The organism is Nocardiopsis sp. NPDC055551, assembly GCF_053619415.1.
The window spans coordinates 1-103,229 of record NZ_JBSHJJ010000017.1; the positions used below are offsets into that span (position 1 = coordinate 1).

At 67.8% G+C, this 103,229-nt stretch carries 79 protein-coding genes and 1 pseudogene; 43 read left to right on the plus strand and 37 right to left on the minus strand.

Translation table 11 applies throughout. The annotated features are described in order from the left end of the window. Nucleotides 1–378: HNH endonuclease signature motif containing protein (locus tag ACWGSK_RS26020; RefSeq protein WP_452457023.1), on the plus strand; the 378-nt coding region annotated here is incomplete at its 5' end. Nucleotides 379–1,311: 933 nt separating this feature from the next. On the opposite strand, the gene ACWGSK_RS26025 is transcribed toward ACWGSK_RS26020, so the two are convergent. The 6 genes from ACWGSK_RS26025 to ACWGSK_RS26050 all read right to left on the minus strand — a co-directional run bounded on the left by ACWGSK_RS26025 (nucleotide 1,312) and on the right by ACWGSK_RS26050 (nucleotide 9,922). After that, nucleotides 1,312–1,518, minus strand: coding sequence for a hypothetical protein (locus ACWGSK_RS26025; RefSeq protein WP_452457024.1), 207 nt, complete (start codon nucleotides 1,516–1,518; stop codon nucleotides 1,312–1,314). Nucleotide 1,519: 1 nt separating this feature from the next. Next, entirely contained in the window at nucleotides 1,520–2,959 is a 1,440-nt protein-coding gene (locus ACWGSK_RS26030) for a TRAFAC clade GTPase domain-containing protein (protein WP_452457025.1), read from the minus strand. Nucleotides 2,960–2,979: 20 nt separating this feature from the next. Beyond that, on the minus strand, nucleotides 2,980–4,941 hold the full coding sequence (locus ACWGSK_RS26035; RefSeq protein ID WP_452457026.1) for a GTPase-associated protein 1-related protein: 1,962 nt from the start codon (nucleotides 4,939–4,941) through the stop codon (nucleotides 2,980–2,982). Nucleotides 4,942–4,961: 20 nt separating this feature from the next. Continuing rightward, on the minus strand, nucleotides 4,962–6,161 hold the full coding sequence (locus tag ACWGSK_RS26040; RefSeq protein ID WP_452457027.1) for a TRAFAC clade GTPase domain-containing protein: 1,200 nt from the start codon (nucleotides 6,159–6,161) through the stop codon (nucleotides 4,962–4,964). Beyond that, nucleotides 6,158–7,438, minus strand: coding sequence for a hypothetical protein (locus ACWGSK_RS26045; protein ID WP_452457028.1), 1,281 nt, complete (start codon nucleotides 7,436–7,438; stop codon nucleotides 6,158–6,160). Before ACWGSK_RS26045 ends, ACWGSK_RS26040 begins: the two co-directional genes overlap by 4 nt. 384 nt (nucleotides 7,439–7,822) lie before the next feature. Then, nucleotides 7,823–9,922 carry an acyltransferase family protein gene (locus ACWGSK_RS26050; RefSeq protein ID WP_452457029.1) on the minus strand — a complete coding sequence of 700 codons (2,100 nt, stop codon included), beginning with the start codon at nucleotides 9,920–9,922 and terminating at the stop codon, nucleotides 7,823–7,825. A 371-nt stretch (nucleotides 9,923–10,293) separates the two neighbouring features. Here ACWGSK_RS26050 and ACWGSK_RS26055 point away from each other — a divergent pair, with 371 nt between their 5' ends. Genes ACWGSK_RS26055 through ACWGSK_RS26065 form a run of 3 tightly spaced genes read left to right on the plus strand, consistent with a single transcriptional unit; the run spans nucleotide 10,294 to nucleotide 14,254 of the window. Further along, nucleotides 10,294–11,034: a toll/interleukin-1 receptor domain-containing protein gene (locus ACWGSK_RS26055; RefSeq protein WP_358507288.1), complete on the plus strand. Its 741-nt coding sequence runs from the start codon at nucleotides 10,294–10,296 to the stop codon at nucleotides 11,032–11,034. Then, a complete protein-coding gene (locus tag ACWGSK_RS26060; protein WP_452457030.1) occupies nucleotides 11,031–13,070 on the plus strand; it encodes a hypothetical protein in 2,040 nt (679 codons plus the stop codon). The genes ACWGSK_RS26055 and ACWGSK_RS26060 overlap by 4 nt, the downstream gene beginning before the upstream one ends. Beyond that, the gene (locus tag ACWGSK_RS26065; RefSeq protein ID WP_358507292.1) at nucleotides 13,067–14,254 is read left to right on the plus strand and encodes a hypothetical protein; all 1,188 of its coding nucleotides are present in this window, start codon (nucleotides 13,067–13,069) and stop codon (nucleotides 14,252–14,254) included. Before ACWGSK_RS26060 ends, ACWGSK_RS26065 begins: the two co-directional genes overlap by 4 nt. A gap of 46 nt (nucleotides 14,255–14,300) precedes the next feature. Here ACWGSK_RS26065 and ACWGSK_RS26070 read toward each other — a convergent pair whose 3' ends face one another. Beyond that, entirely contained in the window at nucleotides 14,301–15,578 is a 1,278-nt protein-coding gene (locus tag ACWGSK_RS26070; protein ID WP_452457031.1) for a helix-turn-helix domain-containing protein, read from the minus strand. A 225-nt stretch (nucleotides 15,579–15,803) separates the two neighbouring features. On the opposite strand from ACWGSK_RS26070, the gene ACWGSK_RS26075 reads away from it, so the two are divergent. Next, nucleotides 15,804–16,889 carry a hypothetical protein gene (locus ACWGSK_RS26075; protein WP_358507296.1) on the plus strand — a complete coding sequence of 362 codons (1,086 nt, stop codon included), beginning with the start codon at nucleotides 15,804–15,806 and terminating at the stop codon, nucleotides 16,887–16,889. A gap of 114 nt (nucleotides 16,890–17,003) precedes the next feature. Further along, complete coding sequence (locus ACWGSK_RS26080) at nucleotides 17,004–17,651, plus strand: dihydrofolate reductase family protein (protein ID WP_452457032.1); 648 nt, start codon at nucleotides 17,004–17,006, stop codon at nucleotides 17,649–17,651. Nucleotides 17,652–17,690: 39 nt separating this feature from the next. Here the strand turns inward: ACWGSK_RS26080 and ACWGSK_RS26085 are convergent, their stop codons facing one another. Then, on the minus strand, nucleotides 17,691–18,899 hold the full coding sequence (locus tag ACWGSK_RS26085) for an ROK family transcriptional regulator (protein ID WP_452457033.1): 1,209 nt from the start codon (nucleotides 18,897–18,899) through the stop codon (nucleotides 17,691–17,693). Nucleotides 18,900–19,073: 174 nt separating this feature from the next. Here ACWGSK_RS26085 and ACWGSK_RS26090 point away from each other — a divergent pair, with 174 nt between their 5' ends. The 3 genes from ACWGSK_RS26090 (at nucleotide 19,074) to ACWGSK_RS26100 (ending at nucleotide 22,255) form a co-directional block, all read left to right on the plus strand. Next, the gene (locus ACWGSK_RS26090; protein ID WP_452457034.1) at nucleotides 19,074–20,438 is read left to right on the plus strand and encodes an extracellular solute-binding protein; all 1,365 of its coding nucleotides are present in this window, start codon (nucleotides 19,074–19,076) and stop codon (nucleotides 20,436–20,438) included. Nucleotides 20,439–20,537: 99 nt separating this feature from the next. Next, nucleotides 20,538–21,374, plus strand: a complete 837-nt coding sequence (locus ACWGSK_RS26095; RefSeq protein ID WP_452457081.1) for a carbohydrate ABC transporter permease — start codon at nucleotides 20,538–20,540, stop codon at nucleotides 21,372–21,374. Continuing rightward, complete coding sequence (locus ACWGSK_RS26100; protein ID WP_452457035.1) at nucleotides 21,371–22,255, plus strand: carbohydrate ABC transporter permease; 885 nt, start codon at nucleotides 21,371–21,373, stop codon at nucleotides 22,253–22,255. Before ACWGSK_RS26095 ends, ACWGSK_RS26100 begins: the two co-directional genes overlap by 4 nt. Nucleotides 22,256–22,271: 16 nt before the next feature. On the opposite strand, the gene ACWGSK_RS26105 is transcribed toward ACWGSK_RS26100, so the two are convergent. The 3 genes from ACWGSK_RS26105 to ACWGSK_RS26115 form a co-directional block, all read right to left on the minus strand. Beyond that, nucleotides 22,272–25,394: an alpha-mannosidase gene (locus ACWGSK_RS26105; RefSeq protein ID WP_452457036.1), complete on the minus strand. Its 3,123-nt coding sequence runs from the start codon at nucleotides 25,392–25,394 to the stop codon at nucleotides 22,272–22,274. Nucleotides 25,395–25,459: 65 nt separating this feature from the next. Next, entirely contained in the window at nucleotides 25,460–26,875 is a 1,416-nt protein-coding gene (locus ACWGSK_RS26110; RefSeq protein WP_452457037.1) for a PEP/pyruvate-binding domain-containing protein, read from the minus strand. Beyond that, complete coding sequence (locus tag ACWGSK_RS26115) at nucleotides 26,872–27,489, minus strand: transcriptional regulator (RefSeq protein ID WP_452457038.1); 618 nt, start codon at nucleotides 27,487–27,489, stop codon at nucleotides 26,872–26,874. Before ACWGSK_RS26115 ends, ACWGSK_RS26110 begins: the two co-directional genes overlap by 4 nt. A 170-nt stretch (nucleotides 27,490–27,659) precedes the next feature. Between ACWGSK_RS26115 and ACWGSK_RS26120 the strand changes: the two genes are divergently transcribed. The 6 genes from ACWGSK_RS26120 to ACWGSK_RS26145 all read left to right on the plus strand — a co-directional run bounded on the left by ACWGSK_RS26120 (nucleotide 27,660) and on the right by ACWGSK_RS26145 (nucleotide 36,400). After that, a complete protein-coding gene (locus ACWGSK_RS26120) occupies nucleotides 27,660–28,346 on the plus strand; it encodes a GntR family transcriptional regulator (RefSeq protein ID WP_452457039.1) in 687 nt (228 codons plus the stop codon). A 201-nt stretch (nucleotides 28,347–28,547) separates the two neighbouring features. Then, nucleotides 28,548–29,891: an MFS transporter gene (locus ACWGSK_RS26125; RefSeq protein WP_452457040.1), complete on the plus strand. Its 1,344-nt coding sequence runs from the start codon at nucleotides 28,548–28,550 to the stop codon at nucleotides 29,889–29,891. Next, nucleotides 29,888–30,808 carry an ornithine cyclodeaminase family protein gene (locus tag ACWGSK_RS26130; RefSeq protein WP_452457041.1) on the plus strand — a complete coding sequence of 307 codons (921 nt, stop codon included), beginning with the start codon at nucleotides 29,888–29,890 and terminating at the stop codon, nucleotides 30,806–30,808. Before ACWGSK_RS26125 ends, ACWGSK_RS26130 begins: the two co-directional genes overlap by 4 nt. 119 nt (nucleotides 30,809–30,927) lie before the next feature. Then, complete coding sequence (locus ACWGSK_RS26135; protein WP_452457042.1) at nucleotides 30,928–34,416, plus strand: hypothetical protein; 3,489 nt, start codon at nucleotides 30,928–30,930, stop codon at nucleotides 34,414–34,416. 470 nt (nucleotides 34,417–34,886) lie between these two features. Beyond that, entirely contained in the window at nucleotides 34,887–35,825 is a 939-nt protein-coding gene (locus ACWGSK_RS26140; protein WP_358507316.1) for a VOC family protein, read from the plus strand. 128 nt (nucleotides 35,826–35,953) lie between these two features. Then, entirely contained in the window at nucleotides 35,954–36,400 is a 447-nt protein-coding gene (locus ACWGSK_RS26145; protein ID WP_452457043.1) for an N-acetyltransferase family protein, read from the plus strand. A 27-nt stretch (nucleotides 36,401–36,427) separates the two neighbouring features. Here ACWGSK_RS26145 and ACWGSK_RS26150 read toward each other — a convergent pair whose 3' ends face one another. After that, nucleotides 36,428–39,430: an NB-ARC domain-containing protein gene (locus ACWGSK_RS26150; protein ID WP_452457044.1), complete on the minus strand. Its 3,003-nt coding sequence runs from the start codon at nucleotides 39,428–39,430 to the stop codon at nucleotides 36,428–36,430. Nucleotides 39,431–39,799: 369 nt separating this feature from the next. Here ACWGSK_RS26150 and ACWGSK_RS26155 point away from each other — a divergent pair, with 369 nt between their 5' ends. Next, entirely contained in the window at nucleotides 39,800–42,355 is a 2,556-nt protein-coding gene (locus tag ACWGSK_RS26155) for an MMPL family transporter (RefSeq protein WP_452457045.1), read from the plus strand. 104 nt (nucleotides 42,356–42,459) lie between these two features. Here the strand turns inward: ACWGSK_RS26155 and ACWGSK_RS26160 are convergent, their stop codons facing one another. Together ACWGSK_RS26160 and ACWGSK_RS26165 are read right to left on the minus strand one after the other, a co-directional pair. Beyond that, complete coding sequence (locus ACWGSK_RS26160) at nucleotides 42,460–43,326, minus strand: tetratricopeptide repeat protein (RefSeq protein WP_452457046.1); 867 nt, start codon at nucleotides 43,324–43,326, stop codon at nucleotides 42,460–42,462. Nucleotides 43,327–43,567: 241 nt separating this feature from the next. Next, the gene (locus tag ACWGSK_RS26165; protein ID WP_358507326.1) at nucleotides 43,568–44,467 is read right to left on the minus strand and encodes a dihydrodipicolinate synthase family protein; all 900 of its coding nucleotides are present in this window, start codon (nucleotides 44,465–44,467) and stop codon (nucleotides 43,568–43,570) included. 153 nt (nucleotides 44,468–44,620) lie between these two features. Here ACWGSK_RS26165 and ACWGSK_RS26170 point away from each other — a divergent pair, with 153 nt between their 5' ends. Next, nucleotides 44,621–45,358, plus strand: coding sequence for a DUF2071 domain-containing protein (locus ACWGSK_RS26170; protein WP_358507328.1), 738 nt, complete (start codon nucleotides 44,621–44,623; stop codon nucleotides 45,356–45,358). A 247-nt stretch (nucleotides 45,359–45,605) separates the two neighbouring features. Beyond that, complete coding sequence (locus tag ACWGSK_RS26175) at nucleotides 45,606–46,397, plus strand: SGNH/GDSL hydrolase family protein (protein ID WP_358507330.1); 792 nt, start codon at nucleotides 45,606–45,608, stop codon at nucleotides 46,395–46,397. Nucleotides 46,398–46,597: 200 nt separating this feature from the next. On the opposite strand, the gene ACWGSK_RS26180 is transcribed toward ACWGSK_RS26175, so the two are convergent. Then, a complete protein-coding gene (locus ACWGSK_RS26180; RefSeq protein WP_358507332.1) occupies nucleotides 46,598–48,694 on the minus strand; it encodes a DUF262 and DUF1524 domain-containing protein in 2,097 nt (698 codons plus the stop codon). Nucleotides 48,695–48,752: 58 nt separating this feature from the next. Further along, nucleotides 48,753–49,196 carry a hypothetical protein gene (locus ACWGSK_RS26185; protein ID WP_358507334.1) on the minus strand — a complete coding sequence of 148 codons (444 nt, stop codon included), beginning with the start codon at nucleotides 49,194–49,196 and terminating at the stop codon, nucleotides 48,753–48,755. Here ACWGSK_RS26185 and ACWGSK_RS26190 point away from each other — a divergent pair. Continuing rightward, nucleotides 49,195–49,980, plus strand: a complete 786-nt coding sequence (locus ACWGSK_RS26190) for an HsdM family class I SAM-dependent methyltransferase (protein WP_358507336.1) — start codon at nucleotides 49,195–49,197, stop codon at nucleotides 49,978–49,980. The genes ACWGSK_RS26185 and ACWGSK_RS26190 overlap by 2 nt on opposite strands. 594 nt (nucleotides 49,981–50,574) lie before the next feature. Here ACWGSK_RS26190 and ACWGSK_RS26195 read toward each other — a convergent pair. Both ACWGSK_RS26195 and ACWGSK_RS26200 read right to left on the minus strand, forming a co-directional pair. Then, the gene (locus tag ACWGSK_RS26195) at nucleotides 50,575–50,826 is read right to left on the minus strand and encodes a DUF397 domain-containing protein (protein ID WP_358507338.1); all 252 of its coding nucleotides are present in this window, start codon (nucleotides 50,824–50,826) and stop codon (nucleotides 50,575–50,577) included. Continuing rightward, entirely contained in the window at nucleotides 50,823–51,680 is an 858-nt protein-coding gene (locus ACWGSK_RS26200; RefSeq protein ID WP_358507340.1) for a helix-turn-helix domain-containing protein, read from the minus strand. The genes ACWGSK_RS26195 and ACWGSK_RS26200 overlap by 4 nt, the downstream gene beginning before the upstream one ends. Before the next feature lie 221 nt (nucleotides 51,681–51,901). On the opposite strand from ACWGSK_RS26200, the gene ACWGSK_RS26205 reads away from it, so the two are divergent. Both ACWGSK_RS26205 and ACWGSK_RS26210 read left to right on the plus strand, forming a co-directional pair. Further along, nucleotides 51,902–52,459 carry an ATP-binding protein gene (locus ACWGSK_RS26205; RefSeq protein WP_358507342.1) on the plus strand — a complete coding sequence of 186 codons (558 nt, stop codon included), beginning with the start codon at nucleotides 51,902–51,904 and terminating at the stop codon, nucleotides 52,457–52,459. Nucleotides 52,460–52,564: 105 nt separating this feature from the next. Then, the gene (locus tag ACWGSK_RS26210; RefSeq protein ID WP_358507344.1) at nucleotides 52,565–52,960 is read left to right on the plus strand and encodes a hypothetical protein; all 396 of its coding nucleotides are present in this window, start codon (nucleotides 52,565–52,567) and stop codon (nucleotides 52,958–52,960) included. A 473-nt stretch (nucleotides 52,961–53,433) separates the two neighbouring features. Here the strand turns inward: ACWGSK_RS26210 and ACWGSK_RS26215 are convergent, their stop codons facing one another. Then, entirely contained in the window at nucleotides 53,434–54,990 is a 1,557-nt protein-coding gene (locus ACWGSK_RS26215; protein ID WP_358507346.1) for a hypothetical protein, read from the minus strand. Between the two features lie 518 nt (nucleotides 54,991–55,508). On the opposite strand from ACWGSK_RS26215, the gene ACWGSK_RS26220 reads away from it, so the two are divergent. Both ACWGSK_RS26220 and ACWGSK_RS26225 read left to right on the plus strand, forming a co-directional pair. Beyond that, nucleotides 55,509–56,111, plus strand: coding sequence for a DUF7691 family protein (locus tag ACWGSK_RS26220; protein ID WP_452457047.1), 603 nt, complete (start codon nucleotides 55,509–55,511; stop codon nucleotides 56,109–56,111). Between the two features lie 207 nt (nucleotides 56,112–56,318). Continuing rightward, nucleotides 56,319–58,019 carry a SpoIIE family protein phosphatase gene (locus ACWGSK_RS26225; RefSeq protein ID WP_358507350.1) on the plus strand — a complete coding sequence of 567 codons (1,701 nt, stop codon included), beginning with the start codon at nucleotides 56,319–56,321 and terminating at the stop codon, nucleotides 58,017–58,019. 196 nt (nucleotides 58,020–58,215) lie between these two features. Here ACWGSK_RS26225 and ACWGSK_RS26230 read toward each other — a convergent pair whose 3' ends face one another. After that, the gene (locus ACWGSK_RS26230; protein WP_358507352.1) at nucleotides 58,216–58,443 is read right to left on the minus strand and encodes a hypothetical protein; all 228 of its coding nucleotides are present in this window, start codon (nucleotides 58,441–58,443) and stop codon (nucleotides 58,216–58,218) included. 484 nt (nucleotides 58,444–58,927) lie between these two features. Between ACWGSK_RS26230 and ACWGSK_RS26235 the strand changes: the two genes are divergently transcribed. Further along, the gene (locus ACWGSK_RS26235) at nucleotides 58,928–60,112 is read left to right on the plus strand and encodes a DNRLRE domain-containing protein (RefSeq protein ID WP_358507355.1); all 1,185 of its coding nucleotides are present in this window, start codon (nucleotides 58,928–58,930) and stop codon (nucleotides 60,110–60,112) included. Nucleotides 60,113–60,329: 217 nt separating this feature from the next. Here the strand turns inward: ACWGSK_RS26235 and ACWGSK_RS26240 are convergent, their stop codons facing one another. The 3 genes from ACWGSK_RS26240 to ACWGSK_RS26250 form a co-directional block, all read right to left on the minus strand. Next, nucleotides 60,330–60,959 (minus strand): hypothetical protein, encoded by a 630-nt coding sequence (locus ACWGSK_RS26240; protein ID WP_358507357.1) that lies wholly within the window; start codon nucleotides 60,957–60,959, stop codon nucleotides 60,330–60,332. Between the two features lie 89 nt (nucleotides 60,960–61,048). Next, a complete protein-coding gene (locus ACWGSK_RS26245; RefSeq protein ID WP_358507359.1) occupies nucleotides 61,049–61,843 on the minus strand; it encodes a helix-turn-helix domain-containing protein in 795 nt (264 codons plus the stop codon). 58 nt (nucleotides 61,844–61,901) lie between these two features. Beyond that, nucleotides 61,902–63,791 (minus strand): PASTA domain-containing protein, encoded by a 1,890-nt coding sequence (locus tag ACWGSK_RS26250; RefSeq protein WP_452457048.1) that lies wholly within the window; start codon nucleotides 63,789–63,791, stop codon nucleotides 61,902–61,904. Nucleotides 63,792–63,945: 154 nt separating this feature from the next. Here ACWGSK_RS26250 and ACWGSK_RS26255 point away from each other — a divergent pair, with 154 nt between their 5' ends. The 3 genes from ACWGSK_RS26255 (at nucleotide 63,946) to ACWGSK_RS26265 (ending at nucleotide 66,102) form a co-directional block, all read left to right on the plus strand. Then, nucleotides 63,946–64,884, plus strand: coding sequence for a GNAT family N-acetyltransferase (locus tag ACWGSK_RS26255; protein WP_452457049.1), 939 nt, complete (start codon nucleotides 63,946–63,948; stop codon nucleotides 64,882–64,884). A 328-nt stretch (nucleotides 64,885–65,212) separates the two neighbouring features. Next, nucleotides 65,213–65,788, plus strand: a complete 576-nt coding sequence (locus ACWGSK_RS26260; protein ID WP_452457050.1) for a thioesterase — start codon at nucleotides 65,213–65,215, stop codon at nucleotides 65,786–65,788. Continuing rightward, on the plus strand, nucleotides 65,785–66,102 hold the full coding sequence (locus ACWGSK_RS26265; RefSeq protein ID WP_452457051.1) for a hypothetical protein: 318 nt from the start codon (nucleotides 65,785–65,787) through the stop codon (nucleotides 66,100–66,102). The genes ACWGSK_RS26260 and ACWGSK_RS26265 overlap by 4 nt, the downstream gene beginning before the upstream one ends. 74 nt (nucleotides 66,103–66,176) lie before the next feature. On the opposite strand, the gene ACWGSK_RS26270 is transcribed toward ACWGSK_RS26265, so the two are convergent. Genes ACWGSK_RS26270 through ACWGSK_RS26280 form a run of 3 tightly spaced genes read right to left on the minus strand, consistent with a single transcriptional unit; the run spans nucleotide 66,177 to nucleotide 69,359 of the window. Next, nucleotides 66,177–67,730 (minus strand): tripartite tricarboxylate transporter permease, encoded by a 1,554-nt coding sequence (locus tag ACWGSK_RS26270; RefSeq protein WP_452457052.1) that lies wholly within the window; start codon nucleotides 67,728–67,730, stop codon nucleotides 66,177–66,179. A gap of 1 nt (nucleotide 67,731) precedes the next feature. Beyond that, nucleotides 67,732–68,370, minus strand: a complete 639-nt coding sequence (locus tag ACWGSK_RS26275; RefSeq protein WP_452457053.1) for a tripartite tricarboxylate transporter TctB family protein — start codon at nucleotides 68,368–68,370, stop codon at nucleotides 67,732–67,734. After that, entirely contained in the window at nucleotides 68,367–69,359 is a 993-nt protein-coding gene (locus tag ACWGSK_RS26280) for a Bug family tripartite tricarboxylate transporter substrate binding protein (RefSeq protein WP_452457054.1), read from the minus strand. Before ACWGSK_RS26280 ends, ACWGSK_RS26275 begins: the two co-directional genes overlap by 4 nt. Nucleotides 69,360–69,612: 253 nt before the next feature. On the opposite strand from ACWGSK_RS26280, the gene ACWGSK_RS26285 reads away from it, so the two are divergent. The 3 genes from ACWGSK_RS26285 to ACWGSK_RS26295 are packed head-to-tail and all read left to right on the plus strand — an operon-like array spanning nucleotide 69,613 to nucleotide 72,502. Beyond that, nucleotides 69,613–70,437, plus strand: a complete 825-nt coding sequence (locus ACWGSK_RS26285; RefSeq protein WP_452457055.1) for an IclR family transcriptional regulator — start codon at nucleotides 69,613–69,615, stop codon at nucleotides 70,435–70,437. Further along, entirely contained in the window at nucleotides 70,434–71,660 is a 1,227-nt protein-coding gene (locus tag ACWGSK_RS26290) for a CaiB/BaiF CoA transferase family protein (RefSeq protein ID WP_452457056.1), read from the plus strand. Before ACWGSK_RS26285 ends, ACWGSK_RS26290 begins: the two co-directional genes overlap by 4 nt. Further along, a complete protein-coding gene (locus tag ACWGSK_RS26295) occupies nucleotides 71,657–72,502 on the plus strand; it encodes a citryl-CoA lyase (RefSeq protein WP_452457057.1) in 846 nt (281 codons plus the stop codon). The genes ACWGSK_RS26290 and ACWGSK_RS26295 overlap by 4 nt, the downstream gene beginning before the upstream one ends. A gap of 70 nt (nucleotides 72,503–72,572) precedes the next feature. Here ACWGSK_RS26295 and ACWGSK_RS26300 read toward each other — a convergent pair whose 3' ends face one another. After that, the gene (locus ACWGSK_RS26300) at nucleotides 72,573–72,869 is read right to left on the minus strand and encodes a hypothetical protein (protein ID WP_452457058.1); all 297 of its coding nucleotides are present in this window, start codon (nucleotides 72,867–72,869) and stop codon (nucleotides 72,573–72,575) included. A gap of 406 nt (nucleotides 72,870–73,275) precedes the next feature. Beyond that, on the minus strand, nucleotides 73,276–74,163 hold the full coding sequence (locus ACWGSK_RS26305; protein WP_452457059.1) for a CPBP family intramembrane glutamic endopeptidase: 888 nt from the start codon (nucleotides 74,161–74,163) through the stop codon (nucleotides 73,276–73,278). Between the two features lie 230 nt (nucleotides 74,164–74,393). Here ACWGSK_RS26305 and ACWGSK_RS26310 point away from each other — a divergent pair, with 230 nt between their 5' ends. Next, nucleotides 74,394–75,008, plus strand: coding sequence for a TetR family transcriptional regulator (locus ACWGSK_RS26310; RefSeq protein WP_452457060.1), 615 nt, complete (start codon nucleotides 74,394–74,396; stop codon nucleotides 75,006–75,008). Nucleotides 75,009–75,102: 94 nt separating this feature from the next. Here the strand turns inward: ACWGSK_RS26310 and ilvD are convergent, their stop codons facing one another. Continuing rightward, nucleotides 75,103–76,833 carry a dihydroxy-acid dehydratase gene (gene ilvD, locus ACWGSK_RS26315; protein ID WP_452457061.1) on the minus strand — a complete coding sequence of 577 codons (1,731 nt, stop codon included), beginning with the start codon at nucleotides 76,831–76,833 and terminating at the stop codon, nucleotides 75,103–75,105. A 1,938-nt stretch (nucleotides 76,834–78,771) separates the two neighbouring features. Here ilvD and ACWGSK_RS26320 point away from each other — a divergent pair. The 4 genes from ACWGSK_RS26320 to ACWGSK_RS26335 are packed head-to-tail and all read left to right on the plus strand — an operon-like array spanning nucleotide 78,772 to nucleotide 87,772. Next, nucleotides 78,772–82,062, plus strand: coding sequence for a helicase-related protein (locus tag ACWGSK_RS26320; protein WP_452457062.1), 3,291 nt, complete (start codon nucleotides 78,772–78,774; stop codon nucleotides 82,060–82,062). Continuing rightward, entirely contained in the window at nucleotides 82,059–82,724 is a 666-nt protein-coding gene (locus tag ACWGSK_RS26325) for a DUF4391 domain-containing protein (RefSeq protein WP_452457063.1), read from the plus strand. The genes ACWGSK_RS26320 and ACWGSK_RS26325 overlap by 4 nt, the downstream gene beginning before the upstream one ends. Before the next feature lie 3 nt (nucleotides 82,725–82,727). Further along, nucleotides 82,728–84,689, plus strand: a complete 1,962-nt coding sequence (locus ACWGSK_RS26330; RefSeq protein ID WP_452457064.1) for a site-specific DNA-methyltransferase — start codon at nucleotides 82,728–82,730, stop codon at nucleotides 84,687–84,689. Between the two features lie 5 nt (nucleotides 84,690–84,694). Further along, a complete protein-coding gene (locus ACWGSK_RS26335; protein ID WP_452457065.1) occupies nucleotides 84,695–87,772 on the plus strand; it encodes a type III restriction-modification system endonuclease in 3,078 nt (1,025 codons plus the stop codon). A gap of 8 nt (nucleotides 87,773–87,780) precedes the next feature. Here the strand turns inward: ACWGSK_RS26335 and ACWGSK_RS26340 are convergent. From ACWGSK_RS26340 to ACWGSK_RS26350, 3 genes and pseudogenes are all read right to left on the minus strand, one after another. Then, nucleotides 87,781–88,239, minus strand: a pseudogene (locus ACWGSK_RS26340) (transposase); the annotation flags it as partial. Between the two features lie 90 nt (nucleotides 88,240–88,329). Beyond that, the gene (locus ACWGSK_RS26345) at nucleotides 88,330–89,496 is read right to left on the minus strand and encodes a helix-turn-helix transcriptional regulator (protein ID WP_452457066.1); all 1,167 of its coding nucleotides are present in this window, start codon (nucleotides 89,494–89,496) and stop codon (nucleotides 88,330–88,332) included. Further along, complete coding sequence (locus ACWGSK_RS26350; RefSeq protein WP_452457067.1) at nucleotides 89,493–89,882, minus strand: NUDIX hydrolase; 390 nt, start codon at nucleotides 89,880–89,882, stop codon at nucleotides 89,493–89,495. Before ACWGSK_RS26350 ends, ACWGSK_RS26345 begins: the two co-directional genes overlap by 4 nt. A 193-nt stretch (nucleotides 89,883–90,075) precedes the next feature. Here ACWGSK_RS26350 and gltX point away from each other — a divergent pair, with 193 nt between their 5' ends. Further along, nucleotides 90,076–91,491, plus strand: coding sequence for a glutamate--tRNA ligase (gene gltX / locus ACWGSK_RS26355; protein ID WP_452457068.1), 1,416 nt, complete (start codon nucleotides 90,076–90,078; stop codon nucleotides 91,489–91,491). Nucleotides 91,492–92,764: 1,273 nt separating this feature from the next. On the opposite strand, the gene ACWGSK_RS26360 is transcribed toward gltX, so the two are convergent. Both ACWGSK_RS26360 and ACWGSK_RS26365 read right to left on the minus strand, forming a co-directional pair. Then, a complete protein-coding gene (locus tag ACWGSK_RS26360) occupies nucleotides 92,765–93,667 on the minus strand; it encodes a sulfatase-like hydrolase/transferase (RefSeq protein WP_452457069.1) in 903 nt (300 codons plus the stop codon). 4 nt (nucleotides 93,668–93,671) lie between these two features. Then, on the minus strand, nucleotides 93,672–94,922 hold the full coding sequence (locus ACWGSK_RS26365) for a methionine adenosyltransferase (RefSeq protein ID WP_452457070.1): 1,251 nt from the start codon (nucleotides 94,920–94,922) through the stop codon (nucleotides 93,672–93,674). A gap of 159 nt (nucleotides 94,923–95,081) precedes the next feature. Here ACWGSK_RS26365 and ACWGSK_RS26370 point away from each other — a divergent pair, with 159 nt between their 5' ends. After that, entirely contained in the window at nucleotides 95,082–96,311 is a 1,230-nt protein-coding gene (locus ACWGSK_RS26370) for a helix-turn-helix domain-containing protein (protein WP_452457071.1), read from the plus strand. Between the two features lie 24 nt (nucleotides 96,312–96,335). Then, a complete protein-coding gene (locus tag ACWGSK_RS26375) occupies nucleotides 96,336–96,806 on the plus strand; it encodes an NUDIX domain-containing protein (RefSeq protein ID WP_452457072.1) in 471 nt (156 codons plus the stop codon). Between the two features lie 4 nt (nucleotides 96,807–96,810). Here the strand turns inward: ACWGSK_RS26375 and ACWGSK_RS26380 are convergent, their stop codons facing one another. Then, nucleotides 96,811–96,987, minus strand: a complete 177-nt coding sequence (locus ACWGSK_RS26380; protein ID WP_452457073.1) for a DUF397 domain-containing protein — start codon at nucleotides 96,985–96,987, stop codon at nucleotides 96,811–96,813. Beyond that, nucleotides 96,980–97,807 carry a helix-turn-helix domain-containing protein gene (locus ACWGSK_RS26385; RefSeq protein WP_452457074.1) on the minus strand — a complete coding sequence of 276 codons (828 nt, stop codon included), beginning with the start codon at nucleotides 97,805–97,807 and terminating at the stop codon, nucleotides 96,980–96,982. Before ACWGSK_RS26385 ends, ACWGSK_RS26380 begins: the two co-directional genes overlap by 8 nt. Before the next feature lie 167 nt (nucleotides 97,808–97,974). Here ACWGSK_RS26385 and ACWGSK_RS26390 point away from each other — a divergent pair, with 167 nt between their 5' ends. The 5 genes from ACWGSK_RS26390 (at nucleotide 97,975) to ACWGSK_RS26410 (ending at nucleotide 101,472) form a co-directional block, all read left to right on the plus strand. Then, the gene (locus ACWGSK_RS26390) at nucleotides 97,975–98,481 is read left to right on the plus strand and encodes an ATP-binding protein (RefSeq protein WP_452457075.1); all 507 of its coding nucleotides are present in this window, start codon (nucleotides 97,975–97,977) and stop codon (nucleotides 98,479–98,481) included. 286 nt (nucleotides 98,482–98,767) lie between these two features. After that, nucleotides 98,768–99,247, plus strand: a complete 480-nt coding sequence (locus ACWGSK_RS26395; RefSeq protein WP_452457076.1) for a hypothetical protein — start codon at nucleotides 98,768–98,770, stop codon at nucleotides 99,245–99,247. A 280-nt stretch (nucleotides 99,248–99,527) separates the two neighbouring features. Further along, nucleotides 99,528–100,370, plus strand: a complete 843-nt coding sequence (locus ACWGSK_RS26400; RefSeq protein ID WP_452457077.1) for a replication-relaxation family protein — start codon at nucleotides 99,528–99,530, stop codon at nucleotides 100,368–100,370. Nucleotides 100,371–100,799: 429 nt separating this feature from the next. Further along, on the plus strand, nucleotides 100,800–101,234 hold the full coding sequence (locus tag ACWGSK_RS26405) for a WhiB family transcriptional regulator (RefSeq protein ID WP_452457078.1): 435 nt from the start codon (nucleotides 100,800–100,802) through the stop codon (nucleotides 101,232–101,234). Continuing rightward, nucleotides 101,212–101,472: a helix-turn-helix domain-containing protein gene (locus ACWGSK_RS26410; protein WP_452457079.1), complete on the plus strand. Its 261-nt coding sequence runs from the start codon at nucleotides 101,212–101,214 to the stop codon at nucleotides 101,470–101,472. Before ACWGSK_RS26405 ends, ACWGSK_RS26410 begins: the two co-directional genes overlap by 23 nt. A gap of 77 nt (nucleotides 101,473–101,549) precedes the next feature. On the opposite strand, the gene ACWGSK_RS26415 is transcribed toward ACWGSK_RS26410, so the two are convergent. Further along, nucleotides 101,550–102,908 (minus strand): tyrosine-type recombinase/integrase, encoded by a 1,359-nt coding sequence (locus tag ACWGSK_RS26415; protein WP_452457080.1) that lies wholly within the window; start codon nucleotides 102,906–102,908, stop codon nucleotides 101,550–101,552. Nucleotides 102,909–103,229 lie beyond the last annotated feature (321 nt).

Here is a 103,229-nt window from a genome sequence, read left to right on the forward strand (position 1 = left end):
AGTTGGTTGCGCCGGTTCGTGACCGACGCCCAGGGCCGGACTCTGTTGGATGTGGGGCGTAAGCAGCGGTGCGCTCCGGATCCGGTGCGCCAGGCAGCGGGGTTCAAGAAGCCCTACTGCGAGTGGCACGAGGGCTGCGACATGCCGCGTAGCTGGTCGCAGTACGACCACATCGTCCCTTTCTCCCACGGCGGGGCCACCAGCTCCGACAACATGCAGGTGCTCTGCTCCACTCACAATCGGCTCAAGCACCGGTTGCAGGCGAAGGTGAACCGGCAGATCTGGGAGCACCACCACGCCCAGAACCGCCAGGAAGCGGGAAAGGAAAGCGGGTCAGGGGATGGGGAGGGGGAGCCGGCCCCAGCCACCGCCCCCTGACCACCACCATCCGCTTCCACCGCCCGTTTCCGCCAGGTGGAACACCACCCCGGCGAGACCCCCGCTGTGACCACCCCGAGTGGGTGTCAGACCCCAAGGGCCCGTGCCCTGTGGGGATATCCCCATGCCCAGGGGCAGAAACACCGCGAACCCCCGCCCAGAGCCATATCCCGGGGCCGGGGTGGCTCCCGTTGGGGGTGTCGGCACGGCTCCCGCCCCTGGTACCGGCTCCCGCCCCGGGTATCGGCCCACCGGCACCATCAACCTCGTGTTGTCTCTCCATCATGATGATCTTGTCCGTAGCGCCATGTTGGGCGCCCAACATGGCGCTAGGAGCAAGATCATCGCTGAGAAGACCAGGGCCGGCTACCGCGGGGACGCGCCCCACGAGAACACCAGACGGATAGGGAAGGGATCCGGCCGCCTGCGGCCGGACCGGGCCGCAGGCCCGGGGCCGTTGGCACCTCAACCACTCTCCCCCCTTCCCCGATAGCCGCCAAACCGCCGCCCGCACCGCACGGGTCAAGGCCACCAACCCGATCGCTACAGAACCCGACATCGCCTTGACGCGTGCGGTGCGGGCGGCAACAATCACGCGGCGGGGAAGGAGGGAGAACCCACCCCCACCCCGCCCGACAACCTCAAGACTCCCGGCCTGAGGCGCCCCACGCACCCGCCCGAGTAGCGCCCGACAACCTCAAGACTCCCGGCCTGAGGCGCTCCACGCACCCGCCCGAGTAGCGCCCGACAACCTCAAGACTCCCGACCTGAGGCGCCCCATGCACCCGCCCGAGTAGCGCCCGACAACCCCAAGACTCCCGACCCCAGGCGCCCCACCCCCCACCCCCCACCCCCCACCCCCCACCCACCCCGGGCAGCACGAAACCGGTGACACCTCCGGGTGCGAGCAAGCGGGAAAGAGAGTGTGGGCGGTCAGGTGACGAGGGTGAACCAGACCGAATGGAGCAAGGCCAGGGTGCCCCGGGCCAGGTGGAACAAGGCGAAGAGCGTGGTCAGGGCGATGGCCGCGTACAGCACCCAGGCGGTGGCGCGACGGACGGAGCGGTAGGGCGGGGACGCAGACGGAGACGGTGGCGGTGCCAGGGGCGAGGGAGGGTACGGGTTCGGGCCGACGGACACCTCACACCTCCAGGGGGAGGGCGGCGGGAAGCGGGACCCGTCGCGGGCCGGCGAGCATCTCGCCGAACGCCGACGCCTCGCGGGCCAGCACCCAGCGCAGCAGTTCCGTCAGGCTGGGGTCCGGCAGACCGTCGGGGTTCACGACGGCACTGGTCACGAAGGTCGCCATGGTGCCGAAGTCGGCCCGGGCCGCGCGCAGCAGGTTGTCGGCGCCCATCACCTCGCGCAGCCACAGCTCGGGCGGAACCCCCGTGGGGTCAAGGGATGTGTGCGCGAGCAGGTCGCCGCGGGTCACCACCACCGCGATCCGGGTCCTGGCCTGGCCCATGCCGTGTGCGCGGTACCACCGGTGCACCTGGTCGCGGACCTGCATGTAGGCCCGTTCGGGGTCGGGCGCCTGGGAACGGTCGCCGGCGAGCCGGAGCCGTTCGTCGGGGTCGAGGGCGTTCCACACGGCGGGGACCGCCAGGGGGTCCAACACCAGCAGGAACGTGGTGGCCTCGCCCAGGTAGGTGAGGTCCTCGGTGCGGTCGGTGGTGTTGAACGATTCCCCGGCGGTGTCGTAAAGCTGCATCAGGAGGGCGCACCGGTCGGCCTCCACGCGCAGGGTCAGCCCTCGGGCCCGGCGCCCCGGTGGGGTGGACGGCACCCGGTGGTCGGGTGCGAGCCGGGGCCGGCTGTCGCGCAACCTCTGTTCGGTCTCGCGCCCCATCGCCACGGTGCGGGCGCGGACGTGGCGTTCGGCGGCGTACGTCAGGGCCACGTGCAGGCCGTGGGTGAGTCGGGTCTTGCCCGCGCCGGCCGCCCCGAACAACGGCAGGACGAACTCGCGGGCCTCTCCGGGCCGGTGCTCCAACACCTGGGCACAGTGCGGGCAGTGGGTCCGCAGGTCGGCGCTGCCCAACAACAGCAGTGTGGGCAGGCCCCCGCCGCACACGCACCGGCGACGGAACACACCCCGTGCCCCGGGCCGCACGTCTCGGTGTCGCCGGCCGCAACCGTCGCACGCGTAGGAGGGGTAGGGCATGTGTTCGAAGCAGCGTGGGCACACCATACGGATCCGGCGTACGAACAGCGACGCGCCGTCCACCAGCCGTAGCGCGCCGACCCCCGTCCAGGCCACGGCGGAGTGGACCAGTGCCACCACCAGTTGCAAGCACAGGAACGGCGTCAGGAACACCACGAACGGGCCGGCGTCGAGGTGGACTCGGCGGTGTACCTCGGCCAGGTCCCGCCAAAGGGGACCGCCGTGGTACCCCCACCACGCGGATTCCTCGGGCCCCGGTGGTGTCACACGCGGACCGTCACCCCGATACAGCACCTCGTGGATCCGCCGTAGGTGCAGGACCACCAGGAACACGAGCCCGGCCGCCAGGGCGGCGGCGACCACCACGATCACCGTGTTGACCAGGAGGGCGAACACCCCCACGACACCTTCCACGACCCTCTCCTCCTGCGCTCTCATCGGCTCCCTCCGAAGCGCGGCCCGAACAGGCCGTTCGTCCTGTCGCGTTCTCGGACGCCGCGCACCCACCGGTCGAAGTCCCGTTCCCGGCCGGGGTCGTGGAAGGCCCGACGTGCCGCCGTCACGTCCCTGCGCGACCAGGTGGGCGCGGCGGGTTCCAGCACGTGGAGGAGGAGCGAGCGGCCCCGGTCGATCGCCATGGCCGGGCCTTGCGCGCACAGTCGTCGGGCGGTCAGGAACACCCGTGCCACGAGTTCGGCCTCCAAGGGTCGCGCGGACGGGCCCAGGATCGAACGGGGCGGCAGGGTCAGACGCTCGGCGGCCACGCGACGGTAGGCGTCGAACAGCGCGTCCGGGCAGTCGGCCAACGCCCGCGTGGCCAGGGGGCCCGTGTCCGTGCCGGTGTGCAGCAGGCGTAGTTCGCGCAGCACCGACACGGCGGAGGAGACCTCCCGATCCGCGGCGAAGAACGCGCCGATGGGGTCGGCGGCCAGCGCGGTGAGGGTTCGACGCGGCAACGAGCCCAACACCCGCGCGACCCCGCGTCGCAGTGGGGCGTGCGCCTTCAACAGCTCGGCCAGGTCACGACCCGGCGGAACGTCGGTCAGCGCTCGGGCGAGGGGCTCGGCCCCGTAACGCTCCAACGCGGCCTCGGGCGGCCGCACCCCGCCCGCGCGGGTCCAGCGCAGCAGCTCCACCACGCGCGCGGGTTCGAGGGCACCGTCCAACAGTGCGGCCACCCGGTCCTCGGCCATGGACGACATTCGGGGAGATCGGATGGTCGCCACCGGGGGAGCGGGCGCACCGGACGCGATCCGGGCCAGGGAATGCCGTACGAGCAGCCCTTCGGCCCGTTCGATCAGCTCCCACGAACCACAGGCGTGCGCCACCGTCTGGAGCCGTGCCGGTTCGTCGTCCGCGCGTTCCAGAGACGGATCGAGGAGCCGCCCCAGCAGCTCCCGGGCCGGCCCGCGGGGCAACCGGTCAACGGCTTCGGGCAACCAGGCGCGGACCACCCGCAGGTCGGGTTCCGTGACGGGGACACCGGCGTCGCTCAGACGGGCCGCCGCCAGCGGTGGCCGCCACGTCGAAAGACCCTCTTCGGCCCCGGAGGCGTAGAGTCCGGCCGAGGCCCAGAGCCGCGGGGCGAGCTCCACACCGGTCAGCAACACGGTCGAGACCACCGACAGCGTGTCCGGGGTGGTCTCCGGTTCCCCCACCTCCTGTGCGGCGAAGTCGCCGGCCCCCAACCCCGCCGCCGCGAAGACGACGAAGCGATCGCGTAGCCCACCCGTGTCGGTCTCCGGCGGCACCGCCACCACGTGCACCGGGGCGTCCTCCGGGCTGCCGCTGTAGGTGGCGAAGGACATCCGCCGGGCGCGCCGGGGCGGCAACAGGTGGGACAGGGCGGCCACCCAGTGGGCGGCGTCCTCGTCCCGGGCCGGCAACAGCACCGGAGCGCCCCCGTCGATGGCCGCGTCCACCGCCACCAGCAGCCGACGCAGCAATGCCTCGTCCCGGCCTCGGAGCCAGGCCGCGGTGCGCGTACGGTCCAACGGTCCCGCGACGGGGGAGAGCCGCGGCAGTTCGGGGTCGGTTACCGGCCGACCCGCCCAGAACCCCGACCCCCACAACTCGGCGGGCAGCGGCCCCTCCTCCCCGTCCAACAGGAGACTGTGCGCGAAGTAGTTGCCCGGTCGGCCGGAGGGATCGTGTCCGCTGGAGACCACCCGGCTCAGCACACGCGCCCCGCCCAGGTCGGGGGAGTAACACAGGTTCACCGGGTGTCGGTGGGCCTCCTCCGCCGACATCGACCTCGGCGGCTCGTACACGGTGAACCGCTCCACCTCGCGCAGGACGCACGTGTCCACACCCGGGGTGGCGGCGTTGAACTGGTAGCCGCCGTTGCCGGACAAACCGTGTTCGCACGAGGTGTAGTAGAGCTGCGCCGCACCCATCGCCTGAACGTGTCCCTTCCCTAGCGGTCCTTCGCCGGGACCACTCCGAACTCCGAGAGCATCCACAGGAACGGGTCCGCCACCCGGTAGGGCCGCACCCCGCCGTGCAGCACGTTGTCCTCGTCGGGTCCCTCACCCAACGCCGACACCCCGAAGTACCGGGCGTTGGCGTAGTGCGTGCGCACGTGGACGTCGACGTCGGCCGCGCCCCAACGGTGCAGGAGCTGTTGGACCTGGGCGTGCACGTCCTGGCCGTCGCGGACGTCGAAGTGGGGCGCGTCCGGTTGGGGTCGTTGCAGGGGGGAACCCTCGTCCAGGTCCTCGCGCAGCGCGTCGATCTTGCTCAGGCACACCGCCACCGGCGTCCTGATCCGTCCCCGAACGTGGTCGGACCGTCGCATCAGCAGGTCCGTGACCCGGCCGAGCATGTCGAACGACCGGTTCCGCGGACTCTCCATCGCGGGCATCCGTGTTCCGGGCGCGGCCGAGGGACGGGCGCCCTTCATCTGCAACGGATCCAGCAGCACGATCACCCCGTCGGCGTTGCGCAGGTAACGCAGGTTGGTCTCCACGCTGTCCATGTCGTGCAGGTCCTCGCCCGCGGTGTCCAGGAACGACAGCAGCGTGTGGTGCGGGCGGTCCATCAGCAGGCCGGGGCGTAGTCCGGTGTACCGGAAGACCAGGGGTTCGCGGGCCGCCCCGGTGCGCCGGGTCGCCCGCAGCAGCCGGCCCTCCTCGTACAGGGGGGCCTCGTAATCGCTGCCGAACCGGTGCCGGGTGTGGTCGTCCGCGCCGCCCACCGACGCCCGGAAACGCGCGCCGACCCGGTGCTTCAACTCGTGGATGAGGACGGTCATGAACACGGTCTTGCCGGAGTCGCGGGCACCCACCAGCGCGATGACGCGGCCGCGCATCCGCCCGAAGTTCACCGGCAGCCGTGAGTGGCAGACCAGGCACACCTGTCGGTCGCTCGCCGACGAACACTCCGGACAGTGGGCCCGGGGACGGCGACCGTCGGCTTCGAACACCGGAGGCAGCCGTTCCTTGCGGCCCAGGTGGTCGCGCAGCGCCCGGTCCTCCTCCTCGGCGCACATCCGACCGTCGGGTCCGGGGCGTCCTGGGCAACGGAACCCGATCCTCCGTTCGGTGAAGACCGAGTAGCAGTACGGGCACACCAGACGCGACCCCGTGAGCGGGTTCGCGGGGACGAGGAGGTTCACAGACGCAGCTCCCTGACCGAGGGCTGGCGCAGGCGCACGTCGCCGCCCGGACCCAAGGGGAAGCACGTCAACCAGCCGGGGGCGGCGTCCCACGGCGGACGCACCCGAACCGACACCCGCTCACCGGCGTCCAGGTCCCGTGCGGGCAGGACCGACAACACCCGGTCCCGGCCGGTGCGCGCGTGCGGCTGCACCTCACCGGGGGTGAACACGACCGCGATCCGCGGCATCCGACAGGGCACGTCCGCGCTCAGGTGCACCAGCCGTTCGCGGCGCAGCAGACCCACCGGTTCGACCCGGTAGTCCAGGACGACGCGGCCGGGCAGGCACACGGTCGTGGGAACGCTCAACGCCTCGTCGGTTCCGGAGTGGACGGTGGTGCGGACCGTCACCACCAGGGGACCCGAACCCATGGGCGTCTCGAACCCGCCCTCGGCGTCGTAGCGCACACGCGTGCGGCGCTCCCAACCGGCGGGCTCCCCGTCGGTCTCCTCCGCCCACGTCACCAGGGCCGATGAGGTGTGCTCCGGCCAGGACCAGCCGAGCCGCACCACGGTGTCGTACCGTTCGGCCCGCAGACCCGTCACGGGCGGGGCGACGACCACCCGCACGGGCGAGCCCACCACCCGGTGCTCCCCGTCCTCGGTCATCGCCACCACGTGGGAGACCCCGGCCGGCAGGGACAGCGATAGCCGGTGGCGACCGTCGGACCCCTGGACGGGTTCGCCCGCCACCGGGGTCCCCGACGTCGCCGCGGTCGCGGTCCGGCCCGTGTACAGCCTCACCCGACCCCGTTTCGGTGGGGTCCAGGACGCCACCCGACCGCCTTCGCCCGGGTCGACGTGAAGGTCGCGCACGGGTTCGGCCCGCGGCCCCGGCACCGCCCTGATCAGCAGCCCCGGGGAACCCCGTGTCCACCCCTGCGAGGTCAGGTACACCGCCCGTACCCGGTAGAAGTACTCCTGGTCGGCGCGCACCGACGTGTCGCGAAAGCCCGACCCGTCGTGCTCCACCGACACCACCCCGGTGCCCTTGCCGTGCGGTGGCGCGCCGGCTCCGCGCAGCACCTCCACCCGGGTCGCCTCCGGTGGCCGATGCCAGGTCACCGACACCTCCGACTCGTCGACCGTCGTCCGCACCTCGGACACGTCCGGGGCGATCATCGCCGGGGTGCTCACCGCCGCCTCCGACACCTCACCCTCTCGAACCGTCACCACCGCGTAGTGGGCGTCCACGCCCGCGCCGATTCGGTCGTCGACCAGTTCGACGCCGGTCACCTCACCGAGAGACTCCTCACGAGCGGTGCCTCCGCGACCGGTCCGGCGAGTCACCCGGTAGCCGACCGGGCCCTGCGTATTCGTGTCCGGCCGCCACGTCACCACCACGCGTGACCCGTCCACCCGTGCGGTCACGCCCAGGGGCGGGGACGGTGTCCGTGTTCGTGCGGTCGTTCCCCGACCTGTGGGGGCTTCGGTGGAATCCAACGGGTGGCCTTTCACCGTGGGGACGAAGGTGCTCGGCGGGATTCGACGAGCATACTTCTCAGAGCCCCGTCCCAACGTGGCGAAACACCCTTTTGTGAAACGACTCGGGGGCCGTTTTCGACCTTTCGCCGGAACGGAAGCGAAAATTCTCTCCGATAAAGGTGAAAAGGGATGAATCTACGGCAGGGATCCCTGCGAGGTCCGCGACAACGCCTGGTCCATCCGCGTCGCCAGATCGTCGCTCAGCAGCCGCGCGTAGGTGCCGGTGATGTGGTGGGAGTCCCGGTACACCAGCACGTTGCCGATCACCACCGAACACGTGCCCTCGACACAGAATCGGTCGGTGAGGTCGACGATCTCGGCGTCCTCGACCTGCTCCACCGCCACCTCCTGCGGGTCGGCGGTCTCCATGGCCTGTTCGATCGGTCGGTCGCACTCGGTCGGGCTCTCGATGTTGGCGGCCAGGCAGTCCAACACGTCCTGGCTCACCCGCGGGGTGTCGCGTACGGCCAGTACCGGCACGCCCGCTTCGGTGATCTCACCCCACAGTTCCGCCATGCCCTCGCCCATGACCCGTTGGACCTCGGCGGGGCCCTCGTCCCCGAGACCGTAGGGGTTGCCCTTCACCGAGGAACTGGTGAACACCAGGTCGGGGTCGATCTCCAGGATCTCGTCGACGGTCTCACGGTTCCACTCCTGACAGTTCTCGTAGGGTCCGCCGTCCCGTCCCACCAGGATGTCGGTGAACGCGCACGCGGACTTGCTCAGGACCACCAGTCGCCAGCCGCGCTCCTCGCCGAGCTCCTCCAGGGCGGGGATCCACTGCAGACTGTGCGAGTCGCCGGTGAGCACCACGGTCGACTCGGCGTCCTCGGGGCCGTAGGCACACCAGTCGCTGGGATCGTCGTCGTCGAACCCGGCGTGACAACCGTCGTCGTAGGTGCGGGGCACGTCGTCCTCGGCGTCGATGGGGGAGGGATAGAGCATCTCCGAGGACACGGCCTCGCCCTCCAACGCCTTGGGCCCCACGTGCACGGACGGGTCGAACTCGACCGAGGCCATCCGGTCGACCCGGTGCGTGGCGGCGGCCGAGACCAGGGCCACCCCCAGGATCCCGCACACGGCCAGCGCCAGCGCGGCGCGGCCGCTGCGCACGAGCTTGTGCCGGGCCACCGGATCCTCCACCCACACCTTGGTCCCCCAGGCGAGCAGGACCGAGACCCCGGCCGCGAGCGCGATGCCGAGCGGTCCGAGAGAGTCCCGGCCGAGCAGTTCCAGCGTGAAGATGATGACGGGCCAGTGCCACAGGTACAGCGAGTAGGAGATGTCGCCGAAGAACCGGGCCGGTCGGGTGCTCAACACGACCGAGGCGGCCGGCCCGGAGGGGCTCTCGGCGGCGATCACCGCGACGCAACCCAGGATCGGCAGCAGCGCCGTGTACCCGGGGAAGGGCGTGCCGGAATCGTAGAGCAGCGCCGATGCCACGATCGCCGCCAGTCCGAGCCATCCCAGGGGCAGCCGCAGACGTTCCGGCAGCGACCCCTGGGACATCGCCACGGCCGACAATCCGCCCGCCGCGAGCTCCCAGGCCCGGGTGACCGGCCAGAAGTAGGCGCCCGCGTCACCGGAGAGGGTCATCCAGATCGAGCAGGCCAGGGACGCCACGAACACCGTGCCGAGCACGGCGGTCAGCACCCCGTTCCCCGCTCGCCACCGACGCGCCGCCAACGCCCACAGCAGGAACAACAGCGGCCACACCAGGTAGAACTGCTCCTCCACCGAAAGCGACCAGAAGTGCTGCACCGGGCTGGGCGGGGTCTCCGCCGCCAGGTAGTCCAGCGCCTGGTCGGCCAGGTACAGGTTCTCCACCCACAGGGCCGAGGCGAGCAACTGCCAGGCGGTGTCGCCCAGTCTGGTCACCGGCAACACCACCAGCGACACCGCGCCGGTGACGAGGAGGACCAGGGTGGCCGCGGGCAGCAACCTGCGCACCCGCCGCACGTAGAACTTCGCCAGCGACACCCGCCCGTGTTCGGTGACCTCGCGCAGCAGCAACGACGTGATGAGGAAACCCGAGATCACGAAGAAGACGTCGACGCCCACGTAACCACCGGGGAGCAGTTCCGGCTCCAGGTGGTAGACGAGTACGAGCAGGACGGCGAGGGCACGGAGGCCTTGTACCTCGGGTCGGAACCTGGTCAGGGTGGTTCCGGTCCGCCCATCGCCCTTGCCTGAGGAAGGGATGGGCGGTTGCGCGGGGAGAGCGGGTGATCGCATTGTGCCATGGTGGCGTGTCCCGGGAAACCTCTGGCACAGACACGGCAATGCTTCAGTGAGAATTTCCCGAACCGTCGTTCCGAAGTGAACCCGGCCTGTCTCGAACGTCACCGAATCACCCACTCCGGGACACCGTTCCACTCCACGGTGACCTGTGGGTAACGCAGATCACACCCTGTTCGGAGTTTCCTGTTTCCCCGTCGAAAGAACGCGGGAAACGAGGCGATCGGCCTTTCTCATTCCGCCTTTCCAGAACATTATCGACTTGCGGTCGAGTTGTCGTGATCAGGGGAGTGTGTCGTTTTTCCCTGTTTGATGGCAAGTTTCGAGGCCGCGGAAACGACATCTTCCCGAAAGGTCGGAAGGACGCCATGAACAGCTGTTTCGTCAACTACCGGACGGGCGACGGAGAACATGTAGCGACGCTGATCGACCGGGAGCTCTCCCGGCACTTCGGCGAGGAGGAAGTGTTCCGAGCCAGTAAGTCGATCCCTTCCGGAGCGGACTTCGAGAAGGAGCTGCGCAGGGCCGCCGCCGACTGCGCGGTGCTCTTGGCCGTCATCGGTCCCCGCTGGGCGTTGCCGGGAGATGACGGACGTCGACCCTTGGACGACCCCGAGGACTGGATCAGAAGGGAGATCGTCCTCGCGTTCGACTCCGACGCCACCGTCATCCCCGTCCTGGTGGAGAACACGCCCCGTCTCAGGTCCGCCGACCTGCCCGCCGATCTCGCGCCCTTGGCCCGCTGCCAGTACCGCCGCTACCGGCACCGCAACAACGAGAGTGACATCGAGGAGCTCGTGGCGGCCGTCGAGATCGCCGTACCGGACCTGGAGGACAAGGCCGCCTGTCGGGCCGGGCAAAGGGACGAACAGGTGGCGGACCGGCCCGGCACCACCAACACGATGCGCGACGTCGACGGTTACGCGGTCCAGTCTCAAGAACACACCGTCAACGGGGTCGCGGGGGTCAGTGGTGAGGTCGGCAGCATCATCACCGGATCCCCGGGCACCGTGCATCACGGGACCGGGGACATCAATCAGAACTCGCCGACCCACCACGGCACCGGTGACCAGATCATCGGCGCCCCCGAGCGGCGGAGGACACGGTGACCCCACCCGAGGCGCCGATCGACTCGACCCTGGTGGAATCCGACGAGAGCACGCTCCACTCCGGGCACGGGGACATCAATCAGAACTCGCCGACCCACCACGGCTCAGGAAACCAGCTCGTGTTGTCCGGGGTCTCCTTGGAAGAGGCCTCGCAATTCGAAATCGATGACGAGGGGCGCCTGCGGCGTCGGCGTGAACGCCATGTCATCGCCGAAGATCGCCTCGGGAATCTGCGTCGTCGCTTCGTCGCTCCTCCGAACCTGGACGAGGACGGCCTGCGCGAACATCTCGCCACCTATGGTGCCGTGGTGCTGGTCGGTGGTCAGGGTGAAGGCCTGCGCACCGCGGCCCAGATGCTGTTGGTCCCACGAGGTCAGGAAGACGACCACGACATCCGTGAGGACCTCACCACCGAGGACGAGGTTCCGCGCCTGGACGTGGGAACGTTGCGGGGAGGGGAGCGACTGTTGCTCGACCTCACCCGCAACGGGGTTCCACGGACACGGGAGATCCTCCGTTGGCTGGAACCCCTCCGGAACCATGCGCGTCGGGCAGGCGCCCGTCTGGTCGTGCTCTTCGACTCCAAGGACAAGGACGACATCCCGATCGAACTGCGCGATCACGTGGTCCGACCGGGGCGTCCCGACCCTCTTGCGGTACTCCGCAGCCACCTCGACGCCAAGGACGTTCACGGGTTCTTCCCGGCTCACGCCCACAAGCATGTACGGGAGTGGGCCGTCCGGGCCTCGATGGGGGAAGTGGAGGAGCTGGCGCGCAGGGTGAAGGAGGTGGGCAAGGAGCGTGGCGGTGAAGGGCTCATCGGGGAGTGGCTCGACGCGGCTCTGAAAGGTGACACGGACAAGCTCCTCGAACCATTGAGGAAAGCGGATGGTCGTGGTCGCGCGCTGTTGCTCGCCGCCTCCGTCCTGGAAGGAACATCGGTGGAGCGCCTCGCCACGGCGGTGGAGCACCTCCTGCCGATGGTCCGTCTTCCCGAGGACGTGACACCTCTGATCGAACGTCCCCACTTTCGGACGGAACTGTCGGAACTGGGACTGGAGGTCGGAGCGGACCGTCGGGTCCGGTTCCGGCTCATTGGTCAGGCCGCCGCGATCCGGGCCGAACTCTGGGACGCCCACCCTTGGCTGCACGACGTGTTCGACCGATGGGTCGATATTTGTGTCCGCGGCTCGGTCCTGTCACCGACCGACCGCGACCGGGTCGCCGAACGGTGGACCGAGCAGAGGTTGCGGGTGGACCGGCCGGACCGGGTGTTCACCGCGGCCATGGATTGGAGTGGCGGGGCCGAGAAGGCTGGGAACAGGGCACCTCAGTCCGCGATCGCCCTGTCCACGGCCCTCAAGGATCCGCGGTACGGGCGCCTGACCCGCCGACAGATCTACCGATGGGGAGAAAGGCCACCATCCGAACGACTCTCCCATGTCCTGATCGCGGTGTGCGCTCAGGAACTCGCTCGTACCCACCCGGAACGGGCCCTGGTCCGGCTGCACCTGTTCGCGAGTCACGCGGCCGACAAGGTCTCCGAGGCCGCGCGCTCGGAGTTGAAGGGGCTGGCCCGGGACCGTTCCTTCCACCGGCGGGCCGTACGGAGGTTCTCCTACAAGCTCCGTGAGCGGAACGAAGCCGTGGACCGGACCTTGTTCCGGGAGATGACATGCCCCGATCTCCTGCTGCGCGGTGGTGGGCGACATCCGATCGAACCCGGCGTGCTGGCCATGGTCGCCGAAGGGCTTCCACTCCTCCTCCAACACGAACCGGATCGGACCAGGGAATACGGAGAGCTCTGGATCGGCCGTTCGGAACAGTTCACGGAGATTCTGGTGGTGGCGGCGACGCAGGCGCGAACCCTGGCCGTCCTCTACACGACAGCGCTGCGTCTGCCCCGATACGGCGAGGGCACCCAAGAACCGTCAGGTCGAAGAAGAGAACGGGACGCCCTCCTCCGCAGGATCGATGAGGCACAGGGAATTCCGCCCACTCGGGAGCGTGTGGCTCCGCGAAAGGAGAACGGATGAACGGCACACGTCGAGGTGTGGTCATCATGCTCGGGGTGGTGGCCGTACTCGTCGCCGCCCTGTATCCGCTGATGGACCTGTGGATCTTGGTGGCGGCACCGGTCATGCTGCTTTTCGGTGGACTGGTGCTCATGTTCGGCAGCACCAGGCCGTCGGTCCCCGGGCAGACCGAAACCCCGCCGGATCCGTTCATGGAGAGCGGGCCGCGGAACGTTCGCATCAAGGACGAACCGCTGTCCAGCCGGGACGAGCACTATCCCTTCCTGTTCTCGGCGATGGTGATGTGGCGGTGGACGGGTGTCCCCGACCCTCGTCTGCACAACCCGGCCGGCCAGGCCCAACGGGTCGTCGCGGAACAGGCGCGCAAGGGCGTGGTCAGGTTTCGTCCGGAGCACTACGACATGGCCCGGCATCAGCTCGCGGCCGATCTGGGTGTGGCCGTGTACGCGTACGACGGGGCCCTGGAGGTGTGGGCCGAGGACGTCGAACTCACCCTCTCCGACGACGACATGACGCGTCTGGAACGGCTTTCGCGAATGCGCAAGGAGAGCGTGGTCTGGGAGGTGGAGAAGTCGGTCGAGTCCGCCAAGCGCCGGTATTACGCCGATGACGTCCTGGCGACGCCGGGCAGCGCGATCGTGTGGGACCTGGTGCGGGGAGACGCGGACGTGGGCCGAACCCATGGTCTCATCGAAACGCTCGCGCGGTTGGCCGAGGCCTCCAAGGGCGAAGACCTGTCCGACCTGCTGGTGCGCCTTCGGGGCGCCGCTCCTGAGGAGTTCGCCTTCCTCGGCGAGTCCGAGCCGGAGGTCCGGGAGTACCGGGATGACCGAAGGGGTCATGGGTTCGACGACTTCGTTCCCCCTGGGACCATGGACGACCACACTACTTCGGACGCCTCCGATACGGCCCGGCTCATCCTTTCCTGGTACGACGATGAGGACGAGGACACCAGGATGCAGAACGTGCATCGCCAGGTCAGGCTCTTGGAGGACGCGGGGGCTCGGGACATCGCCAGGGAGCTCCGGAGCCTTTACCCGCTGCCCGACGATGAGGACTTCGAGGAGGCCGAACCCTCTGACGGTCGTCGACCCGCCCCCGACCTCGCGGGCGCGGACTGGATCGGTCATGAGACCGACACACCCATCAACACGCGCAACGGCTATGGAGCTCCTCTGAAGTGAGCTCTCACCGGGGCCGCGTCCCAAGGGCGCGGCCCCACACGGTCGTTCAAACGCCGTGGAGCACGCTCAACAGCCGGGGCGAGAGCTCTCGAACGGGGGCGTGACCGTGGTGCCGGTTCAGGGCCTGATGCAGGCGGCGAAGGTCCACGCGAACCGTCGCCGAGTCCGAACCGGCCCCTTCGCCCAGTAGTTCCTCGGTGAGGGCGCAGGCGTGGTCGACCTCGCCGGACAACGCGTGCGCCAGGGCACGGCGAACTCCGAAGCGGGCACGGGCACGTGCGGCGTTCACGGGTAGGGCCGCGCACTCCTGATCCAGAAGTCGTGCGGCTTCCTCCGTCCGCCCCAGGTCGACCAGGCACCAGCCACGCACCACACCGACCGGATCACCTACGTGGCTGGAACCGAGTATCTCCGGGCCTCCGTTGTCGCCGGGGTCGGAGGTCAACAGGGTGCGGGCGCGTTCCAGGGCACGCTCACATGAGAGGGGATCACCGGCCAGCGCGTGGCCCTGGGCCTCACGCTTGGCTGCGAGACCCTGCACGCGAGCGGAGGTCGATGGGTCGCGTTGTGCGTGTCGGGCCAGTTCGAGCGTGCCCAGTCCGTCGTGGGCGTACATCGTGACCAGCGCCCTGCGAACGAGCGCGTACTCACCCATGTTCCGGTCTCCCCCTTCCCGAGCCATCGCAACGGCGGTGTCGGTCCACCACAGGGCGCGCCGGTCGTCTCCGGACTCCTGCGCCATCCATCCCGCGTACTCGGCGAAGCGAGCGGCCAGTCGCAGGGTCTCCGGCCGGTCTGCGGGGGAGGCCGACGCGGCGAGCTGCCTGAGCGCGTTGGCCAGGGAGACCGCGACGGGGAAGACCATGGAGGGCGCGGTGTGCTGTCCCAGTGAGCGCAGACCGCCCAGTTGCGCGCGGAAGCCCTCCAGGGCCGGCGCGACCTCGCGAGTGCGGGAAGAGGGGTTCGGATCCCCGATCTCCAGTAAGGAGAAGGCACTGAGGGAGAGGACGGTGCGCCGGTCGAGGCCGACGAATCCCGTCTCACCGTTCGGGGTCAGGCCCATCAGCCATACCTCCTGTTCTTGGGTGGTGGACTCCGTCGGGGTGTCGTGCCGGGGGATGGAGGGATCGGTCCGCACCAGGGCGGCGAGCTCTCCGTTCGCGTCCAGTGCCGCGTCACAAGCACGGGCGACGTCGGAGGTGGCGGGCTTGGTCCCGTTCTCCACCTTGCTCAGGTAGCCCTTGCTGTAGTGGGCGCGGCGGCTCAGTGCTTCGAGACTCATCCCGGCCGTCGTTCGACGGCGACGGAGTTCGGTATGGAACATTCTGGTCACCTCTGCTGATTTCGTCGGGGGTGTCCCGCCGCCCGGTGATGGGGGAGGCGGGAAACGTGGGCTTCGAGGTCAGGAGGGGGAGGTTCCCGCGGCGACACGGGAGGGTCTCCGGAGGAGCACGACTCGGCATTGGTGGCACGAGCACGCTCGTTCTCGGGCAGACTGGCATGTGGACCTTCCCAAGTCATTCCCCTGCCCCCGCAAGAGGAGACACCCGTGGCCACCTACACGCGCACCCGCCTGACGGCGGTCGTCGTGGTGCTGCTCGTCCCGGCGGTGCTGTATCCGCTGGTCGGGCTGTGGACACTGGTGTGGATTCCGGTGGCGTTGATGCTGCTGGGGGTGGCCCTGGCGCGGCCGGCGGTGTTGGCCGGAGTCGGGCCCGCACTGGCGCGGGCGCTGTCCGCGACCGAGTCCGAGGCCGAACCACGACCCGTTGAGGCCGAGGAGCGTCGCGATGGTTCCGACCGGGGCTCCGACCATGGCGACGAACCCGACCCGGTGCCCGCCCCGCGTGGCGAGAGCGGCACCCGCGGGATACGTCTGCGCCGCACCGCGCTGCCCAGCGCCGAGGACGACTACGACTTCGTTTTCTCCGCGCGGGTGCACTGGCGGTGGGCCGGCCGGGTCGACCTGCGCCTGCGCAACCCCGCCGGTCCCGCCTCGCGTTCGATCCTGCTGCGCGCCCGTGAGCTCCTGGCCCACACCCTCCCGCAGGACCGTGGGGTGGTCGAGGTCGAGCTGACCGCGCTCTTCGCCACGGAGTCCCCCGTGGCCGACGGCATCGTCGAGGTGTGGGCCGACGACGTGCGCGTGGACCTGGACGACGAGGACGAGGAGCGCCTACGGAGCATCGTCCGCCTGCGCAAGGACCGCGCCCTGTGGGAGGCCGAGCACGAGGCCGAGTCGGTGCGCGCCGTCCTGCGGGACGCCCCGGCGAGCGGACCGGGACCCGTACCCGGCGGCCCGGCGCCGGACCCGAGGCCCTCGCCCGCGCGTCCGTCGTCCGAGGAGTCGATCGAGGAACTGTCCGGCCAGATCATCGAACACTTCGAGCACCCCGTCTCCGGCAGCGGTGTCGACGACGAGGGTTACGAGAGCTACTGGTGGCCCGCCGACCCCGGTGAGGACGAGGCCGCCATGCAGCAGGACGTCCAGGTCGCCATCCTGCGCGGGCTGATCGAATCGGTCCCGGGCGAGGCCGAGCGCGCCGCGTTCGTCCGGGAACAGGTGCACATCCTGGAGCGCGGCGGCTTCGCCCACGTGGCCGAGCGCATCCAGTCCGTCTACCCCGACCACTGATCCCGGGTCACTGACCCCGGCCCCGGACTCGGGCCGCTCACCGCGATGAGTTCTCCCCGTTCGGGAAGTCTCCCCTGTTGTCGACGTCACCCCTCGACCACACAGGAGGAACACGTGTCGCAACTGCTGAGAGTCCAGAACTTCAGTGTCTCCGAGGACGGGATCGCCGCCGGGCGGAACCAACGCCTCGACAGCCCGTTCGGCGACGTCGATCGTCCCGAGCTGCTCTTCGAGTGGGCAGGGGCCACGGCGGGATGGCCGGGCCGCACCGACCCGGGAGGCAGCCGGGGCCTCGACGACTACTTCACGCGCGACTTCGCGAACAACATCGGCGCCGAGATCATGGGCCGCAACAAGTTCGGCCCCCAGCGCGGGCCTTGGCCCGACCACGAGTGGCGCGGCTGGTGGGGAGAGGAACCACCGTTCCACACCCCGGTGTTCGTGATGACCCACCATGAGCGCCCCTCGTTCACGCTGTCCGACACCACGTTCCACTTCGTCGGAGGCGACCCGGCCACGGTCCTGGAGCAGGCGCGGCGGGCCGCGGGCGGCGGGGACGTCCGACTCGGCGGCGGGGTCACCACCATCCGTCGGTTCCTCGAAGCCGACCTCGTCGACACGATGCACGTGGCGGTCGCGCCGCTGGAACTCGGGGCCGGTCTGAAGCTCTGGGAGTCCCCCGAGGAGCTGCTCGACCGGTTCCGCCTGGAGGTCGTGCCCAGTCCGAGCGGTGTGCGGCACCACCTGTTCTGGCGCAGGTGACGCGAGGGCTTCGATCCCGGACATGCCCGGGTACGGGGCTCAGACGGTGGTGAACTTGGGGGAGTAGGCGGCGTGCAGGACCAGGGTGGCCGCGCCGATGGCCCCGACGTCCTCACCGATCAGGGACGGCTCCACCCGTACCCGGCGCACCCCCCGGGCTATGGTGCGTTCGGCCACCGCGCGGTCCAGCGCCCGGGCGTACAGCGCCCCGATGTGCGACATGCCCCAGCCGCCCAGCACCACCACCGGGACGTCCACCAGGTTGAGCAGTGTCACCGCGGCGTCGCCCAGGCGTCGACCGGCCTCGCCCACCACCGCCGCGGCGACCGGGTCCCCGGCGCGCGCCTCCCGGCACACCTTCCGGTACGCCGCCACCGTGCGGGCCTGTCCGCGTTCGTAGTCCGCCCGGTCCTCCCCGCGTCGGCGGGCGGCCTCGGTGGCGACGGCGTGCGGGGCCGTGTAGGTCTCCAGGCAACCCCGGTTGCCGCACGGGCAGTCCGGTCCCCGAGGGTCCACGGTCACGTGACCGATCTCGGCCGCGTTGAAGGTGCCGCCGCGGTACACGTCGCCGTCCAGCACCAGGCCGCCGCCGATGCCGGTGCCCACGTACACGAACGCCATGTCCTCGGAACGCTCCCCGCCCCCGGCCCAGCGCTCGCCGATGGTCGCGGCGGTGGCGTCGTTGTCGATCACCACGGCCAACCCGGTGCGTTCGGCCAGGTCCTCACGGAGCGGAACCGACCGCCATCCGGGCAGGTGGGGTGGGGTGACGGCGCTCGCGGAACGGTCGATCGGCCCGGGCGTGGCCACCCCCAGCCCCAGGACCCGATCGGGGGCGGGCGAGTCCGCCACGATGGCGCGCACCGAACGGCTCAGGGCGTCGATGACCCGGCGCGGACCTTGGGCCGAAGGTGTGCGTCGGCGGGCGCGGGCCACCACCCGGCCGGCCAGGTCGGTGACGATCAGGGTGGTGGAGGCCGGGTCGATGTGCATGCCCACCGCGTAGTAGGCGCCGGCGTTGAGCCGCAGCATGGTGGCCGGTTTGCCGCCTCGGGAGACGGCCCGGCCGTCCTCCAGGACCAGGCCGTTCTCCAACAGACGCCGCACGATGTTGGAGACCGTCTGCGCGGTCAGCCCGGTCTGTTCGGCCAGTTCGACCCGGCTGACCCCGTCGGAGCGGCGTACCGCGTCGAGCACCCTGCTCTGGTTGAGGTCACCCAACCACAACAGGTTGGTGCTGGTGCGCATGCGTGGAGTCCCTCCGCCTTTGCCGGTGCGGACGCCCGGCCGCCCGTCCCACCCGAGGGTAACCGCACCGGTTCACCTCACTTCCCCCATTGTCTTTATCCAAGGTTTTTAGTAAGCATGTGATGCGGCTCACTATCTCGGGTCGGCCGGCCATCGCTGCGTGAGGGGTACACGATGAGGGGAACTCCAAGGAACACCACCCGGGCGGCGGCCGCCGCCGCGCTCCTGACCCTGATCGCCGCCGGTTGCTCCTCGGGGGACGAACGGGACGCCACCACCGTTCGGATCGCCTACCAGAAGTTCGGCACCTTCATCGCGATGGACTCGCTGATGCGGAAGGTCAAGGAGGAGTTCGAGGCCGACAACCCCGACGTCACCATCGAACTCAACGCCATCGAGGCGCAGGCCGAGGACTACCAGACCCAGGTCAACCTCATGAACGGCTCCGCGAGCGAGGCCCCGGACCTGATCTACCAGGACACGTTCACCATCAACCAGGACGCCGACGCCGGGTACCTCATGCCGCTGGACGATCACTTCGACGCCTGGGATGACGCCGAACGGTTCAACGAACAGGAGGCCGAGGCGGTCACCTCGTTGGACGGAACCCGTTACGGGGTCATGCTCGGCACCGACGTGCGCGGCCTCTGGTACCGGACCGACTTCCTGGAACGGGCCGGTGTGGCACTTCCCTGGGAACCGGCCACCTGGGACGAGGTGCTCGACACCGCCCGCGCCGTGCGGGACGAGTTCGGCGACGAGGTGGTCCCCCTCAACGTCTACTCGGGGACCCCCGCCGGAGAGGCCGCCTCCCTCCAGGGCTTCCAGATGCTGCTCCGCGGTACCGACGACAGCCTGTTCGAGGAATCCTCCGAACAGTGGGTCTCCTCCAGCGCCGGGTTCACCGAGTCCCTGGAGTTCGTCCGGACCATCTACGACGAGGACCTCACCCTCGACCCACAGGACGCCCTGGACGCCAACATCGGCACCGTCAACAACGAGGAGCGCTTCCCCAACGGGGAGATGGCGATCAGCCTGGAGGGCTCGTGGGCCACCCAGTCCTGGATCGAGGAGGCCAACCAACCCTGGCCGGAGTGGGAGGACCACATGGAGTTCACCCCCATGCCCACCCGGGACGGACAAGGCGCGGGCGCGAGCAGCATGTCCGGTGGCTGGGCCCTGTCGATGGGCGCCCACGCCACCGACCCCGACCTGGCCTGGCGGGTCATGACCCACGCCCTGAACCAGGAGAACGCGGTGAAGTTCGCGGTCGAGGGCGGCCAGATCCCGGTGCGTTCCGACGTCGCCGAGGACCCCGGCTTCCTGGAGGCCGCGCCCAAGGCCGAACAGTTCGCCGAACTCGTCGACGTCACCGGTTTCCGGCCCGCCTACAGCGAGTACCCGAGGGTGTCCCTGGCGGTCCAGGAGGCCATGGAGGTCGTCATGCTGGGCGAGGCCACCCCGGAGGAGGCCGCCGAACTCTACGCCCAGGAGTTGGAGTCGATAGTGGGCCCCGACAACGTGACGGACGGTTCCTGACCGGTGGCGACCACGACCACCCGTGACGACCGGACCACCCGGGAGGCCGCGGCCCATCGAGGCCGGCGGTGGGCGCGTTCGGCCCGCTGGGTCCTGCCCATGGGCCCCGCCCTGTTCCTGTTGCTGGCGTTCTTCGCCGGCCCCATCCTGTGGACGGTGTGGGCGTCCCTGACCAACGCCGCCCTCACCGGCGCGCAGGCCGCGCAGACCGAGTTCGTCGGCTTCGCCAACTTCGAACGCCTGCTCGCCGACACCCGTTTCCGCGAAGCCACCGTCCTGACCGTGCTCTTCCTGGTGGGGTGCGTGTTCGGGCAGACCGTGCTCGGCCTGACCCTGGCGCTGCTGATGCGCAACCGGCACGGCGCGGTGCGCGCCACGGTCGGCGCGATCGTGGTGGGCGCCTGGGTGGTCCCCGAGGTCGTGGCGGGGTTCGTCTGGTACGCGTTCCTGGAGCGGGAGGGCGGCTTCAACTCCGTCCTCGGGTTCTTCGGCGCGGAGCCGCAGAACTGGCTGTTCACCGCGCCGTTGCTCGCGGTGGTGTTGGCCAACATCTGGAAGGGCACCGCCTTCTCGATGATGACCTACTCGGCGGGTCTGGCGGAGGTGCCCGACGACCTCAAGGAGGCCGCCAGGGTGGACGGCGCCTCCTCCTTCCAGGTGCTGGTGCACGTGGTGTTGCCGTTGCTGCGCCGCACACTGGCCACCACCCTGCTCCTGATCACGTTGCAGACCGTGCAGGTGTTCACACTGATCTTCGTGATGACCTCCGGCGGACCGGGCGCGCGCAGCACCACGCTGCCGCTGCTGATGTACCAGGAGGCGCTGCGCCTGGGCGACCTGGGTTATGGAACCGCGATCGCCCTGGCGCTGCTGGTGGTCGCCGGCCTGTTCTCCGTCGTCTACGTGTGGATGCTCAGCAGGGAGGAACAGCGATGAGTCACGAGCGGAACGGCGGGAACGGCGCACGCACCGGAACGCGGATGGTGGTGAGCGCGCCCGGCCGAGTCGCCTCGACCCTGCTGACCCATCTGATCCTGGGTGGTCTGGCCGTGGTGTTCCTGGTGCCCATGCTGTGGATGCTGTTCGCGTCCGTGGACACCGAACCCTCCCTGCGCGCGGGACTTCCCACCTCGCTCACCCTCGACCACTTCACCGCGATCATGACCCCCGAGATCGTCTACCGGCCGATCTGGAACAGCGTCCTGACCTGCGGGGGAGCGGCGGTGATCACCGCATTCTGCTCCATGCTGGCCGCCTATCCGCTGTCCCGGTACAACCTGCGCTTTCGCAAACCGTTCCTGTACTCGGTCCTGTTCGCCACCGGTCTGCCCATCACCGCGATCATGGTTCCCGTGTACGGGATGTTCGTGCAGGCAGACCTGTTGAACTCGCTGACCGCCACCACCCTCTTCCTGGCCGCGAGCACCCTGCCGTTCGGGATCTGGCTGACCAAGAACTTCATCGACGGCATCCCCATCGCCCTGGAGGAGGCAGCCTGGGTGGACGGGGCGTCCGCCTGGCAGTCCCTGCGCTACCTGGTGGCTCCGCTGCTGGCGCCCGGCCTGGCGGTGGTGGGGATCTTCACCCTGGTCACCACCTGGGGCAACTTCTTCGTGCCGTTCATCCTGCTCACCAGCCCGGAGAAGATGCCGGCGGCGGTACGCGTGTTCACGTTCTTCGGCCAGTACGGGAGCGTGCGCTACGGAGAACTGGCGGCGTACTCGTTGTTGTACACGGTGCCGGTGGTGGTGCTGTACATGGTGGTATCCCGCGCCATGGGCGGCCGGTTCGCCCTCGGCGGGGCGATGAAGGGCTGACCGGCCGCCGGGGGAGTCAGAGCTCCAAGCGCAGGGTGAGGATCTGGAAGGGGCGCAGACCCACGTTCACCAGACGCGGGCCTCGACCGTCCCCGTCGGCCGGTGCCACGGTCGACAACGGGTTCGGGGCGTCCTCGTGGTCCTCCTCCAACAGGTTCACCGCCCGCACCCCGCGCACGGGGAAGCCGGTGCGCAGCGACGTCCGAGCACGCCCACCGCGAGCCTCGTAGAGGCGCACCACCACGTCCCCCGAACGGTCGTCGGCGAGCTTGACCGACTCCACGACCACACCGGGGTCGGCGACCTCCACCAGCGGCTCCACCGCCCTCGCGCCCGGCGCCGAACGCACCGGCAGGTTGATCCGGTACCCCTCGCGCACCGCGTCCTCGATCTCCGCGCCGGGTGCCAGCGCGTAGCGGAGCCGGTGCTCGCCCTGATCGGTCTCGGGGTCGGGGAAGCGCGGTGCCCGCAGCAGCGACAGCCGCACCGTCGTGGTGGTCCCCCCGTCGGAGCGCACGTCACGGGTGATGTCGTGCCCGTAGGTGGAGTCGTTGAGCACCGCCACCCCGTAGCCGGGTTCGGCCACGTGTACCCAGCGATGCGCGCAGATCTCGAACTTGGCGGCGTCCCAGGAGGTGTTGGTGTGGGTGGGCCGCTTGACGTGCCCGAACTGGATCTCCGACGACGACTCGTGCGCCCGCACGTCCACCGCGAAGGCGGCCTTGAGGAACTTCTCGCGTTCGTGCCAGTCCACGGTGGTGTCCACGTCCAGCCGCCGAGCGCCCGGTGACAGCGACAGCATTTGGGTGAGCGAGGACTCCCCGAAGGAACGGGTGACGCGCACGCCCACGGTGTCTACGGGCAGATCGGACTCCGCGGCCTCCGCATCGGTGAGCGCGGTGACCGAGTCGACCTCGGTGAGGTCGGTGACGCTGTTGCGGTAGAACTCGTCCACGTCCCAGGCGTCCCACTGGTTCGGGACGTCCTGGTGCAACTGGAGCAGATTGCCGGGCAGCCCCGGGGCGAGCACCTCCCGGCCCTCGGGTTCGGCCGACCGGTCCAGGACCGACATCACCAGCCCTCGGTGGTCCACCCGCACCGTCAACAGTCCGTTGTCCAGGACGAACCCGCCGTCGACGCCGGTCAGGGTGGGCTCGACGGCGCCCTCGACGGTGGGGGAGAGGACCCGAGAACGCGGCGACGCCCCCAGCGCGGGCACCCCGTCGCGTTCGTGGGGGGTCGGGTTGAACACCACCTCGTCGCCCTCACCGCCGGTACCGTCGCCGGCGCCGGCCAGCGCGGCCTGGGCCCGGCCGATGACCTCGGTCAGTTCCGCGGCGACCTCCCGGTAGGACTCGGCCGCCTCACGGTGCACCCACTGGATCGAACTCCCCGGCAGGATGTCGTGGAACTGGTTGAGCAGCACCGTCCGCCACACCCGCTCCAACCGCTCATAGGGGTACTCGGCCCCCACACGCACCGCGGCCGTGGCCGACCACAGCTCCGCCTCGCGCAGCAGGTGCTCCGAACGCCGGTTGCCCTGCTTGGTCGCCGCCTGGCTGGTGTAGGTGCCCCGGTGGAATTCCAGGTACAGCTCGCCCGACCAGACCGGGGCGTCGGTGTACTCGGCGTGCGCCCGCTCGAAGAACTCCTCGGGGTGCTCGATCGTCACCCGAGGCGATCCCTCCAGATCCCGCAATCGCGCGGCCCGGCCCAACATCTCGCGGGTGGGCCCACCACCGCCGTCCCCGTGCCCGAACGGCACCATCGAGTACGAGGACCCGCCCTTGTCCCGGAAGTTGCGGGAGGCGTGCGCCAGCTCCGCCCCGGTCAGTTCCGCGTTGTAGGTGTCCACCGGCGGGAAGTGCGTGAACACCCGGGTGCCGTCCAGCCCCTCCCACCAGAACGTGTGGTGGGGGAACCGGTTGACCTGGTTCCACGAGATCTTCTGGGTGAGGAACCAACGCGACCCCGACAACCGCACCAGCTGTGGCAGGGCCGCCGAGTACCCGAAGGAGTCCGGCAGCCACACCTCCTGGGTGTCCACGCCCAACTCGTCACGGAAGAACCGCTTGCCGAACACGAACTGACGGGCCAGCGCCTCCGCCCCCGGCATGTTGGTGTCGGACTCCACCCACATGCCGCCCACCGGAACGAACCGGCCCGCCTCGGCCTCCTTCACCACCCGATCGAACAGCTCCGGCTGGTGCTCCTTGATCCACGCCCACTGCTGGGCCTGCGACATCGCGAACACCAGCTCGGGGTGGTCGTCCATCAACCCCACCACGTTGGCGCTGGTGCGCGCCACCTTCCGGACGGTCTCGCGCAGCGGCCACAGCCACGCCGAGTCGATGTGGGCGTGCCCGACCGCCGAGATCCGGTGCGCTCCGGCCGTGGCGGGTGAGGCCAGCTCCGGGGCCAACACCTCACGGGCGCGCTCGGCGCTGCCGGGCACGTTCTGCGGGTCCAGCGCGTCCAGGGTGCGGCCCAGCGCGCGCAACAGCCGCCAGCGCCTGGGATCGCCCTCGTCGAGTTCGCGCGCCAGCCCGCCGGCCACCTCCAGGTCCAGGGCGAGCTCCCACACCCGGCTCTCGAAGATCGCCAGGTCGGCGCGGGCCAACCGGTACAGGGGTTCGTCGTCGGGGCCGCGTCCGCCGCCCAGCTCGGTGGGCTGGAACGGCGGGTCGTCGAGGATGACGGGGTTGGCGGCGGCCTCCACGTGGAACTCCACCTCCTCGCCGCCGTCGACGGGGGAACCGACCGGGATCCACGCGTTGCGCGGGTTGAGGCCCTTGACCACGGTGCCGTCGGCGCGGTGCACCAGCCCCTCGCTCTGGAAACCGGGCATGCCCACGTCGAACCCGAGGTCGACCACCGCCTCCACCCGTCGACCGGCCCATCCGGCGGGCACCCGGCCGCGCACCCGGAACCAGGTGGTGCCCCACGCCGGCCCCCAGGCGTCACCCACCCGGGCGGGTTCGTGGGGTGCGGCGATCCCCTCCGCCGCCGGTACCGGTTCCCCGGGCGCGTCCCAGCGCGCCACCTCCAAGGGGACCGATGTTCCATGCACCGCGGGCCACACCCGTTCCCGCAGAGCCCGTTCCAGTCGTGCCTCGATCAGCCGCCGGTCGTCATGCACGGTGGGTCTCCGATCACTCGTCCCCTGGCAGGTGCTGCGTACGTTGCCGGCGTCACAGCACTTCGTCAACACTTTGGACGAAGTGGTGTGCGGAGAGTTTCGGGTCGGTGGCGATCGAGAACCCGATGGGCGGCGCGGAGCCGTTCGACCTCGGGCAGGTCGGGGTCCTCGCCGGAGACCTCGTCGGCCCAGATGAGTAGCCTGCGCAGGTGGGGGAGCGCGGCTTCGGTGGTCACCTCCGAGCGGCCGGCGACCACCAGGCCGGCGGTGCCGTCGACCGTGACGAGGTCCCCGTCGGTGAGCGTGTGCGCGCCGACGCCGACCACGGCGGGCCTGCCCAGGGAACGAGCCACGACCGCCGCGTGCGAGGCCGGTCCGCCCCGTTCGGTGACCACACCCGCCGCCGCGGCCAACCCGCTCATGTCCATGGGGGAGGTCTCCGGACGCACCAGGACCACCGGGCCCTCGGCCGCCATCCGGACCGCCGCCTCGCAGGTGGTGGCCGCCCGACCCGTCACCACACCGGGGACCGCGCCGATCCCACGCGCGAGCGGTTCCACCCCGGGCGGCGGCACCACGCGCGGGACCCGCGCCCGCCCCAGGTGTGCGGGCGTCACACGCAGCAGCGCCTCCCGCCGGGTCAGCGTTCCCTCGTCGACCAGGTCCACCGCCACTCGCACGGCCGCCGCACCCGTGAACCGGCCCGGGCGGGCCTGCAACAGCCACAGCCGGCCGGACTCGAAGGTGAACCCCACGTAGCAGGTGTCGCGCAGGTCCTTCTCGATGAGTGTCAGCGCACGTGTCAGGTCGGCCCACACCCCGGGCTCGCGGTGGGCCAGATCGTCCAGGGGCAGGGTGCGGCGCCCCCCGGAGACCACCGCGTCGCCGCGACTTCCGAACAGCACCTCGCCGTAGGGGCCGGGCGCCCCGGAGTTCGGGTCGCGTCCGAACGCCACCCCCGCCCCGCTGTGTTCGTCCCGGTCTCCGTCCACCATGGCCTGCACGACGACGGCGGTGCCCAGGTCGTGCGGGATGCCGTGCAGGGTCCGGTAGGTGCGGGCGCGCGGGGCGTGCCAAGAGGCGAACACGGAGCGGATCGCCGCCCGCACCTCCTCCCCGGGGTCGGAACCGGTGCCCAGGCCCAGGACGGTGTCCATCATCCCCGGCATGGACACGCTCGCCCCGGAGCGCACCGACACCGTCAGAGCACGATCGGGGCCGGGGCCGGGATCGCCGAAGGTCCGGCCGGTGACGGACTCCAACCGGGCCAGGGCGAGGTCGAGTTCGGCGTCCAGTCCCGGGGGGAACACACCGGAGTCGAGGAAGGCGCGGCAGGCCTCGGTCGTGACGACGAAGGCCGCCGGAACCGGCGATCCCAGCCGCATCAGGCCCACGAGCCCGTGCGCCTTGGCGCCCAGCAGTTCGGGGGTCCCCGTCTCCTCCACCGTGAGCGGGCGCGTCCAACGCGCCTCGGGGCTCATCGGGGGATCCCCAGGGTGGCGAGCAGGTCCTCGTGCAACTGCGACCACACGGTGTGGAAGGAGTCGGTGGCGTCGGCCACCCGGTCGAGTTCACCGGCGTGGGCCCGCTCCAGCGCTTCGGACAGCCGCACCCGGTAACGCCCGAACCGGGACAGGGCCAGGGCCAGGTCCGCGCAGACGTCGTCGCGTCGGCGTTCGAGGTCGGTGAAGGCCGCCAGCACCCGGGCGTCGTAGGCGGGATCGGTGTGGTCGTTGGCGGTGACCACCCCATCGAGGGGACGCAGCTGCCAGGCGCCGCACAGGTCGAGTGCCTCCGGGTTGAGTTCCTCGAAGGCCTTGTGGGTGCGCACGGCCAGGTCGCGGGCGCCGGTCCGGTCGAGTTCGGCGCCGACGCGCTCGGCGTCGGAGATCCGGCCCGCCTCGGTCGGGCCCCAACCACCGAAGGGTCCGGGGGTTCGTGTGACCAGTCCGGCCACGGCCAGGTCGATCAGCTCGGACTCGACCTCGTCGTGGTTCAGCCCGGTGGCCTCGGCCAGGCGTTCGATGTCGCAGAACCCGACGACGCGCAGGCCGTGCAGGACGAGTAGATCGTGCGGTGTGGTCACCGGTGGCATGCGGGTCGGCCCTCTCGGACGATGGGATCCGAATGTTGACAACATCCAGATGATAGGAACATCTCTATTGTAGGTCGGGGTCGGATGGCGACCGCACGCGGCGACGGCGCGTGCGGGTGGGCGTGGCATCCTGGGAGGCCACAAGTCCGCGCGGGGAGGAACAACACCAGATGAGCATCGACGCGCCGCGCGAGCGGCCGGTGATCGGGTCGCTCGCCGAGAGCAGCAGTCTTCGGTCCCGGGTGACGGAGGTGCTGCGTCAGGCCATGGTCGCCGGTGAGCTCGAACCCGGCCGGATCTACTCGGCTCCCGCGCTGGCCGAACGTCTCGGCGTCTCGGCCACCCCCGTACGCGAGGCCATGATGGAGCTGACCAAGGAGGGGCTCGTGGAGACCCTCCGGCACCGCGGGTACCGCGTGGTCGAGCTGGGCGAGGTGACCCTCGACGAGATCATCGAGGTGCGCGAGCTCATCGAGGTGCCCACGGTCGGGCGGGTCGCGGCCCTCGCGACAACCGAACAGGTCGCCCTGCTCCGGCCGCTCGCCGATCGTCTCAACGAGACCGCCGCGGCCGGGGACCTACAGGAGTTCATCGCCACCGACACCACCTTCCACCTGCGCCTGCTCGGCATCGCCGGGAACCAGCGCCTGGTCGAGGAGGTGGGCCGGCTGCGCGGGATGGCGCGTCTGTCCGCGTTGCGCCGGCTGTACGAGGAGGGGCGCCTGGGCGCCACCGCGCGGGAACACCACGACCTGCTCGACCTGATCGAGGCGCGGGACGTGGCCGGGGCGGAGGCGTTGATGCGCCGGCACCTGGGGCACGTGCGCGGGGTGTGGGCCGGGCGCGAGGAGGGCTGACCACGGCCCGCCAAGCCCGTCCCCACAGGCTTGGCGGTCGTTTCGGGGGCGCCTCGAAAACCCGGAGTGATGGACTCTTCGCAGGTCACGGCTTGATCGCGTCATCCCAGATGTCTTGTCATGTGCAACGTAAAATTGTACGTTGCACTTATTCGCATCATGAGGCCCACGTCACGTGGTCCACGACACGAGGAGCGCTGAGTGTCCCCCACGCAGTCCGTGGTCGGCCGACCGGCCACCAACCGCCGTGTGCTCATCGGCAGCCTCAGTGGCAGCGCGATCGAGTGGTTCGACTTCTTCCTCTACGCCACCGCCGCCGCGCTCATCTTCGACAAGCAGTTCTTCCCCAACGACGATCCCGTGATCTCGTTGATGCTGTCGTACCTGACGCTGTCCCTGACCTTCTTCATCCGGCCGTTCGGCGGCATCGTCTTCTCCCACATCGGCGACCGCATCGGTCGGAAGAAGACCCTGGTCATCACCCTCTCGCTGATGGGTGGCGCGACCGTCGCCATCGGCCTGCTGCCCAACTACGACCAGGTCGGCATGCTCGCCCCGATGCTGCTGATCCTGTGCCGCGTCATCCAGGGCCTGGCCATCGGTGGAGAGTGGGGCGGCGCCCTGCTGCTCGCCTACGAGTACGCGCCCAAGGAGCGCCGAGGCTTCTTCGGATCGGTGCCCCAGACCGGCATCACCATCGGCATGCTCCTGTCCACCATCGCGTTCGGCCTGGTCAGCATGCTCCCCAACGACTCCTTCGAGGCGTGGGGCTGGCGCATCCCCTTCATCGCCAGCATCATCCTGGTCTTCGTCGGCCTGTGGATCCGCAAGGGCCTGGCCGAGACCCCCGCCTTCCGGGAGGCCCAGGAGAGCGGCAACGTCGCCAAACTGCCCATCAAGGACACCCTGCGCGACCACTGGCGCTCCGTCCTCGTGGCGGTGGGCGCGAAGGTCGTCGAGACCGCGCCGTTCTACATCTTCGCCACGTTCGTGGTCAGCTACGCGACCGGCACCCTCGACATCCAGCAGTCCGTGGTCCTCAACGCGGTCAGCGCCGGCGCGTTCGTCAGCACCATCGTCATCCTGCTGATGGGCCGCCTCTCCGACACCCTGGGCCGAACGAAGGTCTACCTCGGTGGCACGGTGATCATCGCCGCCATGGCCGTCCCCTTCTTCACGCTGCTCGACCTACAGATGAACTGGGCCGTGTACGTGGCCGTCGTACTCGCCCTCGGTGTGGCCTGGCCGCCGGTCACCGCCACCCTGGGCACCCTCACCTCCGAGATCTTCACGACCCGGGTCCGCTACACCGGTGTGACGCTCGGCTACCAGATCGGCGCCGCCCTCGCCGGCGGCACCGCGCCGCTGCTGGCCACCTGGCTGCTGGCCCGCTTCGACGGCGCTTGGTGGCCCATCGCGACCTACCTGGTGATCCTGGCCGTCATCTCCTTCACCGCCGTCGCCGTCTCCGGCTCGGTCGTGCGCAAGGAGACCGCCGCCATCGCACGCCGCGAGGGCATCGACGAAACCGAGGTGATGTCGTGAACGGCCTGCCGTTCGTCGACGCCGACGAGGTCCGCCGCCGGATCGACCCCGACCGCGCGCGCACCCTGATCGAAGGGGCCCTGAAGGCGGGATTCGACCCGGCCGACGACCCGGCGCGCTCCCACTCCGACGCCGGGTCCGGGCACCTGCTGCTCATGCCCTCGACACTGGGGGACTGGGTGGGAGTCAAGGTCGCCTCCGTGACGCCCGGCAACCCCGCGCTGGGGCTGCCCCGCATCCAGGCCGTCTACGTGCTCATGGACGCCAAGACGCTCACCCCGCGGATGTTCGTCGATGGGGTGAGCCTGACCTCGCTGCGCACCCCGGCCACCTCCGCGGTGGCGGCCGGCCACCTCGCCGACCCCGAGGCCTCTCGCCTGGTGGTGTTCGGCAACGGACCCCAGGCGGTGGAACACGTCGTCGCCATGGCCCGGATCAGGGCGCTGAAGGACGTCCGGATGGTCGGCCGCAGCCCGCACAAGGTGGCGGCGGCCCTGGCCGAACTCGCCGAACGCGGAATCACCGCCGAGGCGGGCGTGGCGGCCGACGTCGCCGACGCCGACATCGTCGTGTGCGCCACCTCCAGCGCCGAACCGTTGTTCGACGGTTCCCTGGTACGCGACGGGGCCTGCGTCGTCGCGATGGGCTCGCACGAGGCCGATCGCCGTGAACTGGACGCCGCCCTGATGGGCCGCGCCCAGGTCGTGGTCGAGGAACGCGACAGCGCCCTGCGCGAGTGCGGTGACGTGGTGCTCGCCATCGAGGAGGGCGCCCTGAACGCCGACGACCTGGTCGGACTGGCCCCGCTGGTGCGCGGTGAGGTCACCCGCCGCACCGACCGGCCCAACGTGTTCAAGGGCTCGGGCATGTCCTGGCAGGACCTGGCCGTCGCCGTGGGCGTGGCGCCCACCGACTGACCGGCGCGTTCCGGGTCCGCTTTGGAACATCATGAGGTGGGCCCGAACATACCTCGAACCGATGTCGCACCCTTCTGCCACGATGAGCGCCCGATACGGACACGGAAAGGGCGTAAGCGATGGAATGGGTGGCCGTCGGCGACGGGTACACGGCGCGGTTGAGGGGCGAGGGCGCTCGAACCGAACTGGTGTGCCGCAGCCCCAAGGGTCGTGACCTGGTACGAGTGCCCGCGTCCCTGGGCAAAGACGAGGGCATCGTCGCACTGCGGTCCCTGCGGGCGCGCCTCGCCGAACACGAAGACCAGGTGCGCGCCCAGGTCCGCACATGGGTCTCGCGCTCCCTCCCGGTGCCCGCCGCACTCCTGGTCGCGGTCTGGTCCGACCCCGTCTGGCGGCGAGCACTGACCCGACTCGTGGTCGTGCCCGAAGCCGACGGTTCGGGCACCACGGAACCCGGGCTGCTCGTCGACGCCGACGCGCGGCACGGTGTGGAACTGGTGGATCTGAACGGAACCCGCTCCCGGGTCTCCGGGGCCTCGTTCACCCTTCCCCACCCCCTCCGGCTCGGCGTAGACCTCGGCGCCTGGCGCGCGTTGGCCGACGCGCACGACACCTCGTACGGATCAACGCAGCTCGACCACCCCGTTCGGCGGCGGCCGGACGGTTTCGATCCCGAGGCCGTCTCCGTCGGTTTGCGGCCGTCGTCCATCTATGACCTGGGATCGACCTTCGAAAGACGGGTCAACCGCCTCGGTGGACGTATCCGAGGGGAGACGGCGTACTTCCAGGTGTACGGAGCCGACCACCGTGCCGGGCCGATCCCCGTGAGCCTGGGATTGCGCTGGCAGGGGCCGGACTCCGCCGTGAACGTCAACGATCTGGCCTGGCACGTGCCCGCAGGGTCGGTCGACGACGTCGCCTGGTCAGAAGGACTCCACATCCTGATGGAGCTGTACCGGCAACGCTCGACCGACGACTCCGACGACGGTCCGGAACCCGAGCAGGTGCCGGGCATGGAATACCTGACCGGAGACGCGCCCATGGCCGTGGTCTCCCCCGCCCCTGACGAACGCACCGCGCTCACACGGGCGGAGGGCGTGGCGCTTTCCCCCGCTCGGGAGGGGGAGGACGCACTCGTGGCCCTGGACCTGTCCCACCCGGCGCTCGACGGTCCCGTCGTCATGCTCGTTCCCGAACATTCTGTCGAGGCCAGGCGCGTGGTGTGGCAGGATCTGGGCCTGACCAGCCGGTCCGAGTCGAAGGTCGGGGCCCGAGGCCACCGCCCACCGGAGTTCCTCGCCGCGGTCCTCGCACACCGCCCCGAGGGGATGGAACAGGCCGTCGCCCTTCTTCCGCGGCTTCGGAGGCAGAGCGAGGTCGCCCGGACCAAACCCGGGCGCGCACGTAAGGCTCTGGACGAGACCGCCGACGAACTCACCCGAACCGCCCCCGACCTGCTCCCCTTCTTCTACGACGAATGCGCGCAGATCCTGGTCGAGGCGGGCAACACCGGCTACGCCACCGGGTTCCACGACCAGGCCAGGATGGCCGAGCGCGCCTTCGACGACGTGGACGAGGACGCCGTCATCGAGTCCTACGTGAGTTTTCCCCTCCCCGACGCACTACCTCGCAGCCTGAGCACCCACGACAAGGCACTGGCCCAAAGGTTGGAACCCGGGGAGGCCTACCGCTGGCATCGCGACCTGGTCATCGCCTGGTGCGAGGAGGGACGCCGGGCCTCCAAGCACCTGGCCTCCGGGCTGGTGGCCTTGGCCGCGGCAGCCGAGATCGTGCCGGGCGGTTCGGGCACCGATGACGGGGAGGCCGACGCGCGCGCGGTTCGGGCGCTGCTCACCAATGGATCCCTGGTACTGGCACCGGCGAAGGTGTGGACCCCTCTCCTGCCCCTCCTGCGTTCCATGGTCGCCGAGGACCCCCGTGTGGGCGGACTCCTCGCCACACGGATCCCCGTCCCCTCGGGCACTTCCGCCAAGGCCAAGACCACCGCCGCCCGGTTGTGGGCGCGTGTGCTCCGAGAAACGAGGGTCGAGGCGCCCTTCGGAGAGGAATCCGGGCTCGACGCCGTCGCGGTCAAGCGGTGGGCGGACGCCTTCATCCGTAGGTATGCGGGGATGGCGCTTCCCGCCGACGAACTCGGTGAACCGCTCCGTGCGGCCGGTGCGGTGTTGCGCGCGGCGGGTATGGAAGCCGATGGTGCGCCGCTGTTGTCCCTGCGGAGTTGGCGTGAACCCCAGTCGTTGGGGGTGCTCGACCTCCTCGTCTCCAGTGGGGTTCCGGTCAGCGGTCACTGGGATGTGGACACAGAGCCGCCATGGCGGGACGGCGGGCCGATCTTCCTGTCCAGTTGGTTGGTGTGGGCCCCCGAGCCGCACGACCTGCCCGCCTTGGCCGCGGACCCCCTGTGGCGTCGCGCCCTGCGCGTGGCAATAGAGGGGCCGGCGCGGTTCGACGCCACTTCGGGGTTCGGACGTTCCAAGGGCGCGCCCATCCCCGAGGACGCGGATCTGCACGCGCGTCAGATCAGGGACTACATGGCCAGGTGCGCGGGGGCCTTGGTTCGGACACCCGGGATCACGGACGTGGTCGACGAGATCCTGGCCGATCACTCCGAGCGGCTCGACAGGTTCGTGTCTCCGGGGCTGCCCGAGGTCTACGCGGCCCTGCGATCGGTGGAGCGTTTCCTCGCGCAGGACCCACCGGAACGGGTCGTCGAGCGGGCGGAGCCGATCCTGTCCCGCGTGGATCCAGTGGAGTCGCTCGCCGTGACCTTGCGAGGGGGCGTGACCGACGAGCTGTTCCTGCCGGCGTTGGAAGAGATGCCGGAAAACCCGGCCTCCTGCCTTTTGGAGGAGTGCGGTCCCGATCTGTACCTGCTCCACGAGACGCCCGACAGGCATTCGTCGCTCTCGATGAGAAGGGTCCGACCCGACCACCTGGAACCGGTGCTGACGACCCGTTCGAGGAGTAAGCAGGAGAGACGGTGGTGCTCGGTGTGCCTCGCCGCTTTGCTGGAAGGAGCCGAGCCGGTCGAAGACTGTGCGCACGAGCGCGCGGAGGCGACCGAGGAACGGATCCACTTCCCGGGCAGTGGAGAGATCACGGTGCGTCGGGTGGGTCGGGTCCGCCAGGAGTTGCTGGACGCCCAGGGTCGGGTGCTGGCCGCCCACCGCATCGGCCGGAGTGGGGCCAGCGGTCCCATGGACGTACGGGAGTACTGCCACCGGTACGCGGCGGGGACCTTGCTGGTGCCGCCTCCCGGATGGTGGCGACACACGCGTGTGCGGGACGAGCGGGGTTCGGCAGCGCTGCGGGCCGTGGACACCGGCCTGGCCAAAGACCTGCTCGACGCCGTGACGTCGGACCTGGGGCGCCGGATCGTCTCGGCCACGGACAGAGCGGAACCTCGGGACAGCAGGTTGCCCGAGAGGGATCAGTGCGTGGCCGAACTCGCCGCGATCGTCCACTCCTTCTTGCCGGCGATCACCGAGGAGCGGTTGCTGAAGGGGGTTACCGCTCTGGTGTGGACGGCCGTGGAGTGCCGCGAGCGGGCCATGACCCTGGAGTCATTCCTGAAGTCCACCCGGTGACCCCACGCCGGCGGGGCGGGGAGGCGGACCCGGACGCGTCTTCGGGTGCCATGGGCGTGGTCTCCACGGACTGACCGAAGCAGGGGACCGGCCCGATGTCGCGAGGCGGTCGGGCCGGTTCCGGGGTGTCGGGACGGCTTCCAGGCCTACTACGAGACAGGCCTACTGCGAGTGGAGCCCGGTCCTGTCCGCCATGCGCGCCGTTCTCGCGGGAACCCTCTGACCGAGGAGCCCGTGACCGGGTTCGTCCCCGATGTCGAGGCCGCCAGACGCCTGCGGAAGGCGGCCGCCTTCCGCGGTGTGTGACCCGGTCTGAGCCCCCTGCCAGGGCCTCCTATGGAAAGCGCACCTCCACCACGAAATATTTGAACCCTCAAGCTATTGGCAAATATCTTCCTGGGAAGCTATGCTGTGATCAGTGAGTGGGGCGACGAGGCACCACCCGGACCCCTGCGGAAAGGAACCAGGTCATGGCCGCCAACGCGACGACCCGACAGAACAACGACATCGCGCGAGTCCTCAACCCGAACACCGCGATGGACGCGGTCACCCTGCACGTGGGCGACCTCGAACTGATGAGCTCCTACTACGCGAACGCCCTCGCCCTCGAACCGGTGGAGGAGCGCGCGAACGGCCGCCGCGTCCACCGGGTCCTGGGCCGCGGCACCACACCCATGGTCCGGCTCATCTCCACCCCGGACCTGCCCGCCGTCGACCGCCGCGAGGCCGGCCTGTTCCACACCGCCTTCCTCTTCGAGGACCGACAGAGCCTGGCCGCCACGGTCTACCGCGCCGCCCAGGACAGCCGCAGCCGCTTCGTCGGCTCCTCCGACCACCTGGTGAGCGAGGCCTTCTACTTCACCGACCCCGAGGGCAACGGCATCGAGCTCTACATCGACCGTCCGCGCTCCCAGTGGAGCTACGCCCCCGGCGGCGAGCTGCGCATGGCCACCGAGTACCTGGACCCCAACGCCTTCCTGCGCGAACACCTGGACCAGACCGTCGTGGACTCCGCGCCCCGCCTGCCCGGCCTGGTCGGCCACGTCCACCTGCAGGTCGGCGACATCGATCAGGCCCGCGACTTCTACGTGGACACCCTCGGGTTCGAGACCACCGTGGGCAGCTACCCCGGAGCCCTGTTCGCCGCCGCGGGCGGCTACCACCACCACGTCGCGATGAACACGTGGAACAGCCGGGGCGTGGGCCCGCGCGCCTCGCGCCTGGGCCTGGGCGACGTGGCGGTCACCGTGCCGGCCCGCGAGGACCTCGACGCGCTGGTCGCCCGCCTGAACGCCAAGGGCACCGGCTTCGCGGACGACGGCCGGTCCATTTCCGCCAAGGACCCGTGGGGCACCCAGGTCACCATCAGCCTTCCGGACACCGGTGTGGAGGACCTGCTCAAGGCCTGACCCGCACCGGAACGGGGCCCGCCTTCCTCATCCCTCGGAAGGCGGGCCCCGAACATCTCTTCCGGCCTCGACAGACGGCACGGGAAAACCCGGTGCGCCCGGGCCCGTGACCGTGGATCATCTTCGGCATGGAGACATTGCGCCGGGCGACCGCCCACGACGCCCGTGTGGTCGCCGACCTGTGGTTGCGATCCTTCGCCGCCGCACTGCCCACCGTGTCCCGGGCGCACACCGACGACGAGGTGCGCGCCTGGTTCGCGGCCGTGGTCGTGCCCGGCTGTGAGACCTGGGTGGCGCAGACCCACGACGGACGGCCGGTGGGCGTCATGGCGCTGGACGGGTCCGACCTCGACCAGCTCTACCTGGACCCCGATCATCGGGGTCGCGGCCTGGGCGACCGGTTCGCGGACCTGGCCAAGGAACGGCGACCCGACGGCCTGGACCTGTGGTGTTTCCAGGTCAACGAGCCCGCGCTGCGCTTCTACGCTCGGCACGGCTTCGACGAGGTCGAACGCACCGACGGCGCCCGCAACGAGGAACGCGAACCCGACGTCCACCTGCGTTGGCGTCCCTGAGAGCGAGCCGTTCGCGCTCTGGTCGCGTCAACTCGGCCGACTGCTCTCGATGGCCTCCTTCAACGCCCGGGTCCGGTGCGACAACCGCTCCATCTCCCGCAGCAGCGACTCCGGGACGTCCCCCGAGAGCACCCCTTCCTCCGCGATCGCCCGCGCCTGGTCCAGGATCCGCCACGCCGCCACCGGGTTGGGCACCGCCAGGATCTCGGCCAGCAGGATCGTCGCGCGCAGCCGCCCCGACCGATGTCGCAGTCCGCGATACCCCTCGATCGCCACCCGCGCCAGCTCCTCGGCCTCCGCGAGCCGACCGGCCCGCCGCAACGACTCCGCGGCCCGGCGGTGCGCCCGCGCGTGCCACCACTTGTCGCCGAGCTCCTCGAACCCCCGGGCGGCCCGTAGGAACTCCTCCTTGCCGTCGCCCCCGCCGTGGTCCAGCAGCGCCTCGCCCAACACCAGGCAGGTGCGCCACCGCCCCCAGTCATCACCGATCTCCTCGAACGTGCGCTCGGCCTCGCGCAACCGTTCGATCCGGCGCTCCACCTTCCAGGTGTCCCGCAACCGTCCTGCCCGCCCCAACGGCCACCGCGACGGCTCGGGCCGGGCGCAACGCTCCGCGTACTCCGGGTACCCCTCCACGAACAGCGCGCGCACCTTGGTCTCCTGCCGGGCCCGCCATCGCGGGTCCCGCGCCTGCGACCTGCGATCCCGCGCACGCCACGGCGCGAGCAACAGCTCGCACTCCCCGGCCTCCCGATTGAGCTCCAGAGTGGACAACTGACCCAACGAACGTAGGAAGCGCGCCCGGTACCAGTACTCGTTCGACGCCCGGCTCAGCTGCTCCAACCCGTCGGACAGCACGAACCAGGCGTTGAGCGTGAACCCGCGCAGCCGCAACACCTCACCGCGCTGCAACTGCACCCGCGACGACAACTCGGGCAGGTCCCGCGAACCTGCGATCAACGCCTCCGCCTGGAAGAGCAGTTCGTAGGCCCGCTCCAGGTGACCCTGGAAACGGTCCACCTCGGCCAGGTTGCACAAGGTGCGCGCCGTCCACCACGGATCGTCGTGCTCCTCGAAGATCCGCCTGGCCACCTCCAGTTCGTCCCGCCCGTCGTCCAGGTCGCCCCTGCGGTACAGGTTCACCCCGATGGCCCGGTGCGCCCGCGCGAGCCGGCGCGGATCCACCGCCGGTTCCACCCCCTCCAACACGTGCAGGGCGGTCAGCGCCCGCTCGTACCCGGTGTCGTGGTCCCCGTGCCCGCCCGCCACCTCGGCCCGCTCCAGCAACGCCACACCGTAGGCCGACGGATCCTGTGACTCCAGGGCCAGAACGGTGGCCTCCTGGGTGGCGACGCGCATCGCGGACCAGTGTCTGCGCCCGGTCCGGCACAGCACGGCGAACGCCCGCCGCAACCGTTGACCGTGGACGATGAGCCGAGGGTCGACCGGCTCACCGGTCCGGCCCGGCCTGGTCTTTTGGAAGCACACCTCGAACCCGCGTCGCTCGGACTCCAACCAGGCCAGGGGGTCGTCCGGGGCGGGGACCATACGGGAGCGGTCCACCGGCTCGGAAGGATCGGCGGGCGCGACACCCACGTTCCACTCGTGCGGGGCGGCCCGCCGGGCCGCAGCCTCCGCCCGGCGCGCGTAGGCGGCCAACAACCGCCGCTCCGCGATCTTGAGCCGCTCCGCCGACCAGTCCGGCCGTTCCTCCTCGGGGATCCCCAACAGGTTCGGGCCCTCGCCCCGCAGGGTGGCCCGGACCCGGTCATGCAGCTGGAAGCGCCTGAACCCGGCGCTGCGGTACAGGTAGGTCAACAGATACCGGTCGCTCAGGTTCTCCAACATGCCCATGGCCTCCTCCTCGTCGGAGTCGATCAGGGCGGCGGCCGCCCACGCGGTGAAGGTGGTCAGCCCGGCGCCCGCCAACCGGCCCAGCAGCAGCCGTTCCCCGGGTTCGCACTGTTGCAGACCGAAGGCCAGGGAGGAGGACAGCCCGGGCAGCAATCTCGACTCGCGCATGTCCGTCAGGAGTTCGGCGGCGCTCGTGGAGTTGCTGCGGGTGATCTGCGTTCCCACCTGCCGGATCGCCAACGGCAGACCATGGCAGGCCTCGACCAGCCCGGGCAGGGCCGCCCGGTCCTCCTCGGTCAGGGCGCGCCCCGAGGCCGAGACCAACCGCTCGATCAGCTCCAGCCCCTCCTTGTCGCTGAGGGTGTCCAGCGGATGCTGGACCATGGAACGGTCGGCGCCGGCGAACGTGGTGCGGCCGGTGACGAGCACCGCGCATCCTCGCCCACCGGGCAGCAACGGCTCGACCTGCTTGTGGTCCTTGGCGTTGTCCAACACCAGCAGCAGGCGGCGTTCCTCGGTCGCGGTCCGCCACATCCCCTTGAGTTCCTCCAACGAGGCGTCCTCGGTGGGGTGCCGGCCCATCTCCTTGACCATCTCGGCGAGGACCTCCTCGGGCGCTCGCGGTGAGCGGCCACCCGCCGGGCCCTGGGGCGCGGCGCCGTACAGCTCGAACTCCATCTTCCCGTCGGGGAAACGGTCCGCGACCCGGTCGGCGATCTGCACCGCGAGCTCGCTCTTGCCGGTGCCGCCCTCACCTGTGATCGCGATGACCAACGGACCACGTGAGTCGTTTCCCCGACCCGGACGAGGAAAGCGGTCCACCAGGCTCCGGGCGCCGGGTCGGGGGAAACGGTCGAACAGGGCCGGCAGTTCGGACATGAGTTCGTCGCGCCCGGTGAAGTGGTCGGTGGGCGGCGGCAACCGTGGACGCAGTCGTGGCCGCGACATCGGATCCGGTTCGGGTGCCCGCGCGTGATCCGCACGTTCCAGGAGGGTCTGGCCGGTGACCGCGGCCGCGGTGCCGAGCAACCCCGACAACGCGACCCACACCCCGGCGCCCTCCGGGAACAGCCCGGGCACCTCCTGCAAGGCGGTGCCCGCACCCACCAGCGTGGCCAGGGCGCCGACCAGCCCCGTGTGGGCCGGCCGCCACCGTGTGCCTGTCGGTCGGCTCACCCTGGTCCCTCCCGAACCCGCGGATCCTCCTGCCATACCGGGCCTTCGGTGCTCGTGGCCCGGCAGGGAACCGATCCTTGTGCGGTGGGACGGACGGTGTCCAGAGCGGGGGAGAGCCGCCCGGCGACGTTCACCGGTTGCTCACCCCGCGTACACCGTCAGGGCGGTGGGTGTCGGCGCCGGTGTTCCCGGAACCTCCTGCTTCCTCGCTCCCGAATCGGCCTCCCGCAGTGCGTTCGGGCGACACGCCCCCCACGAAACACAAGAATCCATCACCCGGTGTGAGGATTTCATCGCGGAAGGCGACGAAAATCGAAGGTAGCCGGATCACGCACGTTCGAACCACCCACTCACGAAAGGTCGAGCGCGATGGCCACGTTCCTCTACCACCTGGGTAAGTTCTGCTACCGGCACCGATGGTCGGTGGTCCTGGCCTGGGTGGTGCTCGTGGCGGCGTTGGGCACGGCCGCGTTCGTCTTCCGGGCCCCCGTCTCCGACTCCTTCTCCATCCCGGGTACCGAATCCCAGGACACCGTGGACGCCCTCCAGGAACGCTTTCCCGAACGTAGCGGAGGGCAGGCCACCGTCGTCCTCCAGGCACCCGAGGGAGAGGAGGTCACCTCCCACACCTACGAGGAGGCCGTGCGCGCCACCGCCGCGCACATCGAGGACCTCGACGGAGTCGAATCGGTCACCGACCCCTTCGACCTCCACGACCAGGGCCACGAAACCGCTTTGGAGAGCGACGAACTGCGCGCCACGATGGTGGAGCAGGGGATGCGTCAGGCCCGTCAGGAGTACGACTCCGAGCTCTCTGACGCCGAGGACGAGGCGGTCGAACAGGCGCGCTCCGCCGTGGAGGCGCAGTTCCCCGAAGGCGCCCCCGGCCGTGACGACGCACTGGAACAGGCCGAGGAACAGGCGCGCGAACAGGTCCGGGCCCAAGCGCCCGCGTTCGACGAGGACCAGGTCCGCCCCCGGGTGGAAGCCGAGGTCGACCGCGCCATCACCGAAGACGACCTGCCCGCCGAGGCCGATGAAGAGCTCGACGAACAGGTCTGGGAACAGATCCCGGTCGTCTCCGAGGACGAGAGCACGGCCCTGCTCACCGTCCAGTTCACCGACCCCGACGGCAGCGTGCCGCCCCGGGTCGTGGACGAGTTGCTCGACAGCGGGTCCCAGGCCGAGGCCTCCGGTCTCACCGTGGAGTACAGCGGACAGTCCATCACCGCGGCACAGGTCGCCGGTGTCAAGGGAGGCGAGGGCGTCGGTCTGGTGGTCGCCCTGATCGTCCTGGTGGTCAATTTCGGGGCGATCGTCGCGGCGGGTATCCCCCTCCTCATGGCCCTGGCGGGTGCCGGCGCCGGCATGGGCCTGCTCTACGCGCTCTCCCGAGTCCTGGAGCTCACCAGCACCGCCCCTCTACTGGCGCTGATGCTGGGGTTGGCCGTGGGCATCGACTACAGCCTGTTCGTGCTGGCCCGCCACCGCCAACAGCTCTCCGACGGCATGGATCCTCAGGAATCCACGGGCCGCGCCATCGGTACCGCCGGCAGCGCCGTCACCTTCGCCGGTATCACGGTCGTGATCGCGCTCCTGGGCCTGGGCATCGTGCGGATCCCCTTCCTGACCGTCATGGGTGTGGCCGCGGCGATGACCGTGGCCTTCGCCGTCCTGGTGGCGCTCACCCTGCTCCCCGCCATCCTGGGCCTACTGGGATCCCACCTGAACACGGGCCGAGTGCCGGTCCTGGGCAGGCGTGCCCAACGAGCCCTGACCGCCGAATCGACCCTGGGCTCCCGCTGGGCCGGCGTGATCACCCGACACCCACTGCCCATCACCGTCGCCGTGCTCGTCGTGCTGGGCCTGACCATGCTCCCGCTCCTGGGCATGCGACTGGGCCTGCCCACCGACGAGTCCAGCGCCCCCGACAGCACCCAGCATCGGGCCTACGACATCATCACCGACGAGTTCGGGGAAGGGTACAACGCCCAGTTCCTGGTGGTGGTGGAATCGCCGGACACCGACGACGCCGACCGGGTCCGGGAAAACCTGGAGGACCTCGACGGCGTCGATGAGGTACGGCCTCCGCTCCACAACGACGACGAGGACACCGCCATGGTCGTGGCCGTGCCGCACGAGGGCCCCTCGGCGGTGGCCACCGAGGACCTGCTGCACGAGATCCGCGACGCCCGGTCGGGCTGGGAGGACGGCACCGGCGCCGAGATCTCCGTGACAGGGGCGACCGCGACCAGCATCGACACCTCCGAACGCCTCTCCGAGGCCATGCCCCTCTTCCTCATCGTCGTGGTGGGCCTGGCCCTGATCCTGCTGATGCTGGTCTTCCGCTCCATCCTGGTCCCGGTCAAGGCCGCGCTGGGCTTCGTGCTGAGCATGGGTGCGGCCCTGGGCGCCACCGTCGCGGTCTTCCAGTGGGGCCACGGCGCCGACCTGCTGGGCGTCACCCCCACCGAAACGTTGCTGTCGTTCCTGCCCATCGTCTTGATCGGTACCTTGTTCGGGCTGGCCATGGACTACGAGGTCTTCCTGGTCAGCCGGATGCGTGAGGACTTCGTGCACGGGGGCGACGCGCGCCACGCCGTCGTGACCGGGTTCCGGGCCAGTGCTCGCGTCGTGGTGTGCGCGGCCGTCATCATGATCGCGGTGTTCGCCTCGTTCGTCTTCAGCGACAACACCACCATCCAGCCGGTCGCCTTCGCCCTGGCGGTCGGTGTGCTGGTGGACGCCTTCCTGGTCCGGATGACGCTGGTCCCCGCGGTCATGGCCCTCTTCGGGAAGGCGGCGTGGTGGCTACCGAAGTGGCTGGACCGGGCGCTGCCCGACGTCGACGTCGAAGGCGCTCGCCTTCGTCCCGACGACGGCGGGACCGCGACGAGGGGGCGCGAGCGGCCGGAGCGAGGGTGAGCACGTCCCGGCACGTCGGCCCAGCCCTCCGCCAGGCCACACCGACCCGCCCGTGGACGACCCGCACGCCTGTCGACGACCGGCGGCTCAGGATCGGTGGGTGCTCACAGGGCCTCGCGCGGGTCCGTGGGCACCGGGTTCTCGTTCAGGATCTCCGGGTAGAGGCCCTCGGCGGCGCGCAGGGCCTCGGCCGCCCTGCGCTTGAGCGGGTCGGTGGAATCCACGTTCAGCAGGATCGCGTTCGCCCTGGTCACCCTCGGCACCCCCTTGCCCCCGTCGCCCAGCAGCATCTCCAGGTGCCCCAAGGACACCAGGGCCCCGGCCAACCCGGGCCAGGTCCGGGGCGCGTCGCGGTCGAGTAGAAGGTTGCGCACGGTCAGGGCCGCGTTCGCGTGCAGGAGGGTCTCCTCCAGCAGTTCGGGGTCGGCCCGCTCCTCCTGCGCCGCACGCACCGTGGCGTTGACCCGGGCGACGACCACGTCGTCCAGGGTCGAGGCGTAGTTGTCGGCGAGCTCGGGGGCGTCCCGGATCAGCGCTTCGAAGTCCTGGTCGGGGATGAACTGCTGCAGCAGCGCGAGCGCCTCCGCCCCCGCGTTGACCGCGTCCTCGAAACGGCCCAGCTCGATGAGCGCCTTGCCGCGCGTCCGCGACGCCATGGCGATCTTCAAGACGACCTCGCCCGAGGCCCGACGCGTGCCCAGGGATTCGGTGGCCCGACGGTACTCGTCCGCGGCCGCGTCGAAGAGGATCTCGGCCCGCGCGAACTCGTCCTGGTCCAGGTGGGCGTGTGCCCGATCCATCAACTCGTCGGCCCCGTCGTAGAGGCCGGGCGGTACGGACGCGGGTTCGAGGTCCCCCGAATCCTCCGGGCCCTGAGCGGACCGCCCGGCGGAATCGGCCGCACCCGAGGCCTCCGCGACCTCCCCGGGATCGGCCTTCTTCCTCCAGCGTCCGCCGAACCAGCGAGCCACCCTGCCACCTCGTTCCGTGTCCTTCGCGTCCTGTCCGACCGCGGGAACGACCGGGGACCGGCGTGCGGCGCGAACCCGCCGCCACACCCTATGCCAGTGCGAACCGCCTCCCGCGGGCGGTGAAACGCGTCGACCGGGCCCACCGGAACCGGGCCGGAGAACGGTTTCCGGTCAGAGTTTCGTCACGAAGACGAGACCGTACCGCCGGGGTCGTGACCGCGCACGGAGATGTGAGGCGCCCCTACCCCTCCAACCCCGATTCCTCCACCACGGCGACCACCCTCGCCCGCGCCCGTCCCGACAACCCACGGATGGGGGAGGGCAGGCTCGGCCCACGCACCAGGCCCAGGTGTTCGGCGACCACGGTGACCACGCGCAGGCTTCCGTGCTCGGCGAACAGGTCCCACAGCGGCCGCAACCGCTCCGAGGCCGCCACCGCGCCCGCCGCGTCACCCGCGCTCGCGGCGCGGCTGATCGCCAGGCTCGCCTCGGGAAGGGTTCCACCGATCACCGAATACCAGGTCTCGCACCCGGCGTTCAGTCCGGTCGCGGCGAACGGATCGCCGGAGACCCCGATGGTCACGTGCTCGGGCAGTAGCTCTCGCAAGCCTCCCACCCGCTCGCTCGCCGCCCCCGGATCGACCGGTACCCCGGGGATCTTGATCGAGGCCACCCCCGCAAGCTCCGCCACGGCCCGGTACAGGTCATCGGTGAAGGTGAAACGCGTGGTGCCGGGGTTGTCGTAGACCACCAATGGCACCGACAGTTCCCGGGTCACCTCCTCGTACAACCCGAACACGTCCTCCGGGGTGAGCGGCTGGTAGGAGACCGGTGCGAGCAGCACCGCCGAAACCCCCGCCGCCTGCGCGTCCTCGGCGTGGGCGAGCACGTCCCGGGTCCGCGCCGCCCCGACGCTCACCATCACCGGAACGTCCCCCGCCGCCTCGACCGCCACCCGAGCCACCCGGGCGCGTTCCTCCCGGCTCAGGTAGGCGTACGAACCGGTCGACCCGAGCGGGGCGATGGAGTCGACCCCGGCCGCGACCAGGCGGTCGACCAGACCCACGAACGCGGCCTCGTCGACCTCGCCTTCAGAGGTGAACGGGGTGAGCGGAAAGGCACTGAGGCCGGTGAACTCCATCGGGCTCCTTCGACGAGATCCTTCAACTCGGAGGCGGAGGCCTCCACCCGGTCCACCCTGAGCCGCTCAGTGGTCACCCGGACCGCCGGCCAGCATACGGACACGAACCCTTCGGGAGCCCCGGCGCCCTCCCCACAAGGCAGGATGTGTCGTATGGAGACGGCCACTCGAACCCGCCGGTGGGACGCCCGTTCCCACCTGCCTCCACCCATGCCGGGCCCGGCACCGCTGCGGCAGGCCTGGGTGGACGTCGCCTTCGTGCACTGGCGGGTGGAACCCGATGCCGTGGCGCACCTGCTCCCGGCCGGGACCGGCCCGGACACCCTCGATGGGTCCACCTACGTGGGCCTGGTCGCCTTCCGCGTACCCAGCACCCTGGCCCTGGGCAGCGTGCCCGCCGGCGCCTTCGCCGAGGTCAACGTGCGCCTGTACTCCGTGGACGAACATGGGCGACGCGGGGTGGTCTTCCTGACCATGGACGCCGACTCCGCCCCCGTGGTCGCGGCCGCCCGTAGCCTGTCCGGCCTGCCCTACACCTGGTCGGACGTATCCCTGCGCAGCGGACCCGACGGCCGGCGCGCCGGTGCGGTCCGCCGTCGCTTCCCCGGCATGGCCTCCGGTTCCTGGAGCCTACGAGTCGGCGATCCCCTACCCGATCCGAGCCGACTGGAGCACTTCCTCACCGCCCGTTGGGGCCTGCACACCCGCCATGTGGGCCGCACCTGGTGGGTGCGCGTGAGCCACCGCCCCTGGCCCCTGCATCAGGCGGAGTTGCTCCACCTGGACGGAAACCTCCTGTCCGCCGCCGGAGTCACCCCACCACCCGAACCCCCGGTCTCCGTCCTCTGGGCCTCCGGGGTCTCCTGCCCCATCACCCCCACCCTCCTCTGACAGGGTTCTTCCGGTCGTCCTGATCCGCGCCGTGTAAGTCAATGCCAGTAGGTCTTGTCATTGCGCAATCCCATGAGGAATCATGAGCCCGGTCGGTAGTTTGCCCCCAAACTTCCGATGTTCATTTCATTATCCCCGACCATTCAATCGATATCGCACTGGCCAACTCCCCGTTCTTCGCCAGCGCTGATATCGCACGACACCCGCACTATCAGCCCCCGATCCCCCTCATCGAGCGGAGACCCCCTTGTCCGTCAGTCGTGCCTTGGCGGCCGTATCCGGCCTTGCCTTCATCCCCCTGATCTTCGCCGCACCCGTGTCGGCGGAAACCGCCGAAATCAACTATGTCGCGCTCGGTGATTCCTACTCCTCCGGTCTGGGAACCCGCGACTACGACGACTCCGGTGACTGCAAGCGAGGGCCTTCGGCCTTTCCCGAGCTCTGGGCCGCCTCCCACGCGCCCGGTTCCTTCGATTTCGTCGCCTGTGCCGGAGCCACCACCACCGACGTGCTCAACGACCAGATATCCGCCCTGACCCCGGAAACGAACCTGGTCTCCATCACCATCGGCGGAAACGACGTCGGATTCGCCGACGTCATCACCACCTGCCGCACCGGCAGCGACGCCGCCTGTGACGAGCGAGGCGAGGAGGCCGAGAACGACGTCCGCGACGTACTGCCCGGCCTTTTGGACCAGACCTACGCCGCGATCACCGAGGCCGCGCCCCAGGCACAGGTCGTGGTCCTGGGTTACCCGAGCCTGTTCGAGCTCGGACCATGCGGCGTCGGTAGCATCGGCGAGACCAAGCGCGAGAGGCTGAACCAGATGGCCGATGTCCTCGCGGGCGGCATCGAAGACCGTGTGGCGGCGGCGGGGTTGACCTACGTCGACGTGCGTGGCGGCTTCGAGGGCAACCGGGTCTGCGCCGACGAGCCGTGGATCAACGGCACCACCGTTCCCATCAACGAGTCCTACCACCCCAACAAGGCCGGTCACTCCGAGGGTTACCTGCCCGCCATGACGGGCGCCGTCGGCTGACCCGTAAGCAGCCGAGGGCGTCTCGACCAGCGCGATGCCCAGGGTCGGTCCCGCCCGAGCCTTCCTTCAGGACGTTTCCTGTTGGAAGGGGACGGTGGGGCCGGCGCCCCCTTCCGTCTCGGGCCGATCGCCTCTCCACGCGGAGGTGATCGGTTTTGAGTAGCTTCGATCGGCGTATCGGTCTGATCGCACCAGACGGCTCAGACACCGACCTGGTACTCGTACGCCTGTCGTACGAGGCCCATGATGTGGTTGAGGTCCGACTGTTCGTTCAGGTCGATCTGAACGTTTCCGTTGCCCCACTTGCCCCTGCCGGTCACGTCCAAGGCGATGCCACGTTCGTCGTGCAGTGCCTCGAACGGCATGTTCAGAATGAGCTTCAGTCGTTCGGTCTGCGGGACCACGTCGACGAAGTTGGTCTCGGTCTTGTAGGCGACATAGTTCTTCAGGAACGTTTCACTGACGGCATCGTCCAGAGCGAGCACCTCTCCCCTGAACTTCTCGAAGAGTGCCCGTGGGGTGGGGCGTGACAGGTTCGGATGGTCCTCGATGGTGTAACTCGACTCGGGCTTAGGCACGTCGGTCGCCGCGACACCCTCGGGGAGGGCCGGGCGGGGCCAGACCTTCAGCGCCCATGCGGCCAACCTCTCGGCGCGCCCCACGATCCCTTCCTCATCCCAGGTGTTCAGCGTGCCCAGCCCCTGGTTCAGCCGAAGCGGACTCTCCCGGAAACCACCGAGCATGTCGCGCTTCTCGGCGAACGGGAGATCGCCGTATTCGGAGTTGTAACCGGTCAGCGTCAGATTGCCGAGTGTGTGCAGGTAGCGCGTGTGGACTTGGGCCCAGTCCCCACCGAGGTCGTCGCGCCACTCTCGGGAGAGGTTCTCGTTCTGCGGCATGATGTGCTCGATCGTGTAGTCCTCGATCGACACGCGTTCCTTGCGGCCGAAGTTCTCCAGCCGCCGCAGGAGATAGGACCTGCGCTGGAAGTTGTACATGTTGCCGCTGGTCAGTTCGTCGATGAAGTCCTTGTCGGTGGGAAACGCGCGGTAGCTCTTCAACCCCAGGAAGTGGGCCTGGACGCTCGGGACGTACCGTTCCTTGTCGATCGCCTTCGTGAAGGTACTGAACGTCCTGTTCAGTGAGTTGGTGGGTACACGGCAGACCGCGCGGCGAAAGATGTAGGACGTGACCATGCCGACGATCGAGATCAGTTCATCCCTGGTCAGGACCTCGTGCTGGTAGTCGGTGTAGAGCTCCAGCAGCAACGGATAGACCACGTCCGCCTTGATCTCCCGCAGATCCCGGAAGGCCGCGGCGAGCTCCTTGTCCTGCTCGTGTCCCAGGGCGACGGCGCAGTACCGCGAGGCGTAGGAGCGGAGCTCCTTGACCAGTGAATCGATCGTCCCCCCATCGGCACCGTGGCGTCGCGAGTACGTCTTGAAGGCCCCATAGACGTCTCCGATGCGCGGGATCTCCCCGGTCACCACCGTGAGGTAGTGCCGGACGAAGTCGTCGAACTGCTTCTCGTAGGCGGCCTGGCCGAAGTCCTTCTCCATGGGCCGCCAGTAGGTGGTGTACAGGAGTTCCTGCACCTTGGGCTTCAGCCCCATCAACACGAAGTTGCGGATCAGGTCGGCCTGGGTCAGCCTCAACCCGGTCGAGTTCATGGACTCGAAGATCAACTGCGGATTGTCGTGCGTGCGGTCCAAGCGGATGTCGACGACGACCAGCTTCGCCAAACCCCGGCAGACCGCCGCGAGGTCCGTGTCCGGTTTGCTCAGGTGTTTCAGGAAGCTCTCGAAGTTCTCGTGCACACGTTCGGAGGCGTCCGAGGGCAAAGGGGCATCGCCGACGATCGCCTTCAAGGTGTCCTTGTCCTTTTCCGAGAGCAGGAGCTTGAAGTACTCCTCACCGTCCTCGTCGTCGTTCACGAGGTAGCGCTTGCGCAGCTTCTTGGGCGAGAACCCCTTCCACGGCTCACGCTCTCCCTCCGGATACCCGTCCAGGACGCGGGCCAAGGCGGCGATCAACAGCGTCACCGTGGTCATCCGCTGTTGCCCGTCGATGACCAGGTTGGGCTCCTGAGTGGTCAGGTTGGACAAGCCCTTCTCCACGTGCACGATCGACCCGGTGAAGTGGGACTTCAGCGTGTCATTGCTGCCCGCGCGCTCGATGTCGGCCATCAGTTGGTCGCACTCGGACGCGGACCAAGAGTAAGCGCGCTGGTAGATCGGGATCACGAACTGGTGGCCCTGGTCGAGTAGGTCGAGCAACGGTGTCTCGGAGGCTTTCACGGTGTCGAGACGCCTTTCTGATGATCAGGAGGGATTCCGGGAGGGATGACGCCTGACGTCACCCTGCCACAGGACGAGGACACGGGTCACGGGAGAACGGGCAAGAGCGGGCGGTCCAGTGCTGGTCAGGAGACATTGCGGGCGCAATGAACGGTTTTGCGCACTTTGTCATCATTGGCCTCCCAAGCGCTGAATACCGGGTCGTCCCAAGCTTCTTTAGGGGACTTTGAGACGCGGCCATGAGAATGCCTACTGGCACCTGCTCGAAGAACTTGGCAACCAGCCGGGGACACTGGGTCTGATCTTCCGCAAGGAACAGAACAAACTCCAGGACCCGGCCAAGCTCAAGCGTCTGGTCCAGGACTACATCGACAAGGAGAACTGGTCCCTCCAAGGAGTCGATGTCAACGGCGACGCCTATGAGGCCCTCCTGGAAGCCGGTGCGGAGGACACCAAAACCGGCGCCGGACAGTACTTCACCCCCCGCGCTCATCGACGCCATGGTGGACTGTGTTCAACCCACCGCAGGCGACACCATCACCGACCCTTCCGTCGGCACCGGCGGTTTCCTCCTCGCCGCGCACGCCCACATCCTCAAGCAAGCCGAACTCGGACCCCTCACCCCCGAGCAGCGCGAGCACATTCAGCAGGGCGGTATCCGGGTCACCACCACCAACAAACAGCTCATCTTCCTCCAGCACATCGCTTCGCTTCTAGAGATCCATGGCCGAGTCGCCGTGGTGCTGCCGGACAACGTGCTCTTCGAGGGTGGTGCGGGGGAGAGCAACCGGCGCAGGTTGCTCCAACGGTTCGACCTGCACACGATGTTGCGCCTGCCCACGGGCATCTTCTACGCGGGTGGGGTGAATGCGAACGTTCTGTTCTTCGAGCGGAAACCGGCGCGGACCTCCGGCGAGTCTTGGACCAAGAAGATGTGGGTCTACGACTTCCGTACCGGGCAGCGGTTCACCCTCAAACAGAGCCCCTTGACCAGGGCGCATCTGGATGACTTCGTCGAGTGCTACAAGCCGGGCGAGGATCGTGAGAAGCGAGTCGAGACCGAGCGGTTCAAGGCGTTCACCCTCGAAGAGCTCTTGGCGCGCGACAAGGTGAACCTGGACATCACCTGGATGCGGGACCCCGGACTCGACGACGTCGACTCGCTAGCGCCGCCCGAGGTCATCGCCGCCGAGATCGTGGAGGACCTGCAAGCCGCGCTCGCCGAGTTCGCCGCCATCGCCGAATCATTGGGAGCGGCGGAAAAGCCCGAAGCGCTTCCGGAGTAGGGACAGCCGGGCCGCCGGAGTAGATGCCCTGACTGGGGCGGAAATCTGGACGAAGGCCCACGGCCGTCGCCGGCGGAGGTCTGCTTGAGCGCTGCCACCGTAGGTTTTTCTTCGGGGCTCTGTTGCCTGCCTCAGGGCCCGAAACCGATCGCCACCCCCTCTCAGAGCCACCTTCTACGCCGAAAATGGCTCTGAGAGGGGGTGGCATCCCAGCAATACCGGCTGGTTGCCCGAAGCGTCAGAGGGGTCGACCGCGGGGAGGCGCGCAGGCCATCACTAACCCGTTTTGGCCCTTCGTTTCTCTGCCGACGCATGCGGGGACGCACGCACCGATTCCCACCAGACGAAGGCTCAGGGATTCGGCCGGCCACAGCCGGAGGGGTTGGACCCCAACCACCCTCCCCTCACCCGACAGCCCCCAACCGCCGTTGGAGCGAAGCGGGTCGAAGTCACTTGCCACGGCGTAAGGGGACACGACACCGCCTTAACGCGCGCAGCGGAGACAGCAACGATCACGCGGCGGGAAAGGGGAAGGCCCGAGCCTGGTCTCTAGCCCGGGCCGTACTCGCTTTAGGGAAGTCGGTGTTGGTGGTCCTAGCGGGAGAGAGCTGAGGAGAGGAAGCCGGTCCACTCGGGGGCGGGGAAGGGGAGGTATCCGGCGGTGGGGTGCCTGGAGTCGCGGATGGCCGCGCCGCAGGGGAGTTCGGCGACCTCAACACAGTTCTGAGCGTGTCCGCTGTAGCTGCTCTTCTGGAAGTTCGTGGGAATGTGAGCGACCTCGACGCATTCGACCCGGTCACTGCTGTAACTGGATTTGAAGAACCTCAGCCCGGCTCTGGTGGTCATGTCAGTTTCTCCTGCTCCATGATCTGCTGGATGAACTGGGTGGTGCGCGAAGCTTGCAGCGCTGCTGAATTCAGGTGCGAGAAAATCGTGACATAGCGTTGCACGTCATCAGAATCTTGAGCAAAAAGGCTGGCTGTTGCAGATTCGGTGTAGGCGATGCAGGGATCAGCAGGGTTAGGGAAGTCCAACAAGACGAACGAACCAGACAACCCAGCGTGCATACCTGCATCAAAGGGCAACACCTGGATGTCCACGTTCTTTCTGGTTGCCATGTCCAGCAGGTGCTGTAGTTGTTCGCGCATGATCTCTGGATCGTCGAGTCGCCTTCTCAAGGCCGCTTCGTCGATCACAGCCCAAAAGTGCGGTGGCTGGTACCGGCCCAGGACTTGCTGGCGCTGTAGCCGGGCATCAACGTTGCGCCTGACCTCGTCATCCGAGTACGCACGTCCGCCTCGAAAGACGGATTCGCTGTACCTGGGGGTTTGTAGAAGACCAGGGACGACTTGGCACTGATAGGTCCGGATCATGGAGGCTTCGACCTCGAAGTCCGGTATGGCGTTATTGCCGAAGACGTCCTTGTAACTGGACCACCAGCCTTGTTCCTTGGACTCTTTCGCAAGCTCATGAAGCGCTGTACGGACATCGTCTGAGGCTCCGTACAGGCCAGCGAGGGCATCGATGTCCCGCGCCTTGATGCGGCGTGCGTCCGCACCCTCGATGTTGCTGAGTGTGGACTGAGGTACGTCTGCGGTTTTCGCAGCCACAGACAACTTCAATCCCTGTGACTCACGTAGTCGCCGAAGCTCGCGCGCCAGTCGTCGTCGACGCACTGTGGGGCTGAAGGGGCTGTGCATGGTGAGATTCTAGACCAAGTTCTTTTGGATTATCGTTGACAGTTCGATAATCGAGCAGCATCATGTAAGTATAGTCAGTGACCGGTGGATCACTCAGGGTTCATCTGCCCAGGCTATGCCTTGCCCGTTCCGCGCATCACGGCCTCCGTGAGACTCCTCCAACGGGTACTTCGCATGACCCCCGACTCATGTGTTCAGCCATGCCAAGGAGTGTGTTCGTCATGCCCGAAACCGCCCTCGCGCCCACCACTGTCCCGATCCAGGGTGAGGCCACGGTGCCGTTGGCTAGCTTCATCCGGCCCTTCCAGCGCCACTACTTCTCCGGGCTCCCGGAGCGTCCCAACTACCGGGCCCGTAGCTACGACTTTGCCGGAGTCCCCGCGCTGATGCCGCTGGTCCGAGCGTTCCTGGACACCTGCGCGGCCACCGAAACGGGCGACTACCGCTACCTGTTCACCCTGCTGGGCAGTGAACTCGCCAACAACGCGCTCCGACACAGCCTCTCCGGCCTACCTGGTGGCACCTACACCCTGCGGGTGCACCGCAACAAGGAAGGACTCCGCCTGACCTGCCATGACCGAGGGGGCCTGCGCACTCGCAACGCGCAACTCATCCCGGCCCCGGACGGGCTGAAACTGGGAGCCGAATCCGGACGCGGGCTGGCCATGGTCGACGCCTTCGCCACCAGCTGGGGTGACAACGGCAATGCCGAGTACCGCACCGTCTGGCTCTACCTGGCCTACGACCTCACCGACAGCGGCTGGCACAGCCACAACTAACGACATGTCTCGGACATGAGACGGGCCCAGGAGAGCGCGCCAACGCTCTTCCGGGCCCTGAACCCCCGAAACCCAACACGGTCATATGCAAGGAAAGAGGATCTGATGAACCACCCTATCCCCGCGCCGCGACGCCCCGTGGACACTCGCCCCACCCACTCCGCCGGCACGACCTTCACCCCCGCCCCTCGACGCCCGGTCCCCGCCACCGGCCCGGCCTACGCGTCCTGCGTTCACCGCACCTGCCGCACCCAGCGCGCCGGCACCTTGCCCCGCCTGGGTGGGCACCGCGCCGAGTTCGCCTTGGAGCACCACCAGGCCGCCGCTCTCCAAGCTCGTCACCGGGGCCTGATCACATGGTTCGGCGAGGCGACTCAATCGTTCTGGGTGGCCTCCGCGACCGGCATGTACGAGGCCACGACCTACGACGATCTGCTCGCCCACCTGTGGGCCCAATCCCAGAGCCGGCTACTGCCCCGGGACCTTCAGTTCCAACACTGATCCCGAAACCCCCACGCCCCGGCGCCACCTCCTCAGAGGCAGGTGCCGGGGCGGGACCCCAGACCCGGTCAGCACGAAACCGGCGCGAGATCGAGCCGGGAACCCGAGGTTCCGGATCGCCTCATGGGCCGACCGGAAACGTTCACCCGGTCCGTCGTTCACGTCGAAGAAGCTCAAACACGTCTCGTGCCGGGACTCGGTCGGACCGGGCTCGCTGACGATGGTCGTCGAGTAGGGCCACCAAGGAAACGTCAGGGCCCGGATCCGATGCGAGAACGATGGCCGCCGACCGGTCGATGTCGATACGCGGTCTCCCGCGGCCTTACCGAAGTGATCGAAGTGGTGGCCGCGTATCCGATGAACAACGCCGTGAGGGTGCTCGTCGGCCATCTCGGCCTTGTCCTCGCGAGTGGACGCCAACCGAACGGCTACCCCTCGCCGTGCGACCGACGAACCGCTCACCGGTATGCCGGCTACTCCGGCCAACGGCCAGAGCTGTGGTTCATCAGCGGAAGCCCGTCGGTGTGTACTCCGAGCACCACCGACCTCCCCGAGGAAAGGGACACCTCCAGCTCCTGGTAGAGCTGCTCGGTCCCCGTTCCCCGACTACCCAGCCAACCATTGGAGAACAGTGAGATGAAGTCGGAGCCGTTGAGGTAACGAGGGATCTCCCTCCGCCGGATGCGCTTGCCCTTCGCGTAACCCTCTTCTTCGGCGTTCTCGTGCAGGATCTCGAAGTGCTCCCGGCTGAAGTACATCCCGGAGGCGATCTCGACACCGGCGGACATGCGCGTCTGAGGAGCACAGAGCTTGATGAAACAGGGGGTGTCCACCAGACGGATGTCGTGATGGCGCGGGTTGGGGTCCCGGAACCGTTCATCGGTTTCCCGCATGCGATCGATCTGTTCGAGGAAGCGTGGGTCGACGCTGCTGTGCAGGCCGCCTCGCACGGTCTCCTCCAGCACCTTGTATTGGAGCATGACGAAGTTGCCACCGTGCGGGTTGTAGTAGACCAGGTCCACCCCCGTGGCATGTTCGACCGGGGTGCGATCGATGTTGGCCACCAGAAGCGACCTGGACTTGTACTTGTTGGTGAACACGCCCCAGGCCACGTAGTCGGACCGGTGAAAGGACCAGCCAGGCAGGTGGGTGGCGTCGAAGTCCACCAGCCACTTCTCCTGAGGGTTGTAGCGCCCTCCCTTCAGCGCACCGTTGACGCCGCTGAGGAACGGGTCCCCGTCACCGGTCGGACGCCAACTCAGCAGGTGCTCCCGGTCGATGTCGAAGGCCTCGAACAGCACACCGACGGCGTCCTTCTCCAGAGCGCGGACAGGCCGGTCCTTGATGTCGGGTTCTTCCAGGGCCAACCGTGTTTCGAGGGAGCGGATCCGCTCCGCCGCCTCGTCCGAGGTCGCGGCCAACTTGTTCAGGATCTTCTTGCCGGTGGCTGAGGGAATTCCTCGGTTGCGGTCGAAGGCGTCCCGCACGAGCTTGCCCAGGTGCGAGAAATGTTCCACCGGAATCGGTAGTGACAGGGCGGTGAAGTGGGAGACCTCGACCTTACGTTCGAAGGTTCCGGACTTTCCGATCGGTGCCACCAAACCCAGAGCCGCGATCGTACGGTGTTCAGGCCCGGGCCGCTCGTTGAGGAAAAGCCCCAGGTAGGTTCCGCGTTTCCACGATTCTGAGCCGCTGCGAACGGCGTACTGACCACTGTCGGTCCGGCCAGGGAGGAGAAATTCGTGCATCACGTCGGTGAGCGCCAAAGCAGCGAGGCTCGTCTCCGTGTCGTGCTGCTTCTGCTTCGGGAACTGCCCCTTTGCCTGGAGGTCACCGAAACGCTTCGAGTGGATATCGAAGGCCGCGAGCTCCTGGCCGATCTTCTCCGTGGTCTCGGTGCGTAGCACGCTTTCCGTGTGCAGGTCGACCAAGGTGAAGAGGGTGTCGTCGCTCGCGCCCCGAACCTCATCGATGACCGAGTACACCCAGTCGGCGACGGCGGAGACACCGACGACGGATCCTCGATTCATCCAATACCGTACCTCTGGCTCTTCAGTGGGAGAGAGCGAGAGAGACCACCCCGCGGCTTCGTGCCACTCGATCGATCCGCCACTGATGCCTCTGGGATAGGGGGAGCGTAGGAGCGCTCGCGCTGACCGCTCTGTGCTCGTACCTGAGGTTTCCAAAGGGCGCAGGCTCAGCGACGTGCTCAGGGCCGCGTAGACCCGTCCGACATAGGGTCTGTGATCGCTCATGTGGGGGTTTCTAGTGAGAGGATTATTCAACTGAATACGGGCTTCGGCGAGCCGGTCGGCCCCGTAGCCGTTTCGGGATCGTCGGTATTCGTTGGGCCCCACAGTTGTATCGTGTGATGGTCGTGTCCTGAAACACCGGGCGTGCGGCCGGAGGAGCGCTTCGGTGATCTGTGAGAGTTTCCCATCGCCGCATACGACACGGATGCCCTCTTTCGGTGCGCGTCGATCGTTGGTGACGGTAGGGGCCCAGGGGACAACCGGGAATGTCGGTGGCTGTCGGTAGCTTCCGGGGTATGAGTTTCGCGCTGATGCCCTACGTGGTCGACCTCGACGTTCTGAACGGATCCGTTGGATCCAAGGACGAAAAGCTGCGCCGGATGATCGGCGGGCGGTTCAGGCAGCACCTGGCCCACTTCGACTCCCAGTTCGATCATCTCATCGACGATGGTGGCCTTCCCATCTACGAGGCGATCCGCGCGGTCATCGACGGTGGACCCTTCGATGAGCGGTACAGCGTCATGTACAACTACGCCTTCAAATGGATCTGTGAGTTCCACGGTCGTTTCCTGGACAACTCGGACTTCTCTCCGATGAGGGCCGGATGGACCGCGAAGGTCGACGAGGGTTTGGCGGACCTGGGCGTGACCGCCGTCAGCGTCGAAGGCCTTGGCGCGGGGAGCGCCCCCTCGCCCATTCCGTACTCGTCCGAGGGGTTTCCCTTCTACGGCGAGTGGAGCCTGGCGGAGTGCGAGAAGGCCCTCGAACAGTGGAAGCAGGTCACCGAGGACCGGAAGGCCGCCATCGACCCCTACGTGCTGAAGGCCGCCGAGTCCTCCATGGGTTGGTGCGAGACCGCTGCCGCCGCAGGGCGGGGCGTGGCGGCCTTCTTCTACTGACCCGGGCTCCGACCGCCCCCGGGAGAAGGGCGGCCCACCGTCCGCCACGCCCCTTGCCTCCACCGGTCTCGGGAGCGGCGTCAATAGGCTTGGCGCCTATGTATCGGTGCTGGTCGTAGTGGGAAGGCTGGGGCGGCGTAGTCGATGGACAACGACGACGAGTTCTACGGCGGTTCCGCTCGACCGTCGGATGCCGAGGTCCCGTCCGTGACGGAGCGCCTCGGTCTGGGAGCCGAGCCGGACGAGAGCATGGATCGTTTCGCGAGCCTGGCCACGCACCTGCTCGAAGCCCCGGTGGTGGTCACACTGGCGGAGGAGGGCCGTCACGTCCTTCCCGGCCTGGTGGGGTTGGGAGAACCATGGTCCTCCTCCAGACAGGTGCCGCTGCCTCGCACGGAGGGAGCAGGTGCCCCATCCGCGAGCGAAGACGACCAAGACCTCTTCGCCTCCGTGGCGAGCGTGGCCCAAGCCCTCGGAGGGATCACCTGGATCGGGGCGCCGCTCGTCGACATGGAGGGGACCTTCCTGGGTTGCGTCCTCGCGATCGATACCGCCGAACGCACCTGGAGTGACAGGGAGATCAACGCACTGCGCGACCTGGCGCATGTGTGCGAGGCGGAGTTGCTCCTGCGCCTGTTCGTGGAGGAGAACGGAAAGTCCCGGCAACAGGACCAGCGCGCCTACGAACGCTCCCGAATGCTGATGCGTACCGCCGAGGAACTCGCCGGGGCCACGGATGTGACCCTGGTGCGGCGCAGCGTCAAGGCGCTGATCACCCTCGATCTGAGCACCGTCCGGGTGGAGTTGATGCTGGTCGAGGGTGACCGGCTATGCCGCGTCGTCGACTCCGAGGACCCCCCGGGTGCGGAAGCGGTCCATGCGGAATGCGCGTTGGACAGCGACTGGCCCGAGGCCCAGGCGGCGCGTACCGGAACCATCGTGGAGGTGCCCGATGCGGACGCCATCGCGAAGCTGTCCCCCGAGGTACGAGCCGGGTTCACCCGAATGGGGCTGGCCGGTGCGGTGTTCCTCCCCGTGCCCGTGGGCCGTGATCCCGTGGGTGTGCTCGTGTTGGGATGGGACGTGCCTCATCGAATGGAGGTCGTGGAACGCGCGTTGCTCGGTTCCCTGGCCGAATACGCCGCTCGTGCCGTGGAGCGGGTGTCATACGTGGCCCGCCGTGTCCAGGCCGCGCACATGATGCAGAAGGCCATGCTGACCGAGGTTCCTCGTATCGAAGGTTTGGAGATCGAGGCCCTTTACCGCCCCGCCGAGGGGGGAGCCACGGTGGGTGGTGACTGGTACGACGTCTTTCCCTTGGTCGACGACGAGAGCGGAACCCTGGCGATCACGATCGGCGACATCACCGGTCACAACCTCCGAGCGGCCATCTTCATGGGGCAGGTGCGCACCATGTTGCGGCAGGCCGACCTGGACCACCCCGACTATGGGCCCGCGCGGATCCTCTCGGCCTTCGAACACGCCAACCGAATACTGGGCCTGGGGGCCAGTGGCACGATGGTGCACGCCCACCTGAGGCCATGTTCCGAAAGGTGGCTGTTGACGTGGACCAACGCGGGCCACATGTGGCCCCTGGTCGCTTCTTCGGATGGGGTCGTCGAGGAGCTGACCGAGCATGGTCTGCTCTTCCATCCCGACCTTCCGGACCTGTCGCGCATCGACCACCAAAGACTCCTGGAGCCGGGCAGCACGTTGTTGATGTTCACCGACGGGCTGGTCGAGCATCGTGGCCTGGAGATGGACGTGTTCATCGCCCGCACCAAACGCATACTCGCGGCCGGTGTCGACAGCCCGCTGCCCGAACTGTTGCGACGGATCGTGGAGGAGAACGTCACCGGGACCGGTGAGGACGACATCGCGTTGCTGGCGGTACGGCTGGTGGGGTAGAAGCCTCTGTGGCCTGCCTTGTCTCACGGGTCGACTCAGGCGCGGGGGATAGTCGTCAGGTGGGGTGCCGAGGCCAGGCGGGTCGCTCCGGCCGGGGCGGGTTCCCTCTACCGGGCGGCCCGAAGACGCCGAAGGCGATCCCGGTCGTGTCCGGGATCGCCTTGGCCTGTCTCGGTTCCAGGCGAAGGGCGGGGCCTCAGCCGTTCTCCTTCTGGATCCGAGCCATGAGCATCCGCTTGCCCTGCTCACCGGCCTTCTGGTTGTTCTCCTGGATCCGACGGAACCAGCGGACGAGTTCCTCGTCGCCCTGGCTCTCCGCGTCCTTGATGTAGCCCTCCAGGCGCCAGACGTTCTCCAGCGACTGATGAAGGGCCCAGATCAGGTTGTAGTTCTTGTCCTTGATCGGGCTGGACGGCTCGGCCACGACGACCTCCTGGATGGCGCGTTCTCCCTTGTGGGGACCCGACTGCCCGGCCTCGTGGTCCGGTACACGTCACTTGGACGATGTCTCTCCGGTCTTGCCTCCCCTTGGTGTGAACACCGGTCTCGGTCGACGTGGTGTGCCGGCATGGGTGCCCGCTTCCGGGGCGGGCATGAGGCGCGTCCGGATTATCGATGGCGCGACAAAACCTTCCTGGGAAATCCGGGCTCGTCTGTTTCGGTTTTAATGCTGCTCCGAAATGGCTCCATGTGTGCGTGTCGGGCTGGTGCGATGTGGGCTTCCATCTGCGGTAGGGATGACTTTCGGTTTTCTGGTGGTGGTAATTCTGGTTTAGGTCGGTATTTATATATCCGGGGTTTGTGGGTGGCTGTGCGGATTTGGTAACTTCCTTGTTGTTGGAACGGGGCGAAAGGCCTCGCTCTGATTCTTTTTCGGACATAAATGGAATGTGTAGGCACCACCCGTAATGCGTCGTTCCCTGGCCCGTGCGACGGCGGCTTGCGCGGCCCACGCCCTGGCCTTCGCGTTGGGGACGTCGGTCGCTCCGGCCACAGCCGACGAGAAGCCCCCCGCCGAAGCCGGTGACACGGCCTCGGCCGGCACGGAATCCGGTCGGGTCGAAGCCGGTGACGTGTTCGCCGCCGTGCATTCCGATACCGAGCGGGTCGAGGTCGAGAGTGCCTCGTGGACCTACGTGGACCGTGCCTTCCCCGACCGCGCCTACGACGGCGCCCGGACCCCGAGCGTGGGCATCGGGCACCTCGAATGGGACCACGCCTACACCCGCAGGGCCCTGTTCCGATTCCCGGTCGAGTCCGCGCCCGGCAGCGTCGTGGAGTCCGCCGTGCTGCGCGCCGAAGTGGTGTGGTCCTACGACTGCGCCGGTGATTCCGTCCTGCAAGCGCATAGGGTCGACCCCTTCCACACCGGGTCCACATGGAACGATCAGCCGAAGGCCCGCGCCCTTCTCGACACCCGAAGTGTCACGGGCGGGCAGGCCGCCTGCCCGGTGAACGGCGGCGTGGAGTTCGACGTGACCGAGGCCTACCGGTGGGCCGTGCGGCGGGGTGAGTCCCACGTCCACCTGCTGCTCCGTGAGCGTGACGAGTCCCAGAGCGCGGCCTGGCGTCGTTTCGACGTCGAGGACGAACCACCGGTGCTGAGGGTCGACCACGGCGAGCCGCGGGCTCGGGCCAAGGCCGTCGCCCATGACGGGCGCGCCTTGGAACCCGCGCCCTCCCGAACCACGGAAGGCCTCACGTCTTCCGACGACCTCTCCCCAAGGGCGGGGGAGAGCGATGAAGTCCGTGTCCGCGACCTGGCCCCGGGCGGTCCACACCGGGTCGGCGGTGGGCCGGTCCGTTTCCGTCGGGGGGAACGCACCGGGCATCCGGCCGCTTCGGTTGATCGCCGCGGGCAGGTCGAGGACACGATTCCCATGGCTCGGGGGCCGCCCAGGACCACCCCGAAAGAAGAAGACGGCTTCTCTCCCGATGTGGCGCCCGTTCGGGCGGAAGGGACACGTCGGTGGCGGTCCGAGGGAGCAGGACGGACCGTTCCCGGAGCCTCGCGGTGGGGCGGGGTCCGGTGGTGGTCAGGGAGTCGTGTCATCGCCGCGCAGGTTACGGAGCAGGGTGACCGATCGCGGTAGCGACGCGCTCCGCGCCGATGAGAGAGGTGTTCGTCCCGAGATAGGACGTGTCCGAGGCAGAGTCTGGCGGGGCTCTGCGTCGGGAGGTCGAGGCGGCTCGGAACCGCCTGTGCGCGTGGGCACCGCACGGGAGGGTTCCGGGCCGCCACCGGTGTGTCGGGTGGATCGTTGTGGCCCACCTGTCCGCGCGATGGTCGGGTACGTCGACGGCGGAGGCTCAGACGACGACGGCCTCGGGGTGTTCGCGGGCGTAGGCGTCCTGACAGCCCTGGGAGCAGAACCCCAAACGCCGTCCGTCGTCCTCCATGACCAGGCTGTTCCTGCCGTCGGCCACGGTCATCCCGCAGATCGGGTCGGGCAGCCGACCCTCGGGTACCGGTGCGGAGGTTCCGCTCTCCCAGGCGGTGCGGAACTCCTCGGTGAGGAAGGCCAACACGTCGGCTCCGGTGGCCGGACGCCCGTCCAAACCGAGGCTGCCGTCCGGAACACCGTCGACCCGCACCCACAGGCTGCCGCGCGGACGCCGCCTGCCGTGGTGGTCGTCCAGCCGTTTCACGGCGGTGCGCACCAGGCCGATGAAGGTACCGGCGGCCTCCTCCCGCCACGCTTCGGGCACGGTGAGGGTGATGATGAGCGGCGGGGCGACGTCGTCGGGCAGGGGCCCGTCGCCGGTCCACCAGCCCCGTAGCTCCCGAAAGGCGATGTGGGTGGCGGTCCGCGCCCGGCGGATGGTCTCCGTCGCGTGTCCGTGGGCGTCGAGGAACAGGTCGACGACGGCGCGGGAGACCAGTTCACGATCATGGTCGTCCAGGCGCCCGGTCGGGTGGGCGATCTCGATGAGAAGCATGGGTCCGCCTTCCGCTGGGGGCGACCCGGTGGCCGCCGCTGGGATCCAGCCTGGTCGGGGTGGCGGCGGCGCGGCAATGACCTCGCAGGTCAAGCCTCGGAGGTCTCGCCGAGTTCGCGCAGGACACGGCGGGTGTGTTCGTTCGCGGGGAAGAAGGTCTCGATGGCGATCTCGTCGAGGGTGACGTCGCGCGGGGACCCGAACACGGTCACCGCGTAGACCAGGCTGAGCCGCCCGAACCCGGTGTCGAGCAGCATCGGCGCGACCAGGTCGCTCTCGGGCCCGGGCACCTCCTCGGTGGGTCGCGGCGGGGGCGGGTAACCCTCCAGTTCACGGAGCAGGTCCACGAGCGCGGGGTCGGCGGTGCGTTCGTACTGACGGCGTACCCGCCGCAGGGTGAGAGAGCGCCACTGGGCGTGGTTGACCAACTGGTGGGAGAGCCCATCGGGGTGCAGGGTGGCCCGCAGCATGTTCGGGCGCGGTTCGCGCAGTGCGGCCGGAACGGCCTGGAGGAAGCGCGACATGGCCCGGTTGGCGAGCAGTAGGTCCCAGCGGGCGTTGACGGCGACGGCCGGGTGGGGTTCGTGCCCGGACAGGACCGCGTCGACGGCACCGCGCACCGCGCCGAGATCGTCGAGGGGGCGTTCGGGGTGGGCGGGTGCGAACCCGGCGGCCAGGTACAGGTCGTTGCGTTCGCGCAAGGGGACGTCGAGTTCTTCGCAGAGCCGGTCGATCATGTCGCGGCTGGGGCTGGACCTGCCGGTTTCGAGGTAGCTCAGGTGCCGGGTGGAGACCTCGGCGGCGATGGACAGGTCGAGCTGGGACCGTCGACGGCGCTCACGCCAACGGCGCAGGTGGACTCCCACGGGTTCGTGTGCGTTCATCGCTCCAAGGTAGGGCGGGCCGGGGCGGCCCGGGGGGACCATCACCCGGCCGCCCGACTCAGCAGGTTCCGATCTCCTGCCAGGGACCCCACTCGGAGCTCTCCGGCGGTGAGACGTGGCCGGTCCACCAGATCGCCTCGTACTCGCGCCCCTCGTGGACGACCCGCGACCCCTCGGAGTAGTTTCTGCCCTCCGACCAGGGCTCGGAGGCGCACGTCGCGGGTTCGGGCGAGTCCGTCTCGGGCGACTCTTCCCCCGGCTCCCGGTGGTCTCCGTTCCGGGGGTCCCGGTCCGGGCCGTCGTCACCGCGGTCGTGCCGCTCGTTCCCCCGATCCGAGGTATCGTCTCGCGGTTGCTCGTCGAGGGTCTGGACATCTTCGTCCTCGGGGCCGGGCGAGACCGTCAGGACCACGGTGGACTCGGGCTCGACGATCGCTCCGGCGGTCGGGGACTGGGAGACGACCTCTCCTTCGGGGCTCTCCGACTCCTCGGACACCACCACCTCCGCGGCCAGACCGAGGGATCCGAGGGCCGCGAGGGCCTCCTCCTCGCTGCTTTCGACCAGGTCGGGCAGGGTAACGCCCTCGCTGACGGTGAGGGTCACGGGTGTGTCGTAGTCCACCGTCTCCTCCGCCTCGGGGTCGGTCTCCAGCACGGTCCCCGAGGGCACGGAGTCGGAGGCCTCCTGAGTGACCGTCACGTCCGTGAACCCGAGGTCGGCCAGGGCCTGACGGGCGTCCGCCTCGCGTTCGTCCACCAGATCGGGCATGGGCAGGCGCTCGGGGCCGATCGCCACCACGATGGTCACCGGGTCGTTCTCGGCGAGGGAGGCGCCCGGTTCGGGGGTGGTGGCGGCGACCAGACCCGCGTCCACGTCGTCGTCGTGGACCTGGTCGTAGGAGACGTCTGGGGAGACGGCGAGTCCGTCGATGTGTTCGGTGGCGTCCTCGGGGCTGATGCCGACCAGGTCGGGCATGGTGGCCACGACCGGTGTGGCCTCGGTTCCGTCGTCTGAGGAGGTGAGGGTCCAGGTCAGCAGCGCGGCCACGAGGAGGAACAGGACGACGCAGGCGGACGCGAGGAAGAGGGTGCGGCGGCGCCTCGTCTTCTGGGCCGGTGGCTCGTGCGCGGAACCGCCGGGACCTTCGGAGGGGTCCGTGGGGTCACCCGTGGAGGGGGCCGACGACGCGCCGGACGCGGCGTGTCGGCCGGGGGCGGCCGGGAGGCGTTCCCGTACTCGGCGAACCAGGGCCCGGTAGCGGCCCGCGTCGCGCGGGCGGTGGTCGGGGTCGGCCGCGGTGGCCTTGTCCACCAGCAGGGCGAACTCGTCGCCGGCCTCGAAGAGCGCGCCGTCGTCCTCCCCGGCGCCCGGCCCGGCGATCATGACGCGCAGCAGCTCTCCCACGGCTCGGACGTCCTCGCCGGGGTCCGTCATCGTTCGGGCGGGAGCGGTCACCAACGGCAGGAGGCGCACCGAACCGTCGTCGGCCAGGAACACGGTGTCGGGACCGACCGCGCCGTGCACCAGCCCTTGGTCGTGGAACTCCTCCAACAGCGACAGGAGGGTGTCGATCACGTCCAGGGCCTCGCGCCTGGAGACGCGTTCGCCGAACCGGCCGCCGACGATGTCCTTGAGCGGCTCGCCCGCGGGTACGTCGCAGACCACCCACGCGCGGCCGGCTTCGACTCCGTGGTCCCGGGTCCTTGGCAGGACGGGATGGTCGATCCCGCGGAGTCGTCCCCAACGCGTCGCGGGCTCGTCCGAGTGCTCGGTCACGGTCTCGTCGAGCAGGACGAGGACAGGCGTGTCGGCCACGAGATCCCGGGCCTCGAACAGCAGTGTGTGGTCGTCCACGCGGATGCCGGCGGCGCACCGGTAACGGCCGGCCAGGGGCGCCGGGGGAACCGGGGGAGGGTACGCCGAGGAAGCGTGGGTGGAGGTCTCCATGAAGGGAATTCTATGGAGTCTGAAAGGTCTGATCTCACACCTTTAGAGTGGAAACGGGTGATTCATCGGACGGGGTCGCGTGGTGCCAGGTGGCGGCCGTGCCGTGGCCGAAAATCCTTCGACAACGCGGGGCGCCCTTGCGAGGCTTGCCGGCATGGGAGATTTCAGTAGGGCCGAGCTACGGCTGATGCAGGATCTGTCCCAGCGGGTGTCGGCGCGGTGGCCGGAACTGGTCAACGGTGACGCGACCGTGGGTGAACTGGCCTGGGTCTGGGGCATGGCCCAGGACACCTTCGGGTCGTACTGGCGGCGTCGGCTGTGGTTCGACGAGGACCGGCCGGTCGCCTGGGGGTGGGCGCGCCTGCCGTACCGGATCCCGCGCGACGATGGGACGTTCCGTGAGACGAGGTCGGCCGAGCTGGTCTGGCAGACGGACCCGGACCGGCCGGAGCTGATCGACGAGGTCCTGGACTGGTACGACGAGGTGGCCGGTGACGTCGACCGGACGATGACCGTGCAGGTCGCCGACGCCCGGGCGCGTCAGCGGGTCGAGGCGCACGGGTTCGTGTTCGACGTCGAGGACGGGGGCGACGAGGGGCACTGGCTCCAGACCAACGAACGCGACCTGGTCGATGTGCCGGAACCGGTGCTGCCCGAGGGGTTCCGGTTCGTGACGGCCGAGGACGTGTCGGCGGCCGGGGTGGTGAAGGCGCATCGGGACGCCTGGCCGAACTCCCGGTTCACCGAGGCGGGGCTGGAGCGGATCCGGGAGACCTGGCCGTACCGGGGTGACCTGCACGTGCTGGTGGAGGCGCCGGGCGGGACCCTCGCCGCGTCCGCGATCATCTGGCTGGACGAGGTCACGCGCTCCGCCGAGTTCGAGCCGGTCGGCACCCACGTGGACTTCCGGCGTCGGGGGTTGGGTTCGGCGTTGCAGCTGCACGGCATGCACCGGGCCAAGGCGGCGGGGGCGGAACGCATGGTGGTCGCCTGTCTGGGCGCGCCGGCGCACCCGTCCGCGCGAGGGCTGTACTACGGCGTGGGGTTTCGTGAGTTCACCCGCGACGTGCCCTACGTCAAGACCGCGGGCTGAGGCGGGGCGCCGGGTCGTGGAGGCGTTCTCCGGGGCGGTGCGCCGTCGTTTCCCCTGGAGTGGCGTGGGGTAGGGGCGCGAACACATAGTTCGCAAAAGGTGCAAATCAGACTTTTGATTCGATCTCCGGCGCTTGGCGTCGGTCGTGTCGACACGCACCTACCCCACCGCTCGAAAGGGGGCGGAGGAAATGCAGCAGGATGATCACGGGCCCGGTGGTTCCACGCGTCGTCGCACTCGCCACGGGGGCCGCAAGAGGCACAAGGGGCCCGGGCCGCGACCCGAACAAGAGTCCGAAGCGGAGGTCACAGGAGTGGAGGACCGCCCCGTGGAGCGACCCCGCGTGGAAGGGGCGAGGAGGAAGGAGCCGCGGTCGCGTGAGGAGCGATCCGCCCGCGCCCCCACCACGGGCGATCCCGACGTCTACCTCGACATCCCGGTCGTGAAGGTCGACGAGATCGAACTCGACGTCGAGGACCTCGCCGCTTCCGTCTCGCTGGAGGCCGACGTGTTGGACCTGCTCAGACTGAAGGTGGGTGTCGACGTCGAACTCGGCCACGTCGGACTCACCATCAAGGGGGTCGAGGCGCAGGCGCTGCTCAAGGTTCAGCTCGACAACGTGCGGGAGATCATCGCCCGGGTCCTCAAGACCATCGACTCCAACCCACAGATCATCGAACACGTGGCCCGAGGGGTGGGCAGGTCGCTCGAAGAGGTGTCGGAGGGCACCGGCGCGGCCGTCTCGGAGGCCGGCCGGGGAGCCGGTGACGCCGTCGCGGGAGTCGGGCGAGGCGCAGGCGACGCCGTCTCCGGGGCCGGGCGGGGAGCCGGAAGGGCCCTGGAGGAGACGGCGGGCGCCGTCGGCGACGTGGTGGGGGACTTCGACGAGGAGGACGACGGATGAGGCGCCGCCGCGAGGACGAAACGGATGAAATGGACGACGTGGACGACGTGGAGATCCGTGCGTCGGTGTCGGCGGAGGAACTGCTCTTCCATGAGGAACCGGACGTCCGGACCCGCGTACGAGGAACCCCCGATCGAGAGAGCCTCTCGGTCCGTGAACGCGACGGCCTGCCTTGGCGGGTGCGTGGGGGAGAGGTGTATCGCGGCGTCCACGTCGACTACCGGCTCGCCGGTGCCGTGCGGGCTTCGGAGGACGATTCCGAACCCGAGCATGGGGATGACGGCCGTGAGAGCGGACCATCGGCGAGCGGGTGAACCGACCGGCACCGTTCGAGCGGCCCGAGACCGGTCGGGAGTCGTGGCTCCTCCCGACCGGCCGCCCTCTCGGTTCACACGGTCGAGGGGGTCTTGGATTCCTCCGCGTCGGCCGAGCGTCGGGACGAACGCACCCGCGCCACCACCACGATGCCCACGGCCAGCAGGATGACGGCGTAGATGCCCAGGGTGATGGGGCCGGTGAACATGACGCCCACGTCGCCCTGACCGATCGCCAGCCCGCGTCGCAACTCGCTCTCCGCCAAGGGGCCGAGGATCACGGCGATGAGCACCGGCGCCAAGGGGATCGCGTAGCGGCGCATCATGAAGCCCAACAGTCCGAGCAGGATGAGGAGCCAGAGATCGGTGATCGCGTAGGAGGAGGCATAGACGCCGAGCGCCGCGAAACCGGTGATCCCCGCGTACAGGTACCTCTTGGGGATGAGCAGCAGTTTGGCCCACAGCGGTGCGAACGGCAGGTTCAGGATCAGCAGCATCACGCTTCCGATGAACAGGCTCGCCAGGAGCGCCCACACGAGGTCGGCGTTGCGTTCGAACAACAACGGTCCGGGCTGCATGCCGTACTGCTGGAAGGCGGCGAGCATGATGGCCGCCGTGGCCGAGGTCGGTAGGCCGAGCCCGAGGAGTGCGCCCATGGCCGTGCCCGCGGTCGCGCTGGCGGCCGCCTCCGGTGCCGCCACCCCTTCGATGGCGCCCTTGCCGAATTCGTCGGGGCGCTTGCCTCGGCGGGCCCTGAGCTGGGACAGCTTCCTCTCGGTTCCGTAGGCGAGGAACGTCGGGATCTCCGAGCCTCCGGCCGGGATGGTGCCGAAGGGAAGCCCGAAGCTCAGACCGCGCAGCCAGGCCGGGATGGCGCGGCGCAGGTCGCCGCGTCCGAGCCAGAGCGTCCCTCCCGTCTTGACCGGTCGGGCGTCGGGCCCCTGCCGGTGGATGCGGGAGGCGACGTGGAGCACCTCTCCCAGGGCGAGCAGGCCGACGGTCACGGTGACGATGCCGATGCCCTCGAAGAGGGAGGGCACGCCCAGGGTGAACCGGGCGGCGCCGCTCTGCGCGTCGATGCCGACCATCGCGATGCCCAACCCCAGGGTCAGCGCGATGAGACCGCGCACCATGGACTGGGCGACGACCGCGGACGTGGCCACGAAGGCGAACACCGCCAGCGCGAAGTACTCGGCGGGGCCGAACCGCAGGGCGATGTCGATGATGACGCCGGAGAAGAACGCGACCACCGCCGTGGAGACCACCGCGCCGATGAACGCGCCGATCGCCGAGGTGGCCAGGGCCTGGGAGGCCTTGCCGCGCCTGGCCATCTTGTGGCCTTCGATCGCGGTGGCGATGGCCGAGCTGTTGCCCGGGGTGTTCATCAGGATCGACGTGGTGGAGTCACCGAACAGACCGCCGTAGTAGACGGCGGTGAACATGATGAACGCGCCGGTGGGATCGAGTTTGAAGGTGACCGGGAGCAGCAGGGCCACGGCCATCGCCGATCCCAGGCCGGGAAGCACGCCCACCGCGGTGCCGAGCACCACGCCGACGAACGCCCAGAGCAGATTCTCGGGGGTCAGGGCGGAGGCGAAACCGCCGCCCAGGAGCATGAGGGTGTCCATGTCAGAGAAGCCCTCCCAGGATCCCCGAGGGCAGGTTCAGGCCCAGCCCCGCGACGAAGGCGAGTTGGACGACGGCGGAGTAGACCAGGGCGACGGCCGCCTCGAACAGGGGCCGTTTCCCGCCGAAGGCCCAGCTCACGCCGAAGAACAGCAGGGCTCCGGACAGCAACCAGCCCAGGGGTTGCAGGAGCAGGGTGAAGGCGACGACCGCCGCCAGGACCATGCCGACCGTACGCCAGTCGCTGTGGGGACCGGTGTGTTCGGGTTCTCGGCGCCGCACCTCGGCGGGGCCGCTCGCGGAGGTCTCTCCGGGGTCTTCGACGGACTCGTCGACCACCTCGGCGTTCTCGGATCCCTCCTCCTCCGGCGCCGTGGTCGGTCGACGGACGATCTGGAGTACGAGGAGCGCGCCGAGCACGACCATCAGTCCGGACACCAGGCTCGGGAAGAGCCGGGGGCCGGGGCCGGTGGAGGTGTCGGGGACGTGCATGGTCAGGGTCTGGGAGGCGAGGAAGACGCCGATGCCGATGACGAGCACACCGACGAAGAGCTCGCTGCGACCCCTCCACCAGGGATCTGGTGTGTGGTCCGTCGCGTCGCCCGACGAAACGGGCGACGCGGATTCTCTGAGTGGGTTCATGACAGTCCCAGGTCCTCGGTGACGTCGGTGATACGGGTGATCTCTTCGCGCAGGAACGCCTCGAACTCGGGACCGGACTGGAAGGTGTCGTCCCACTTGTTGCGTTCGAGGGTGTCCCGCCACTCCGGGGTGGCGACCATTTCCTCCACGATGGCCGTGAGCTCCGCGCGTTCGGCGTCGGTGATCCCCGGCGGCGCCATGAAGCCGCGCCAGTTGGGGAGCACGGCCTCCACGCCCTGTTCGGGGAGCGTGGGATGGTCCTCCAGGCCGGTGACCCGCTCGTGCGCGGAGACACCCAGGACACGGAGGGCGCCCGTCTCCACCTGGTCGCTGAACTCGTTGTAGCCGGAGACACCCACGTCGATGCTGCCCGAGAGCAGTGAGGTGAGGGCCTGGGCGCCGCCCGCGAAGGGGATGTAGTTGACGTCCGAGGGGGCGATGTCCTGGGACTGGGCCGCGAGCCCGGCCAGGAGGTGGTCGGTGCCGCCGAGTGATCCGCCACCGACGGCCACCGCGCCCGGATCGTCCTTCCAGGCCTCGATCAGGTCGCCCATGTCCTGGAGGGGGGAGTCGTCGCGGACCACGAAGACCTCGTAGTCGTCCGCCACCCGGGCGATGGGCACCACGTCCTCCAGCGTCTGGGCGGAGTCGTTGACGATGATGCCGCCGATCATGACGGTCCCCGTGGTCATCAGAGTCGTGGCGCTGCCCTCCCGCCGCACGGTCTGCGCGAGGCCGATGGTGCCTCCCGCTCCGGGCAGGTTGAGGACCTGGGTGTTGGCCACGATGTCGTTCAGCCGCATCGAGTGCTGCGCCTCTCGCGCGACGAGGTCCCAACCGCCGCCCGGGTCGGCGGGCACCACGATGTCCACTCTTGCCCGGGCCTGGGAGTCGTGCGTCTGCGAGAGCGCGGCGTTCACCCCGGCGGCACCCACCACGAGCGCCGCGCACACGGCCCCCACCGCGCGCAGGGTCCGCTGCTTGTCCATCTTCACTCCCTCTCGGTCCGCATCGGTCCACCAGGTGGACCTAATGGGCCGCTGATTGGTTCAGAGAATGATGCAAATCACTCGGGTCGGTGTCAATGCGTCCCGGAGATCTTTCCTTAACGAAGTCGTCACGTCAGGCGGTTCACCATCACTTCGAAGTGAGGAGTGCGCGGGGATGTGGTGGTCGTCGGTCACTGGTGGATCGTGGTTCCTTGGGTTAACCTGTTTCGCATCGAACCATCTAGTAGTCCAAATGGTCCGTCAGATGGACCAGGACGGGAGGGTGATGGCCGGGGAAACCGAAGGGGGAGTGCGCAGTGTGGTGCGCGCTCTGGACCTGCTGGACCTCTACGACGAGAGGAACCAGCGCTACACCACGCGAGAACTGGTGGAACTGACCGGACTGGCCAAGACCACCGTCCTGCGACTGGTCGGGACCCTCGAACAGCGCGGCCTGCTGTGGACCGGACCGGACGGTCGCGTCGGAGCCGGCCCGGGGCTGCTGCGCTGGGCGCGTCTGGCCCACGCGATCTGGCAGGTACCGGAGAGCATTCGCGCGATCATGCGAGAACTCACGGTCGAGACGTCCGAGACGGTCAACCTGTACGTGCGAGCGGACACCGTTCGTGTCTGCGTCGCCCAGGAGGAGGGGCCCCAACGGCTTCGCCACGTCGTCAACACCGGTGAGGAGATGCCGCTCTGGGGCGGCGCCGCCAGCAAGGTCCTGCTGGTCGGGGTCCCCACGTCGGTGGTACGCCGGGTCGCCGCCGCCTCCCCTCAAGGCCCGCGGCACGCCGATCGACTGCTCACCGAGATCGACGAGGCCCGGACCCGAGGCTTCGCGGTCAGCCACGGCGAGCGCGAGAACGGCGCCTCCGGTGTGGCCGCACCGGTGTACGGCGCCCAGGGGGCGACCCCCGTCGCCGCGCTCGCCGTCGGCGGGCCCACGGCGCGTTTCACCGATGCCGCGGTCCGCGTCTTCGGCGGTGCCGTGAGCGAGGCGGCCGAGCGCATCGGTCGGATCGGATTCGAGCCCGCCTCGCAGAACACGGCCTCGGACGAGAAGGAGAAGAGATGAGCCCCTCGACGACGGCACGGGACGACCTGCCCCTGGCGGGAATCCGTGTCCTGGACCTGACCAACGTCCTGGCCGGGCCCTTCGCGGGATACCAGCTCGCGTTGATGGGGGCGGACGTGGTCAAGGTGGAGGTCCCCGGGGCGGGTGACCTCGCACGGCAACTCGGGGCCGCACCGGAGCTGAACCGGGAACGCCTGGGCGCCTCCTTCCTCGCCCAGAACGCGGGCAAGAGGTCCCTGACCCTGAACCTGAAGTCCGACGAGGGGCGGAAGGTGATGGAGCGCCTGATCGGCGACGCGGACGTGCTGGTGGAGAACTTCCGTCCAGGGGTCATGGACCGCCTGGGGTTCGGCTGGGACGAACTACGCGACATCAACCCGGGGCTGGTGTACTGCGCCGTCTCCGGTTTCGGGGCCGATGGTCCGCTGAGCGATCGTCCCGCCTACGACCAGATCATCCAGGGACTCTCCGGCATGATGGACGCCACCGGAACCGAGGAGAGCGGCCCCCTGCGCGCGGGTTTCCCCATCGCCGACGTCATGGGCGGACTGGCCGCGGCGTTCGCCATCGGCAGCGCCCTGGTCCGTCGAGAACGCACCGGCCGAGGCTCCCACCTGGACGTCTCCATGCTGGAGACCGCGATCACCGCCCTGGGCTGGGGCGCCTCCAATCACCTCTCGGCCGGCGTGGAACCCACCAGGATCGGAAACGAGAACGCCACCGCGGCGCCCTCGGGCACCTTCTCCACCGCACAGGGCATGCTCAACATCGCGGCCAACAAGCAGGAACAGTACGAGATCCTGTGCCGGCGGATCGGCGCCCCCGAACTCCTCGACGACCCCCGCTTCGCCGCACGTGAGAGCCGCAAGGACAACCGTGCCGAGCTGCGTGAGGCGATCGAGGAACACCTGGAGAAGCGGACCGCGGTCGAATGGGAGGAGATCCTCTCCGCGGCCGGGGTCCCCGCGGCCCGGGTCCTCAGCGTTCGCGACGCCCTCGAACTCGAACAGATCGACCACCGTGGCCTCGTGCGCACGCTCCCCTTCCCCGGGGACGAGGAACGCGAACTACGGGTTCTCGGCACCGGCGTACATGTGGACGGAGCGTCCCTGGGCCCGGACCGGTCACCGCCCCTGCTGGGAGAACACACCGATCAGGTCCTCCACGAGGCCGGATACGAACAGGGCGACATCGACGCGCTCAGAGAGGCCGGTGCGCTGTGACCGCTCCGAACGACCAGGCGATGACCCACGAGGAGATCGGCGACTGGTGGTCGAACTCCCTGACGCGGATCGCACCGGGTGAGATCGAACTGCGCGGCTACCCGGTCCAGGACGTCATCGGCCGCTACGGATTCATCCAGGTGGTCTGGCTCATGCTCCGGGGGGAGCTTCCCGAGCCGGCCCAGGCCCGCATGCTGGAGTCGGCGATGGTGGCCGGCGTCGACCACGGCCCACAGGCGCCCTCCATCGCCGCCGCCCGCATGGCCGCCACGTGCGGACTGGGGCTCAACAACGCGGTGGCGACGGGGGTCAACCTCCTGGGTGACGTGCACGGAGGCGCCGGACAGCAGTGCGTCGCGCTCCTGAACCGGATGGCGGAGTCGCGCTCCCACGGCACCGACGTGGGCGAGGTCGCCGAGGCGATCGTCGCCGAGTACCGGGAGAAGGGTGCCTACGTGCCCGGCTTCGGGCACCGCTTCCATCCACGGGATCCCCGTCGAGACCCGCTCCTGGCCATGGTGGAACGGGCGGTCGAGGACGGGACCGTCGAGGCGGGGCCCCTGGAATCCGCGCTGGCCCTGGAACGGGCCTTGGAACGGCGCGGGGGGCGGGCGGTTCCCATGAACATCGACGGAGCCACGGCCACCGTCTACGCCTCCCTGGGCTTCGACGCGGAACTGGCCAGGGGGCTCTTCGTGCTCTCCCGTTCGGTCGGCATCCTCGCGCACGCCTGGGAGGAGAGCAACAGCGGGGCCCGGATCAAGGGCCCCCTCCCGCGCTCGGTGCTCGCCGGTTACACGGGCCCCGAGACCCGGGTCCCGGGTGAGCGCGGCGACGACTGATCCTCGCGGGAGGCCTCGCGTGCGGGCCGTGGATTGCGAGAAGGCCGGTCCTTGCGACCGGTCCGACCGATCAGCCCAGGGCGGCGGACATCATGATGTTCGCCGCCACGTAGATCACGGTCGCGACCGCCAGGCCGAGGAGCATCACCCAGACCGCGGGCCTCCTCCTGACGAGGCGCACGATGGCCCAGACGGTGACGATCAGCCAGATCACCCAGGGCGAGAAGATCATCAGCGGGAGGGCCACATCGACGGCGGTGCCGCATTCGCTCCCGCAGCTCGCGGTCGCCATGATCGAGAAGAAGCCCCAAAGGCTCGCTCCGAGACAGACCGGCGGCGCCAGGCAGATGAGGACGATCGTGATCACCCTGTCCGCGGTCGACCCCTGCCCGTGCCGTGGCACAGTGCCCGGTCGATGATCGGGTCGGTGGGCGTTCGGGGGGAGCCCGAAGGGGGAGGCCGAGTGCATGAGCGTCATCCTGCCACGCGCACGGGTCGACGACCAGGGTGATGGTCTCGTGGTTCCACCACCGTTCAACCTCCGTCGATCATCTCCCCGGTCCGGACGAAGCGCCCTGACCTCGCGACGTCGTCGCCGGTCCGGGCCCTTCACCGTCGGCTGCGGCTCCCCCATGTCGCCGTACTCGCGGGGCGAGCCTCGTGCGCACCAGCGGGGGAGTGAGGACGAGGAGGCCGAAGCCTCCGCCACGCGGCCACACCCGTAGGGCATGACACTCGTCCCGACGGGATCGGGGTCGGGTCGTCTGGGAGGGTCACCGGGTCGTCACTCCCGATTCCTGCGCCCTTCCTTCGCGTATCCAGACGACGACCACGGTCGCCAGGACGAACACGACGGGAATGAGAAGGTGTGGGCCGCCGGCGCCCTCGCCTCGTGCGACGGAGAATTCACCGCCGCCCGCCAGAAGAGCGTTCAAGATCGCGGTGAAGGTGTTGTTGGCGATGTGCCAGGCGATCGGGGCTTCCAATCCTCGGCTTCGGATGGCCATCGTGGCGGTGGCCAGACCCAAGAAGACGTGGTAGCCGAACAGCCACGGGTCCGAGGCGAAATGGGAGACGGCGAAGAGAACGCTGGACACCACGACGCCCAGGCCGAGCGCGAGCCGCTCGGGCCTGACCCACGACGCGACGGCTGGCATGGTGGCGCCACGGAACATCAGTTCCTCCGCCGCCGCGGTCAAGGGCGTGGTCAGCACCATGATCACGATGAGCGATCCGGTGGTGCCGGTGATGCCGAAGCCCACCCATGGTGTGTGGTCGATGGCGAAGACACCCAGTGCGGCGTTGCCGAGCACGGTGAAACCGAGGGCCCAACCCAGGTAGACGGTGAGTCGACGGAAGTCGAATCCTCGGCGATGGCTCAACACCTCACGCCACGAGACCCTCGCGAAGCTGGCGACGATGGGCACCGTCAGAAAACCGGTGACGATCATGCTGATGTTCACCGCGAGAAGACGCAGCGGACCGAGCGTTTCCGACTGCTCGCTCGGCCCCTCGATGAGGGTCGCGACCTGGTACAAGCCGACCTGCACAATGATCATCGCGATCGGCGGCACGAGGATCACGATGAGCGACTTCCACCGGCTCATCGAGAGGTGGGCGCCGAATCGGCGTTCGTTGATTCCGGTGTTGCTCGAAGACATTCTCGGTTTCCTATCGCGTCGAGCCATCATCGGTACCGCGGCCGCGACGCGCGTTCTGCGCTCCCTACGGCGGCAGGATCCCCATACCGACCAGTAGGGCCGGTACCGGTGCGCCGGCGACCCAATCCCCTTGGTGAACGTCCGCTCGCGCGCCACCACGATAGTACATCGTACTAGTACGTAGTACTAGAGATTCTGTTGCGGCATACTGGAGGCAAGAGGAGACCTTCATGACGACGACACCACCGCTCGATACACGCGAGCGGATTCTGGCGGCCGCTGCCGCGATCCTCGCCGAGGACGGCATCACCGCACGGCTGACCGTGCGGGCGGTGGCCGCTCGTGCCGGTGTGAGCATCGGGTCCATGCGCTACCACTTCCCGACGCAGCAGGAGTTGCGCGATCAGGTCATGGAACGGGTCGGTGAGTGGCTCGCCCCGACGGAGTGGATGCGTGACGTCTCCCTCTCCGGACACGAACGTCTCCTCCGGAGTCTGCGTCAGGTGCTCGCGCGTGCGGGCATGGGACAGCAGGCGCGTGACGCCATGGTGGCCGCGGTCAACGCGTTCGTCGCCGTTGAACAGACCGATCAGGTCAGGGAGGCGCACCTGTCCATCGAACGCGACGGTCAACGACGCATCGAAGGATGGCTCGACACTCTCTCGAAGGAAGGGCTCCTCTCCCCGGACGACGTCCCTCGAAACGCTCGATTCCTCGGGACGGTTCTGAACGGCCTCTCACTACAGCGAGCCTTTCCGGCGATCGACGCGCTCGTGGAGGTGGAAGAGCAAACCCTTCAGGTGGCGGTATCCGCGGTCCTTCGGGCCGAGGGCGACCAAGCTTGAGCCGTACCCGCGACGATCTCTCCCCGACCCTTCCAGGTCGGGGTCCCTTCGTCTCCGGGGCGGGCGACGGGACCCCGACTCCGTCAGGGAGGGGTCAGTGGGTGATGGCGCCGGTGGACGCGGAGTGGACGAGTTTCGCGTACTTGCCGAGGACGCCCTCCGGGAACCTGTTGGGCAGAGGTCGCCAGTGCGCTCGTCGCGCCTTGAGTTCCTCCGGGTCGACGTGCAGGGTGATGGCGCGCTCGGCGATGTCGACGGTGACGCGGTCCCCCTCGTGGACGAACGCGATGGGTCCGCCCTCGACCGCCTCCGGGGCGATGTGACCCACACACAGACCCGTGGTGCCGCCGGAGAAACGTCCGTCGGTCAGCAGCAGGACGTCGCGGCCCAGCCCCGCGCCCTTGATCGCGGCGGTGATGGCCAGCATCTCCCGCATCCCCGGGCCGCCCTTGGGGCCCTCGTAGCGGATCACCACGACGTCCCCCTTCCGGATCTCACTGGCGCTCAACGCCTCCATGGCCGCCTGCTCGCGTTCGAACACACGCGCGGGGCCGGTGAAGACCGTGGTGTCGAAACCCGCGGTCTTCACGACCGCTCCCTGCGGTGCGAGTGATCCGCGCAGAACCGTGATGCCGCCGGTGGGGTGGAGGGGATCGTCGAGGCGGCGAAGGACGGTTCCGTCGATGGGGCCCGGTGCGAGTTCTCGGAGGTTCTCCGCGACGGTCCCGCCCGTGACGGTGAGCGCCTCACCATGCAGCAGACCCGCGTCCAGGAGCGACCTCATCAGAACGGGGATGCCGCCGACACGGTCGACGTCGTTCATGACGTACCTGCCGAACGGCTTGAGGTCGCCGATGTGGGGGACGCGGTCGCAGATCCGGTTGAAGTCGTCGAGTTCGAGATCGACCTTCGCCTCATGGGCGATGGCGAGCAGGTGCAGGACGGCGTTGGTGGATCCGCCGAGCGCCATGACCACGGTGATGGCGTTCTCGAACGCCTGCTTGGTCATGATGTCGCGCGCGGTGATCCCCTGTTCGAGCATGGCGACCACCGCCTCACCGGACCGGTGCGCGTGGTGGTCGCGACGCCGATCCGCGGACGGGGGAGCGGTGGAACCCGGCAAGCTCATACCCATCGCCTCGGCGATCGCCGCCATGGTGTTGGCCGTGAACATGCCACCGCAGGCGCCCTCGCCGGGGCAGATGGCGCGTTCGATCCGATCGAGGTCATCGACGCCCAACCGCCCGGCCTTGCACGCCCCGACGCCCTCGAAGGCGTCGATGAGCGTCACGTCCTTCTCGGTGCCGTCGGCCAGCTTCACCCATCCGGGCGCGATGGTGCCCGCGTACATGAAGACGGAGGCGAGGTCCAGGCGTGCTGCCGCCATGAGCATGCCGGGCAGCGACTTGTCGCAGCCGGCGAGCAGGACCGATCCGTCAAGGCGCTCCGCCTGCATGACCGTCTCGACGGAGTCGGCGATCACCTCACGTGAGACGAGGGAGAAGTGCATGCCCTCGTGACCCATGGAGATGCCGTCGGAGACGGAGATCGTGCCGAACTCCAAGGGGTAGCCGCCGCCCGCGTGCACGCCCCCCTTCGCCGCGCGCGCGAGACGGTCCAGGGAGAGGTTGCAGGGGGTGATCTCGTTCCACGAGCCGGCGACGCCGATGAGCGGTTTGTCCCAGTCGCCGTCGCCCATGCCGACCGCCCGGAGCATGCCACGGCTGGGGGCGGCCTCGATGCCGTCGGTGACGGTGCGGCTGCGCGGTTTCGGATCGATGCCCATATCGGTGCCTCGCATGGAGTCGTCAGCGGACCGGTTCACGGATTTCCTCCCTCTTGAGTCCGGTGTGTTCCGTGCCTTTCCGGTTCGGGGGCCCGCCAACCCTGCCGGGGTGGTACCGGCGAACGGAATTCGCCAGGGCGGGGCCATGCACGCAGGACGTCCCTCCCCGGCTCATGCTCGGCTCGGGAGGGGCGTGCGCGGACCATCGCTTGGGTGGGGGTCGAAGCGAGGGAGATCGGAGAAGGTTATCGACGACTCTTCCCAGGTCATCAGAGGTGTCCGGCCCATCCGCCGATCGCCGCTTTGTCGTGGATGCGGTGGTCCGGGCCGGTTCGTGGCCGCTTCGTGTACTCGGGCGCAACCCCGGACACGCAAAAGCCCCTGACCTTGCGACGTTGTCGCCGATCAGGGGCTTGAGCCTCTGGGGTGAGTGACGGGACTTGAACGCTGGTGGGGGAGTGGGTTGACCTGCGGTGATGCGAGAAGTCGCAGGTAGTGGGGGAGGTGGGCGCTCGATTCTGCCGGGTTGTCCCGCGTTCCGTGGGGAAGTGTGCACCCTCCGGGTGCACACCTTCGGCCTTTGCGGTGCACCCCTGCGGGTGCACCACAGGCTGAGCTCGGAGTCACCCAGTGGATTACAAGGATGCCGCATGGTGTCGTGTCAATACGGAACTGCGGAGCACAAACGGAGCACGAACCACATGGCGTAGCGTCCGATGGCGCCTCGCGAGGTTCTCGCTGTAGAGCCGGTGCCTGGAAACACCATTGGGTACAGTCGGAGTCGCAAGAGTGACCCACATGAACGAGGTGGGCCGCCGGCCATGCCACCACTGCCTCGACGAGCGGTCAGACGAACCGGTCCAGTTCCTCACCGATCGCCATATGCAAACCGTCGTGTTGCGGACCGAGCGTCAGTCCATCGGTCACGCGGATACAACTACACAGGTCTCCCCACAACATCGGTCGGCTCCCGTGCGTACCGCGGCCACACATACGCGTGCAGGTAGGGGTCGGTGTTTCAGGCTTTCCAGGTTGACCCGCCGGAACGTAAGGTCCAGACGCTTGCAGGCGCGTTTCACGGCCTCCCCCAGTTGGTGCATGCCGGACAGGAACGCCAGCCGCCTGCCCCTGGGCATCATCTCTGACAATCGCTGTACTTCGGATCGTCCACCAGGAGCAACGAGTGTCCCGGTAGGAACTGAACGTCTTCAATCACCGCGAATCCCGTGGCCAGCTTCCGGAGCACCGTGGGGTTCCCCCGGGGTGCTACCGATCCGGTCGTAGCGCCAGTCGCCGTCCATGATCGCCACCTTGGTGCACTGGTCAGGATGTGTGGGCCGGTGTCTGGCGACGAGTGTGGTGGAGATCGTGGTGTATGCCGGGCTCGCCTTTCGTCACTGGGACCGGGATACCGCTGTACCTGGAGTAGCAGGTACCCAGTCGGCGTGGCGCTGATGTTGATCGCATGGGAGGCGCCTGGCTGATCTTTTTGACTGACGCCGCGGGGCTTCGACAGAGTGTGCCAGCATGGGCATGGTCGAGGCGTGGGTGGTAGATCTGGTCCTACCTCGCTCCCACCTTGGACCCACCAGCCGGACGACCCGGCTGGATCCTGATCGAGTGAGGCTGTGAGCTGCGGTGTTGTGGCGCAGGATTCGAACCTGCGGCCATCGGATTAGAAGGTTACGCACGGACAAAACCGGGTTAAACCTGCACTCCTCCGGTATCATTGGGACTCTGAGTCCCGAACGCTGGGCTCGCGGAGCAGGGGAGACCTGTGGCTGGGCCGTGGCTGTCCGCCGACGATATCGCGGCCCACCTCGGCGTCACCAAGGACACTGTCTATACCTGGATCGCCGATAAGGGCGCCCGCACACAAGATCTGGCGCCTTTGGAAGTTCCAGGCCACGGAGGTTGACGAGTAGGTCCGCCGCGGGCCGCAGCATCTGAACGGGACAAGGTGGGTGACTGATCAAAGTGCACATCATCAACAACGTCAGCGATCTGCTTGGCGACGACCTTAAGGCCACGATCACCCCGGGGTCGAAGCTTCGCATTGCCGCATCGACGTTCTCGATCTTCGCGTTTCAAGCGCTACGCCGAGAATTGGAGCAAGTCAGCGAGTTAGAGTTCATCTTCACCTCACCCTCGTTCGCGACGGAGAAGGTGACCGACAGGCTGCGCAAGGAGCGCCGCGAGTTCTTTATCCCTCCGGGCTATGCCGAGTCGAGCCTGTACGGGTCCGAATTCGAGATCAGGCTCCGCAACAAACTCACTCAGCGTGCCATCGCGCGCGAGTGCGCTGACTGGGTGCGGGAAAGGGTGAAGTTTCGGTCCAACGCGAATGGCAACCCGATGCAGCCACTCGCTGCGGTCGATGATGCCGCCGTGTACTTTCCGATCCAGGGGTTCACGACAACCGACCTTGGTTATGAGAGTGGACCGGCCGTGTCGAACGTCGTCACCAAGTTCGAGGGTGTGAACGAGACACAGCAGTTCCTTGACCTGTTCGATCAGATCTGGAACGACCCGGAGCAGATCAACGATGTCACCCAGGCCGTACACGACCACATTGCCAGCGTGTACGCGGAGAACTCACCAGACCGGATCTACTTCCTGATCCTGTACAACCTGTTTTCGGAGTTCCTCGACGACATCAGCGAGGACGTTCTGCCGAACGACCGCACCGGCTACCAGGAGACGAAAGTCTGGCAGAGCCTGTACAACTTCCAGCGCGATGCCGCGACCGGCATCATCAACAAGCTGGAATCCTACAACGGCTGCATCCTCGCCGACTCTGTGGGCCTGGGTAAGACCTTCACAGCGCTAGCCGTGGTCAAGTACTACGAGCTACGCAATAAGTCGGTTCTGGTGCTGTGCCCGAAGAAACTCGCCGAGAACTGGACGAACTATAACGCCAACCTTACGACTAACATCTTCGCCAGCGACCGGTTCAACTACGACGTCCTCGCCCACACTGACCTGTCCCGCACCAAAGGTGAGTCCCTGGGTCTGCGCTTGGACCGGATCAACTGGGGCAACTACGACCTAGTTGTGATCGACGAGTCGCACAACTTTCGAAACGCCGACTACGCCGAAGAGAAGGAATCCCGCTACCAGAGGCTCATGCGTCAGGTCATCCGAGAGGGTGTGAAGACCAAGGTGCTGATGCTCTCCGCCACCCCAGTGAACAACCGGTTCAATGACCTGAAGAATCAGCTCCAGCTCGCCTACGAGGGCGAGTCGGAGAACCTCGCCCAGCACCTGAACCTTTCAACCACCATCGAGAAGGTTTTCTCCGACGCGCAGAAGGTGTTCAACGAGTGGTCCAGGCTTGGCCCCGAACACCGGACCACCGACCGCATCCTCCAGATGCTCGATTTCGACTTCTTCGAACTCCTTGACTCGGTCACCATCGCCCGCTCCCGCAAGCACATCCAGGCCTTCTACGACACCACTGAGATCGGCGCCTTCCCTGAACGCCGCGCACCAGTCTCGATCCGCGTGCCTCTCACGGACCTGCCGGACGTACCGGGCTTCAACGACATCTTCGAACAGCTCCAGGCACTCACCCTCGCCGTGTACACGCCGTTGGCGTATGTGTTCCCGAGTAGGCGGGCGAAGTACGAAGAGTTGTACGACGTCACTGCGGGAACGGCTCGATCCAACCTGGGGCAGGCGGGGCGTGAGCAAGGGCTGAAGAAGCTCATGACGGTGAACCTTCTCAAGCGGTTGGAGAGTTCCGTCGATGCATTCCGGCTGACACTGACGAAAATTCAAGAGTCCGTGACACGAACGTTCGGCCGCATTAGCAACCATGGGGGCTCGCTCGCCGACATCGCGCCCGATCTTGCTGGGCTCGACTTGGACATGGATGACGAGGACGACGCGAATGTCGAGGCACTCTCCTTTGGTGAAAAGATCAAGATCGACCTCGACGACTTGGACATCGAGTCCTGGCAGCGCGATTTGTGGAACGACCGAGAGACTCTGCGTGAGCTACTCGACGAGATGCACAGGGTCACTCCCAAGCACGATCTCAAGCTTGCGAGGCTCAAGCAGCTCATTCAGGATAAGTCCCAGCACCCGATCAACCCGGGCAACCGCAAGGTGCTCGTCTTTTCAGCCTTTGCTGACACCGCCGACTATCTCTATCGCGAACTCGCACCCAACCTTGAAGCGGCGGGGATGAAAACGGCAGTTATCACCGGCGGCAGCCACGGCGCGAAGAGCACACTCAGCACCGGCTACGACTTCCAGCAGGTCATGGCCCTCTTCTCACCTCGGTCGAAGCAGCGTGACCTGACTATGCCGAACGTGACCGACGATCTGGACGTGCTCATCGGTACGGACGTGATCAGCGAGGGACAGAACCTTCAGGACTGTGACTACCTAGTCAACTACGACATCCACTGGAACCCGGTCAGGATCATCCAACGGTTCGGCCGGATCGACCGAATCGGCTCGCAGAACACCCAGATTCAGTTGGTTAACTTCTGGCCCGACATCTCCCTGGACGAGTACATCAACCTCAAAGAGCGTGTCGAGAGCAGGATGGTGATCGCCGACCTCGCCGGCACCGCTGACGACAACGTCCTCACCCTCGAAGACTCGGACGCTGCCTTCCGCAAGGAACAACTTCGCAAGCTCCAAGACGAGGTCATCGAACTCGAAGACGTCCGCACCGGCGTCTCTATCACTGATCTCGGGCTCAACGACTTTCGCATGGATCTGCTCGGATACATCAAGGAGTACGGCGACCTCGCCACCGCGCCCAAGGGCCTGCACGCTGTTATCCCCGCCGACCCGGCCATGGGCCTTGTGCCAGGGGTGATATTCGCACTGCGGAACGTGAACGCGGAGGAGTCCCAGCTCATCGGCAAGAGTGGCAACCGCGGAAACCGCCTTCACCCGCACTACCTGGTCTACCTCGACGGCCGGGGCGAGGTAATCGCCGACCACACCGAGGCCAAGCACCTGCTCGACTTGCTTCGCGCCGGATGCCGCCCTCACGACGAACCCGTCATCGACGTCGTGCAGGCGTTCAACGCTGCCACCGGTGAGGGCGCCCAGATGGACAAGTACTCCGAGCTTCTCACCGGCGCCATCCATTCGATGATCGACGTCACCGAGGAACGCGATATCGACAGTCTCTTTTCCGGCGGGCACACGACCGCCCTCACCCAGACCATCGCCGGGCTCGACGACTTCGAACTGACCGCGTTCATCGCCGTCGTCGACCCAACTCAGGGGGGCGGTGGACAGTGACTGACCTGCTGTACCAGTGGCCTCCCGCGGCAGAGTTCGGACGCCGCGTGCCCAAGGGAAAGTTCTACGAGCACGGCACCCTCAACATGGCGGTGCGTGAGAAGTTCGTGTCCGAAGTCCACCGCATCAACTGGACACACAAGCTCGCCGAAGCCACAATCAACCTCCCCGGCAGTACCGCAGTGCCCGAGGTGCAGGTCTTCCAGATCGACGCCAACACCAGCGATGTCTCCGAGTCTGTGCTCACCGCGATCGACAAGGCCATCCAGTACCCGATCATCTTCGAGATCGCTCGAATCGCTGGAGGCGAACGGCGGGTGCGGATGGTTGCTGCGCACAAGCAGCTTGGTGCGGGTCTGCCGAAGCTTAGCGCGTACTACACGACCGCCTGGCAGCCCGCTGACGCCCCACGGCGAACTCTCCCAACAGCGATCACCCTCCCCGCCCTCTACACAGCGCTCCTGGAACCGCTGACACCCGTGGCGGCGCGACCCGGTGAGCAAATGTCGGAGGTCGTCACCAGAATGAATGCTGTGCGGAAGCTCGAACGCGAGATCGCCACCCTGGAGCGTAAGCTCCGCACTGAGCCACAGCTCAACCGCAAGATCGAACTGCGCCGCACCCTCAAGACGAAGCAAGCACAACTGGAACAGCAAAGGTAGCCCGTGGAGAAACTACGCATGACGTCGCCAGACCTGGTCGACGCCAACGTCGACAAGCTCGCCGAGCTGTTCCCGACCGTCCTCACGGAGACCGTCGACGCCGACGGAAATATCACCAAGGCGATCGACTTTGACCTCCTGCGCCAGGAGGTCGCCGACCACGTTGTCGAAGGGCCGCAGGAGCGGTACCAGCTCGACTGGCCCGGCAAGCGCGCCGCCGCATTCGCCGCCAACGCACCTATCGGCCAGACTCTGCGTCCCATACGCGAAGAATCCGTCAAATTCGACACCACCAAGAATCTCTTCATCGAAGGTGACAACCTCGACGCGCTCAAGCTCCTCCAGGAGTCCTATCTCGGCAAGGTCAAGCTGATCTACATCGATCCGCCTTACAACACTGGCTCGGATCGCTTCATCTACCCTGATGACTACTCGATCAGCACTGACGAATACTTGGAGCGTTCCGGTGAGATGAGTGATGCCGGAGAGCGGCTTGTAACAAATCCAAATACCAACGGGCGGTTCCACTCAGACTGGCTTGGGATGATTTACCCGCGTCTCAAGCTCGCGCGAAACTTGCTCACTTCCGACGGGTACATTGTCGTCAGTATCGATGACACCGAAGTCTCAACGATGGAGTTGTTGCTGGATGAAGTGATGGGTGCTTCGAACAAGCTCGCAGTGCTGATATGGGATCGAAACCGTAAGAACGACGCTCGTTTTTTCTCTGTCGGTCACGAGTACATGCTCGTGTATGCCCGCGACAAGACGGTGCTTACTGAGCGCGGTACTCGCCTTCGGGAGCCTCAGGCAGGACTCGACGAAGCACAGGCGCTTTTCGCTCAGCTCATAGCTCGGCACGGGGAAGACTGGGAAACAATCCGGGCTGAATGGCGAACGTGGACCAATTCATTCGCGGCCAGTGATGAACGCCGAAAGCTGGGGCGATTCGGTAAGGTCGGTCCGCGCGGTCCATACAGAGACGACGGTGACATATCTTGGCCAGGGGGTGGCGGGCCACGGTACGACGTGATACACCCGACCACAGGGAAACTGTGCAAGGTGCCTCCTCGGGGTTGGGTTTTTTCAACTAAGGCTCGATTCGATGAGATGGTCGCTGACGGACGTGTGGTGTTCGGTTCCGACGAGAACACCCTCCCTCGTCTAATTCGATATCTCTTCGAGTCAGAGGGCATCGTCATGGGCTCGGTAAATTATAGCTATGCCCAGACAGCGGCTGTAGACTTCGCTCAACTCATGGGCGGCAAGGTTTTCGACAACCCGAAGAACTGGAAAGACCTCCGCCGGTTGATCGAATACCTCACCGGTCCCGAAGATATCGTCGTCGATTTCTTTGCCGGTACGGCATCAACTGCCCATGCAGTACTTTCAGCCAACGCGGCTTCCGGAAGTCGCCGTCGTTTCATCATGGTGCAGATTCCCGAACGAGTCGACGAGAAGTCCATCGCGGCAAAGTCCGGTTACGGGACGATCGCTGACATCGCACGTGATCGTATTCGACGAGCGGGCTCGACACTTAGTTCTGACGAATCTGCCGACCTGGGATTCCGTACTCTACGAATCGACACGACAAACATGGCTGACGTGCTGCGCTCGCCCGATGAAACGAGCCAGATCGAACTCGATCAGCTCGAAGGCAGTGTGAAAGTAGGCCGCTCGGATGAGGATCTTCTATTCCAGGTTTTGCTGGATTGGGGACTCGAGCTGACGATGTCGATCAGCATCGAGCAGATCGACAGTCACGACGTGTTCGTGGTCGAGAATGGTGCATTGATCGCCTGCTTCGATGAGAGCGTCAGCCCCGAGGTCGTGCACGCGATCGCTAAGCGCCACCCGCTTCGCGCGGTCTTCCGTGACTCAGGTTTTGAGTCGGACGACGCGCGGATCAACGCGGAGCAGATTTTCCGCGAGGTTTCTCCTGTGACTGATGTGAAGGCGATTTGAGCGGAATGAAGCTTCAGTTCAAGGTCCAGTCGTACCAGACAGACGCTGTTGACTCCGTCGTCGAGGTGTTCGATGGGCAGCCCAAGCACGACGGAATTTCGTACCGGATCGATCCAGGTATGATCACGCCAGCCGCCAATCCTATGCTGTTCGAGGCGAACGAGACGCCCGATTCGGGCTTGCGGAACGCGGAGATCGCACTCAGCGGTACCCAGCTTCTGGAAAATGTCCACAGGGTTCAACGATCCTGTAACCTCCCGTTGGCGGCCAAGCTAGTCGACAGCAAGGCCGCTCCAGGCGCTCCGAACCTCGACGTGGAGATGGAGACGGGTACGGGCAAGACCTACGTCTACATCAAGACAATCATGGAGCTCCATAAGCGGTACGGCTGGTCAAAGTACATCGTCGTGGTCCCGTCGATCGCGATCCGCGAGGGCGTGAAGAAGTCCTTCGACGTGACCGCAGAGCACTTTCAACAAATGTACGGTACGAAGCCGCGGTCATTCATCTACAACTCCTCGCAACTGCACGAGCTGGAGCGGTTCAGCTCGGACGCTGGCGTGCAGGTGATGATCATCAACATTCAGGCGTTCAACGCGACCGGGAAGGACAACCGCCGCATCTACGACGTGCTCGACGACTTCCAGTCCCGTCGTCCTATCGACGTCATTGCTGCGAACCGCCCGATCGTTATCATCGACGAACCGCAGAAGATCGGCGCCGCAAGGTCTCTCGAAGCCCTTTCACGCTTCCACGGATTGATGATGCTGCGCTACTCGGCCACCCACAAGGTCGAGCACACCAAAGTGCACCGCCTCGACGCCCTTGACGCCTACAACAAGAAGCTCGTTAAGAAGATCGCGGTACGCGGCATCACGGTCAAAGGATTGGCCGGTTCAACCGCTTACCTATACCTAGACGCGATTGAGATCGCCAAGGGCGCGAAGCCACGCGCCCGCGTCGAGATCGAGGTGCAGACCAAGTCCAGCATCAAACGACAGGTGAAGCGTCTCGATGTCGGTGCGAACTTGCATGACGTGGCGAACGGGATCGAGGCCTACAAGGGCCTGTTCATCACGGAGATTGACGCGAATCGCGATGTGATCGAGTTGAGTAACGGCGACGTCGTCGTTGCGGGCCAGCTCGCTGATCGCGATGTCACGGATGAGACGAAGCGACGTATCCAGATCCGCGAGGTCATCCGTGCGCATCTGGACAAGGAGCGGGAGCTGTTTAGCCAGGGCATCAAGGTGCTCTCGCTGTTTTTCATCGACGAGGTCGCCAAGTACCGCGACTACACCCGTGAGGACAGCCTTGGTGACTACGCCCGCATCTTCGAAGAGGAGTACGCCGCGATCCGGGACGAGGTGCTCGGCGAACTGGCCATCGATGACGCCACAGCGGAGTACCAGGCATACCTGCGCCGGGATGAGGTGCGGCAGGTGCATGAGGGTTACTTCTCGATCGATAAGAAGACCAAGCACCAGATCGATGGGAAGGTCTCCGGGCGCGGGGACGACAAGGGCCAATCGACTGACACTGCCGCGTACGATCTGATCCTCAAGGACAAAGAGCGTCTGCTGTCCTTCGACGAACCGGTAAGGTTCGTCTTCTCCCACTCGGCGCTGCGCGAGGGGTGGGATAATCCCAACGTGTTCGTCATGGGGATGCTCAAGAAGAGCGACAACACCGTTTCCCGCCGCCAGGAGATTGGCCGCGGCCTGCGTTTGTCGGTCGACCAGCACGGTGAGCGCACGGACAACCCGGTCACCGTGCATGACATCAACGAGCTGACCGTCGTCACTGACGAGTCCTACACTGACTTCGTTACTGGGCTCCAGAAGGAGATCTCCGAGTCCCTGGCTGCACGACCCCGCAAGGCGAGCGTTCAGTTCTTCACCGGCAAAACCATCCACACCCCGGACGGCGAGTCCGTTGTCGAGGAGGCGCTGGCGAAGGCACTGTACAAGTACCTCATCAGGAATGACTACCTCAACGACGACGACACCATTTCTGAGACCTACAAAACGGCCAAGGGATCAGGGACGCTCGCTGCGCCGACCTCGGAGGTGCTGCGCCCGGTCATCGACTTCATCTGGCCGCTCGTCGACACGCTCTACATCGAGGTTCCCGACCTGGTCGACGGTCGGAAGCCTAAAAAGATCCCTCTCAACGAGGCTAACTTCGCGAAGAAGGAGTTCCAGGCGCTCTGGGGCCGGATCAACCACAAGGCCGTGTACCAGGTCAAATTCGACTCGGACGAGCTGATTCGCAAGTCCGTAGCCCACCTCGACACGCACCTGAACGTCGCCGCGATGCAGTACGTCGTCCAGGTAGGTCAGCAGCGCGACCAGCTGGGATCTGACGATCTCACCAGTGGTGCCGGGTTCTCGGTGTCGAGCACCCGGACCCACACCGAGACCGATGGCTCCGGCTCGCAGGTGAAGTACGACCTGCTGGGTGAGATTACGGAGAAGACTCAGCTCACCCGCCGAACGACCGCCGCGATCCTACGTGGTGTGCAGGCCAGCACGTTTGTGAAGTTTCGCCTCAACCCGGAGCAGTTCATCACCGAGGCGGCCAGGCTGATTAACGAGCAGAAGGCCACCGTGATCGCCGAGCATCTGACCTACGACGCGCTGGAGGACCGGTTCGACTCGGCGATTTTTACCGAGAACCAGACCAAGCAAGATCTCACTCATGCAGGCGGCAAGCTCACGAAGCACATCTACGACTACGTAGTGACAGACTCGAAGATCGAGCGCGCGTTCGTGAATGAGCTGGACACCAGCAAAGAGGTCGCGGTCTACGCGAAGCTCCCACGCGGATTCTTCATCCCAACACCGGTTGGTGACTACAACCCGGACTGGGCGATCGCTTTCACCGAGGGAAGCGTCAAACACATCTACTTTGTCGCCGAGACCAAAGGGTCCCTCTCGACACTCCAGCTCAAGGGCGTCGAGGACGCCAAGATCAAGTGCGCACGAAAGTTCTTCGCCTCTCTGAACGCAAAGAATAGCCACGACGTCACCTACGACGTCGTGACCGACTACACCGAGCTGATGCAACTCGTCACCTCCTAACGGAGTTGTCAAGCCGCGAGAGTGACCAGAGGTGAAGGTTGATAGCGCTGTCCGTCACGGATCAGCGCCCACAGCACGTTGACCCGGCGACGCGCCAACGCCAGCACCACCTGGACGTGCCGCTTGCCCTCCGCGCGCTTGCGATCGTAGAAACCACGCGAGGCCTGACAGCAACGGATGCTGATCAACGCGGAGGTGTAGAACATCCGTTGCAGGCCGCGATGGTAGCGGCGGGGCCGGTGCAGGTTGCCGCTCACCGAGCCCGAATCACGGGGCATCGGGGCCACGCCGCCCAGGCTGGCCAACCGGTCGGCGGTGCCGTTACGGGTCATGTCGCCGCCGGTCACGGCGATGAACTCCGCCCCGAGCAGCGGCCCGATCCCGGGCATGCTGGTGATCACCTCCGCGAGTTCGTGCTCGCGAAACCGGCCCTCGATCTCGGCGTCGAGGTCGCGGATCCGGGTGTCTCGTACCGAGGTTGGTGGAGGCTGTGGTGTGTGCCGGGATCGCCTCCCGGCACTCGTGTCAGTTGGGCTGTCCGGGTCCGTCGCTTTGCATCAGCTGGTCAGTGAGCCAGCAGGTGTGCGGTGTTGATCAAGATAATGCAGGTGCGCAAGGGCATCGGCTTGGATCTCCGCGAGCCCCACCATCTCCGCGCTCCGTACGACGCGTTGAATCTGGTGCGGCAGTCTGTGGTGCGCGGCGAGCGACAGCGCTTCGCCGTAGAGAGCGTGTGTGCTGCTGAGGTCGCCCGCCGCCGACAGAGCGTCGGCTGAGGTGACCGCCTCGATGGCCGCCCACCGAGGGGCTGGAGCCTCTCCCGATCCTGGACGCGACTGGGCCAGCTCCGCTGCCATGGCCGTGCGTCCGCTTCCCACCAGCCCCCTCATGCGCACCTCGCGCAGGGAGAAGGGGGTGAAGAGGATCCCGCTCGGTCCCGCCGCGTCTATCAACTGCTCGGCAGCGTCCACGGAGTCATCGTGCAGTCCCGCGTTCCCTCGCCCTCCCGCCGCGCGCGCGAGCAGGATCAGGGTCTGCCCGCGTTCCTTGTCGTCGCGGGAGAGTTCGGCCGCCTCGGTCAGCCGTGCGATGGCGGCCCCGCCGCGACCCGCCTTCCTCAGCTCGTTGCCGTGCATCCGCAGCACGTGCCCCAGGAAGGCGCCATCGTCCAGATGCCGGGAGAGCCGCATGGCCTGGCCAGTCCAATACGTGGCCAGGTATAGCCGTTCCTCCGCCAGGACATGCCCCAACGACGTACCGAGGGTCGCCCGCGCGCGAGCCAGCAGCGAGGCGGTCCCGTAGTCGACCCGCCCCTCCCTCAGACAGGCCTCCAATCGGGCCACCAGCGGCCACAGCTCCTCGACCGCTTCAACGGCCCGTCCGGCCTGCCGGACGATCTCCGCGAGCCGCACGGTCGACTCCCCGAACTGGAGCGCCGCGAGGAAGTCGGCGTCCTCCTCGGAGGTGATCCCCAGGGCGTGCGGTGGGATGGCCAGGACCCGGCTGACGTGCGACAGTGCTTGGCGGTCGCTGATTGTGCGCTGTCGCCGCTCCAGCAGGGAGACATACGAGGGGTCGTATCCCAGGAGCTCGCCCATCGCCGCCTGCGACAGGCCGGTCAGCTTCCGGTAACAGCGGAGGATCACCGCCAGATCCCGGCTCTCCAGGGCCTGGCGTGCCTCAGGCAGTAACCAGAGCCAGAGGATGGTGGGCGCGGTGGTCACGCGCGCGACTGGGCAAACCAGTTCAGGACCGACCGCTTGTAGCCCTCCGGCATGGGCAGGCCGGGCACCTCCACCTCGGTGAACAGTCCGGCCTTCTTGTGTTCACTGGAGACCACGACCGGGGCCTGGGAGTCGACGCGGCACCCGTAAGTGACGATGAAGACGTGCCGGTCCACCTGGGTGATGTGGTAGATCCACGAGTCGAGGATCTCGGCCACCCGTACGGGCCAGCCCGTCTCCTCCTCGACCTCCCGGGCCAGACACTCCTGCGGAGTCTCGCCGATCTCGATCTTGCCGCCGGGCAGCTCCCACTCATCGCGCTCGTTGCGTAGCAGGAGCACCCTGTCATCACGGATAACGACGCCCTTGACCGAGACGGGGAACATGCGCGGGGTATAGAGGGCACCAGACATGGGAGGACTCGATTTCGAAGGCCGGTGGGCTTGGTATCCGTTAAGTAAACAGCGGGTCCGGGCTGTACGGGGCGTGCCCCGTGAACTCACTGATCACGACTTTGGATTCTTCGGACCGATCGTTATCCCGCCCGGTACAGCAACGGATCGCGCTAGGCTCTGTGGGGTGACTGACACCTCGATTCGCACCAGGTTCGCACCGTCCCCGACCGGCATGTTCCACGTGGGCAACGCCCGGTCCCTGCTGCTGAATTGGGTGGTCGCACGACAATCCTGCGGTGCCATGGTGCTGCGGATCGAGGACACCGACGCCGCCCGTTCCCGCCCGGAGTGGACCGAGGGCATCCTGGCGGCGATGGCCTGGCTGGGTGTGGACTCCACCCAGTACGAGGGCCCCTACTCTCAGACCGACTACGCCGACAAGCACACCGAGGCCGCCCAGCGCTTGCTGAAGGAAGGGATGGCCTACTACTGCGACTGCAAGCGCGAGCAGGTCCAGGCCCGCCGGGACAACCCGAACCTGGGCTATGACGGGTTCTGCCGGGAGCGCGGTCTGGAAGCTGGGCCGGGGCGGGCATTGCGCTTCCGCATCCCCGAGGGCGGGCCGACCGTGGTCGAGGACCAGATCCGGGGCCGGGTGGAGTTCCCGCACGAGGCCCTGGAGGACTTCGTCATCGCCCGTGGCGACGGCACCGCCCTGTTCGTCCTGGCCAACGTGGTGGACGACGTCGAGATGGGCATCACGCACGTCATCCGGGGCGAAGAGCACCTGTCCAACACCCCCAAACAGCAGTTGCTGTGGGAGGCCCTGGGGCACACCGCACCGGTGTGGGCGCACGCCCCCGTGCTGGTCAACGAGAAGCGCCAGAAGTTGTCCAAGCGGCGTGACAAGGTCGCCATGGAGTCCTACCAGGCCGAAGGATTCCTGCCCGAGACCATGGTCAACTACCTGATGCTGCTGGGCTGGGCACCGGGCGAGGACCGGGAGATCATGCCGATCGAGGAGATGATCCCGCTCTTCGACCTGGCCGACGTCAACTCCTCGCCGGCGTTCTTCGACGAGAAGAAGCTGCGGGCCTTCAACGGCGACTACATCCGTGCCCTGGACTCCGGCGAGTTCGTCAAGCGCTGCGCCCCCTACCTGGAAGGTGAGGAGGTGCCGTGGCGGTCGGAGGACTTCGACGCGGAGGTGTTCGCGCAGATCGCCCCGCTGGCGCAGAGCCGGGTGGCGGTGCTCAGCGAGATCGTGCCCAACGTCGACTTCCTGTTCCTGGACTTGCCCGTCTTCGACGAGAAGAGCTGGGCCAAGGCCATGAAGCCCGGCATCGGCGCGGAGATGCTCACCGCCGCGATTGCCACGTACTCTGACGAGTCCTTGGACTGGGAGGCCGAACCCCTCAAGGGAGCCCTTGAACAGGCCGGGGCCGCCCAAGGGCTCAAGCTCGGCAAGGCTCAGGCGCCGGTCCGGGTGGCGGTGACCGGCCGCACGGTCGGGTTGCCGCTCTTCGAATCGCTGGAACTGCTGGGCAGGGAGCGCACACTGGAGCGCCTGCGCGCGGCGTTGGAGCGGCTCAACGCCTGACGAGCCGCACCCAGGCGCGCGGCTACCAAGCGAGAAGGAAGGACTTCCAGGAGTTCTGAGGCTCGGGGCCCGTTCCGCTGCCCGGTGAGTACCCAGCGCACCGGATACGGAACCGGGCCCTTCGCGCTGCCAAGACACCAGGCTTCCAGCCATCGCACGGCCTCTTCGGCCTGTTCCGGGGGTTCTTCGTAGTCGATCGCCGTATCGGTGAGTGCCCGGCATAGTCGGCTCTGCTGGAGCAGCGGCCTCGGGTAGTGGCGGGTGACCCAGGCGATGAGGTGCGCGGGGGCGCCCGGGTGGTAGGCGCGTAGCTCTTGCTGAGACTCCTTCGGGTCGAGAGCTGCCGAGATTTTTCGGTCTAGGGAACGTAGGTGTCCCTCGTCCAGAAAGGCGTCGCCGAGCAACGGAAGAACTGAGCACAGCTGATCCACCAAGGTGGAGAAACCTGTTCTTCCTATGGGCTTCGTTGAGTTGACCAGGTACGGCTGAGCCAGGAAGCACCGCAGAGCCGAAGGGCGAACACCTCGTCTGAGGAGGTCGACGACCCGCGGTGCCGAAGGTCCCGGCTCCAGCAGCTTGGGCAGGAACAGGTGGGCCGGAGGCGTCCGCTCGTCGCTGAGAGCCCAATACAGACGGGCTTGGATGGGTGTGGCGTTCCGCTTGTCCGCTCCCCGGACGACGAGGTTGGTCCGGTTGTCGATGTCGTCCACCACCGTGGCCAGGTGCCACAGAGCACGGCCGTCACCGCGCATGAGGGGCACCATGTTCTGGGCGGGAGCGCGCGGGACGGATGAGTTCATGGACGTGCACGCGGTCAGGGACTCGGGGCAGACCCCTTCTGCCTTCATGGACCGATCGACAGCGGCCACGTCCAGGCAGGGGAGTCCCCGCTCCGTCACCAGGAGCTGCAATACGTTCAACTTCCGCAGGGCCTCGCCGTAGCGGTCACCACGCTGGCTCTGCCGTAAGGCGTTCTTCTCATCCTGGATCGGTATTTGCGCGACCTGAGTGAGCTCATCGAGAAGGGTCTGCCGGTGTTCGTGTCGGCTGCGTCGGCTGTCGCTGTCGTCCCAGCGGATGGCCACGTGTGCCTGAAAGCCGAGCTGTCGTGCGGCGTTGTGCGCGAACAGGGCAGTGAGCAGGTGAGTGCGCAGCACTCCGGCACGGAATGAGGCGTGGTTGGGTGAAATGCCGATCCGCGTGCGGATTTCCTTCGAGGCCGCATGGTTGATCGCTGGATGCGTGAACCACGGGTCGCGGGCGGCCATGCCGGTCACCCTTCGCCCAGCAGACCGCACCACAGGGGCACGGTGGAGACCATCGGGTGCGGATGACCGTGCCCGAACCTGCCGCCTTCCCCGAACTCCTCGCCGTGATCGGCGCACACCACGGCCAAGGGGCGCCGTGCACCCAGTCGTGAGAACAGGTCACCCAGACGGGAATCAGCCCACTCCAGAGCACGCCTCTGCATCTCCAGGAGCACCTGGACGTCCCCCTCCTTCAAGGCGTCCTCTCCTGAGCTGACCGCTTGACCGTCATGCAGCAGGTAGAGGCGCCGGAGAAGTTCCCTGCTGCGGTCAGTGAGGGGGCTCCACGGCGTCGTGTAAGGAATGTGCGTGCTGGGGCAGTTGACGAAGAGGAAGAACCGTTCGGCCTCCAGACACAGCTCCGCGAGCTTGCGGGTGTGGGCCAGCGGCAGTTGCTCCTCGCGATCGGTGATTCTGGTTTCCGCAGTGGCAGCCGATCGTGCGGGACGGCCGAAGTAGAGGAACTCCGGGAACAGGATCGGCAGGCTGTTGGCGGGGTCGGAGGCGTCGAAGAAGGTGACACCGCCCGCCCCGAGCACCTTGTAACCCCTCTCGACGTAGTGAGTCATCAAGGTGGGGCCGCCGAAGGGGATGGCGGAGCGCCGTTTGGAGGGCCGGGCTGCTGCTGAACGCCAGATGGCGTCCACGCTGCGCCCGCCGAGAGGGAAGGGGCTTGAGACCGGTCGGGGTAGGTAGCCGTTGAACAGCGCGGCGTGGGCGGGAAGTGTGTAGGTCCCAGGGCTCTCTGCTCGCAGCAGGGGACCGAGCTTTGCCAGGTTCGGGGTGTGCGCCCTCGCCGCGACGTCGTATCGGCAGGAATCCAGAGTGACGAGGACGACGCTGCGGTCGGCCAGATTGGTGTTCGGCATCGGCTCACACCTCCAGTACCAGCGACGGGTCCCGGAAACGGTCGATCGGGGACAGGGCGAGCAGGCGCTCGGAGAGCAGCGGGAGTTCGGCCAGGGTCTGGGCGGTCAAGTCCTCGATGGCGCTGCGGTCGAGGCGGTTGCCTCGCTGCGCGAGCCGGACGCCGACGAACGACGGGTCGTCCAGACGGTCACCGTTGCGCGATACCAGCACGACCTCGTTGGGCAGACCGAGCTTGGCGTGGATACGGTCCGCCAGTCGCGCGGAGGCGAGCGTGTACAGCTTCCCGGTGTGGTGCACCGGATTTTTGCCGGCCAGGGCCTCGACCCCCGCACCGCCACTGGCGGAGATCACCCCGTTGGCCTTGTTACCGCGTCCGACGAGTCCGCAGTCGCCCTTGCCCAGGGACGTACCGAACGGCGCGAGATAGGCGCCGCTGCCGTGGTCCTTGGTGTTGACGCTCAGTCGCGTGAGCCACGGATGCTGTCGCACAACCGGGTGTTCGTTGATGAAGTTGTCCAGGCGCTCGTACGCCTCGGAGATCAGGGCCGTGTACTCACGGTGCGAGCCGACCGCCTGCGGATACACCGGCAGGCAGACCGTCGCCTCCAGGACGTCCGCCGCCCTGGTCAACATCACCTTGACGTCGGAGCCCAGGCCGCTGAGCGCATTCCTGAAGGAAGGACTGTTGACGTGGTTCTCCACGTCGATCGCTACGACGTCCAGAGGATCAGCCGGTGAGTAGGCGCTACAGAAGGCCGTGTCGTTGGCCAGAGCGCCCACCGAGGCGATCCGGCACTCGTCATCAGTCGAGGGGCGGTAGAAGGAAGCGGGATGGTCTGCTCCGACACCCGCGGTGTTCTCCACGAAGCTGCGTACGGAGCCGGTGATCTGGTCGCAGCCGGTCGCTTCCACCAGCACGCTTTCGACCGTTGCTCTGAACAGGTCCTCGATGGGGAGGGTCTCGGTGCCCACCGCTGGTGTCACCTTGCCGAACAGGTAGGCGCTGATGGGCTTGTGGATCGTGTAGCCGCTGAAGGCGACCTCTGCCTCAGCGCGGATCAGAGCGACCTTGTCCACCCAGTGGTTCGGGACAGCGCCGAAGCGGTCGAGTCCGTGAAGCGAGTAACGGCGGGAGAACTCCTCCGCGATGAGGTCGGCGAGCGAGTCCGGGTGGCCGACGCCCTTGCGTTCGACCACGTGGAAGCTGGTGCTCCCTACGGGAAAAAGTATCTCTTCTTGGCAGGTGAGGCGCATGGGCTGGCTCCTTTTTGATCATGATCGTGAACAAGCTCAAGGAAGGCCGGAAATGGAGTTGCCTGGACCTTTCTCGCGGGAAGGCTGGTCTTAGGAAGTTAAGGTCAGCTCCTCCGTATGACCCGGAGAAAAAATCCGGGGTGTCCAGGAAGAATCCCCATGCCTCCGTCTTCCCCTCAGCTCAGCCCTGGTCAGCGGGTCGCCTGGCACCGGCTTCGGCGTGGCCTCTCACAGGAGGTGCTAGCCGGCTTGGTCGGGCGAACGGCCGACTGGTTGGGCAAGGTCGAGAACGACCGTGCACCCTTAGATCGGCTTTCGGTGATCCGGTCACTGGCTGATGCTCTCGATGTCCCGGTTTCCGTGCTGGTCGGAGATCATCCGAACCAGGGCCATCATGAAAATCAGCATGCACATGTCGCGAATATTCGGTCGACACTGATGGACTACCGGCAGATCATGCCGGGGTTTCCATTCGCGGTGAACAAGGAAGGGCAGCCAGATCTACGCTTCCTTCGCAATCAAGTGGAAACTGTTATGGATGCCTACCAGGCATCCGACTACGACCGCGTGCTGCGTAGGCTTCCCGACCTTCTCTCCCAGGCCCAGACTGCGGTACGTGCCTACGAGGGAGGACAGAGACGGCGCGCCGGAGCTCTACTCGCGGTGGCATGCCAAGCGTGCGCGATGATCCTCACCAAGGTTGGAGAACCTGACCTGGCTTGGATCGCGACAGACAGAGGGATGAAGGCAGCCTTCGACTGCGACGACTTGGCTCTGCAGGGTTCCCTGATGCGTTCGGGGGTGCACTCCCTCCACTCACGAGGTCAACACGAGACGGCCGTCGCGCTGACAGGGGAAGCCGCCTCTTACCTGCGGCGACAACAGGGTGGTCGTCTCAGTACCGCGCGCCTGTTGTCCGTCTACGGCACCCTGTTGTTACCGGGAGCCGTGGCGGCGGCACGCAACGGGGATCGCGCCAGTGCGGCCGAATATCTGGACGAGGCCGAGCGCATTGCCTCTCAGCTGGGGCGAGACGCGAACCACCTGTGGACGGCGTTCGGTCCGACCAACGTGGCTCTGCACAGAGTGACCGTTGCTGCCAGCCTGGGAGATCCTCGTGCTGCCCTCGAGCTGGGGGTCGGTGTCAATACCGTGGCATTGCCACGGGAGAGGCGGGTACGTCACCTCTTCGACATGGCAGGGGCGTTCGCTGACGTCAACGAGATTCCGTCAGCCGTCGAGCACATGCTGGAGGCGGAAAGGTTGGCCGCCTCCCAAGTCCACCAGCACGTGATGAGCCATCAGATCGTGGGACGCATGATGCGGACCAAGTCTGGTAGGCGGGACCGGAGACTGGCGGATTTGGCGCAGCGAGTGGGGATTTTCTGATTCCGAGGCCGTTAGTGTCGGGGCATGGCCTCAGATCCCACGGAATCCTTCGCCCGCCCCCGAGTCGCTGCTGGTGCCTTGTTCTTCGATGAACAGGGACAAGTGATGATGGTGGTCCCCACTTACAAGGACTACCTGGACATCCCCGGCGGCTATATCGAGCACGGGGAGACACCGACCCAGGCCGCGGCGCGTGAGGTGAAGGAAGAACTAGGGATCACCCCGCCGATCGGTCGACTTCTGGTCGTGGACTGGGCGCCCAACCCCTCTGAAGGAGACAAACAGCTGTTTGTCTTCGATGGAGGGGTGCTCGGCCGGCAGTGGCTGGACCAGGTTGTTCTCGACCCGGCCGAACTGGCCGGGTATGAGTTTCACGGTGTGTCCTCAGCAGAGACGGTGACGATCCCCCGGCTCGCTCGAAGGATCGCTCAAGGGGACCGTGCACGCCGTGAGGGGACCACGCTTTACCTGGAGAACGGCGAGGTCGTCGAGTGAGGACTTAGCAGTGGTTGAGCTGAGCGGTCTCGACGAAGACACTCCACTCCGTGCGGGTGAAGGACAGATGGCCCAGTTCCCTGTTCTGGGTGTCCCGCACGTCGGCTCCGGCCTGGTGCTCCCGGGCCTCGACGCACTCGTTCGAACCGCCGCTGTAGCTGCTCTTGTGCCAGTCACTCATCGTCGATCTTCCTCATCTCGTCGTGGATAGCCTCCAGGGTCTCCTGCGGGTCGCGGGCGGCTCCCTGGAGAGAGGTGAACAGCAACCGGCTTCGAAAGATACCAGCGGAGTCGGTGATGATTCGGCCCTCTTCAGCGGATTCCATGTAGACCACCTCGGGTTCGTCCGCCGTGGTGATGATGCGACGGGGTCCTGAGTTTCCCGCGTGGCGAGGGGAGTTGGTGGGGATCATCTGCACGGTGAGGCGTTCGCTGTTGACCAGGTCGGCGACGCGGGTGAGTTGTGCTCGTTGGATTGCCGGGGAACCGTAGCGCCGCGCCAGCACGCTTTGGTCGATGATCAGCCACAGGGAGGGAGCCTCGGCCTGGGCCATGCGATCGGCGCGTTCGCACCTCTCTTTGGCCAGCGCCGCGACCTCCTTGCTGGAGAGCCATGGTGAACCGTAGCGAATCAGTGCGTGCGCGTACTGCTCGGTCTGCAGATACGACGGGAACACCAGGGGCTGGTACTCCAAGATGGCGTCAGCAGCATGGGTGCGTTTGATGACCTCGTGCAGCCACACCTGGCGACCGGACCCCGTGAGCTCCTCCCAGAGCTTGTCCAGCCTTCCGTCGCTTTCCAGGACCTCGTCCAAGAACTTCCTCAACCAGGGGCGCGCCATGGCTCGGCCGTTCTCGACGTCGGACAGGTGTGAATCGCTGATGGTCGTGCCGCGCTGGCTGATCCTTCGTGCCAAGGCCTGCTGAGTCAGCTCTGCTTCTACTCGAAGCCTGCGTAGCTCCCGACCGAATGCCTTCAGATCCCTTTCGTCTGTGTGCATGTAGCCATAGGAACACAAGGGGCGATGACTTGTGGGGGATTCCAGAGAATTCCAAGCGCCTGTGGAAGATTCGTGAGCTCTCCGAGCAGCCTTCACATGCCGTTGCCCCAGGCCACATCCTTTCTGTCGCGGGCCCGCAGCCATCAGCGCGACGACGAAAGGAACCGGTGGATTCCATGTCTTTCACCCGGCCACCCCTCGACCTGCCCCGGCGGATTCGTTGCACGGATCCGGACCAGGGGTCCTTGGAGTGCGGGCACCAGCTCTGGCACCTCAAGGCCGCCCGTAGCTGGGCCACTCACGTGGCCCGCACCACCCCCGCCAGCGCGGACCCGCTGCTGGTCTCGCTCTCTGAGTTGCACACCAACGCGTTGAAGCACAGCGCTTCGGGTCTGCCCGGGGGGCGGGTGCGCATCGAGATTGAGCGGCGACGGCGGCTGTTCCTGCTTCGCGTGACCGACGATGGGCCCCGGCCCGGGGCGGAGGCGACCGTGCCCGAGGCGCGCCCGGTGGAGGGGCCGTGCGGGGCTGATGGGTTGCTCGTCGAGGGCGGGTATGGGTTGGCCTTGGTGGACGCGATGGCCTTGTACTGGGACTTCACGCGCGATCCCGACGGCGGGTTGATGGTTCGGGCCGCTTTCGACCGATATGGGCGAACCCGGATGGCCGCCTGAAAACCCGCGACTGGTTTGTGGCCGACAGGGGTTGAAGCACCTCGCTCACCCAAGCGAACATCGACCACCCCTCGCGGGAACGGCGTTTCCAGCGGGGATCCAGGGCCGTATGCCCTGTGCGGCATGGATGGGAAGCGCAGCCCCGGGCGGCATCAAACCTCGGGGCCAGAGACACCCGCCCATGCCGAGCAACGAAGAAGCACCCAGAAGTGGAGGCGCCCCGACGCGGTGCTGCGAACACCGGGCCGGGGCTGACATCCCCACCTGAATGTGCAGGAGGAGATCCGTGGAGAAGCCTACTGGTAGGCACCGCAAACCCGTGCGGGGCTGGGGACAGCGCGTGCGGTGGCTGTTCGGCGCGGTCCTGGCCGCCGTGCTGTGCAGCCCTATCGAAGTCCCACCGCGCCGCAACACCGACCGCCCCAGGCACCAAGGCCGGTTGGTGCTGGAACGCCGCGCGACCTCCAAGGCCCTGACTGCCTCCTCTCCCGTGACGCGGAGCAGGACGGTGGCCGAACCCGCCACCCGGGAGGGCGAACCCAAACCTGAGCCGGGGCCGGTGCGGGTGCCGCGACCCCGACGGCCACACCCCTCAGAGCAGGGGTGGTGTGTGGACGACGACGGGGTGCGCGGGGTGCGCCCGTACCTGTTCCACGACGCGGAGCGGTCTCGCCCCAGCAAGGAGCGCTCCTCGGTGGTGCAAGCGTCGGGGGAGTTCGATGACCTGGCCGCCGCTGTGCGCACCTGGTTGAGCCTGGCTACCTGAGCGCACACTCTCGCCTCGGGGCGGCGCCGTGGTCGGCGCCGCCCTGTTTGCTTTGCGTGGCGGGGGTTGTGAGGTCGGCCCACGCCGGGGTGAGCCAGGCGTGGGCCACTTCTGAGCAGGGCCTTGAGGGCCTTGCGAGCCGTTCGCGGGGCCCGGCTTCAACTCCGGGCCCGGGTGTGTTCGGTTCAGGTAATTCTCGTGCGAGGTGTCGAATCCGGGGGTGGGGGCGCGCTTCTTACTCAGTGAAGGGCAAAAACAGCCGTCACCTTGGAGGGTGCCCGTGAACGAGTACGAACAGACCCTGGTCCGCCTGCTGCCCCGGATCACCGACCGGGACAAGCGGATCCTCTACGGGTTGTGGGAGCACCGGGTGCTGACCACCCACCACCTGCACCAGATCTTCTTCCCCGACGCGGGGGCGCGGCGGGCCCGCAGCCGGATGCTCAGCCTGTACCGGTACGGGGTGGTCAACCGCTTTCGTCGCCATGCCCACGACCGCAACGCTCCCGACCACTGGATCCTGTCTCCGACCGGTGCGGTCTTGGTCGCGTTGGATCAGGGCAAGGAGCCGGATGCGCTCAACTTCCGGGGCGACCGGGCTCTGGCGGTGGCCTTCTCCGCCAAGTTGGACCACATCCTGGGGCTGGCCCAGACACGGGTGGAGTTTCTCCAGGGTGCTCCGCAGGTGGGGGCCGAGGTGGGCGAATGGCAGGGCGAGCGCACCTGCGAACGGGACTACAGCAACCATTGCCGCCCCGATGGGCTGCTGTCGTGGATCCAGAGCGGGAAGAAGCTGTGGGCGTTCGTGGAGTACGACACCGGCTCGGAGTCGCTGACGCAGCTCCAAACGAAGATGTACGGGTACGCGCGTCTGGCCGAGACGAGCAGGCTGCCCTCGGTGGTGCTGTTCCTGGTGCATTCGGAAGAGCGCGAGGCCAACGCGGCGAAGAAGCTGGCCCAGCACTGTTCGAAGCAGGTGGGGGTGTACCTGAGTACCCACCACCGGATGGCGTCGTTGGGAGCCGGTCGCAAGGTGTGGCGTTCGGCCACCGATCCGCGTCCGCTGAGTCTGCTCGACATCGCCCTTCTCCACCCGTGGCGCAAGGCGGAGGGGGAAGACTGATGGGCGCGGATCGGGCAGTGAACCAGTGGGCCAATAGGAGGTCCGCTCCGTTGTCCCGCCGTTGCTCCGACCGGTGGGCCGGGCGTGGGTCCCGCCTTGGGTGGACCACCCCTGAGTCTGGACTCACGGCAGGTCAGACGGGCTGTGGGGTGGTCCAGCGGCCGCCCCGGCTTTCTACCCCAGTAGGCGGTTTCCATCACGTAGGGCGGGCGGCGGCCCGGGTGTGCGGGGGCGTGAACGCCCCCGCACAGCCTCACCCGGCAGGCCTCTCAGCCTGCCGGAAACCCTCCCCGCCAACCCAGCCGTCATCAGGTCGGCCTTGCTCTACTTCTGGTCTGAGGACCATGACTGCGCCGGTGGTGAGGCCGGCCGGGCTGCGCGAAGCGAGGTCAGCGATACCCGGGCCCGGCCGCGCGAAAGGCGGCGCACATGGATGACGAACCCACACACGGCGCGGACGGCCCTCGCGCGGCGCGCTCGGGCGGGCCGGGCCCGGTCCGCGACGTGGCGGCCCGGGAGCTGGCGCCGCACCCACCGGGTGCGGGCGGGCCGTCAGGGGCCCACCGGCGCGCTGACGGCCCCACGGCGCCCGACGGCGGGGCGGTCGGGGGCTGGTGGGGGTACGCGGCCTGTCGGGGCCGGGATCCGGATCTGTGGTTCCCGGCCCAGGGCGGGTCGGTGCGTGCGGCCAAACGGGTGTGCCGGGTGTGTCCGGTGCAGGTCAACTGTCTGGCCGAGGCGATGCGCCGGGGTGAGCAGTACGGGGTGTGGGGTGGTGCTTCGGAGGAGGAACGCCGCCGCTACCGGGTCGCGGTGCGGGGAGAACGCGAAGGAGGTACGGGTGAGCGAAGCCGGGCAGCGTGATGAGGAAACCGAAGATGCCCAGCCGGAGCGGCTGCTGACGATCCCCGAGGCGGCGCGGGTGCTGGCGGTGCCCGAGTCCTGGCTTCGAGAGCGGGTGCGGTTGCGCAGGGTCGCGCACCGCAGGCTCGGCAAGCACGTGCGCTTCAGCGCGAGCGACTTGGAGGCGATCGTGGACGGGGCGGCCCAGCGCGTCCTCACCTCCAGGCACATGGCCCACCGGTGGAGGCAACCCGGGTAGGGAGGGGCCGACGACGGGGCCGGTGGTGCGGGTGCTGACCCGCGCCACCGGCCCCGTGCGTTCCTGCCTCCTGGGTTTTAGGAGATCAGGCGCAGGCGCTGCTCACCGCCGGGGTCGGTGCGCGGCTTCGGGGGAGTGGGCGGGCCGTCGATGGCCTCGATCATGGTGTCGTCGATGTCGGTGACCAGGTGTCCGTAGCGGTCCATGGTCGTGGTGATGGAGGTGTGCCCCAGGCGGCGCTGGATCTTGAACACGTGCACGTCCTTCTCGATCAGCCACGCCACGTGGGTGTGGCGCAGGTCGTGGATGCGCGGCTTCTTGCCCAGCCCGCGCCGTTGGGCCTCCTTGACGCCGGGTGCCCAGCGGCGGCCGTAGAAGGAGGAGTGCCGCCACCAGGACCCCTGGTCGGTGGTGAAGACGAACTCCTCGGGCTTCTTTCCCTCCAGCCTGGGGCGGAGCAGGTCGATGGTGCGCGGTGAGAGCGGCAGGCGCCGCCGGGAGCTGCGGGTCTTGGGCGCCCCCAGGTGGAAGGTGTTGTTGGGCCCGCGCTTCCAGGCCCGGCGCACGTCCAGGTGCCCGCGCGTCTGCTGCTGTCCGTCGGCGTCGATGGTCGGGGTGAAGCTGACGTCGTGGACCTGCAGGGCGACCAGTTCGCTGTAGCGCATGCCGGTGCGTACGAACACCTCGACCATGTCGCGTACGTCCGGGTGCATCGAGTCCCGGAGCAGGGTGAACTCCTCACGGGTCAGGAAGCACATCTCGGTGTCGGCCTCGTGGTCGGCGCGGGGCAGTCGGGTGCGGGCGGCGGGGTTGGAGGGCCGGATGGGCGGGTCCTCGCGTACGGCGGCCTCGCAGATGGAGAAGAGCAGCCCGTGCAGGTTGTGGATGAACTTGGCCGAGAGGGGTTTGCGTAGCCATCCGGGTTCCTTCTGGCGGCCCCGGCTGGGGTTGGGGGTGCGGTAGGAGGCCTTGGGATCGGGGGTTCCGGTGCGTAGCTGGTTGACCCAGGCGCGGACGTCCTTGGGTTTGAGCTGGGTGACGTCGCGCAGGTTGACCTGTCCGAAGTGCGGGATCAGGTGGAGTTCGAGTTCACGGTGGTAGTCGGCGCGGGTGCGTTCCTCGATGCCGGTCATGGAGTCGATGAGCTGGCGGGCGAAGTCTGCGAACAGCACCGGTTCGGCTTCGGGCTCGTCGTCTTGTGAGGTGTTGACCCAGCCGTGGCCGGGGACCCAGCCCTCGGCCCATCCCTGGCGGGGTATCCAGTTCTCGGGCCAGTGGTGCCCGGCGGCCTCGACGTGGAGTTTGAAGGTGTGGGCGTCGGCGCGGGTGTCGAAGGGTTCGGACTGGGGTGCTCCGCCACGGGTGCCGCCGAGCCGCCATTTGACCCAGTAGCGGGCGCGTCCGTCGGCCAGGGTGCGCTGGTTGATGGTTGCCATGGGTGGACCATCGCTTGGGTGCGGGCCAAAGCGAAGGGAATCTGCGAAGGTCCTCGAAGATCTTTGCGCAGGCCAGGATGGGTGCCCGACGGATGCGCCAATGCCCGTATGCGGCGGGTCTGTGCAGCTTCGGGGCGGGTCCGGGTCGGGGGGGGGGGGGGGGGGGGCCCCCCCCCCGGGGGGGGGGGGGGGGGGGGGGGGGGGGGGGGGGGGGGGGGGGCCGGGCAGGCACCGCGGGCCCGGCTTCCGCTGTGGGGCGGGCGATGCGGGGCGGATGTGCCGCGCATGCGATCCGGCCGAAAGGTTGCTCCGGCTCGGTGT

Excerpts from the sequence above, each read along its gene's own strand:
- ACWGSK_RS26385 (WP_452457074.1), bottom strand. The coding sequence starts at position 97,807 with ATGCACACAGACGAAAGGGATCTGAAGGCATTCGGTCGGGAGCTACGC.
- ACWGSK_RS26120 (WP_452457039.1), top strand. The coding sequence starts at position 27,660 with ATGAGCATCGACGCGCCGCGCGAGCGGCCGGTGATCGGGTCGCTCGCC.
- ACWGSK_RS26115 (WP_452457038.1), bottom strand. The coding sequence starts at position 27,489 with ATGCCACCGGTGACCACACCGCACGATCTACTCGTCCTGCACGGCCTG.
- ACWGSK_RS26360 (WP_452457069.1), bottom strand. The coding sequence starts at position 93,667 with ATGCCGAACACCAATCTGGCCGACCGCAGCGTCGTCCTCGTCACTCTG.
- ACWGSK_RS26215 (WP_358507346.1), bottom strand. The coding sequence starts at position 54,990 with ATGAATCGAGGATCCGTCGTCGGTGTCTCCGCCGTCGCCGACTGGGTG.
- ACWGSK_RS26145 (WP_452457043.1), top strand. The coding sequence starts at position 35,954 with ATGGAGACATTGCGCCGGGCGACCGCCCACGACGCCCGTGTGGTCGCC.
- ACWGSK_RS26095 (WP_452457081.1), top strand. The coding sequence starts at position 20,538 with ATGGGCCCCGCCCTGTTCCTGTTGCTGGCGTTCTTCGCCGGCCCCATC.
- ACWGSK_RS26305 (WP_452457059.1), bottom strand. The coding sequence starts at position 74,163 with ATGTCTTCGAGCAACACCGGAATCAACGAACGCCGATTCGGCGCCCAC.
- ACWGSK_RS26205 (WP_358507342.1), top strand. The coding sequence starts at position 51,902 with ATGCCCGAAACCGCCCTCGCGCCCACCACTGTCCCGATCCAGGGTGAG.
- ACWGSK_RS26235 (WP_358507355.1), top strand. The coding sequence starts at position 58,928 with ATGCGTCGTTCCCTGGCCCGTGCGACGGCGGCTTGCGCGGCCCACGCC.
- ACWGSK_RS26220 (WP_452457047.1), top strand. The coding sequence starts at position 55,509 with ATGAGTTTCGCGCTGATGCCCTACGTGGTCGACCTCGACGTTCTGAAC.
- ACWGSK_RS26275 (WP_452457053.1), bottom strand. The coding sequence starts at position 68,370 with ATGAACCCACTCAGAGAATCCGCGTCGCCCGTTTCGTCGGGCGACGCG.
- ACWGSK_RS26335 (WP_452457065.1), top strand. The coding sequence starts at position 84,695 with ATGAAGCTTCAGTTCAAGGTCCAGTCGTACCAGACAGACGCTGTTGAC.
- ACWGSK_RS26035 (WP_452457026.1), bottom strand. The coding sequence starts at position 4,941 with ATGGGTGCGGCGCAGCTCTACTACACCTCGTGCGAACACGGTTTGTCC.
- ACWGSK_RS26155 (WP_452457045.1), top strand. The coding sequence starts at position 39,800 with ATGGCCACGTTCCTCTACCACCTGGGTAAGTTCTGCTACCGGCACCGA.
- ACWGSK_RS26140 (WP_358507316.1), top strand. The coding sequence starts at position 34,887 with ATGGCCGCCAACGCGACGACCCGACAGAACAACGACATCGCGCGAGTC.
- ACWGSK_RS26405 (WP_452457078.1), top strand. The coding sequence starts at position 100,800 with ATGGATGACGAACCCACACACGGCGCGGACGGCCCTCGCGCGGCGCGC.
- ACWGSK_RS26185 (WP_358507334.1), bottom strand. The coding sequence starts at position 49,196 with ATGGCGTCGATGAGCGCGGGGGGTGAAGTACTGTCCGGCGCCGGTTTT.
- ACWGSK_RS26195 (WP_358507338.1), bottom strand. The coding sequence starts at position 50,826 with ATGACCACCAGAGCCGGGCTGAGGTTCTTCAAATCCAGTTACAGCAGT.
- ACWGSK_RS26290 (WP_452457056.1), top strand. The coding sequence starts at position 70,434 with ATGAGCCCCTCGACGACGGCACGGGACGACCTGCCCCTGGCGGGAATC.
- ACWGSK_RS26110 (WP_452457037.1), bottom strand. The coding sequence starts at position 26,875 with ATGAGCCCCGAGGCGCGTTGGACGCGCCCGCTCACGGTGGAGGAGACG.
- ACWGSK_RS26280 (WP_452457054.1), bottom strand. The coding sequence starts at position 69,359 with ATGGACAAGCAGCGGACCCTGCGCGCGGTGGGGGCCGTGTGCGCGGCG.
- ACWGSK_RS26065 (WP_358507292.1), top strand. The coding sequence starts at position 13,067 with ATGAACGGCACACGTCGAGGTGTGGTCATCATGCTCGGGGTGGTGGCC.
- ACWGSK_RS26245 (WP_358507359.1), bottom strand. The coding sequence starts at position 61,843 with ATGAACGCACACGAACCCGTGGGAGTCCACCTGCGCCGTTGGCGTGAG.
- ACWGSK_RS26070 (WP_452457031.1), bottom strand. The coding sequence starts at position 15,578 with ATGTTCCATACCGAACTCCGTCGCCGTCGAACGACGGCCGGGATGAGT.
- ACWGSK_RS26085 (WP_452457033.1), bottom strand. The coding sequence starts at position 18,899 with ATGCGCACCAGCACCAACCTGTTGTGGTTGGGTGACCTCAACCAGAGC.
- ACWGSK_RS26200 (WP_358507340.1), bottom strand. The coding sequence starts at position 51,680 with ATGCACAGCCCCTTCAGCCCCACAGTGCGTCGACGACGACTGGCGCGC.
- ACWGSK_RS26050 (WP_452457029.1), bottom strand. The coding sequence starts at position 9,922 with ATGCGATCACCCGCTCTCCCCGCGCAACCGCCCATCCCTTCCTCAGGC.
- ACWGSK_RS26100 (WP_452457035.1), top strand. The coding sequence starts at position 21,371 with ATGAGTCACGAGCGGAACGGCGGGAACGGCGCACGCACCGGAACGCGG.
- ACWGSK_RS26415 (WP_452457080.1), bottom strand. The coding sequence starts at position 102,908 with ATGGCAACCATCAACCAGCGCACCCTGGCCGACGGACGCGCCCGCTAC.
- ACWGSK_RS26210 (WP_358507344.1), top strand. The coding sequence starts at position 52,565 with ATGAACCACCCTATCCCCGCGCCGCGACGCCCCGTGGACACTCGCCCC.
- ACWGSK_RS26365 (WP_452457070.1), bottom strand. The coding sequence starts at position 94,922 with ATGCGCCTCACCTGCCAAGAAGAGATACTTTTTCCCGTAGGGAGCACC.
- ACWGSK_RS26285 (WP_452457055.1), top strand. The coding sequence starts at position 69,613 with ATGGTCCGTCAGATGGACCAGGACGGGAGGGTGATGGCCGGGGAAACC.
- ACWGSK_RS26090 (WP_452457034.1), top strand. The coding sequence starts at position 19,074 with ATGAGGGGAACTCCAAGGAACACCACCCGGGCGGCGGCCGCCGCCGCG.
- ACWGSK_RS26170 (WP_358507328.1), top strand. The coding sequence starts at position 44,621 with ATGGAGACGGCCACTCGAACCCGCCGGTGGGACGCCCGTTCCCACCTG.
- ACWGSK_RS26380 (WP_452457073.1), bottom strand. The coding sequence starts at position 96,987 with ATGAGTGACTGGCACAAGAGCAGCTACAGCGGCGGTTCGAACGAGTGC.
- ACWGSK_RS26375 (WP_452457072.1), top strand. The coding sequence starts at position 96,336 with ATGGCCTCAGATCCCACGGAATCCTTCGCCCGCCCCCGAGTCGCTGCT.
- ACWGSK_RS26250 (WP_452457048.1), bottom strand. The coding sequence starts at position 63,791 with ATGGAGACCTCCACCCACGCTTCCTCGGCGTACCCTCCCCCGGTTCCC.
- ACWGSK_RS26370 (WP_452457071.1), top strand. The coding sequence starts at position 95,082 with ATGCCTCCGTCTTCCCCTCAGCTCAGCCCTGGTCAGCGGGTCGCCTGG.
- ACWGSK_RS26240 (WP_358507357.1), bottom strand. The coding sequence starts at position 60,959 with ATGCTTCTCATCGAGATCGCCCACCCGACCGGGCGCCTGGACGACCAT.
- ACWGSK_RS26165 (WP_358507326.1), bottom strand. The coding sequence starts at position 44,467 with ATGGAGTTCACCGGCCTCAGTGCCTTTCCGCTCACCCCGTTCACCTCT.
- ACWGSK_RS26055 (WP_358507288.1), top strand. The coding sequence starts at position 10,294 with ATGAACAGCTGTTTCGTCAACTACCGGACGGGCGACGGAGAACATGTA.
- ACWGSK_RS26350 (WP_452457067.1), bottom strand. The coding sequence starts at position 89,882 with ATGTTCCCCGTCTCGGTCAAGGGCGTCGTTATCCGTGATGACAGGGTG.
- ACWGSK_RS26270 (WP_452457052.1), bottom strand. The coding sequence starts at position 67,730 with ATGGACACCCTCATGCTCCTGGGCGGCGGTTTCGCCTCCGCCCTGACC.
- ACWGSK_RS26265 (WP_452457051.1), top strand. The coding sequence starts at position 65,785 with ATGAGGCGCCGCCGCGAGGACGAAACGGATGAAATGGACGACGTGGAC.
- ACWGSK_RS26310 (WP_452457060.1), top strand. The coding sequence starts at position 74,394 with ATGACGACGACACCACCGCTCGATACACGCGAGCGGATTCTGGCGGCC.
- ACWGSK_RS26135 (WP_452457042.1), top strand. The coding sequence starts at position 30,928 with ATGGAATGGGTGGCCGTCGGCGACGGGTACACGGCGCGGTTGAGGGGC.
- ACWGSK_RS26255 (WP_452457049.1), top strand. The coding sequence starts at position 63,946 with ATGGGAGATTTCAGTAGGGCCGAGCTACGGCTGATGCAGGATCTGTCC.
- ACWGSK_RS26190 (WP_358507336.1), top strand. The coding sequence starts at position 49,195 with ATGGTGGACTGTGTTCAACCCACCGCAGGCGACACCATCACCGACCCT.